Origin of the sequence: Variovorax sp. Root473, assembly GCF_001426505.1 — a bacterium.
GTDB lineage: Bacteria > Pseudomonadota > Gammaproteobacteria > Burkholderiales > Burkholderiaceae_C > Variovorax.
In genome coordinates, this window is the sequence record NZ_LMEV01000017.1 from 1,152,582 (window position 1) to 1,263,439 (window position 110,858).

Consider the following 110,858-nt stretch of genomic DNA (forward strand, 5'->3'; position numbering starts at 1 on the left):
TGGGCGAAGCCGGGATCGGTATAGGCGGCGGGCGGCAGGTCGCCCGTCAACAGGGCCGAGTCGACTTCGGCGAGTTCACTGGCGCGGTCGTCGTCCTGCATCACGCTGATGGTGATCAGGCCGGCCACCAGGGCGAGCAGGGGCACCACGGAACCGATGCGCGTCCACCAGCTGCCGCCGAGCGTGACCGTGTGGCCCGACCGGACCGCGGCGGGCGCCATGCGCAACTGCGGCGCCTGCTTGCGCGCCGCCACGGCCTGCGAACGGACAATGCGCAAGCGCTCGCTGATGTCGTGCGGCAACGCCTGGTTGCCTTCCGACAGCCGTGCCGCCAGCCGTTGGCCGAAGCGGTCTTCCGCTGCGCTGGATTGAGAGGTAGGAACCTTAGTGTTCATAGCGATATTCCCTTGGCCTTGAGCGCCTTGCTCAGAGCGTGGACAGCTCGCGAACAATGGGTTTTGACGCTGCCCTCGGAGCAGCCCATTGCGGCGGCCGTCTCTGCGACGTCCATTTCCTCCCAGTAACGCATCAGGAAAGCCTCGCGTTGACGGCCGGGCAAAGCTGCGATCTGTTCTTCGATTTCGTGAAAGACCTGGCTGCGGCGGGTCGTGTCTTCGGCGCTCTCCGATTCCCTGGAGTCGGTGGGCGAGGCAAAGTTCTCCAGCAGGTCGAAATCTTCGCCGTTGTCGGCCGGTTCGAAGTCGCTGAGGTTGGAAAAAAGGGCGCGGCGCGTCTTCTGGCGACGGAACCAGTCGAGCGTGCAGTTCGACAGGATGCGCTGGAACAGCATCGGCAGTTCCTCGGCAGGCTTGTCGCCGTAATGCTGGGCCAGCTTCATCATGCTGTCCTGCACGATGTCCAAGGCCGCTTCTTCGTCCCGCACGTGATAGACCGAGCGCTTGAAGGCCCGTCGCTCGACGTTTTTCAGGAAGTCGGAGAGTTCGTGTTCAGTAGCCAAATGAGAGGGGCCGGCGGGACGCGCCGTGTGGGGAGGATGTTTGGCGAACGCTCATGTTTTTATGCCGCGGATTATGCCTTTGTGCGAAGACAAAGCGCCTGAAGCGAGTCTGAACGCGCCGGTAGTGTCATAATCCGCCTTGCAAGTCAAAAGGCAAACGGGTCACGGTCCGGCGGAACATCAGTCCGCTCATGGCTTTGGCCTCAAGTCCTGGCGCGGCCCCACAAGGGCTGGCAAGGGGCACCCAAGGTTTTTCGTTCCCGAAAAAACACAAAGGTTGATCATGGAAATCTCGAAGGCGGAACTCGCTTCCGCAGCAGCCGCGTCCTCTGGCGCCGGCAACACCACGCAAGAACTCATGGGCGCTGAAGTGCTGGTCAAGGCACTGCAGGCCGAAGGCGTCCAGTACATCTGGGGCTACCCGGGCGGCGCGGTTCTCTACATCTACGACGCGTTCTACAAGCAGGACACCATCCAGCATGTGCTGGTGCGCCACGAACAGGCCGCCGTCCACGCTGCCGACGGCTATGCGCGCGCCACCGGCGAAGTCGGCGTGGCACTGGTCACTTCCGGCCCCGGCCTGACCAATGCGGTCACCGGCATCGCGACGGCTTACATGGATTCGATCCCCATGGTGATCATTTCCGGCCAGGTGCCGACGGCCGCGATCGGCCTGGACGCCTTCCAGGAATGCGACACGGTCGGCATCACGCGCCCCATCGTCAAGCACAACTTCCTCGTCAAGGACCCGAAGGATCTGGCCATGACGATGAAGAAGGCCTTCCACATCGCACGCAGTGGCCGTCCCGGCCCCGTGGTGGTGGACGTGCCGAAGGACGTGTCCTTCAAGAAGATTCCGTACAGCGGCTATCCCGACAAGGTCGAGATGCGCTCGTACAACCCGGTGCGCAAGGGCCACGGCGGGCAGATCCGCAAGGCGCTGCAACTGCTGCTCGCGGCCAAGCGTCCCTACATCTACACCGGCGGCGGCGTGCTCCTGGGCAATGCCACGAACGAGCTGCGCACGCTGGTCGACATGCTCGGCTACCCGGTCACCAACACGTTGATGGGCCTGGGCGCCTATCCGGCGAGCGATCGCAAGTTCCTCGGCATGCTGGGCATGCACGGCACCATCGAAGCCAACAACGCGATGCAGAACTGCGACGTGCTGCTGGCCGTGGGCGCGCGCTTCGATGACCGCGTGATCGGCAACCCGAAGCACTTCGCGCAGAACGAACGCAAGATCATCCACGTCGACATCGACCCGTCGAGCATCTCCAAGCGCGTGAAGGTCGACATCCCGATCGTTGGCGACGTGAAGGACGTGCTCACCGAGCTGATCTCGATGATCCGCGAGAGCACCACCAAGCCCGATGCCGGCGCGCTGGCCGACTGGTGGAAGACCATCGAAAGCTGGCGTTCGCGCGACTGCCTCAAGTACGACCGCGACAACAAGGACGTGATCAAGCCGCAGTACGTGGTCGAAACCCTGTGGAACATGACCAAGGACGCCGACACGTACATCACGTCGGATGTCGGCCAGCACCAGATGTGGGCGGCCCAGTACTACCGTTTCGACGAGCCGCGTCGCTGGATCAATTCGGGTGGCCTGGGCACCATGGGCGTGGGCATTCCGTACGCCATGGGCATCAAGCTCGCCAAGCCCGATTCGGAGGTGTTCACCATCACCGGTGAAGGCTCGGTGCAGATGTGCATCCAGGAGCTTTCGACCTGCCTGCAGTACAACACGCCGATCAAGATCTGCTCGCTCAACAACCGCTACCTGGGCATGGTGCGCCAGTGGCAGGAGATCGAATACTCCGGCCGCTACAGCCACAGCTACATGGACGCGCTGCCCAACTTCGTGAAGCTCGCCGAGGCCTACGGCCACGTCGGCATGCTGATCGAGCGTCCACAAGACGTGGAGCCGGCGCTGCGCGAGGCGCGCAAACTCAAGGACCGCACGGTGTTCATGGATTTCCGTACCGACCCCACCGAGAACGTGTTCCCGATGGTCAAGGCCGGCATGGGCATCACCGAGATGCTGCTGGGTTCCGAAGATCTCTGATCCGGAACGTTCGTTCGCTCAACTTTTTACTGACGAATCTATTGCCCGCCAAGCCCGCGCATTACCGTGCGCGGGGGAGGGCGGCGAAAGCGAAAGCTTCCGCGCAGGCGAAAAGAGGAGTCACGCCAACATGAAACACATCATCGCAGTGCTGCTGGAGAACGAGCCGGGTGCTCTTTCCCGCGTGGTGGGCCTCTTTTCGGCCCGTGGCTACAACATCGAATCGCTGACTGTGGCGCCGACCGAGGATGCAAGCCTCTCGCGCATGACCATCGTCACCACCGGTTCGGACGACGTGATCGAGCAGATCACCAAGCACCTGAACCGCCTCATCGAAGTCGTGAAGGTGGTCGACCTGACCGAAGGCGCCTACACCGAGCGCGAGCTCATGATGGTGAAGGTGCGCGCGGTGGGCAAGGAGCGTGAGGAAATGATGCGCATGGCGGAAATCTTCCGCGGTCGCATCATCGACGTGACCGACAAGAGCTACACCATCGAACTGACCGGCGACCATGGCAAGAACGATGCGTTTCTCGAAGCGATCGACCGCGGCGCCATTCTCGAAACAGTGCGCACCGGTGCCAGCGGCATCGGGCGCGGCGAACGCATCCTGCGGGTCTGACACCATGATTCGGAGCTCAGTCGCTGCCCGTTCGGGCTGAGCTTGTCGAAGCCCTCGCGCGAGCGGGGACTGCATTGAGCCCTTCGACAGGCTCAGGACGAACGGCAAAACAACACACTGCAACTCGCATATCTATCTGGAGAACATCATGAAGGTTTATTACGACAAGGACGCGGACCTCAGCCTGATCAAGGGCAAGACGGTTGCCATCATCGGTTACGGCTCGCAAGGTCACGCGCATGCGCAGAACCTGAACGACAGCGGCGTCAAGGTCGTGGTCGGTCTGCGCAAGGGCGGCGCCTCGTGGGACAAGGTCGGCAAGGCCGGCCTGCAGGTTGCTGAAGTCGCTGATGCCGTCAAGTCGGCCGATGTCGTCATGATCCTGCTGCCTGACGAGCAGATCGCTGCCGTCTACAAGAACGACGTGGCCCCGAACATCAAGGAGGGCGCTTCGCTCGTCTTCGCGCACGGCTTCAACGTGCACTACGGTTTCGTTCAGCCGCGCGCCGACCTCGATGTGTGGATGGTTGCTCCCAAGGCCCCGGGCCACACCGTGCGCAGCACGTACACCCAAGGCGGCGGCGTGCCCCACCTCGTGGCTGTGCACCAGGACAAGTCCGGCAAGGCGCGTGACCTCGCGCTGAGCTACGCCACCGCCAACGGCGGCGGCAAGGCCGGCATCATCGAGACCAACTTCCGCGAAGAAACCGAGACCGACCTGTTCGGCGAACAAGCGGTTCTGTGCGGGGGCACGGTCGAGCTGATCAAGGCTGGTTTCGAAACGCTGGTGGAAGCCGGCTACGCGCCCGAAATGGCGTACTTCGAATGCCTGCACGAACTGAAGCTGATCGTCGACCTGATCTATGAAGGCGGCATCGCCAACATGAACTACTCGATCTCGAACAACGCCGAATACGGCGAGTACGTCACGGGCCCGCGCATCGTGACCGACGAGACCAAGAAGGTCATGAAGCAAGTGCTCAAGGACATCCAGACCGGCGAATATGCCAAGAGCTTTGTGCTCGAAGCCGCTGCCGGCCAGCCCGCGCTGATCAGCCGCCGTCGCCTGAACGCCGAGCATCAAATCGAAGTCGTCGGCGAAAAGCTGCGCGCGATGATGCCCTGGATCAAGAAGAACAAGCTGGTTGATCAAACCCGCAACTGATCTTCTTCAGAGGCAAGAGTCAACAGGGTGCTGCGGCACCCTGTTTCGGAGGGCCACCCGTCGCGGTGGCCCTTTTGTTTGAAGGGGAGCGCACGGGTCCCCTGAACTACACTGCGAAACATGCGATTCACAGACCAAGAAGCTATCGAATGGATGGCTGACGGGGCAGTTCCCACGAGGGACGGAGGCCATTTCAATGCATGACGACACGCTCCCCGACGATGTGCAGCCGCGCAAGCGTCGCAAGGGCATTTACATCCTGCCGAACCTGTTCACGCTGGCGGCGTTGTTTGGCGGCTTCTACTCGGTCGTGATGGCCATGAATGCGCGCTTCGACCTGGCCGCGCTGGGCGTGTTCGCCGCCATGATTCTCGACAGCCTCGACGGCCGCGTGGCGCGCATGACCAACACGCAAAGTGCGTTCGGCGAGCAGATGGATTCGCTGTCCGACATGGTGTCGTTCGGCGCCGCGCCGGCACTCATTGCGTACGAGTGGTCGCTCAAGGGTTTGGGGCGCTGGGGCTGGATCGCCGCCTTCGTGTACTGCGCCTGCGCGGCCCTTCGGCTTGCGCGCTTCAACGTCAACACCGGCGTGGTCGACAAGCGCTGGTTCCAGGGCCTGCCGTCGCCAGCGGCGGCGGCGCTCGTGGCTGGCTTCATCTGGCTCATGACCGAGTGGGGCAAGCGCGGCGGCGAGGTGCTGTATCTCTCGTGGACGCAGATCACGTGGATCACTTTCGCGTTCACGCTCTATGCCGGACTTTCCATGGTCACCAACGCGCCGTTCTACAGCTTCAAGGACGTCCAGATGAAGAAGAGCGTGCCCTTCGTGGTCATCGTGCTCATCGCGCTCGGCATCGCGGTCATCAACATCCATCCGCCGACGGTGCTGTTCAGCCTCTTCGTCGCCTATGGCCTGAGCGGCTACGTGGTGTACGCGTGGCGCAAGGCCAAGGGCCAGCCGGTGAGCGTGATCAGCACCTCCACCGAAGAGCCCGACGAGCGGGGGCTGCACAACTGAAGTCCCGGGCCTTCACAGGCCCGGGAAGGCTGTGCTACATTCGCAACCCTCATGACCAAGATTTCGCTGCTGGCCCTACTAGCCCTCCCTGACGGGCGGAGACGGTAGCGCACGCGCTAATCCTTCATCACGGCCCGTTCGCACCAGCAACGGGCCGTTTGTCTTTTGGGGTTGCTGGTTGAGTTCCAACCATCACAGAGAAATCGACATGTTGAAGCAACCTCAAGCCAAGTACCGCGCATTCGCACCAATCGGCCTCAAGGACCGCACCTGGCCCGACGCCGTGCTGACCAAGGCCCCGATCTGGCTGTCGACGGACCTGCGCGATGGCAACCAGGCGCTGGTCGAGCCGATGGACATCCCGCGCAAGATGCGCATGTTCGAGACGCTCGTGGCCATCGGCTTCAAGGAAATCGAAGTCGGCTTTCCCTCGGCGTCGCAGGTCGAATTCGACTTTGTGCGCAAGCTCATCGAAGAAGACCGCATTCCCGACGACGTGACGATCCAGGTGCTCACGCAAGCGCGCGACCACCTCATTGAACGCACCTTCGAAGCGTTGCAAGGTGCGCCGCGCGCCATCGTCCACCTCTACAACGCCGTCGCCCCCGTGATGCGCCGCGTGGTGCTCGGCATGGACGAAGACCAGATCGTCGAGCTCGCGAGCAGCCATGCGCGCATGTTCAACGACTTCGCCGCCAGGCAGCCGGCCACGAAGTGGACTTTCCAATATTCACCGGAAATGTTCTCGGGCACCGACGTGGTCTTCTCCAAGCGCGTGGTCGATGCGGTCACCGCGGTGTGGGCGCCGACGCCTGAGCGCAAGTGCATCGTCAACCTGCCCACCACGGTCGAGCATTCCACGCCGAACATCTTCGCGGACATGATCGAGTGGATGCATCGCAACCTCGAGCGCCGTGACTCGATCGTGCTGTGCGTGCACCCGCACAACGACCGGGGCACCGGCACCGCAGCCGGCGAACTGGCCTTGATGGCCGGCGCCGAGCGCATCGAAGGCTGCCTCTTCGGCAACGGCGAGCGCACCGGCAACCTCGACCTCGTGAACGTCGCGCTCAACCTCTACACGCAGGGCGTTTCGCCCGAGCTCGATTTCTCGAATATCGACGAGATCCGCGCCACGGTCGAGCACTGCAACCAGATTCCCGTACACCCGCGCCATCCGTATGTAGGCGATCTCGTCTACACCTCGTTCTCGGGCTCGCACCAGGACGCGATCAAGAAGGCGTTCGCCGCGCGCAAGGACGGCGACATCTGGGACATCCCGTACCTGCCCATCGATCCGAAGGACGTGGGCCGCAGCTACGAAGCCGTGATCCGCGTGAACAGCCAGTCGGGCAAGGGCGGCATGGCCTACCTGCTCGAGAGCGAGTACGGCCTCGAGATGCCGCGCCGCCTGCAGATGGAATTCATGCAGGTCGTGCAGCGCGTGATGGACGTGGGCGGCAAGGAGCTCACCGCCGCCGACCTCTGGCAGATCTTCGTGAACGAATACGGCATCGAGACCGCCAAGGCCTTGCAGCACCGGGTGATCCAGGAAGAAGGCGAGGGCGCAGAGGCCACGGTGGTGCTGCGCGGCGACCTGCCCTGGGACGGTGAAACGCGCGCCATCGAAGGCCGCGGCAACGGCCCGATCGACGCCTTCACGCAGGCATTGAGCCAGGCCACCGGCCACACGGTGCGCGTCATGGACTACCACCAGCACGCCATCGGCGCGGGTGCCGATGCCAAGTCGGTGGCCTACCTCGAGCTGCGCGTCGACGAGTCGAAGACCCTGTTCGGGGTCGGCATCGATGCCAACGTGATTTCGGCCTCGCTGAAGGCAATCATGTCCGGTGTGCAGCGGGCGCGGACCCGGGGCGCGCACAGCGCACAATCGGCGGTTGAAGTCGCCTGAAGCACCGGCATCAGCCGCACGCGCAAGGTGGGAACGAACAAAGGAGATCCACGATGACCGACCAACTCATTATTTTCGACACCACCTTGCGCGACGGTGAGCAGTCGCCCGGCGCCTCGATGACGCGCGACGAAAAACTGCGCATCGCCAAGTTGCTGGAGCGGCTCAAGGTCGACGTCATCGAAGCGGGCTTTCCGGCCAGCTCGAACGGCGACTTCGAGGCCGTGAAGGCTATCGCCAACGCGATCAAGGACTCGACGGTGTGTGGCCTCTCGCGTGCCAACGACCGTGACATCGCACGCGCGGCCGAAGCCCTGAAGGGCGCGGCACGCGGACGCATCCACACGTTCATCGCGACCTCGCCGCTGCACATGGAAAAGAAGCTGCGCATGTCGCCCGACGAGGTGCATGAGCAGGCCAAGCTGGCGGTGCGCTTCGCGCGCAACCAGATCGCCGATGTGGAGTTCAGCCCCGAAGACGGCTATCGCAGCGACCCGGACTTCCTGTGCCGCGTGCTGGAAACCGTGATCAACGAGGGCGCCACCACCATCAACGTGCCCGACACCGTCGGCTACGCGATTCCCGAGTTGTACGGCAACTTCATCAAGATGCTGCGCGAGCGCATTCCCAACAGCGACAAGGCGATCTGGTCGGTGCATTGCCACAACGACCTGGGCATGGCCGTGGCGAACTCGCTGGCCGGCGTGAAGATCGGCGGCGCGCGCCAGGTCGAGTGCACCATCAACGGGCTGGGCGAGCGCGCGGGCAACTGCTCGCTCGAGGAAGTGGTCATGGCCGTGAAAACGCGCAAGGACTACTTCGGGCTCGACCTGAACATCGACACCCAGCACATCGTGGCCGCGAGTCGCATGGTGAGCCAGACCACCGGTTTCGTGGTGCAGCCCAACAAGGCCGTGGTAGGCGCCAACGCGTTCGCGCATGCCTCGGGCATCCACCAGGACGGCGTGCTCAAGGCGCGCGACACCTACGAGATCATGCGCGCCGAAGACGTGGGTTGGACCGCCAACAAGATCGTGCTCGGCAAGCTCAGCGGCCGCAATGCCTTCAAGCAGCGCCTGACCGACCTGGGCGTGACCATGGCCAGCGAAGCCGACATCAACGCGGCGTTCTCGCGCTTCAAGGAGTTGGCTGACCGCAAGTCCGAAATTTTCGACGAAGACATCCTCGCGCTCGTCAGCGCAGAAGAAGTGTCGAACGTTGGTGAACAGTTTGCTTTCGTCTCTCTCTCCCAGCACAGCGAAACCGGCGAACGCCCCCAGGCGAAGGTCGTGTTCACCGTCCAGGGCAAGGAAGTCACCGGCGAGTCCGACGGGAATGGCCCGGTGGATGCTTCCCTCAAGGCCATCGAGTCGCACGTCAAGAGCGGTGCCGAGATGGTTCTTTACTCTGTAAACGCGATCAGCGGCTCGACGGAAAGCCAGGGAGAAGTTACAGTCCGGTTACAAAACGCAGGGCGGGTGGTCAACGGTGTGGGCGCAGACCCGGACATCGTGGTCGCTTCGGCAAAGGCTTATTTGAGTGCGCTCAACAAGTTACAGAGCCAAGCTGAGAGAGTGGCGGCACAAGGTTAGGTTTTGAGGCGTTCCTTGGTATTCGAATGAAGAAGGGGATGCAAGTAACTGATATTGCGTGCCTTTTTTGATTTCGATACACTGCGGTCCTCGTTTGTTGCCGCTGGAGATTTATTGATGCCTGAAACCCGTCTACGTCGAGTTTCCATCCAGCGGTTCCTACCCGCCTTCAAGTTCCTCGCCGTGGCGCTGTGCGCCTCGGCGTTTTTGCTGCCTGGCGCCCAGGCTGCGAAGAAGGAAAAACCCGCTGCCGCCAAATCGGCAGTCGCGAAGAAGGCGAAGGCGCCCGCCGAAGCCAGGCGCAATGCGTCGGCTTCCAAGGTGGCTCGCGGCGGTCGCACCGAGCAGGCCGACAAGGTCGTGCGCGGCGGCCGAAACGTGGTGGCCACCATCCGCAAGAAGAATGGCAAGACCGTCGTCGCCGTGCAACGCCGTTCGGTGGTGCGCGTTGAAACGCCGGCCCGCCAGTCCTTCGGCCAGATGGCCGGCCTGCATGGCACCGACGACGCACTCGACCTGAAGTCGAGCGTCGCCCTGGTGATCGATCAAGACACCCACGAAGTGCTGTTCAGCAAGAACGACCATGCCGTGCTGCCGATCGCGTCGCTCACCAAGCTCATGACCGGCCTGTTGATCAGCGAAGCCCATCTGCCGAACGACGAACTCATCACCATCACGCAAGACGACGTCGACACCGAAAAGGGCAGCCGTTCGCGCCTGACCGTTGGCACTACGCTGTCGCGTGGCGAGCTGCTGCACCTGGCGCTGATGTCGAGTGAGAACCGCGCCGCGCATGCGCTGGGCCGCACCTACCCGGGCGGTCTCACGACCTTCGTGAGCATCATGAACGCCAAGGCCCGCATGCTCGGCATGAAGGATACGCGCTACGTGGAGCCCACGGGCCTGTCGAGCCGCAACCAGTCGAGCGCGCAAGACCTGGCGCTGCTGGTCAATGCGGCCTATTCCGACGCCACGGTGCGTTCGCTGTCCACGTCGCCTGAATACCAGGTCGAGGTCGGCAACCGCGTGCTGCAGTTCAACACCACCAACCGCCTCGTGCGCAGCCCCGAATGGGACATCGGCCTGCAGAAGACGGGCTACATCTCCGAAGCCGGCCAATGCCTCGTGATGCAGGCCAAGGTGGCCGGGCGCAAGCTGATCATGGTGTTCCTGGATTCGGCCGGCAAGTTCAGCCGCATCGCCGACGCCGAGCGGGTTCGCCGCTGGGTTGAAGCCACGCACGCCGTGTCAGGTCCGCGCGGCTTCCAGGTTGCTGGCTGAGATGGATTGAGCGGGCAGGCCGGTCAGTGGGCCGCCTGCTGCCCTTGTGAGGGGCCCACCGGCTGACTCGCCGGGAAGAGAAGAAGGAAAGAGTCGAAAGCAAACGGGCGCTCAGGCGCCCGTTGTCACGTTCGCGCCCGACGCAGGCGTGGTCGCCATGCCGTCCTTGAAGCCCAGCGCGCCCGAGATTTCGTTGGCGGTCGCCTGCAGCTTGGGCAGCCAGCCTTCGTCGAGGCGATCGGCCGGGGCCGAGATCGACAGGCCGGCCACCAGCTTGCCCTGGTCGTCGTAGATGCCCGCGGCCATGCAGCGCACGCCCAGTTCCAATTCTTCGTTGTCGCGCGCGATGCCGTACTGGCGCGCCTTCGACAGCTCGCGCTCGAGCGCGGGCAGCTGCGTGATGCTGTTGCGCGTGTGGCCGGCCAGGCCGGTGCGGGTGGCGTAGCTGCGCACGCGCTGGGGGTCGTCGGCAGCCAGGAACAGCTTGCCGGTCGAGGTCAGGTGCAGGGCGGCGCGGCCACCGATGGCGCGAACCACCTGCATGCCCGAGCGTTCGCTGTACGAACGCTCGATGTACACGATCTCGTCGCCCTGGCGCATGCTCAGGTTGACGGGTTGCTGAGTGAGCTTGTGCAGCTCGCGCATCGGACCCAGGGCCGCGTCGCGCACGTTCAGCCGGCCCTTGACCAGGTTGCCCAGCTCCAGGAGGCGCATGCCGAGGCGGTAGCTGCCGGCTTCGGGCCGGTCGACGAAACGACCGACCGCGAGGTCATTGAGGATGCGGTGCGTGGTCGACGGGTGCAGTCCTGTCTTTTCGCTGATTTCCTTCAGCGAGATAGCCTCTTCGCGCGAGGCCAGAACATCGATCAGCGAGAACATGCGCTCGATGACCTGGATGACGGGAGTGGCGGGAACGTCGGATAGATTTTTTCTCATGGCGCAATGCGGTGATGACCGTGCGCCATTTTACCTTGTGAAATCACTCGGTGCTTGCCAGAGGCCGTCGACCAACACTTCGTGCGGGGAAAAGCGCGCCTTGTAGTGCATCTTGGGGCTGCGCTCGATCCAGTAGCCGAGGTAGACGTGCGGCAGCCCCAGCTTGCGGGCCTGTTCGATCTGCCACAGCACGCTGTAGGTGCCGTAGCCTGCACCTTCTTCAGGCTCGTAGAAGGTATAGACGGCCGAAATTCCGTCGCTGAGCACGTCGAGGATCGACACCATCTTCAGCGCGCCCGGGCTGCCGTCGGGCAGGGTTTCGCGGAATTCGACCAGGCGCGAGTTGACGCGGCTTTGCAGCAGAAACTGCGTGTACTGATCGATGCTGTCGTGGTCCATGCCGCCACCCGAATGGCGGCCGGTCTGGTAGCGCAGGTAGAGCTGGTAGTGCTCAGGCAAGAAGCACAGCTTGAGCACGCGGGCCTGCAGGTCGGCGTGCTGCCTGGCGGTGCGCCGCTGGCTGCGGTTCGGCTGGAAGCTGTGCGCCAGTACGCGCAGCGGAATGCAGGCGCGGCAGCCGTCGCAATAGGGCCGGTAGGTGAACATGCCGCTGCGCCGGAAGCCGCTGAGCACCAGGTCGGAGTAGGCGTCGTTGTGGATCAGGTGGCTGGGCGTGGCCACCTGCGAGCGGGCCTGGCGATCCGGCAGGTAACTGCAGGGATAGGGCGCCGTCGCGTAGAACTGCAGCGTGTGAAGCGGAAGATCCTTGAGGTGCGTCACGTCACGTCGAAAGAGAAGGTCGCTCGGAAAGGAGTTCAGACCAGTATACGGGGTCGAATTGCCACTGGGGACCCTGTTGTTGCCGGGCCTGGGCCACGTGCGCGACGAAGCGCGCGCGCGGCATTTCGCGGGCGCCGAGGCTGGCCAGGTGCGCGGTGTTCTGCTGGCAGTCGATCATGTCGACGCCGGCGCGCCGGCACAACGCGACCAGACCGGCCAGCGCGATCTTCGAGGCGTCCGGCCGGCGGGTGAACATCGACTCGCCGAACACTGCGCGGCCCAGTGCCACGCAATAAAGCCCGCCCGCCAGCTCGCCGTCGATCCAGGTTTCGACGCTGTGTGCGTGCCCCGCGCGGTGCAATTGCGTATAGGCCTTCACCATGTCCGGCACGATCCAGGTGCCCGATTGGCCAGCGCGCGCCGACTGCGAGCAGGCCTGGATCACTGTTCCAAAATCGTGATCGATCCGCAGCTCGCAGCCGGGCGTCACGGCAAAACGGCCCAGGGTCTTGCGCAGCGAGCGATGCAGCCGGAAATCGCTCACCCGCAGCACCATGCGCGGGTCGGGGCTCCACCACAGGATGGGCTGGTCGTCACTGAACCACGGAAAGACGCAGCGGCCATAGGCATGCATCAAAGTATCGACATCGAGCGATCCGCCCGCTGCCAGCAGACCGGGCACGGGGTCGCTTGCGTCCCATGCCGACGCAGGGTCGGGCAGTGTGTCTCCGGGTTCGAGCCAAGGCAGTTGTCGCATGGTTGCAGGTATACACGGCTTCTCGGAACAGCCGCCATTTGAGGGAAAATCCTGCTCACACGGGAGCGGCCCACAAGGCTGCGGCCCTGGTGCCACCGCCGATGGCACAAGAGACACCCCACAAGACCCGTCGAAAAACCTATAGTGCTCAGCTTGCTTTCGCAGTACCACAGCGGATCCGGCAGGCATGAGCAGGGCGCCGGGGATCAGCACAAGAGGACCACGTTGACCACTGAATCCAACCCCACGCGCTTCGGCAGCGGCCAGGCGGTGCGCCGCCTGGAGGACGAAAGCCTGCTCGCAGGCGCCGGCCGCTACACCGACGACGTCGCGCTCGCCGAGCAGGCGCATCTCGTTTTTCTCCGTTCCCCCTATCCGCATGCGCGCATCGTGTCCATCGACACGTCCGCGGCCGTCGGCATGCCCGGCGTGCTGCGCGTGATTACCGGGGCCGACCTGGCCGAGGCCGGCGTCAAGCCGATGCCCGGCGCCGCGGGCTTCAAACGCGCGGACGGGAGCGACAGCGCCAGCCCGCCGCGGCGCGCCATGGCGCACGAGCGCGCGCGCTTCGTCGGCGAACCGGTGGCATGCGTCATTGCCGATACCGTGCAGCAGGCGCGCGATGCGGCCGAGGCCGTCATGGTCGACTACGAAGAACTGCCGATGGTGGTCGACCTCCCCGGCGCCACCGCCGACGGCGCGCCGCTCCTGTGCGACGAGGCCACGGGCAACATTGCCGCCGAGATGCGCCATGGCAGCAGTGAAGCCGCCACCGCCGCGTTCGCGCGCGCCGCGCACGTGATCGCGCTCGACGTGAACAACCAGCGTGTCGTCGCGCTCACCATCGAGCCGCGTGCCGTGCTCGCCACGCACGACAGCAAGACCGACCGCCTCACGATCCGCATGAGCACACAGATGCCGTCCGGCGTGCGCGATTCGGTCTGCGCGGCCATCGGCCTCGCAAAGGAAAAAGTCCGCGTGGTCGTGGGCGACGTCGGCGGCGGTTTCGGCATGAAGACCGGCGCCTACCCCGAGGACATCGCGGTCGCCTACGCTGCCCTGCAGGTGGGCCGGCCCGTGAAGTGGGTGGCTGACCGCAGCGAAGAATTTCTGTCGAGCGCGCACGGCCGCGACATCGAAGCGCGCGCCGAAATGGCCCTGGACGCCGATGGCAAGATCCTGGCCTTGCGCATCAAGACGCTCGCCAACGTCGGCGCCTACGCCACCGGCACCGGCGTCGCGATCCAGTTGCTGATCGGCCCCTGGGTGCAGACCAGCGTCTATGACATCCAGACCATCGACTTCCATTTCAAGGCGGTGCTCACCAACACCGCGCCCACTGGCGCCTACCGCGGCGCGGGCCGGCCCGAGGCCATCTTCACGATCGAACGCCTGATGGACGAGGCCGCGCGCCAGACCGGCATCGACCGCATCGCGCTGCGTCGGCGCAACTTCATCCGCCCCGAGCAGATGCCCTACAAGAACCCGATGGCGCAGACCTACGACACCGGCCAGTTCGAGTCGGTGATGGACCAGGCGTTGCAGCTGGCCGACTGGCAGGGCTTCGAGGCCCGCGCGGCCGAGTCGGCCGCGCGTGGCAAGCACCGCGGCCTGGGCATTGCCACGTTCCTCGAATGGACTGGTGGCAACGTGTTCGAAGAGCGCGTGACCGTGTCGGTGCAGGCCGACGGCGTGATCGAGGTGTTCTCGGCGGTCAACGCGATGGGGCAGGGCATTGCGACCTCGCTCGCGCAACTGGCTGTCGATGCCTTCGGCGTGCCCATCGAGAAGGTGCGCGTGGTGCTGGGCGACACCGACCGCGGCGACGGCTTCGGCAGCGCCGGCTCGCGTTCCCTCTTCACGGGCGGTTCGGCCGTGCGCATCGGCGCCGAGCGCACCATCGACAAGGCGCGCGAACTCGCGGCGCAGGAGTTCGAAGCCTCCATCGATGACATCGTCTACAGCCGCGGCACCTTCATCGTGGCCGGCACCGACCTCGAGCTCGACCTGTTCACGCTGGCCGCCAAGCAGCCGGGGCGCGAGATCTTCGTCGACTCCACCAGCACCGTGGCCGGCCCCAGCTGGCCCAACGGCTGCCACATCTGCGAGATCGAGCTCGATCCGCCCACGGGCGAGATCAGTGTCGTGGCCTACAGCTCCGTCAACGACGTGGGCCGCGTGGTCAATCCGATGATCGTGCGCGGCCAGCTCGAAGGCGGCGCGGTGCAGGGCATCGGGCAGGCGCTGTACGAGCAGGTGGTCTACGACACCGAAACCGGCCAGCCCGTGACCGGCAGCCTCATGGACTACGCCGCGCCGCGCGCCGACATCGTCGACACCATGTTCCAGATGGAGATGGACGAATCGACGCCCTGCAAGAACAACCCCCTGGGCGTGAAGGGTGTCGGCGAGCTGGGCACCATCGGCGCCACGCCGGCCATCGTCAACGCGGTGGCCGATGCCTTTGCGCGCAACGGCCTTGGCGCCCGCGCGCCTCGCCTGCACATGCCGCTGAGCCCGTCGCGGATCTGGCAGACCATGCAGACGATCGATTAGTCATGAACTCGCCCCCAGGCTGCGCGCACTTCGTGTCGCTTCGCCAACTTCCTTCCGGGGGCCACACCAGCGGCCCGGCAAAGCCGGTTCCGGGGTGTTCCTGGAGGGGTCGGGGTCGTTCTTGACCGGGTGGAAGTGCCATGCGCGTCACCACCGAGTTGCAGACCGACGCCATCCGCGTCTCGACCTACCGCTGCGATGCGGGCGTCGGCGCGGCACCATTCACCGAGATGCACGAGACGCACTCGGTCTCGTACGTGCGCAAGGGCAGCTTCGGTTGTCGCGCGCTCGGCCACGACTACGAACTGGTGGCCGGCTCCGTACTGGTCGGCGCACCGGGCGACGACTACGTCTGCACGCATGAGCACTTTGCCTGTGGCGACGAGTGCCTGTCGTTCCACTTCTCGCCGGGCTTCGTCGACCTGATCGGCGGCGAACGGCGCAGCTGGCATGCCTCGGGGCTGCCGCCGTTGCCTGAACTCATGGTGCTCGGTGAACTTGCGCAGGTCGCGGTCGAGGGCAACAGCGACGTGGGCCTGGACGAGCTGGGCATGGGTTTCGCCAGCCGTTTCCTCGACGTGGTGAAAGGGCGCGGCAAGCCCAAAGCGCCGCCGTCGGCCACGCCGCGCGACCGCAGGCGTGCGGTCGAAGCCGCGACATGGATCGAGGTCCATGCGACAGGTGAAATCGGCCTGGAAGACGCGGCCGCTCAGGCCGGCCTGAGCGCCTTTCATTTCCTGCGCCTGTTCTCGCAGGTGCTGGGCGTCACGCCTCACCAGTACCTGGTGCGCTCCCGGCTGCGCCGCGCGGCGCGCCTGCTGGCGGACAGCAACCTTTCCGTGACCGACGTCGCGTTCGAGGCCGGCTTTGCCGATCTGAGCAACTTCGTGCGCACCTTCCATCGCGCGGCCGGTGTGTCGCCGCGCGGCTTTCGGCTTGCCGCCAAGGGCGACCGCAAGATTTTCCAAGACCGCCTGGCCGCACTGCTTCACGATGACCGCTTGATCCACCCTTCAAGCAGAAAGTCATCGCCATGTACGACCACATCGGACTGAAAGTCAAAGACCTCGCCGCCAGCCGGCGCTTCTACGAGGCCGCGCTCGCGCCGCTCGGCCACGTGCTGGGCTCCCACGACGACGACAGCTACGCCGGCATCGGCCCCGCTGGCGAACCGGCCCTGTGGCTCTATGTCGCGAAAGATGCGAAGGGCCCGGGCACGCACATCGCATTTCGTGCGCCGGACCACGCGGCCGTTGCCGCCTTCCACAAGGCCGGGTTGAAAGCGGGCGGCACCGACAACGGCGGCGCAGGCCCGCGCGCCGACTACAGCCCGACCTACTACGCGGCCTTCCTCATCGACCCTGACGGCAACAACGTCGAGGCCGTCTGTCCCTGACACGAAAGGCACGCACCTCATGGCCACCATCTACAAGGAATTCATCGTCGAGCGCGAGGCGGCGCAGGTGTGGGACGCGTTGCGCGATTTCGGCGCCGTGCACACGCGGCTCGCGCCGGGCTTTCTCACCGGCTGCGAACTGGATGGGCAGGGCGCCCGCATCGTCCACTTTGCCAACGGCCTCGTGGCGCGCGAGTTGCTCGTGGCCCTCGACGACGAGCACCGTCGCCTGGCCTACACCGTGACCGATGGCAAGGCCACGCACCACCACGCGTCGGCCCAGGTGTTCGCAGATGGCGAAGGTCGCTCGCGCTTCGTCTGGATCACCGACGTGCTGCCCGACGGGCTCGCGGCGTACATCGAGCCCATGATGGCGCACGGCGGCGCCGCGATGAAACAGATGCTGGAGAAAGCCAATGAACGATGAGCCCGCCGGCACCACCTGCCGCGAGCGGGAGATGGGTCGACGAGGCGCTGTTGCCCGCCCCTCAGAAGTCCTCGAGCGGCAGCCCCACGTAGTTTTCCGCCAGCGCGGTGGACGCCGCGCGCGAATGCACGAGGTAGTCGAGTTCGGCTTCCTGGATCTTCTGGCCGAAGGCGCCGGTCTCGGGAAAGCGGTGCATCAGCGAGGTGAACCACCACGAGAAGCGCTCGGCCTTCCAGACCCTGCGCAGGCACAGGTCTGAGTAACGGTCCAGCGCCGAGGCTGACTTCTCGCTGTAGAAGATCTCCAGGGCGCGTGAGAGGTATCCCACGTCGGCCGTCGCAAGGTTGAGCCCCTTCGCGCCAGTCGGCGGCACGATGTGCGCGGCGTCGCCGGCCAGGAACAGCGAGCCGAAGCGCATCGGCTCGGCCACGAAGCTGCGCAGTGGCGCAATGCTCTTTTCGAGCGACGGGCCGGTCACCAGCCGTTCGCGCGCTTCGGGGTCGAGGCGCGCGCGCAGCTCGTTCCAGAAGGCCTCGTCGCTCCAGTTCTCCACCTTTTCTTCGGTCGGCACCTGCACGTAGTAGCGCGAGCGCGTGGCGCTGCGCATGCTGCACAGCGCAAAGCCGCGCTCGGTGTTGGCGTAGATGAGTTCGTGCGACACCGGCGGCACGTCGGCCAGCACGCCGAGCCAGCCGAAGGGGTAGACCTTCTCGTAGGTCTGGATGGCGTTGGCCGGCACGCTGGCGCGGCTCACGCCGTGGTAGCCGTCGCAGCCAGCGATGAAGTCGCACTCGATCTCGTGCGTCTGGCCGTCTTTCTCGTAGCGAACGCGCGGCTTGGCCGAATCGAAGTCGTGCAGGCTGACGTTGGCTGCGCTGTAGATGGTGGTGAGGCCTTCGGCCGTGCGCGCTTCCATCAGGTCGCGCGTCACCTCGGTCTGGCCGTACACCGTCACCTGCTTGCCGCCCGTGAGGCCGTGCATGTCGATGCGGTGGCGCGCGCCCTTGAACAGCAGCTCGATGCCGTCGTGCGGCAGGCCTTCGGCCCTGGCGCGGGTGTCGACACCCGCGCGCGCCAGCAGGTCCATCGTGACCTGTTCGAGCACGCCGGCACGGATGCGGCCCAGCACGTAGTCGCCGCTCTGGCGCTCCACGATGACGTTGTCGATGCCTGCCTTGTGCAGCAGCTGGCCGAGCAGAAGGCCGGCGGGGCCTGCGCCGATGATGGCGACCTGGGTGCGCATGTTCGTGTCTCCGAAAGGGTTTTGCCAAGCGTAGGGCGCGGCCGGCCGGCTGGGGCGGCGGCTGCCGAGGCTCTGTGCGATCATGCGAACGCGTGCGCGATCATCGCGCAACACTTCTTCAGCCGACCGATCCACAACGAACTCCCGACGACGAATGACCATCGCCCGCGCCGACTTCATCGAGGGCATCGCCAAGGGCATGGCGGTGCTCGAAAGCTTCGACACCGAGCGCCAGCGCCTGAACGCCACGCTGGCGGCAGCGCGCGCCGGCCTCACGCGCGCCGCCGCGCGGCGCCACCTGCTCACGCTGGCCCACCTGGGCTACCTGGAGACCGACGGCAGCTACTTCTGGATGGCGCCAAAGGTGCTGCGCTTCTCGGGCAGCTACCTGGCCTCGTCGCGCCTGCCGCGCGCGCTGCAGCCCACGCTGAACCGGCTCGCCGCGCAAACGGGCGAGTCGTTCTCGGCCGTGGTGCTCGATGGCGAAGAGGTGGTCATCGTCGCGCGCAGCGGCAGCTATGGCACGCCGACACGGGTGCTGGCTTACGGCCTGCACCTTGGTGCGCGCCTGCCGGCCCACGCCACCTCGACCGGCCGCGTGCTGCTGGCCGCCATGGCCCCCACGCAGCTCACGCAGTGGCTCAAGGGGCGGCACCTGGCACGGCTCACGCCGCAGACCCTCACCCAGGCGCGCGCGCTGCGGCAGCGGATCGTGCAGGTCCGCAAGGACGACTACTGCTTCGCCAGCGAAGAACACGAGCTCGGCGTGCAGGCGCTCGCGGTGCCGCTGCGCGGCATGCAGGGGCACACGGTGGCGGCGCTCAACGTGGTGCTGTCTGGCACGCGCTACCAGGAAGAGACCTTGCAGCGCGAGATGCTGCCGCTGCTGTTCGAGGCGGCACGCGAGGTGCGTTCGCTCCTGTGAACGCAGGCGCGCTGAACTTTCGGCACCGGCACGGCCTCGAATCCCCGAAACGGACACCACCATGCGACTCCTGCTTCTCGAAGACGACGTGATGATCGGCGAGGCCGTGCTCGACCTGTTGCGGGCCGAGCAGTACGCGGTCGATTGGGTGAAAGACGGCGATGCTGCCGAATCGGCCTTGCGCACGCAGCAGTACGACCTCGTGCTGCTCGACCTGGGCGTGCCCCGGCGCGACGGCCTGGAAGTGCTGCGCGCCCTGCGTGCGCGCAAGCAGCGCATGCCGGTGCTGATCGCCACCGCGCGTGACTCGGTGCAGCAGCGCATCGAAGGCCTCGATGCCGGCGCCGACGACTACGTGCTCAAGCCCTACGACCTGGACGAGCTGCTGGCCCGCATCCGGGCCTTGCTGCGGCGCGCATCGGGGCGCGCCGAGCCGGTGTACGAGCACATGGGCGTGAGCATCAACCCCGCCACGCGCGAGGTCGCGGTGAACGGCGAGCCGGTGGTGCTCTCGGCGCGCGAGTGGGCCGTGCTCGAGCCGCTGCTGGCCCGCCCGGGCATGGTGCTCTCGCGCGCCCAGCTCGAGGAAAAGCTCTACGGCTGGAAGGACGAGATCAGCAGCAACGCGGTCGAGGTCTACGTGCACGGCCTGCGCAAGAAGCTGGGCGCGGAGCTGATCCGGAACGTCCGCGGCGTCGGCTACATGGTGCCAAAACTATGACTCCCCCCCAGGCTTCGCGCACTTCGTGTCGCTTCTCCAACCCCCTACCGGGGGCGACGCCCACGGCCCGGCAAAGCCGGTTCCGTGGCGTCCCACGAACGGAACGTGCATGAACAAAGTTCTGAGCAGCCTGACCGGATCGCTGCGTGCGCGGCTGCTGGTGTTCCTGCTTGCCGCCATCGTGCTCGCGGCCGGTGCGCAGGCGCTGGTGGCCTATCGCACGGTGCTGAAAGAGGCCGACGACATCTTCGACTACCACATGCAGCAGATGGCGCTGTCGCTGCGCGCGGGCCTGCCGCCGAGCGCGGCGGTGGGCGGGCTCGGCGGTGCGGAGCAGAACTTCGAGTTCGTGGTGCAGGTGTGGACGGTCGATGGCGTGCGCATCTTCGAGTCGGCCGAGGAAGCGGCGCTGCCGCAGCTCGCGGTGCTGGGCTTTGCCGATGTGCGCGCACGCGGCACGACCTACCGCGTGTTCTCGATGCAGACGCGCGGGCTGGTGATCCAGGTGGCACAGGACATGGCGGCGCGGCGGAACATGGCCGGCTCGCTCGCGCTGCGCACCATCGTGCCTGTGGCGCTCATGGCGCCGCTGCTGATGCTGGTCGTGTGGTGGGTGGTGAGCCTGTCGCTGGCGCCCGTGGCGCGCGTGCGCCGGCAGGTGGCATCGCGGCAGGCCGACGATCTCTCGCCCGTGAGCGAGGAGAACCTGCCCGAAGAAGTGCGCCCGCTGGTGCAGGAACTCAATCTGCTGTTCGGTCGGGTGCGCCATGCCTTCGACGCGCAGAAGCACTTCGTGGCCGATGCCGCGCATGAGCTGCGCTCGCCGCTGGCCGCGCTCAAGCTGCAGGTGCAGGGCCTGCAGCGCGCGCCCGACGATGCGGCGCGCACGCTGGCCGTGAGCCGCCTGTCGGCCGGTATCGACCGCGCGACGCGCCTCGTCGAACAGATGCTGGCGCTGGCCCGGCACGAGGCCAGCATGGCCGCGGGCGCGAAGCCCGAGACGGTCGACCTGGCCGAGGTGGCGCGCCTGGCGATCTCCGATGCAGTGGCCGCCGCGCAGGCGCGCCGCATCGACATCGGCGTCGCGCAATCCGATGCGGGGGCGACCGTGAGCGGCCAGCCGGAGGCGCTGCGCATGCTGCTGCGCAACCTGATCGACAACGCCGTGAAGTACACGCCCGAAGGCGGGCGGGTCGACGTCGGCCTCGTGAAGCGCGCCGACGCGGTGGAACTGCGCGTGGACGACAGCGGCCCCGGCCTGCCCGAGGCCGAGCGCGCGCGCGTGCTCGATCGCTTCTACCGCTCGGGCGAACCGCAGGCGCCGGGCAGCGGGCTGGGGCTGGCCATCGTGAAGTCGATCGCCGACCTGCATGGCGCCACCGTGGCGCTTGAAGAGTCCCAAAGCCTCGGCGGACTGTGCGTGCGAGTGACGTTCGCCCCCGCCAAAGAGTGAGTTCCGTTTAAGCGACGCCTAAGCCAAGGCCGCGACATTCCTTTCATCGTGTTTGCGCTCCAGCGCAGGATTGAAAGGAATCGAAGAATGAAAGCCTCTCTGACGTCTCCCCGTGCCCTCGTGATCGCGCTGGCCAGCGCCGGCGTGATCGGCGCCGTCGGCGCCGGTGCCTACACCAGCGCGCGTGCCGTGGGTGCGCCGGCCACCGCCGCTGCCGTGGCCGCACCGGCCGCGATGGTCACCTTGCCCGACTTCTCGACCATCACTTCGCGCGACGGCCCGGCCGTGGTCAACATCAGCGTCACCGGCACCGAGAAGGCGCCGGACGACGACACCATGGCGCAGCTGCAGGGCATCGACCCGGACGACCCGATGTTCCAGTTCTTCCGCCACTTCCAGGGGCAGATGGGACCGCGCGGCCAGCAGCAACAGCGCGCCGTGCCGGTGCGCTCGCAGGGCTCGGGCTTCATCGTGGACCCGAGCGGGATCATCATGACCAACGCCCACGTCGTGAAGGACGCAAAGGAAGTCACCGTCAAGCTGACCGACCGCCGGGAGTACCGCGCCAAGGTGCTCGGCGCCGATGCCAAGACCGACATCGCGGTGCTCAAGATCGACGCCAAGAACCTGCCGGTGCTCGCGCTGGGCAACACCAAGGACCTCAAGGTCGGCGAATGGGTGCTGGCCATCGGCTCGCCCTTCGGCTTCGAGAACACCGTGACGGCCGGCGTGGTGAGCGCCAAGGGCCGCTCGCTGCCCGACGACAGCTACGTGCCCTTCATCCAGACCGACGTGGCCGTGAACCCCGGCAACTCGGGCGGGCCGCTGCTCAATGCGCGCGGCGAGGTGGTGGGCATCAACTCGCAGATCTACAGCCGCAGCGGCGGCTACCAGGGCGTGTCGTTCGCCATTCCGATCGACGTGGCGGTGCAAGTGAAGGACCAGATCGTCGCCACCGGCAAGGCCACGCATGCGCGCCTTGGCGTGGCGGTGCAGGAGGTGAACCAGGCCTTCGCCGATTCGTTCAAGCTCGACAAGCCCGAGGGCGCGCTGGTCTCGAACATCGAGAAGGGCGGCCCCGGCGACCATGCCGGGCTGAAGGCGGGCGACGTGATCCGAAAGGTCGACGGGCAGGCCATCGTTTCCTCGGGCGACCTGCCCGCCGTGATCGGCCAGCAGGCGCCCGGCAAGAAGGTCACGCTCGAGGTGTGGCGCCAGGGCGAGCGCCAGGAGCTGCAGGCCAGGCTCGGCGATGCCAGCGACAAGCCGGCGCAGGTTGCCAAGGCCGACAACGCGGCGGGGCAGGGCAAGCTCGGCCTCGCGCTGCGCCCGCTGCAGCCGCAGGAACAGCGCGCGGCCTCGGTCGACGGCGGCCTGCTGATCGAGGACGTGGCCGGCCCGTCGGCGATGGCCGGGGTGCAGGCCGGCGACGTGCTGCTGGCGATCAACGGTACGCCGGCCAAGAGCCTGGAGCAGGTGCGCCAGGCGGTGGCCAAGGCCGACAAGTCGGTGGCGCTGCTGATCCAGCGCGGCGAAGACAAGATCTTCGTGCCCGTGCGCCTGGGCTGACCGACCGATCTGGCGCGCTCAGGGCAGCGCGCAGGGCCAGTCCAGCGAGACGCGCGTGCCGCCGGCCTGTGCGTCGGCCCGCTCGATCTGCAGCCGCGCCCCGATGGCCTGCGCCCGCGAACGCATGTTCGCGAGGCCGTGGCCACCGGGGCGTTCGTTCGCCGGCAGTCCGCGCCCGTTGTCGGTGAGCACGATGCGCACCAGCGGCGGCGTCTGCTCGCCGTGCCAGCCCACATGCATGACGATGCGCGTGGCGCCTGCATGCTTGAGCACGTTGGTGAAGGCCTCGAGCAGGATGCGCTGCAGCTGCAGCGCGGCCTGCGCGGCAAAGGGCGCGAGTGTGGGGATCAACGCGACATCCCACACCAGCTCGATGCCGGCGGCGTCCAGCCGGGGCTGCAGGCGGTAGCGCAGCGTGGCCAGCACGGTGGTCAGGTCGTCGTGCATGGGCTGCAGCGAATCGACGGCCATGCGCATCTCGTCGAGCGCCAGCTTCACGTGCTCCTCGACCACGTCGCGGTCGGGCGTGGGCTGGTTCACCACGTTGAGCAGACCCACGAGCTGCGAGCCCACGCCGTCGTGGATCTCCCGCATGATGCGCTGGCGCTCCAGCAGCACGGCCTGTTCTTCCTGCTGCTTGCGCACGGTTTCGAAAGCGCCGCGCAGCTGCTCCTCGCGCTCGGCCACGCGCGCGGCGAGGTTGGCGTTGAGCGAGCGGTAGTCGGCCACGGTGCGGCTGTAGCGCTCCACCACGAGGCCGGCTAGGATCATCACGAAGAAGAAGATCGCGTGCGAGGTGAGCGTGTAATAGGCGCCGCCAAAGAGGCCCATGCGCACCAGCAGCAGGTCGTGCGCGCCGGCCAGGATGGCCAGCGTGCCTGCCGCCATCAGCACGCCCGCGATGCGCCGCCGTGCCACCAGCGCACCATGCACCACATAGGGCAGGCAGATGGTGCTCGTGACCTGCAGGATCGCCAGGCCGGTGGTCCAGAGCACGGGCCGTGCGAAGGCGAAGGAGGCGCAGGCCAGGGTGACCGACAACGCCAGCGCGCCGTAGATCGATCGCACCAGCCACGGCGGGTTGCGGTCGAGCACGAGCAGCACGAAGCGCGCGATCAGCCCGATGTGGCAGGCATAGCAGACCGCCACCACCGCGCCCCACAGCGGCCAGGGCAGGGGCGCTTCGGTCAGCACGCGGTCGAGGTTGCGTGCCACGCCCGAGAGCGCGGCCAGGGCGAAGCAGCCGTAGAGCGCATCGCGCTGGCGCAGCCACAGCCCGGCGGCCAGCCCGCCCATCAACAGCAGGCTCACGGCGTAGACGATGGCCGAGGTGTTGCGCCAGTTCTGGTGTGAGCGGTGCAACGCAGCGAGTGCGGCCTCGGGGCCGTAGAGCACGCTGGCCAGCCCGCCGCCGCGCTGGCGCTGCATGGTGGCTTCGATGTGCAGTTCCTGGGCCTGGCCGTTGCCGCGCCGCAGGGCGGCGGCCAGCGGCACCAGGTGATTGGCCTTGGCGGCGTCGTAGGTGGCGTCCCCGAGCACGCCGTATTGGGCGACGAGCGCGCCGTTGAACCACACGGCGACCTGGTTGCCCAGGCCCGACATCACGAGCGCCTGGGCGTCGCCGTTGCGGAGTTCGTCGGCGGGCAGCGCAATCCGGTAACTGGCCTTGCCGCCGCGCCCCGGAAACTCGTGGTCCCAGCGAAAGGGCAGCGCCACCTGCCGCACCTGCAGCGGCAGACCATCGGGTTCGAGCCGGGCTTCGGCCCAGCGCACGTCGGTGGTACCCGGCGGGTTCGCGGCATGGGCGAGGGGCGCTGCGGCGGCCAGCCAGCACAGCAGCACCAGGAGCAGCAGGGCCCGCAGCGGGAAGGGGAACGGACGGGTCACACGGCTAGGAAAGCCGGCCATCAGGACGGGGCGCCAACGCGGCTTGCGAGGAGGGAGGCGCATCCAGCTTGCCGTAGATGTTTCTGATGTGGATTTGAACCGTCGATGCGGAGACTCCCATCTGCGCGCCGATTTCGGCATAGGTGAAACCACGAGAGACCCGGTCGAGCACCTCGGCCTCGCGCGCCGAGAGGTGCTCGGTGCTGTGGGCGTCGGCTGCCTGCCAGCGGCGCAGCAATTGCCGCGCGATGCCCGGTGGCAGCGGTGAACCGCCGGCGCCCAGGTGGCGCAGGTGCGCCGCCAGGTCGGCTTCGGTGCCGTCTTTCAGCAGGTAGCCGCGCGCGCCAGCCTCGAAGGCCTGCACCATGTGGGCCTCGTCGCCGAAGATCGTCAGCACCATCACCGCGCAGGCGGGCTGCATGCGTCGGCACTGGCGGATCACCTGCAGGCCGGGGTGGTCGGGCAGGCCGAGGTCGACCAGCAGCACATCGACCGGGTTGTCCGTGAGCCAGTTCAGCATGTCGACCGCGTTCGCGGCGCTGAAGGCCAGCGCCAGCGCCGGGTCTGCGCCGATCACGCGTGCGATGCGCTCGCGCATGCCGCTGTCGTCCTCGACCACGGCAACCTGGGTGGCGGTCAGGGGCATGGCGGGCTTCCGCCGACGTGACCGAGGCGCATGGGCAGATCCATTTCCGATCGGAGGTTGCAGGTGCCGCAAGCCTATCGACCGGTATCGGGCGGGCCCATCCTATAGACGAGGGAGGGAGGTACCCTGCTGGCGCGCGATGATGTCCAGACGTGTGGCGACGCGCGCCGCGAGTCTCGCCTGGTTCGCGGCGCCGGCGCAGGTGCGCTACCTCTGAACGGGCGGACGGCCGGGCGCGCTTTCGGATGAGAATGCCCGCTGCTTCACCTGCCGCGAATGAAACCAATGAACGATGAACTGGAAGCCCGCATCCGCTCGGGCCAGGCCCTGTCCGAATCGATGGGCAACTTCCATGTGACCGGCTGGGACGCCGAGCACAAGACGCTGAAGGCCGCCTTCACCGTGCGCCGCGAGTACTGCCACACGAACGGCACGATCGCCCAGGGCGGCTTCATCACCGCCTGGCTCGACGCCGCCATGGCCCATGCCGTCATGCACGACACCGACCAGTCGCAGACGGTCTTCAGCCTGGAGATCAAGGTGAGCTTCTACGAGAAGGTGGGCCCCGGCGAAGGCCGGGTCGAAGGGCGCGTGATCCGGCGCGGCAAACGCGTGGCGTTTCTTGAAGCGGCGCTCTACAACCCCGACGGAAAGCTGGCTGCGGAGGCCACGTCGACCGGGATACTGGCGAGCCTCTAGGCCTCGAGGTCAGGCCCATCGATCTGGACCTGCGAAGCGTTTCATCGCACGATGCGCGCGAGCCAGGCCAGCAGCGCGGCCACGACTTCGTTGCGGTTGGTTTCGTTGAGCGTTTCGTGGCGCACCGCCGAACACGTGGCATGACACGTCTTGCAGGCCCACCGCTACCTCGAGCGTGCCGGGCACATCGGCAAGGTCGTGCTCGAGGTCTGACCGACGCTCAGCCGGTGGACGTCAGCCGGTACCAGGCCACCCCGTCGTCGGCGATGTCGCACGCCACTTCACCGCGATGCCGCAGGTAGTTGAGGCAGGCAAGGCTCTCACCGGTGGCCATGCCCAGCAACGGCACGTCGGATTCGGCGATGCTGCGCGCGAACAGGCTCGTGAACACATCGACCGCGCGCTTGGGCGCCTTCAATGTGTTGCGCAAGCGGTCGAGCGAGCGCTCCTGCCCTTGCTGCAGCCGGTCGATGCGCGCGTGCAGGCCGCGGAAGCACTCGTTGTGCGAAGGCAGCACCAGCACGTCGTCGGGCACTTCACGCTTGAGCTTGGCGAGCGACGAGAGCCAGTCGGCCATCGGGTCGGCGTCGGGCTCGACGGGCGACACCGACACATTCGACGAGATGCGCGGCAGGATCTGGTCGCCCGAGATCAGCACCCTCAGGTCGGGACAGTGCAGGCACGCATGCTCGGGCGAATGGCCGTTGCCGGTGACGACGCGCCAGTCGTGCGCACCGATGCGCAGCACCTCGCCGTCGCGCAGGCGCCGGAAGCTGTCGGGCAGCGGGTGGATGTGCTTGCCGAAGTTGCCGAAGCGCGTGCGGTAGGTCTCGATGGCGGCCTCGCCCCAGCCGGCGCGCCGGTAGAAGGCGATGGCGTCGTCGGGTGCTTCGCGGCCGGTGTCGGACACCATGACGCGGCACATGAGGTATTCGGAGCGGGTCATCCACAGCCGAACGCCGAACTTGCGCGTGAGCCAGCCGGCCATGCCGACGTGGTCGGGGTGCATGTGCGTCACGAAGACGCGGGTGAGGCCGCGCGTGTCGGGCGAGTGGGCGAACAGCTCGCGCCACACGGCCACCGTTTCTTCGGTGCGCACGCCGGTGTCGACCACGGCCCAGCCGTCGCCGTCGTCCAGCGCCCACAGGTTGATATGGTCGAGCGAGTAGGGCAGCGGCATGCGGATCCAGTGCACGCCTGCTGCGACCTCGATCGACCTGCCGCGCTGCGGAAGCTCCGCAAAGGGATAAACGAGCTTGCCCTTGGCTGCTTGCGCCGACTCTTCCAGACCATCCATCGTGTTCACCTCCAGAGGAGGTTGATTGTGCCCCTCGGCCGATGGGGTCAGACGGCTGTGGTGATGGTGGCCTCGCTCGTGCCGCCGGACGGCGTCGGCGGCGTCCGGACGATCGAGGTGAGCGCCGGCTCGGCAGGGCGCAGCAGCGACAGGTCGGGACGCGGGCGGCGCAATTGCACTTCGGCGGCGAAGGCCTTCTCCATCGCGTGCGCCGCGCCTAGCAGCTGGCGGTCGGCGCGGAAGCCGCCCACCACCTGCAGTCCGAACGGCATGCCCGCATGGTCGACGCCGCACGGCAGTGTGATCGCAGGATGCGTCGTGAGGGTGACGACATAGGTCAGCGCCAACCAGCGGTAGTAGTTCGCCTGCTTCTCGCCGTTGATGGTGTCCGCATAAGGCTGCGTCCACGGGAAGGGCGAGACCGGCGTGGTCGGCGAGAGCACGAGGTCGTAGTCGGCGAAGGTGGACTGGAAGCGCTTGATGAGGCGCGTCTGCTCGGCCTGCGCCCAGGCGCTGTCCAGCAGGCTCATGCGCGCGCCCATCTCGTAGTTCGCGCGCGGGTTGGGGCCGAGGCTCTCTGGGTCGCGCTCGTAGGCGGCGTGCATGCCCGCCACGAAGGCCTCGGCGCGCAGTACATCGAAGCAGCGGTGCGCATCGCCCAGGTCGAAGCGCACTTCGTCGCAATGGCGGAACAGGTAGCGCATCGAACCGATCTTGCGGCGCATCGCGGCGCGGATGCTGTCGCTCACCGCGCAGAGGCCGAAGTCTTCGGTCCACGCGACGCGAAGCCCGCCGAGGTCGATGTCCATCGGCTTGAGAAAAGACAAGGGGTCCAGCGGATAGCTGAGCGGATCGCCCGCGTTCATTCCGGCCGAGGCAGCGAGTTGCAGGCAGGCGTCTTCCACCGTGCGGCCCATCGGCCCGACCACCGAGATCGGCGTCCAGCCCAGTGGCTTTCGCACGCTCGGCACGATGCCCGGCGAGGGCCGAAAACCCACCACGCCGCACTTGGCGGCCGGAATGCGAAGCGACCCGCCGGTGTCGGAGCCGGTGCACACGGGCAGCATGTCGCAGGCGAGGGCCGCGGCCGATCCGCCGGAGGAGCCGCCCGCATTCAGGTTCGGATTGAACGGGTTGCCGGTGGCCCCCCAGACCTCGTTGCGCGAATTGGCGCCTGCGCCCATTTCGGGCACGTTGGTCTTGCCGGCCACGATGGCACCGGCCTTGCGAAGGCGTGCGACCAGTTCGATGTCTTCCTGCGGCACGTGGTCGCGGTAGATCGGCGATCCCCAGGTGGTGAGCAGGCCCTCGGTCGGCTCCAGGTCTTTCACGCCCAGCGGGAGACCGTGCAGCAGGCCCAGCGGCTCGCCTTGCATCACGGCATTCTCGGCGGCGGTGGCTTCCGATCGCGCGCGGTCGAAGCAGGTTGCGGTCACCGCATTGACGAAGGGATTCGTCTGCGCGATGCGCGCGATGCACGCCTCGAGCAGTTCGAGGGGCGAGATCGCCTTGCTGCCGATGAGGCGGCGCAGTTCGACGGCGGAGTGTTCGACAAGTTCGTTGGGTGTGGACATTGCGAGGTTCGATGGATCAATCGGCGGTGATGTTTGCGCGGGCGGCGATGGCGCGCATCACAGGCAGTTCCCGGTTGATGAGCTCGCTGGCCGCCGCGGCATTGCTGTACACCGGCTCCAGCCCCTGGGCGCTCAGTTTGGCCCGCGTGTCCGGATCGGCCATGGTCGCGGCGAGCGCCTTCTCGAGCCGGGTCTTCGCATTGGCGGGCAGGCCGCGCGGTGCGGCGAGGATCAGCCAGGAATCCATGTCGATGTCGGGATAGCCGCTCTCGGCCAGGCTGGGCACGTCGGGCAACAGGCTGGAGCGCTTGGCCGTCGTCACCGCGATGGCCTTGATCTTGCCGCTCTTGAGCTGGGGGATGGCCGCGCTCACCGTGTCGACGCTGAACGCGACCTGCCCGCCCATCAGGTCCGTCATGGCCGGTGCGCTGCCCTTGTAAGGCACATGCGTCATCTTCAGGCCGGCCGCATGCAGGATCGTTTCGCCCGCGAAATGCGAGGTCGTGCCGGTGCCGTAGGAGGCGTAGGAATATGTGCCGGACGAGGCCTTGACGTAGTCCACGAACTGCTTGACGGTCTTCACCGGCACTTCGCTGTTGGCCAGCAGGATGAGCGCGAGCCGCCCGGCGATGCCGATCGGTTCGAAGCCCTTGACCGGGTCGTACGGCAGGTTGGGGCGGATGGCGGGGTTGACGGTGAAGGTGGTGCCCGAGCTCACGAGCAGCGTGTAGCCGTCGGGCGCCGCCTTGGAGACGTAGCTTGCGCCGATGATCGTGCCCGCCCCGGCGCGGTTCTCGATGACGACGGGTTGGCCCAGTTCTTTCGCGAGGCGCTGGCCGATGATCCGGCCGTTCACGTCCGTCGCGCCGCCGGGCGGAAACGGAATCACGAGCGTGACCGGCCGCAACGGGAAAACCGGCTCCGCCGCGGAGGCGGTCAGCGAAGCAAGACCGAGGCAGGCGGCCAGCGCGATGCTGGCCAATGCGAAGAGGTTTTTCATGGATGGGCTCCTGTGAAATTCCATCGTAGGAGCGGACTTCGACTGCCACAAGCGCAATGTTTAGAATTGTCCGTTGCCAAACAGGCAATCGACGCAATGCACTGGCCGTCGTCCGGCCCGGAGGAAATCATGCGACTTCAAGCCCTGCAGGAGCCCGCCGTCCGGTACTTTCTCGAGGTCGTGAAAAGCGGTTCGGTGAAGGAGGCGGCGCTTCGCCTCAACGTCGCGCCCTCTGCTGTGAGCCGGCAGGTGGCGCGCCTGGAACGCGAACTCGACACGCTGCTGTTCGACCGCCACGCGCGCGGCATGGTGCCCAACGCGGCCGGCGAACTGCTGGCCGCTCATGCCAAGCGGACGCAGCAGGACATCGAGCGTGTCGCGAGCGACATCGCGGGCCTTCGCGGCCTGCGCAGCGGGCATGTGCGCGTGGTGAGTACCGAGGGCTTCGCCTTCGACTTCCTGCCGACGCTGATCTCGCGCTTTCGCGAGAAGTACGAAGGCATCCGCTTTCACCTGGAAGTCAGCACGCCGACCGACATCCCGCGCCGCATCCGCGACGGCGAAGCGGACGTGGGCATGACGCTGAGCGCGCTGCCCGAGGCCGGCATCAAGGTCGAGCTGCGGCATCCCAGCCCGATCCTCGCGGTGATGGCCAAGGGGCATCCGCTGGCGGCGCAGAGGCAGTTGTCGCTGCGCCAGGTGGTGGGCTATCCGCTGGGATTGCCGCCCGAGGGCAGCTCGATCCGGCAGCTGCTGGACATCAGCTGCGGCCGGCAGGGCCTGCAGTATGTGCAGGCCATGTCGAGCAACCATGCGAACGCGCTGGTGAGCTTCGCGGCGGCGGGCGGCGGCAGCATCGCGTTCTATGGGGCGCTGTCGATTCGCACGCTGCTCAAGACCCGGGCGCTGGTCGCGATTGCGCTGAAGGACAGGGAGATGAATGAGCGCCATCTCGAGGTCGAGACACTGGCAGGCCGCTCGCTGCCCGATGCGGGCAGGGCGTTTGTGCGGTTCCTGACGGAGGCGATCGAGGAGACCGCCTGAACAGCCTCCGTGCGCCTGCTTATTTGCGGCGCTTGCGGGCTGCCGGCGCCGAGGTCTGCGACGGTGCAGCACCGCCGTCCACGCCCAGGCGGCCACCGCCGCCCAGGCCTTGGCCACGCACCGTTTGCGCCTTGTAGTTGCGCAGCGAACGGACCATCTGGTTGAACGCATCCATGAAGGCCGCCGCGATCACCTTGCCCTGTGCGGTGTTGGTGTAGCCGCCGATGCCGCCCGCGCCGCTGCGGCCACCGAGGCCGCCGAAGCCCGCGAAGTCGGTCTTGGAGGCGCTGCCTTCCGAGGCCGCGACCTGCACGCCCGAGCGGTTGTCGATGAGCGTCAGCAGCGCGCTGGCTTCCTTGGTCTGCAGGCTGGCGCCCACGGCCGCGATGGCGCGGCCACGGCCGCCGCCCACGAGACCGCCGAGCGCACCGCCGAGGCCACCGGCGTCGTTGTTGCTGAACACGATCTCGGGCGACAGGCCGTAGTCGGACGCCACCATCTGGCCGCGGCCGAAATTGCTGCCGCCACGCATCTCGCCCGACTGCATCAGCGCGCGTTCACGCGTCATCGCGTTCATGCCGGCTGCGCCGCGCTCGACCACGATGAAGCAGTTCGATTGCTGCACCAGCAAGCGCAACAGATTTGCAGTAGGCGGCAGGCGGTATTCGCCCGTGAGGATGGTGTACCAGCCGGCGTTGACGTTCTCGATGAGGGAGACCGTGCCCAGCGGAGAGTCGCAGCGTTCGAGCTGGCTGCTTTCGCCCGCCGTGGCGCCGCCGGCGGCGCTGCCCGTGGCCGTGGTCTTGGCCGACGGTGCGCCCATCTGCATGTCCATGGTCTGGCAACCGGAAAGCACGAGCAGGCCCGCGAGTGCGCTGGCGAGAGAGAGTTTGGAAAAAGGCATGTCCCTGTCCGTCAAGTGAAAACAATGTGGCGCCCGACCCACCGGCAGGCACCGCGCCCGCGCGACGATACGGGTGCCCCGACACGGTCGCCAGTGTCGAAAGTCATGCAGACAGGAGCATTCGTGACGCCTGCGGAGGCTGTGTTTACAGTCTCATCTTCATTTGCAGGAGTTTTTTGATGGCCACAAAGAAGAGAAACCTCGTGGGAGAAGCCGCGGTGGAGTTGACCACGCAGCAGGTCGCGCAAGCCCTGTCCATTGCCGGGGCGTCGGGCTACAGCGGCAGCGCCGACCCTTCCTTCGTCGGTGCGGTGCTGGTGGCGCTGGCGGTCAACACCAGCGCCGTCAGCGCAACCCTCGACAGTGCAAAGGACCGGGGCCGTGGCGGCGTCGGCGTGATGCAGCACTGACCGTCGGCCATGACGGCCTGAGCCGGCGAAGGTTCAGGTCGTGTAGTCGCCGCTGGCTTCCGGCTGGAACAGCACGGCGATCACGCGCGTGCTGTGTTCACCGCCGCCGGGCGTCCTCCAGCGTGCGACCGCGCCTGTCTTCTGGCCGAGCAGGCCGATGCCAACGGGCGAGAACACGGAGATGAACCCTGTGGTTGGCTGCGCATCGGCGGGATAGCAGATCACGATCTTGTGCCGCGGTCCGCCAGGCAGGTCTTCCACTTCCACCTGCGTGTACATCGTGACGATGTCCGAGGGTATTTCCCGTGAAGGAAGGATGTCGGCTGTGTCGAGCAGATCGGCGAGGGCCGCAGGGAGCGGCCCGTCCGCGAATTTGTTGAGACGGACGTAATCGAGTTCGGTGAGCGTGCGCTCCCCGTGAACGGTTGAAAGCATGAAGCACTCCAGATGAACGCAACCCGCCTTCGAACTGAGGGGGTCGCTACCGCGCGGTGTGGTGCCCGGCGGTCAAGGTGTGCGCATCAAGAAGAAGGTAGCGGACCGCCGGGCTCAGGAATGTGCGGACGTGCGTCGGAGGACCGACGTGGCCGCCGCGATGACGCCCACGCGGCGACCGTCCGCTGCCATGGGCAGGGCTGGGCGTGCAGGGTGTAGACGCGGCGGAAAGGAGGTCATGAGGCGCGAGTGTAGGCGGCGCTGGCCAGATTTGCCGAGCATGGCCTTAGAGGTCGATAGGTTTCCGCCACGAGTCGCGAGGCTGAATCTTCTGCGGGCAACTCGCGCCCGGCGGTACGGGCGCCGGGCGCTTCGGGGGAGACACGATGCCCAGTCGATCAGCAGCGGCCCTTCTTGGCTTGGCCGGGCGGGCAGTGACCGCCGCCACGGTGATCGTCGTCGTGGTCGTAGCGGTCGTGGTCGCGATCATGGCGACGTGCCTCACGGCGCTCGGCGCGGCGCCAATTGCCTTCGCGCCAGCGCCAGCCGCCATCGGCGCGCACCCAGCCGCCCGGGGCGTACGCATAGTCGGGGCGGGCGGCCACGTAGTAACCAGGGCGCCATGCGTAGGCGCGGTCGTTCCACTGCCAATGGCCGGGCACCCAGACCTGGCCGCTGCGTGGGCGGGGTACGGGCTCGTAGCGCGGCGCGGGCGGCGCGACCTGGATCAGGCCCGGCACATGGATGTTGACGGACACCTGCGCCACGGCGGGCAAGGTGGCGGCAGCCACGGCGGCGGCCAGAAGAATTTTTGTGAGTTTCATCGTGATGCCCTTGGTTGTTATGGATGACTGAACCCGAACAACGCCCGACCGGCGGATCGCGTGCACGGGGTTGTCCTGAGCGGGGCCGCGGAAGTTGTTAGCCAAGAGAGAGTTTTGCACGCAGCGCACGGCGCCCGTGTCGGACAGGCCCGCGTGCCGCAAACCGACGGTCGAGTGGTGGTGCGGAAAGCAAAAAGGCCCGTTACCTTGTGAGTAACGGGCCTTCAACAAATGGTGGCTCCTCGACCTGGGCTCGAACCAGGGACCTACGGATTAACAGTCCGGCGCTCTACCAACTNNTCAAGCCTTCAATTATATTCAATGGAATCGCCGTTCTGAACGCCGACCCTCAATTTTTGACAATCGAAGTGCAAGGGGCGATTTCTTTCCATCGCTTTGTTCGCATCTTCGCTCGACTGTCGTCTCACAAATGAAAAGGCCCGCTACCTTGTGAGTAGCGGGCCATTCAGAGGCCTTGCGGCTTTGTTCTGGCTCCTCGACCTGGGCTCGAACCAGGGACCTACGGATTAACAGTCCGGCGCTCTACCAACTNGCCTTAGATTATAGCGTGGTTTTTGGGCTTTCAAAAACTCCGAGCAGCATCGAGGCGCGGGCGCAACGAATTCGTGGCGACGAATCCGCAACGAAGACAAAAGCACCGCGCTCACATGGCAATGCTTACGCCCAGGCGCAGCGTGCGCGGCGCGCCCGGGAACAGGTAGACGTGGCTGAACTGGTAGGGCGACTCTTTCCAGTAGCGGCGGTCGAACAGGTTGTCGACGGCCAGCGTCCAGGTTGTGGCCATGCCGGCCAGCCTGGCGTCGTAGCGCAGCACTGCATCGAGGCGCGTCCACGACGGGAGCCGGATGGAGCCGTCGGGCAGCACGTTTCGGCGGCCTTCGTACGACAGCTGTCCTGCCAGCTCGAGGCCTGGCACGGACGCGAAGCGGTAGCCAGCCTGCGCGCGCAGCACCTGCTTGGGCACGTTGGTGGGCGCCTGTCCGTTGAGTTCGGGCGCGGTCGTGCTGCCGCGGCGCTTGGCGTCGATGAGCGCCACGCTGCCGCCCAGGCGCCAGGGACCGCCCGTCCATTGCGCGCCGGCTTCGAGGCCGCGATGCACCGCACGGCCGTCGTTGCGCACCGTGCAGAACTCGCCGCACAGGTCGAGGTTGGTCATCGGGCGCGAGATGTCGAACCACGCGACCTGCCAGTTGAATGCGGCGTCGCCACCCTTCAGGCCGAGCTCCCACTGGCGCGACTGCAGCGCGGGCAGCGCCTCGCCGGCGTTCGCGTACTGCGAGCTCTTGTTGGGTACGACCTGCGATTCGACCCCCTTGCCCCAGCTCGCGTAGGCGAGCAGCCCGGGCTGGATCGTGTAACTGGCCGCGATCCACGGCGTGGTGATGCTGTCGCTGTAGCCGGTGGGGCGCGAGCCGTCGGTGCGGAGGCTGTCGCGCGACAGCCGCGTGTGCCGCGCGCCAATCCAGGTCGTGAAGCGGTCGTTCCAGCGGATCGCGTCCTGCACCGACAGCTCGGTCGAGCGCTCGTTGCGGTTGGTGTTGGCGTCGGTCAGTCGCGGGTCGGCCGGCGTCATCGCAGTCGCCCAGATGTTGCCGGTGCCGACGTAGTTGTAGGCCTGGTCCTGGAAGCGGTTGCGCACACGGCTTTGCAGCAGGCCAAAGCCCAGCTCGTGCCGCACGCTGCCCGTCATCACGTTGCCCTTGAGGCTCAGGCTGCCCGCGGTCTGCGTGCGGCGCTCGTTCTCGCTGCGGAAGTCGTACACGTCGAAGGTGCCGTCGGAGCAGTAGCGGTCGTAGTTGCCTTCGGCGCCACAACCGAAGGCGTAGGCCAGCCGGTCGTCGGTCTTCAGGCGCTGCTGGCCGATCTGCGCACTCCAGCGCCAGTCGGCGTTCAGCGCCTGCGAGAAGCGCACGGTGCCGGTCAGCGCCTTGAACACCGAGGGCTGTGACCACGGCTGGTTGTTGAGGTTGATGCGCGGGTCGACGGGCCTGGGCAGGGTGTTGCCGAGCAGGCTGAAGCCGTTCTGGCTTGGCTGCTGCTTGTGGCTTTGTTCGACTTCGAACTCGAGCACCGAATCGCGCGTGATGCGCCAGTCGGCCGCGAGCGAGAAGAGGCGGCGACTGCCGTCGAGGTTGTGCGTGAGGGGGTTGAGCTTCTCGCCGGCCATGTTGAGCCGGTAGCCGAACTGGCGGTTCTCGCCGAAGCGGCCGCCGAAGTCGAGCGCGCTGAGCACGCTGCCGCGGCTCGTGGTTTCGAGGCGGATGGTGCGCAGGTCCTGCTCGGTCGGCCGCTTGACCACGTAGTTGACGAGCCCGCCCGGCGCACTGGTGCCGGCCTGGATGCCGCTGGTGCCGCGCAGGATCTCGATGCGCTCCTTGTTGTCGAGCGGAATCGCGGTCTCGGCGCTGATCGGCAGGCCTTCGCGCCGGTAGTTGAAGCGGTTGTCCAGCACGAAGCCGCGCACCGTGAGGTAGTCCCAGTAGCCGGCCGAGTTGTAGGCGTCGGTGACCGAGGCGTCGAACTGCGTCAGGTCGGCGAGGCGGCGCGCGCCGCTGCTGCGCAGTTGCTGGCTGTCGATGATGGTGGCCGACAGCGGCAGCTCGCGCAGCGGCACGTCGCCGAAGCCGCTGATGTCGGCCTGTGGCGCGGCGGCGCCGTCGTTCACGGTGACCTCGGGCAAGGCCTGCGATTGCGCATGCGCGCCGCAAGCACCGAAAGTGAGAAGGGCGGCGGCAAGCGCGCGCGAAAGCGGGGAGTGCGAGAAAAGTCGAGCGTTCATTCTGTGCGTTCAGGGGAAACCGGGGCGGCCTGCATCGCCGCCATCCATTGCGCGGCCGTGGCCTCGGGGTCGTCGGCGGCCACGAGCGCGCGCACCACGGCGACCGAGCCGACGCCGGTGGCGAGCACGTCGGGCAACCGCACGGCATCGACGCCGCCGATGCCCACCTGCGGGTAGCCGCGCAACAGGCGCGCGTAGGCCGCGAGCCGCGCCACGCCCTGTGGCGCGGTTGCCATCCGCTTGAGCGTGGTCGGGTAGATGGCGCCCATCGCGATGTAGCTCGGGCTCACCGCGTCGGCGCGCACCATCTCGGCGTAGCCATGGGTGCTCACGCCGAGCCGCAAGCCCGAGGCGCGCAGTTGCTGCAATTCTTCTGTCGACAGCGCGTCGAGGTCTTCCTGCCCGAGGTGGATGCCGTAGGCGCCGGCTGCGATGGCGACCTGCCAGTGGTCGTTGATGAACAGCAGCGCCCCCGTGCCGCGCACAGCTTCGACGGCGGCCTGCACTTCGCGCGCGACGGCGGCGACGTCGTCCGACTTGAAGCGCAACTGCACCGTCGGCACGCCGGCGCGCGCCATGCGGCCGACCCATGCCGCGTCGGGTAGCACGGCGTAGAGGCCGAGCCGTTCGGGGCAGGGCGGGAAGGCGTCGGCGCGCGCGGTCGGCGGAAACGGGCCCATGCCGAAATCGACCGGCGCATCGGGCCATGCCGATGCGTCGAACTGACCGAGCCGTTCGGTCTGCGCGCGCCATGCATGGGCGAGGCATTCGGCGTCGATCTCGATGAAGCCGAGCGCGGTGCAGGCCTGCTTGGCACCGCGGTAGACGGCGTCGTCGGAGGTAAAACGCGGCGCGCCGCTCACGGGCGTGGACGTGGCGGCGCCGAAGCGCAGGCCGTGGGCCGCGACGATGGCTTGCGCCACGGCGCGGGCGTTGGATGTGTCGATGGCGTTCATGGCGCGTGGTGCCAGAAGGGCGTGCCGAGCACGGGCGTGCTGGGCTGTGCAGCATCCTGCGCGGCCATGGCGCCTGCGCGATACGCGGAGCGGCCAGCCTGCACCGCATCGGCAAAGGCACCGGCCATCGCGACCGGTTCCTGCGCGAGCGCGACGGCGGTGTTGAGCAGCACGCCGTCGTAGCCCCACTCCATCACCTGGCAGGCGTGCGAAGGCAGGCCAAGGCCCGCGTCGACCAGCATCGGCACCTGCAGCCGCTCGCGCAGCAGGCGCAGCGCATACGGATTGACCGGCCCGCGTCCGGTGCCGATGGGCGCGGCCCAGGGCATCACGGCCTGGCAGCCGACATCGACGAGGCGCTGGCACAGCACGAGATCCTCGGTGCAGTAGGGCAGCACGTGGAAGCCGTCGCGGATCAGCTGCGACGCCGCATCGACGAGGTTCAGCGTGTCGGGCTGCAGCGTGTAGTCGTCGCCGATGAGTTCGAGCTTGATCCACGGCGTGTCGAACAGCTCGCGCGCCATCTGCGCGGTGGCGATCACCTCCTGCACGCTGTGGCAGCCGGCGGTGTTGGGCAGCACCGGCACGGCCAGCTTGCGCAGCAGCTCCCAGAAGCCGTTGCCGAGGTCGCTGTTGCCAGAGCCCTGGCTGGCGGTCTGGCGGCGCAGCGAGGCGGTCAGCATCGCGGGTTGGGCGCGCTGCACGGCGGCTTCGAGCACGTCGGGCGAGGGGTAGCGCGCGGTGCCCAGCAGCAGGCGGCTGTGGAAGGTCTGGCCGTAGAGGACCAGCGGGTCGGGATTGATCATGGTTGTCGTCTCCATCGTCTTGTCTCTGGTGCGTTCGTTCAACCGCCGGTCACCGGGCGGATCACTTCGACGCGGTCGTCCGCATGCAGCGCGTGCGTGGCATAGGCCGAGCGCGGCACGAACTCGCGATTCACCGCCACCGCGAAAGGCGGCACCGCTTGCAGCACGGCGAGTGCGTCGGCGAGCAGCGCGCCGTCGGGCAGCGTGCAGGGCTTGTCGTTGATCAGGAGGTTCATCGTTGCAAAGGTTGTCGTCATGCGTCGGGTCCGTCCATGCCGAAGCCTTGCGCGAGCGTGGAGCGGCCATGCACCAGCAGTTCCATCGCCGCATCGAGCAGCGCGGGCGCGATCATGAAACCGTGGCGGTACAGGCCGTTGATCTGCAGCACGCGCGGCTGCGGCTGGCGAATGGCCGGCAGGTTGTCGGGCAGCGTGGGCCGGCATTGCGTCGCGATCTCGACGATGCGCGCCTCGGCGAAACCGCTGTGCACCGCGTAGGCCGCGCTCAGCAGTTCGAGCGTCGAACGCACGCTGGCGGGCGACATGTCGTCCGATTCGATCTCGGTCGCGCCGATCACGAACAGGTGGTCGGGCTTCGGCGCGATGTACAGCGGGTAGCGCGGGTGCACGAGTCGCGTGGGGCGCTGCAGCGTGACCTCGGGCGCATGCACGCGGATCACTTCGCCGCGCACGCCGCGCAGTGTGGTCCATTGCGGCTTGGCGCCGAGGCCTCGGCAATCGATCACCCAGTCGGGCTGGCCTGCCGTGCCGGGCGAAAAATCGGTAGGCGCACGCGGCGACTGCCAGTGCAGCGTCACGCGTGCATCGGCCTCGAGCGTGGTGCGCAGCGACGCCAGCAGCGCGCGGTTGTCGAGCTGGCCTTCGCCAGGCAGGTACAGGCCGCGGGCGAAGCGCGTGCCCAGCGAGGGCTCCAGCGTGGCGATGGCGGCGGGGGTGTCGAGCGCCTGCATCGGCGCCAGCTCGGGCACCTGCGCGCCGGTGCGCGCCAGCACGCCGGCGAGCCGCGTGGCCTCGGCGGCGTCCTGCCGGTGCCACAGCACCAGCGTGCCTTCGCGCTGGAAGAACACGGGCTGCGCCAGCGGCGCCAGCAACTCGGGCCAGCGCGACAGCGCGTGCTGGCCCATGCGCACGACCGACACCGGCGCCACGGCCGATTCGGCCAATGGCGCGAGCATGGCCGCGGCCACGCGCGCGGCCGCGCCTTCGGCCTCGGGACTGCCGGCTTCGTACAGGTCGACGCGGCAGCCGGCGCGCGTCAGCTCGACCGCGAGCAGGCGGCCCATCAGGCCCGCGCCGAGGATCGCCGCCGAGCCGAAAGGCAGGGGTTGCAAAGCGCTCATGCAGCACCTCCATCGGCTCGCCGATAATTTTCGACATGACCCCCGCACCCACCCAACGCTACGCACGCGTGCTCTCCATCGCCGGCTCGGACAGCGGCGGCGGCGCCGGCATCCAGGCCGACCTCAAGACCTTCGCGGCGCTCGGCTGCTACGGCATGACGGCCATCACCGCGCTCACCGCGCAGAACACGGTGGGCGTCACGGGCATCCACGGCGTGCCGCCCGATTTCCTGAAGGCGCAGATCCAGGCCGTGGTCGAAGACATCGGCGTCGACGCCGTCAAGCTCGGCATGCTGCACGCGCCCGAGGTGGTCGAGGTGGTGGCCTGGGCCATCGACCGCTACCAGCTGAAGAACGTGGTGCTCGACCCCGTGATGATCGCCACCAGCGGCGACCGCCTGATCGCGGCCGAGACGGTGCAGGTGCTGGTGCGCGAGTTGTTCCCGCGCGCCGTGGTGGTCACGCCCAACCTCGACGAAGCCGCCTTGCTGGTCGGCCATGCCATCGGCGGCATCGACGCGCTCGACGGTGCGGCGGACGAATTGCTCGCGCTCGGCGCGAAGGCCGTGCTGCTCAAGGGAGGCCACCTGCCGGGCGACGAGGTGGTCGACGTGCTGCTGGAGCGCAACGGCGCGCGCAAGCGGCTCGCGTCGCAGCGCATCGCCAGCCGTAACCTGCACGGCACCGGCTGCACGCTCTCGTCGGCCATCGCCGCGCACCTGGCGCTGGGCCTGGCGCTGCCCGAGGCGGTCGAGCGCGCACGCACGTACATCCTCGGCGCGATGAGCGCCGGTGCGAATGTGCAGGTCGGTGCGGGCCACGGTCCGCTCAACCACGGCTTTGCGCCAGTGCCGACCCATCGGCTGCCGCTGTCGGCCGGCTGATCCACGCCAGCACGAAAGTCGCCGCCAGCGTCGGCAGCGCCGAGCCGAACTGCGGCGCCCACTTGGCCAGCGCGTGGTAGGCCGCGATGCCCGCGAGCCAGATCAGCGCGGCGCCCCAGTCGATGGTGCGCGTGCCGCCCGCCGTGACCGTGTTCCCGTTGCCCAGGCGCCCCAGGATCACGCCGTACAGCGGCACGAACACCGAGCTGAGCAGCAACAGGAAGGGTTCGAGCGTGTGCATCGGCAGCACCAGCGCCAGGCCGATGCACAGCACCGCCAGCAGCAGGCCCCAGCGCTTCACGCTCCAACCCGGCAGCAGGCTGTGCGTGGACACCGAGCCCGAGTACACGTCGCCATAGGCGTTGTCGAGTTCGTCGATGAGGATCAGGCCCAACGCCACCAGACCGCCCTGTGCCAGCAGCAGCGCCGTGACGAGGCTGGTGCCCGGCTCGGCCACGCTCACCACCATCACGCCGAGCGCGTAGCACCAGATGTTGGCCAGTGCGTAGCCGATCCAGGTGCCGCTGAACGCGCTGCCCAATCCACCGCCCGTGCTGCGTTTGCCGTGCCGCGCGTAGTCGGCCACCAGCGGCAGCCACGACACCGGCATCGCGATCACCAGGTCGAGCGCGCTGAACATGCCCATGCTGCCGTCGCCCGGCCGAGCCCAGAAGGCGTCCAGGCCCTTGGCGTGCAGCTGCGTCGCGAACTGCCAGCTGAGCCACAGCAGCGACAGCACCACCAGCGGCAGGCCGAAGCGGCTCACGAAGCGGCGCACCAGCTTCACCATCGAGCCGGCCAGCAGCGCCAGCAGCACCGCACCCCACAGCAGCGTGGTCAGCACGCCGCCCCAGGCCGTGCCCAGCGCGGGGCCGAAGGCCTGCTGCCCGATGGCCTGCGTGCCCTCGCGCATGATCACCAGTTCGAAGGTGGTCCAGCCCACCAGCTGCACGATGTTGAGCAGCACCGGCAGCCGCGCGAAGGCGCTGCCGTAGGTGGCGTGCATCAGGCCGGCGCTGGCCAGCCCGGTTTCGCAGCCCAGCCGCGCGGTCCAGGCCAGCAGCCCGGCGCCGAGCAGCGAGCCCAGCACGATCGCCAGCGCCGCGTCGCGCGTGCCCACGGCCGGCACCAGGTAGGCGCCGATCTGCATCACCAGCAGCCCCACGCCGAGGCTGAACCACAGCGAGGCGTGGTCGTGCCAGCCGAAGACGCGCCGGGAGGCGGGCAGGGGCGTGAGCGCTTCGTTGCCGGAAGCGGAACTGTCGTTGTCGTGGTCGTGTGCCATCCGTTTTGCTCCAGTGCAAAAGGTTTGGCAGGTGGGCGAGGCTCCAGTGGCGCAGCCGTCGCGCGAGACAACGCGACAGGCCACCGGACCAGCTTCCCTGCGCGAGGATTACCTCAGTCAGGTTCAAAGGGACTCTCTCAGTCAGCCCCGGAAAATCCGGTTCGACACCCCTAGCGATGCGCCTCAGCGAACTGCGGCGCGGGCGGATTTTATCCCTGCGCGGCAGAACGCCACAGACGCACGAAAATCCGCGTCGCGAGGGCGGTTTCAAATGCCCCGGGGGAACCACGACACATGGCAGACGATTTCAAGCACCCGGGCCCGGCACCGGCGCCACCCGCGAACGCGCCGCACATCCGCCTGCGGCGCTTCCGCGTCGACGTCGGCACCATCATCTGCGCGGTCGCGCTGCTGCAGTCGTTGCTGCTGGTCGCCTTCGGCTACTGGGGTGCGGAGAAGCTGGTGTCGAAGGTCGGCGAGTCGGCACACAAGGTCAACCATGACCGGGTCGAAGACAACATCCTCGCCTTCCTCTCCAAGACCGAGGGCCTGGTGCGCGCCATCGCCCACACGCCCGATCTGCACCCGGCCGGCCATGACGGCGAGCAGACCGCCGAGCTGCTCTGGGCCGCGCTGGAGCAGACGTCCGAGCTCGACAGCATTGGCGTGGGCAGCGACGACGGCCATTTCCTGATGGCCATGCGCCACCCCGTGTCGGTGGTGCGGCAGGTGCTGCGCGAAGGTCGCACCACCACCGAGACCTGGGAGTACAAGTCGCCGCCCGACAGCGACGGCGACGAAGACCCGCGGCGGCGCTACGAGACGACGCGCATCGAGGCCTTCCGCAGCGAGGACGACCCGGTGCACCAGGACTGGTTCACGCAGGCCGAGAAGGCGCAGCGCGCCGTGTGGACCGCGCCCTTCGTGCTGCCCTCGATGAAGGAGCTCGGCGTGAGCCATGCGCGGCCGAGCCGGCGGCAGGACGAGGAGGGCGCCACGCAGACGTTGGTGGCGGTCGCGAGCGTGTCGCTCGGGCACCTCTCCAACCTCGTGCGCCTGTTCGGCGGCACGGGCCACGGCCACAGCGCGCTGCTGAGTGCCGACCACCACGTGATCGCACGCAGCGACCAGCCGCATTCCGTGCGCGTGCTCGAGAACCCCGACGACGGCGTGCTCGGCGCGCTGCACGCCCACATGCTGGCCAACGGCAGCCGCGGCTGGACCGAGGACATGGCCTTCGGGCTGGTGCACGAAGGCCAGCATTACAAGGTGCAGACCTCGCGCATTGCGGCCACCGACTGGCATCTGGTCAGCTGGGAGCCCGAAGAGGCGCTGCTGGGCGCGCTGCATCGCAACGTGCTGTGGTCGCTGCTGCTGGTGCTGGCGTTCCTGGCGATCGCGCTCTTCATTTCGTTGCGGCTGTCGAAGCTGGTGACCGCGCCCATCGAAAACCTCTCGCGCACGGCGCGGCGCATCGGACGGCTGGAGCTCGACGACCTGCCGCGCGAGTCGAGCCGCGTGCTTGAGATCCAGCACCTGAACCAGGCGCTGGACGATTCCGCGCGCAGCCTGCGAGCCTTTCGCAAGTTCGTGCCGGTGGACATGATCCGCCAGCTCATCGCCGAGGGGCATGCACTCGAACCCAACGGGTCGCCGCGCCGCGTCACCGCGATGTTCACCGACGTGGAGGGCTTCACGGCCATCGCGGAATCGATGCCGGCCGACGTGCTGATGCGGCAGCTGACCGACTACTTCAACCTCGCCACCCGCGTGTTTGCGCGCCACGGTGGCGTGATCGACAAGTTCATGGGCGACGGCATCATGGTGCTGTGGGGCGCGCCCAGCGACCTGCCGGATGCGGAGCACCGCGCCTGCGTGGCCTCGCTCGAACTGCACGCCGAAATGACCGAGCTCAACCGCCGCTGGCAGGCCGAGGGCCTGCAGCCCTTTCGCACGCGCATCGGCATGCACACCGGCGTCGTGATCGCCGGGGTGCTCGGTTCGAGCGACCGCCTGTCATACACGGCGCTGGGCGACGTGATCAACGCGGCCAGCCGCATCGAGGGCACCAACAAGCAACTGGGCACGCGCACGCTGATGTCCGAGACCACCTTCGAAGGGTTGGGCGGGCGGCTGGCCACGCGGCGCATCGAAGAGCAGGTGGAGCTGCGCGGGCGGCAGACGCGGATGGTGCTCTACGAGCTGCTCGACCCGGCCTGAGCCCGTCTACCTGCTGTCGGCAGGCCGCGGCGAAAATCCAGGCACCGAGTCGGGCGCTCCCGGCACGCTTCCCATGAAAGGATGTCTTCCATGACGACTCCAGCCGATCCCGTCGACCGTGCCCTTGCCGACGCCCATCAGCGTTTCACCGACGCCAACCCCGAGAGCCGCAGCCGTTTCGAGGCACAGACGCGCTACATGCCCGGCGCCAACAGCCGCTCGGTGCTGTTCTATGCGCCGTTCCCGCTCACCATCGCCAAAGGCGAGGGCGCGTCGCTCTGGGACGCGGACGGCCACCGCTACACCGATTTCATCGCCGAGTACACGGCCGGCGTCTACGGCCACTCGGCGCCCGAGATCCGCGAGGCCGTCATCGAGGCGATGCAGGGCGGCATCAACCTCACGGGCCACAACCTGCTCGAAGGCCGGCTCGCGCAGACGATCTGCGAGCGCTTTCCGCAGGTCGAGCAGCTGCGCTTCACCAACTCGGGCACCGAGGCGAACCTGATGGCGCTGACGGCCGCGCTGCGTTTCACGGGGCGGCGAAAGATCGTCGTGTTCTCGGGCGGCTACCACGGGGGCGTGCTCGGCTTCGGCGACCAGCCGTCGCCGACGACCGTGCCCTTCGATTTCCTCGTGCTGCCGTACAACGACGCCGATACGGCGCGCGTGCAGATCGACGCGCACGGCGCGGACATCGCCGCCATCCTGGTCGAGCCGATGCAGGGCGCGAGTGGCTGCATTCCGGGTGGGCGCGAGTTCCTGCAGGCGCTGCGCGACGGCGCCACGCGGGTCGGCGCGCTGCTGGTCTTCGACGAGGTGATGACCTCGCGGCTCGGGCCGCATGGCCTTGCAAACGGCCTGGGCATTCGCGCCGACCTCACGACGCTGGGCAAGTACATCGGCGGCGGCATGTCCTTCGGCGCTTTCGGCGGGCGGGCGGACGTGATGGCGCAGTTCGATCCGCGCACCGGGGCGCTCGCGCATTCGGGCACCTTCAACAACAACGTGATGACGATGGCGGCCGGCTATGCGGGCCTCACGCAGCTGTTCACGCCCGAGGCGGCGAGCGCGCTGGCCGAGCGTGGCGAGGCGATGCGGTCAGGGCTCAACGCACTCTGCGAACGCGAAGGCGTCGCGATGCAGTTCACCGGCGTGGGCTCGCTCATGAACGCGCATTTCCTGCGGGGCGAGGTGCGGCGCGTGGCCGACCTGGCGGCGGTGGATGGGCGCTTGCGGCAGCTGCTGTTCTTCCACCTGCTGAGTGAGGGGATCTACACCTCGCCGCGCGGATTCGTCGTGCTCTCGCTGCCGTTGTCGGCGCAGGATATCGAGCGCTACGTCGCCGCCGTGGGCAGCTTCATCGACGCCTACCGGGCGCTGCTCAGCGCGGGGTCACTGGCGTAGAGCCAGCCACGCCCAGCAGCTCGTGCAGCCGCGTGCTGGTGGTCGTGTACTGCAGCGGGATCGCCTTGCCGGGGAACACCCGCGCCGCGGCGCCCCAAGCCGCCAGCGTGGCCTCGTGGAAGCCGCAGACGATGAGCTTCTTCTTGCCCGGGTAGGTGTTGATGTCGCCCACGGCGAACACACCGGGCTCGCGGGTTTCGTACTTCTCGGTGTCCACCGGCACCTGCTTGCGCTCCAGCTCCAGGCCCCAATCGGCGATGGGCCCCAGGCGCGGCGAAATGCCCAGGCAGGCGACCAGCGCGTCGAGCGGCAGGTCGACCGTGGTGGCGTCGGGCGTGGTGATCTGCAGTTGCTTGCCGTCGAAGGCGCTCGGCTGGCCGACCCGGAAGGCCAGCTTGCCGTCGGCCACGAGGGCGCGCATGGCGGCCACGTTCGCCTCGTCGGCCTGGAAGCCGTCGCGGCGGTGGACCAGCGTGACCTGCCTGGCCAGGGCCGTGAGGGCGATGGCGGTTTCCAGTGCGATGTCGTCGCCGCCGTTGACCACGACCGTCTGGCCGGCGAAGCGGTCGAGCGAATCGGGGTGATAGAACAGCGCCGAACCTTCGAAGTGGGCGATGCCGTCGACCGCGATGCGCTTGGGCACGAAGGCGCCGACACCCGCCGCGATGAACACGGTCTTCGCGAGGAAGGCTGTGCCGGCCGAGGTGGTCAGCAGCAGGCGGTCGTCGTCCTGGCGGGCCAGGGTAGAAACCTGCTCGCCGAAGTGGAATTGCGGCTTGAACGGCGCCACCTGCTGCAACAGCGACTGCGCCAGATCGCGCCCGCTGGTGACCGGGGTGCCGGGAATGTCGTAGATCGGCTTGTGGCCGTACAGCGCCACGCACTGGCCGCCCGCGGCGGGCAGCGCATCGACGATGTGGCAGGAAATCTCGAGCAGGCCCAGCTGGAAGGCCTGGAACAGGCCGACCGGACCGGCGCCGATGATCAGCGCGTCGGTCTCGATCGGTGCGGGCGCCTGGCTCAGCGCACGAGCTCCGAGATCTTGCCGGTCTTGTCCTTCCACTCTTCAGCTTCGGGCAGGGCGGGCTTGCGCTTGGTGATGCTCTTCCACCCGTCGGCCAGGGCCAGCTCGGCGTTCAGCTTGATGAAGGCGAGCTGGTCGGCCGGTAGGTCTTCCTCGGCGTAGATCGCATTGACGGGGCATTCGGGGATGCAGACGGCACAGTCGATGCATTCGTCCGGGTCGATCACCAGCATGTTGGGACCTTCGCGGAAACAGTCGACGGGACAAACGTCCACGCAGTCGGTGTATTTGCAACGGATGCAGGCTTCGGAGACGACGTGGGTCATTTGTCTTGTAGCGTCAGGAGAAGGGGCTGGAAAACCCTAGATTTTAGGCCTTTGCGGCGGGCGTCTGCACGAGCACGGCGGCGCAGGTGCGATGGGAGGCCGTATCGACCAGCACCAGCGACCCCAGCGCGCGCGATTGGGCGAAGGGCAGCACGGCCAGCGGCTGCTGCAGCGCGAGCACCACATCGCCGATGGCATTGGCTTCCAGCTGGGTCGCCGGCTCGGATTCGAGGGTGGTGATGTTGACACGATCGACGATGCGCGCCACCTTGGCCTTGACCCAGCGGTGGCCCTGCAGCGCCCAGTACACGCGGCCCGCGACCAGCGGCTCGTCATCGAGCCAGGCCACGGTGGCGGTGATCTCGCGCACGGGCTCGAAGGCCTCGGGCGCCAACAGCCAGTCGCCGCGCGACACGTCGAGTTCGCGGTCGAGCACGATGCCGGCGCTGTGGCCTGCATGCACGGTCTTCGGCTGGCGCGTGTGGCTCAGCACCTGGGCCACGGTGGCGCTCTGGTTGCTGGGCAGCACCGTGACGCGCTGGCCGGGCTCCACATGGCCCGAGGCGACGCGGCCCCAGAACACGCGGCGGCCTTGCGAGGTGTCGGCCGAGGCCGAGAACTTCTCGACCCACTGCACCGGGAAAGCGAAGGGCACGGCTTCGTCCTGGGCGGTCACGGGCAGGTCTTCGAGCAGTTCGAGCAGGCTCGGGCCTTCGTAGTCGACCCAGTCGCCATGGCGCGTGGCCACGTTCCAGCCCTTGAGGGCGGAGATCGGCACGATGGCCGCGACCTTCACGCCGGCCGCTTCGGCAAAGGCGTTCAGCGCGGTCGAGATGCGCTCGAAGGCGAGGGCGGCGTCGTCGATGGCGTCGAGCTTGTTGACCGCGAACACGATCGACTGCACGCGCAGCAGGTGGGCCAGCAGCGTGTGGCGGCGCGTCTGCGGCAGCAGCTCGCGCTTGACCACGGTGCCGTCTTCGACCTCGGCGGCCCAGGCCAGCTTGGTGGCATCGACCAGCACCACGGCCGCGTCGGCGGCCGAGACGGCCGTGACCATGTTGCGCGTGTACTGCTCGTGGCCCGGCGCGTCGCCGATGATGAACTTGCGCTTGGCGGTCGAGAAGTAGCGATACGCCACGTCGATCGTGATGCCTTGCTCGCGCTCGGCCGAGAGGCCGTCGGTCAGCAGGGCCAGGTCGGTCTCGCCGCCGCGCTGTACGCCAGCGAGCTGGTCTTGCAGCACGGTCTTGCTGTCGACCAGCAGGCGGCCGATGAGCGTGCTCTTGCCGTCATCGACCGAGCCGCAGGTGATGAAGCGCAGGGCGGTGCCGGTGTCGCCGTGCAGGGCGGTGTTGTCGAGGGTTGCCGTCGTCGTGCTCATCAGAAATACCCGTCTTTCTTGCGCTTCTCCATCGAAGCTTCCGAAGTCATGTCGTCCATGCGTGTGGCGCCGCGCTCGCTGACATCGACCGACAGCGTCTCGATCACCACGTCGCCCGCGCCTGCGGCCAGGCTCTCGACCGGGCAGGTGGTGGTGATGTCGCCCACGGTGCGAAAGCGCACGTCGCGCACCTGCACGGTTTCGCCGTCGCGCGGCGGCGTGAGTTCGGTCACGGGTACCAGCAGGCCGCGGCGCTCGACCACTTCACGCTTGTGCGTGTAGTAGATCGACGGCAGGCCGACGTTCTCGCGCTCGATGTATTGCCACACGTCGAGCTCTGTCCAGTTGGAGATCGGGAACACGCGGAAGTGCTCGCCGGGGGCCAGGCGCGTGTTGAACAGCGTCCACAGTTCGGGGCGCTGGTCCTTGGGTTGCCACTGGCCGAAGGCGTCGCGGTGCGAAAAGATGCGCTCCTTGGCGCGGGCCTTTTCTTCGTCGCGGCGGGCGCCACCGATCAGCGCGTCGAAGCGGAATTCTTCGATCGCCTCGAGCAGCGTCACCGACTGGTGTGCGTTGCGCGATTCGCCGGGATGGGCCAGGCGCACGGTGCCGCGCTTCATCGAGTCTTCGACGCTGCGCACGATGAGTTCGGCGCCCAGTTCCTTGGCGCGCTGGTCGCGGTAGGCCGTCACTTCGGGGAAGTTGTGGCCCGTGTCGATCATCAGCAGTGGGGAGGGAATGCGGCCGACGCCGAAGGCCTTCTCGGCGCACTTGAGCAGCACCAGCGAATCCTTGCCGCCCGAGAACAGCAGGGTGGGGCGCTCGAAGGCGGCAGCCACTTCGCGCAGGATGAAAATGGTTTCTTCTTCCAGCGCGTCGAGGTGCGTGTTGGACAGGTTCGCGGGTGAATGCATGGGCGGCTGCAGCAGGTCGGCTTCGGTACGGGCGTTCATCGGATGGGTCCTGGAGGCGGAGATCGATCGTTCAGTGCGACAGGTGCAAGCCGCATTCGCGGTTGTCCTCGCCCTTGGTCGGGTCCACGTAGTCGAAGTTGTTGGGCAGGCCGTTGGCTTCGCAGTATTCGTACAGGTCCTTGGACGACCAGTGCAGCAGCGGCGCGACCTTGATCAGGCCGTCCGGGTTGACGCTGACCGGGTCCATCTGCGCGCGCACGGCCGTGTCGGTGGCCCGCAGTGCGGTGAACCAGACCTTGGGAGCCGTCTCGCGCAGCGCGCGGGCAAAGGGCTCCAGCTTCACTTCTTCTGTGAAGGCGGCGTGGCGTGGGTCGTCCAGCGCCGGCGTGGGGCCTTCGACCGCTTCACGGTGCGCGCGCGAGCGGCGCGGCAGGTAGATGTGCAAGTCCAGGCTCAGGAGCTTCGTCACCTCGTCGGCAAAACGGTAGGTGGCCTCGGTGTTGTAGCCGTTGTCCATCCACACCACCGGCACGTCCCGCCTGGCGCGCGTGACCATGTGCAGGATCACGGCCTCGAACGGGCGGAAGTTGGTGGTGATGATCGCGGGCTGGCCCAGGCCGATGGCCCAGTCCACCAGGCCTTCGGCATTGCGGCCGAGCTCGGTGTTGATGCGTGCGAAGTCGATGTCGGTGGCGATGCTCATGGGGCTCTCTTGTCTGCTCAGGCGCCGGCGACGAAGTGCGGCGCGGTCTTCACCGCATCGCCCTGGTAGAACGCGGCGAAGCGGTCGAACTGGCGCTGTGCGTCGGAGGCGTCCACGCCTTCCTTGAGCACGGCGCTGGAGAAGCCGGTGCGTTCCATCTGCACCAGCTGGTCGATCAGCACATCGCCCGTGGCGCGGATGTCGCCCGTGAAGCCGAGGCGGCGGCGCAGCAGGAAGGCCTGGCTGTAGGCGCGGCCGTCGGTGAACTTCGGAAAGTGCAGGTCGATGCGTTCGATGTCGGCCAGGCAGACCTCGATGGCCAGCGGATCAGCGTCGTTGGCCAGCTGCAGGACCTTCGGATCGCCGTCGTCGATGTGTTCTTCGGCCGAGAGGATGTTCAAAGTCTTTTTCATTAGGAAACCTCCGCGCTGTGCGCTACGGTATTCGCCTCGGGAGCGGCCCGGCGGCTCATGCTGCTTCCTCCACCTTGAATCGCGCACCGTTGGCCGCGGCCTTGAACGGGTCGGGGCCGACGCGGCGCAGCGTGTCGATGAAGGTCTCGCCGTTCTCACGGGTGTCGCGGTAGGTGGTGAGCACGGCCTCGATCACGCCCGGCACTTCGGCCGCCGAGAACGAGGGGCCGACCACCTTGCCGGCCTGCGGTGCGCCGCTGAGCGCAGAGCCGTCGGAGCCGCCCAGGGTGACCTGGTACCACTCCTTGCCGTCCTTGTCGACGCCCAGGATGCCGATGTGGCCGCTGTGGTGGTGGCCGCACGAGTTGATGCAGCCGCTGATGTGCAGGTCGATCTCGCCCAGGTCGTCGAGTTCGTCGAGGTCCTGGTAACGCTCGGTGATGGCTTCGGCGATCGGGATGGAGCGCGCATTCGCCAGCGAGCAGAAATCGCCGCCGGGGCAGGCGATCATGTCGGTCAGCAGCTGCACGTTGGCGCTGGCGAAACCGGCGGCGCGGGCGGCGAGCCACAGCGCATGCAGGTCTTCGGCGTGCACCCAGGGCAGCACGATGTTCTGGTCGTGCGTCACGCGGGCTTCGCCGGCCGAGAAGCGGTCGGCCAGCTCGGCGATGGTGTCGAGCTGGTCGCCCGAGGCGTCGCCGGGCGCCTGCTTCAGGCGCTTGAACGACAGCGTGACGGCGCGCAGCGCGGGGTTCTTGTGGGCGTCGACGTTGCGGGCCAGCCAGCGCGCGAACATCACGTCGTCGGCGGCGAAGGCACGCAATTCGGCATCGGTCTTCTCGGCGCTTTGCAGCACGCGGGTGGCGAGCGTCGGCGGCACGAAGGAGGCGGCCACGCGGTCGTACTCTTCCTGCGTGATGGTGTGCGGCGCGCCGTCGTGCTCGATGATCTGCTTGTACTCGGCCTCGACGTCGTCGATGTAGCGCTGGCCTTCGGCCTTCACCAGGATCTTGATGCGCGCCTTGTAGATGTTGTCGCGGCGGCCGTAGCGGTTGTAGACCCGGATCACCGCTTCGAGGTAATTCATGATCTGCTGCCAGGGCAGGAACTCGCGCAGCACGGTGCCGATGATGGGGGTGCGGCCCATGCCGCCACCCACCTGCACGCGGAAACCGATGTCTCCCGCTTCGTTCTTCACCACGTGCAGGCCGACGTCGTGCCAGCCGGTGGCGGCGCGGTCTTCGGTGGCGCCGGTGATGGCGATCTTGAACTTGCGCGGCAGGAAGGCGAACTCGGGGTGCAGCGTGCTCCACTGGCGCATGATTTCCGCAAAGGGGCGCGGGTCGGCGATTTCGTCGACGGCAATGCCGGCACGCTCGTCGCTCGTGATGTTGCGGATGCAGTTGCCGCTGGTCTGGATGCCGTGCATGTCGACCGAGGCCAGCAGGTCCATCACGTCGGCCGACTTGGACAGCGGAATCCAGTTGTACTGGACGTTCTGGCGCGTCGTGAAGTGGGCGTAGTGAGTGGGCAGCTTGTGGCTGCCGAGCTGGCCCTGGATCTCGATGGCCTTGCGGTAGACCTCGGCTTCGGGTTCGTCGTATTCGCGGGCGATACGGGCCAGCACGCGCAGCTGCTTGCTCGACAGCTCGCCATACGGCACGGCCACGCGCAGCATCGGCGCGTAGCGCTGCACGTACCAGCCGTTTTGCAGGCGCAGGGGGCGGAACTCGTCCTCGTGCAGGCGGCCCTTTTGCCAGCGCTCGAGCTGGTCTCGGAACTGGGCAGCGCGTTGGTGAACGAACTGGCGATCGAATTCTGTGTATTGGTACATCGTGCGTGCTGTGTCTTGAAAAGTGCGGTGCCGAACGTGAAACGGGGCGCCCCAACAAGAAGCCCGGATTCTGAAAGCCCGCCTTATGGAAACAAACGATTTTTTGGTTCGCGCCTTATGCGGATAAGCTTATTCACCAGCATCCATGCGGGTTGCGAGGCGGTTGGTTGCTTATTCCGGATAAGGCGCGGACGCCGGCTCGGGGTCGCCGGACCGGTGAATTCTAGGAAGCGGGAGCGCTTCGCGTGCGGGAGCGCAGGGGCGGGACCCTGCGGCTATTTCAGCCTGAAGTCGAAGCCCGGGGTCTGCGGTGAGCGCGGCAGCTGCCGCGCTGCCTGGAGCAGCCGTGGCGTCAGCGCAGCATTGCCGACATCGCCGAGCAGCAGTTCAGCATACGCACGGCCGATTCCACCGTGTCGGCGCTGAAGCGCAGCGTGACGCCGTCGACGCGCTCGAAGCTCGGCCACTGGCAGAACAGGTCGGCCATCATCGGCGACTGGGTGCGCAGCGTGACGACCTGGGGACCCTTGAAGACCAGGGGGCGCGCATGGGCACGCGCGGCCAGTGCTTCGATCACGCCGGCGCGGATTGCCTCGCGCGATTGCTCCGGCGAGAGCGACACGCCGCTGTTGAAGCCGGTCGCCTTCTTGGTCTGCACGAAGGTCGCGTGCGGAAAGAGCGCGCGGTTCTCGGCGATGAACACGTCGTCGCCGCTGCCCATCACCACGGGCACGCCGTACTCGCCAGCCAGCGCGCCGTAGAGGCCGGCCTCGCCGAGTTCCTGCTCGCCGAGCGAGATGCTCGCGAAGGCGAAGCTGTTGATCGTGTGCGCCAGGATGCCGCGCCCTTGCGCACGCGAGTGGTAGCCGACCATGCAGACCGCCTGCACACCGTCTTCCTCCACGCCCGCCACCATGCTCAGGTAGCGCGGCTTGCCTTGCACGACACGGGCGCGTGCGTCGAGCACGTCGGGCGGCATGTTGCGAAAGCCGCCGTGCGAGTCGTTCACCAGCACCTCGGTGGCGCCGGCGTCGAAGGCGCCGGCGATCGCGGCGTTGGCCTCTTGCGCCATCAGCACGCGGGCGCGTTCGTACTCGGGGTTGCCCTGGCGCGCCTGCTCGGGGTGATAGACGCCCGCAACGCCTTCGATGTCGGTGGAGATCAGGACTTTCATGGTCGTGTGTTCAGACGAGAGGTGACAGGGAGGACGCCGGCAGCAGCTCGCCGAGGGCGGCGCGGTGGTTGCCGTCGCGGCCCGTGACGGCTGTGGCGCGCCACAGCGCATGAAGAATGGCCTGCTCGGTGCTGTCGGCCGCGGCCTGGAAAAGCCCGTCGAGCAGGGCGTCGTGCAGCATCGCCATGGCCGGCATCGGACGGTCTGCGCGGTCGGGTACGGTGTAGGCGGTGGAAAAGGCCAGCACGATGTCGCCGCTGCCGTGGCCGAACACCGAGCCGGTGCGGGCCAGTCCCGCGCCCGCGCGCAGTGCGAGGCGGCGCAGTTGGCGCGCATCGAGCGGCGCATCGGTGGCGAGGACGATGATGATCGAGCCCTTCTCGGGCTCTGCCTCTTCCTTCGCTGCCTGCAGCGCCGCGAGCCGTTCGCCCACTGCGTGCCCGGCCAGCACCAGCTGCGGCTGGCGGCCGTAGTTCGCCAGCACCAGCGTGCCCACCGTGTGGGTCGTGCCGTCGGCCATCGCCACGCGGCGCGACGCACTGCCGATGCCGCCCTTGAGCTGAAAGCTCGACATGCCGCGCCCCGCGCCGACCGAACCCTGTTCAAAGTCGGCATCGGCGGCGTCGAGCGCCTGCAGGTAATCGGCCTCGGTCACGGCCAGCCGCTGGATGTCGTTGAGAAAGCCGTCGTTGCACTCGAAGACCAGCGGGTTCACCGTGGGCAGCGCGCGCCCCGTCTCGGGGTTGGCCGCCGCGCAGTCGCGGATCTGCGCCGTCGCCACCGTGCCGACGGAGAAGGTGTTGGTCAGCGCGATGGGCGTTTCCAGCACGCCGAGTTCGGCCAGCTGCACCAGCCCCACGCTCTTGCCGAAGCCGTTGAGCACCACGGCCGCGGCCGGCACCTTGTCGCGGAACGGATCGCCCGCGTGCGGGCGGATCACGGTCACGCCGGTCTGCACCGGGCCGTTGGCCAGCGTGCGGTGGCCGACCGTGACGCCCGCGACGTCCGTGATGGCGTCGCGCGCGCCCGCGGGCAGGGTGCCGATGAAGGGCAGGGAGGTCGTCGAGGCCATGAAAAAAGAAGAACTTATTGGCGGTCGATCTTCGGATCGAGCGCGTCGCGCAGCGCATCGCCCAGCAGGTTGAAGGCGAGCACCGTGAAGAAGATCGCCAGGCTGGGGAACAGCGCCACGTGCGGCGAGGTGACCATGTCGGCACGCGCCTCGTTGAGCATCGCGCCCCACTCGGGCGTTGGCGGCTGCGCGCCCATGCCCAGGAACGACAGGCTGGCCGCCGTGATGATCGAGGTGCCCACGCGCATCGAGAAGTACACGACGATCGAGGAGATCGTGCCCGGCAGGATGTGCCGCACGATGATGGTCCAGTCCGATGCGCCGATGCTGCGCTCGGCCTCGATGTAGGTCTGCTGCTTGAGCACCAGCGTGTTGCCGCGCACCAGGCGCGCAAAGGCCGGCACGCTGAACACCGACACCGCCACCACCACGTTGGTCATGCTGCTGCCCAGGATGGCCACCACGCCCAGCGCCAGCAGGATGCCGGGGAAGGCGAACAGCACGTCCGAGATGCGCATCACGATGCGGTCCCACCAGCCTTCGTAGTAGCCCGCCAGCAGGCCGAAGGCCGTGCCGATGATGCCGCCCACCAGCACCGACAGGAAGCCGGCCGCCAGCGAGATGCGCGTGCCCGCCAGGATGCGGCTGAAGATGTCGCGGCCCAGCGGATCAACGCCGAACCAGTGCGTGGCCGAGGGGCCGCTGTTCAGCATGTCGTAGTCGAAGAAGTTCTCGGGGTCGAAGGGCACGATCCACGGTGCGAACACCGCGATCACCACCAACAGCCCCACGAAGATGGCCGCCACGATGCCCACGGGCTGCTTCTTGAAACGGCGCCAGCACTCGCCCCAGGGCGTGCGGACCTTGCCGGCGGTCAGCGCAACGGCAACGGGGGACAGTGGAACGATGGATTCGGCAGACACGCCGGTAGCTTGCGTCATGGCTGCGTGCTCACTTGTAGCGAATGGTCGGGTTGATGTAGCCGTACAGCACATCGACCACGAGGTTGATCAGGATGAATTCGAGCGAGAACAGCAGCACCAGCGTCTGGATGACGGGGTAGTCGCGCATCTGCACGGCATCGACCAGCAGGCGGCCCAGGCCGGGCCAGTTGAAAACCGCCTCCACAAGGATGGAGCCGCCCAGCAGGAAGCCGAACTGCAGGCCCATCATCGTGACCACCGGAATCAGCGCGTTGCGCAGCGTGTGCTTGAACACCACGCTGGTTTCGTGCACGCCCTTGGCGCGCGCGGTGCGCACGAAGTCTTCCTGGATCACTTCGACGAAGGAAGCGCGCGTGAAGCGGGCCATCACGGCGGCCACTGCCGCGCCCAGCGTGATCGAGGGCAGGATGTAGTGCTGCCACGTCGCGGCGCCCACCGTGGGCAGCCAGCCGAGCTGCACCGAGAAGATCTGCATGAGCAGCATGCCCAATGCAAATGCGGGGAATGAGATGCCCGACACCGCCAGCGTCATGCCGATGCGGTCGGGCCACTTGTTGCGGTACACCGCCGACACGATGCCGATCCCCATGCCGAAGATCACCGCCCACACCATGCTGGTGATGGTCAGCATCACCGTCGGGAAGAAGCGCTCGGCAATCTCCGTCGACACCGGCCGCCGCGTGCGGATCGAGGTGCCGAAGTCGCCTTGCACCATGTGAGTGAAGAAGCTCACGAACTGCTGCGGCAGCGGCTTGTCGAGCCCGAGGTCCGCGCGCACCATGGCCACGGTCTGCTCGTCGGCATCCTGGCCAGCGGCAAGGCGCGCCGGGTCGCCGGGGAGCATGTGGACGAACAGGAACACCAGCACTGCCACGATGAGCAGCGTGGGGATCAGGCCCAACAGTCGTTTGAGGAAGTAATTCAGCATGGGATACGGTTGTCGCGAGCGGGCGATGGCACGGTGCCANGACAGTCAGTCAGGAAACGAAGGAGCTGCGATCAGTTCGACACGGCCATGGCGTCGATGTTGATGTTCGCGTCGGGCATCACGAACACACCCGACAGGCGCTTGGCGTGCGCCGACAGGTTCTGCTCCGTGACCAGCGGCACGCGCGGCAGGTCCTTGCGGATCTCTTCCTGCGCGGTCTTGTACAGCGCGGCCTTTTCCTTGTCGTCCACTGTCACGAGCGCCTTGGCGATGGCGTTGTCGACCACGTCGCTCTTGTAGAACGACATGTTGTTGAGCTTCGGTGCCCACGACTCGGAAGCGAACAGCGGACGCAGGCCCCAGTCGGCTTCACCGGTCGACGACGACCAGCCCGTGTAGTACATGCGGACCTTGGCCGTCTTCGGATCGGGCCATGCATCGACCTGCTCGGTGCGCTGGCCCACTTCGAGCGCCTGCACCTGCAGCTTGATGCCCACCTGTGCGAGCTGCTGCTGCACGAACTGGATCGTCTTCTGGCTGGTCGTGTTGTTGTAGGCGCTCCACAGCACCGACTCGAAACCGTTGGGGTAGCCGGCCTCGGTCAGCAGCTGCTTGGCCTTCTTCACGTCGTAGGGAATCGGTGCCATCTTCTCGGCGAACTTCACGCCCTGGGGCATCACGCCCTGTGCGGGGAAGGCGTAGCCGCCGAAGGCCACCTTCGACAGCGCTTCCTTGTTGATGGCGTAGCCGATGGCTTCGCGCACCTTCGGGTTGTCATAGGGCTTCTGCAGCATGTTGAAGGCCAGGAAGCGCGTGATGATCGAGGGCGAGGCCACCACTTCGAGCTTGTCGCTCTTCTTCAGCAGCTCGGCCTGCTCGTAGGGAATGGGGAAGGCAAAGTCGGCTTCGCCGGTCTGCAGCATCGCGGCGCGCGTGTTGTTCTCGAGCACCGGCTTCCATTGCAGGTTGTCGACCTTCGGGTAGCCCTTCTTCCAGTAGCCGTCGAACTTCTTGGCCTTCACGGCTTCGGTCTGCTTCCACTCGACGAACTCGAAGGGGCCGGTGCCCACGGGGTGGAAGGCGATGTCCTTGTTGCCCCACTTCTTCAGCGCGGTGGGCGAGATCATGGCGGCCGAGGCGTGGGCCAGCGAGTTGATGAAGGGGCCGAAGGGCTCCTTCAGCGTGATGCGCACGGTAGTCGGGTTCACGGCCTCGACCTTGCCCACGCGGTTGAACTGGTTGTAGCGCAGCAGCTTGTTGTCCTGGTTCAGCACGCGGTCGAGCGTGACCTTCACGGCTTCGGCGTTGAAGTCGGTGCCGTCGTGGAACTTGACGCCGCTGCGCAGCTTGATGGTGTAGACCAGGCCGTCCTTGGACACGTCGTAGCTCTCGGCGAGCACGTTCTGCACCTTCAAGTCCTTGTCGAACTGGAACAGGCCTTCATAGAAGGTCTTGGTCACGGCCGTGGTGATGGTCGTGTTGGTGTTGTACGGGTCCAGCGTTTCCGGCTGGTAGCCGATGGCCAGCACCACGTCTTTGGCAGCCAGTGCCGAGCCCGAGGCGGCGAGCGCGGCCAGGCCCAGCAGTGCGGATGCCCAGCGCAGGGAGGAAGAAGATTGCTTCATGGAAGAACTCCAGTCGGTTCGTGGAAAAAATGCAGGGGGCCTGCGGGTGAGAAAACGGTTCGGAATCAGAAGGCGCCGCCGATGGCATGCCGTGCCACGAAATGGCCGGGCGCAACCTGCACCAGCGGCGGCACGTCGGGCTCGTCGCCCACGGCGCGGATCGGGCTGGGAATCTCGCCTTCGAGCAGCGCGCGCGGTTTGTGGCGGCGCGACGGGTCGGCCACCGGCACGGCGGCCATCAGCTTGCGCGTGTAGGGGTGCTGCGGCGCTTCGAACACGGCGCGGCGCGGGCCGATCTCGACGATCTGGCCCAGGTACATCACGGCCACCCGGTGGCTGATGCGTTCGACCACGGCCATGTCGTGCGAGATGAAGAGGAACGCCACGCCCAGCTCGCGCTGCAGGTCGAGCATGAGGTTGACGATCTGCGCCTGAATGGACACGTCCAGCGCCGACACCGATTCGTCGGCCACCACCACCTTCGGGTTGAGCGCGAGCGCACGGGCGATCGCGATGCGCTGGCGCTGGCCGCCCGAGAACTCGTGCGGGTAGCGCTGCGCCACCTCGGGCGGCAGGCCGACCTTCTGCAGCAGCCAGTCGACGCGCTGCTGCGCCTCGGCGCCCTTGGCGATGCCGTGGATCAGCAGCGGCTCCATGATCGAGAAGCCCACCGTCACGCGCGGATCGAGCGAGGCGAAGGGGTCCTGGAAGATGAACTGGATGTTCCGGCGCAGCGCCTGCAGTTCGCGCGTGGGCAGCTCGCGGATGTTCCGACCGCCGAACTCGATGGCGCCGCTCTGGCTCTCGACCAGGCGCAGCAGCGAGCGGCCCGTGGTCGACTTGCCGCAGCCCGATTCGCCGACCAGCGCCAGCGTTTCGCCGGGGTACAGGTCGAAGCTGATTTTTTCGACCGCATGCACGCGGCGCTTCACGCGGCCGAAGATGCCGCTGCGCACATCGAAGCGCGTCACGAGGTCGCGCACGCGCAGGATCGGGCCGGCCTCTTTGCGCACGGTGGTCTGCGGCGTGGTGTCGGCGCAGGGCACGGTCTCGGTGGTGCCTTCGGTGCGCAGCAACTCGAACTTGGCCGGCAGGTCGGTGCCCTGCATCGCACCCAGCTTGGGCACGGCCGACAGCAGCGCCCTCGTGTAGGGGTGCTGCGGCGACGCGAACACAGCGTCGGAGGTACCGGCCTCGACCTTGTCGCCGCGGTACATCACGAGCACGCGGTCGGCAATTTCGGCCACCACGCCCATGTCGTGCGTGATGAAGAGCACGCCCATGCGCATCTCTTTCTGCAGCTCGCGAATGAGCTGAAGAATCTGCGCCTGGATCGTCACGTCGAGCGCGGTGGTGGGCTCGTCGGCAATCAAGAGCTGCGGCTTGCACGACAGCGCCATCGCGATCATCACGCGCTGGCGCATGCCGCCCGACAGCTGGTGCGGAAAGCGGTCGAGCACGTTGCGCGCTTCGGGAATGCGCACGAGTTCGAGCATGCGCAGCGCCTCGGCGCGTGCGGCCGCGTTGCTCTTGCCCTGGTGGATGCGGATGGCCTCGGCGATCTGGTCGCCGGCGGTGAACACGGGGTTCAGCGAGGTCATCGGCTCCTGAAAAATCATCGCGATGTCGGCGCCGCGGATGCCGCGCATCGTGCCGTCGCGCGCCTGCGCCAGGTCGAGCACCTCGCCGTTGCGCCGGCGGAAGGCCATGCGGCCGCCGAGGATGCGGCCACCGCCATGCTCCACCAGCCGCATCAGCGCGAGCGAGGTGACCGACTTGCCCGACCCCGATTCACCCACCACCGCGAGCGTTTCGCCGTGGTCGACGTGGAAGGACAGCTTCTTGACGGCGTCGACCGTGCGCTCGGAGGTCGAGAAGCGCACGGTGAGGTCGTCGACGGCGAGGACGCGGCCGTCGGGCAGGTTCAGGGCAGGGGAGGACATGGCGGATGCGGGAGAAAAAGAGGGCGGGCGTCAGGCGAAGATGGCCGTCACGGGGGTTTCATCGCCGCGCGCATGGCCGCGGTACATGCCTTCGGTGTTGAAGGCCAGGCTCAGGTTGCCGTGGCGGTCGACGGCGATCAGGCCGCCGGTGCCGCCGATGGCGGGCAGCGACTCGTGCACCACGGCATGCGTGGCTGCTTCGAGCGTCGCGCCGCCGTAGGCCATGCGCGCGCAGATGTCGTGGGCAGCCGCGACGCGGATGAACATCTCGCCGCTGCCGGTGCACGAGATGGCGGCCGTGCGGTCGTCGGCATACGTGCCGGAACCGATGAGCGGCGAATCGCCGACGCGGCCCACGCGCTTGTTGGTCATGCCGCCGGTCGAAGTGGCGGCGGCCAGGTGGCCGTGCATGTCGAGCGCCACGGCGCCGACGGTGCCGAACTTCTTGTCTTCGTCCAGCGGCGGCTTGGTCATGGCGGCGCCTTCGTGGTCGGTGACCACGCGGCCCGTGTCGCGCACGCGGTACAGCTGCTGGCGGCGTGCGTCGGTCGAGAAGAAGAAAGGCTCGACCATCTCCAGCCCGCGGTCGCGCGCGAAGGCCTCGGCGCCCGCGCCGGCCAGCAGCACATGGGCGCCGTCTTCGAGCACGGCGCGCGCGGCGCGCACCGGACGGCGCACGTGGCTCACGCCGGCAATGGCGCCGGCCGCGAGCGTGGCGCCGTCCATCACGGCCGCGTCGAGCTCGTGCGTTTCCTCGTGCGTGAACACCGCGCCGTAGCCGGCGTTGAAGAGCGGGCAGTCTTCGAGCATCTCGACTGCCAGGCAGGTGGCGTCGAGCGCGGACATGCCTTTGAGCAATGCGGCCTGCGCGGCGCGCACGATGGTCTGCAGCGCGTCGTGGTAGGCCTGCGCCTGCTCGGGGTTGGTCGTCGAGGCGCTGATGGTGCCGGCGCCGCCGTGGATGGCGATGACGGGCGTGACGTTCTTCATCGGGAAGCTTTCTTCTTTTTCTTGCCGGCGTCGGACGCGACGGCGGCGGGGAGGGGAGGCATCGAGACTTCGCCGCGCGCATGGCCCTGGCCCAGTCCGCCGTGCAGCCACGGACGCACCGCCTGCAGGATGCGGCCGGCCGACTGCGCCGCGCCGGGCGCGCGCAGGGCCACGGCGCTGGTCAGCGCCTCGATCAGCGCAAGCACGCTGGTCTCGCAGTTGGGGCGGTAGCTGGTTTCGGTCTGGCAATAGAGCACCACGTCGGCCAGCGGCGCGATCGGGGAGCTGGGCCGGTCGGTCAGCGCGAGCACCGCGCAGCCCTGGCTGCGTGCGATCTGCGCCAGCGCCACCGTGTCGGTCAGGTAGCGCGGAAAAGTGAGGCCGATGAACAGGTCCTGCGGACCCGAGTGCATGAGCGTGCGCGCTGAATGCGTCACGCCGCTCACGCTGGAGAGCATGCGCACGTCGTTGCACGAACCGTCGAGCCCGTGCTGCAGCAGCCCCGCGAGCCAGGCGCTCGCGCCGAAGCCGCCGATGTAGATCGAGCGCGCCTTCAGGATGCGCTGCACCGCGGCCTCGCAAGCGGCGTAGTCCAGCGACTGGCGCGTGGCTTCGATGTTGCGGCGGCTCTCGTCGAGCGCGGTCGCGAACACCTCGGCCACCGTGGTCGGACGCTCCAGGTTGCCGCGCAGCCGCTCGACCGGCGCCACCAGCGACTCGAAGCCGCGCACGAGTTCGGCGCGAAAGGTGGCGTAGCCGTCGAAGTCCAGTGCCCGCGCAAAGCGGTTGGCCGTGGCGACCGACACGCCGGCCGCGGCGGCGAGTTCATCGATCGGCAGTGTCGCGACCTGCAGCGGGTGCTCGAGCACGAAGTCAGCCACCTGCCGGTGCGAACGTGTCAGCCGCGGCAGCGCCTGCGCAATGCGCTGGGCCACGGTGGTGCCAGGGGTGTCGACGTTGGTGCTCATGGGGTGGGCGATGCACCTCAAAGGGTGCGCGCGATGAAAATGAATTTACAAATATATGACAGTTAAGAAAATTTTCTGTCATTTTCGAACGATACCGCAAGTAGCGGGCCAGCCGCGAGGGGCTTTGGCGCAGGTGGGAAGGGCGTGTTTCCCTTGCGGGGCGGTGCGTTCGGGCGCTTGGGGGCGCAAACTTCAGGGATTACCCTGATGTTGTCTTTTTATCCGCCGGGGGAGTCGGCGACGTTGAAAACGAACGGATTAGCTGTGCGGTGTGAGCCGCAGAGCGACGTTGACGCCCTTGGACCCAGCCTTGAGTATCCCCAGCGGTGCAATCGGCACCGGGGAACGAGGGACCACCACATGCAACAGAAATGGCTTCGCCGCGCTTTGGCGGTGATGGGTAGCTTTGTGCTGATAGCGGCCGTGTCCGCCTGCGGCGGTGGGGGCGGAGGAGGTGGCGGGGGCGGCGTGCCGATCCTGCCGCCGACCGGCACAGCCCCGGTGCAACCCCCATCGACGGCCAACGGCCGCGTGGTATCGGACGCGGTGACGTCGAGCGTCAACGGCGTGCGTTACCCGATCGAGGTGTTCATTCCGGCAGCCTACGACAGCAGCAGCGACGCCGTGCCCATCATCTACGCCTTCGACGGCGACGCGACCAACGGCCTGCCCGACACACGCTTCACGAACCTCAAGAACGTGCTGCTCAAGCGCGGCACCAAGGCCATCCTCGTGGGCATCGGGTACACCGCGCGCCGGCAGGAGGACTACAACTTTCCGGGCGCCAACGCGTACCACACGTTCCTCACGAAGGACCTGGTGCCGTACATCGAATCGAAGTACCGCGCGGACCCGAAGAAACGCATGCTCACGGGGCTGTCGACCAGTGGCAACCTCGCGGCCACGGCGCTGTTCCTGGAGGCGCCGGACAACCTCGTGTTCTCGTACTTCATTTCCATCGAGGCAGCCTTCTGGCAGCAGGAGGCCGAGAACAACGCGCTCGAAAAGAAGATGTTCGACGCGCTCGCGGGCCGGCCATTGCCCGTGACGCTGATCCTGGCGCACTGCGCCAGCGGCTGCAACGAAGTGCCGGTGAAGGCGATGTACAAGCGGATGTCCGAACGGGGCTACGTGGGGCTGCAGCTCATCGACACGGAGTTCAACTCCACGCACGTGGGCACGGACGTGCTCGCGTTCGACGACGCGATCGTGCGGATCTTCAAGTAAGGCTTTGCGGCGAACCGGGCAACCCGGTTCGCGCCACGCGCTCAGTTGGCGGAAGGACTCGGCGGGTAGCCGGCCTCCGTCAACGCCGCCACCAGCGAGGGGCGGTCTTCGTTGGTGTCGATGCGCACCGTTCTTTGCTTCACGTCCACTTCGAGCCTGGCCTGCGGGTCGAGGTCCTTGATGGCGCGGGTGATGCGGCCGGCGCAACTGCCGCAGGTCATCGACTGGATTTCAAACGCTTGCATGAGAGTCATCCTTTCAAAAGAGTGACGCCCAGTCTCAAGCTTGCCATCGTGTGAAGGTCAAGCGCATCGAGTGCCTGACCCCTTGCGCGCCAAGGTCATGCGGTTGCTTGGGTTTGACTCTTCCATCGTGTGAAGGTTGAGACTTCGCGCTTTGGATCGAAGGAGAACTCCATGGAACATCCCACGGCGCCGGCTGCTGCTGCGGCGCGCTTGTCCCTTGCCGATGTCGTTGCGCGCTCCGGTGCGTCCGCACAGTTGCTGAGCGACTGCGAATCGCTCGGACTGCTCGACGACATGGCGCACGCCGGCCGCTACGACGAGCGCGCCGTGGCGACGCTGCGCTTCGTGCGGCGCGCACACACGCTGGGTTTCGACACGCGGGAAGTCGTCGAGCTGCACGCCCTGTGGCAAGACGGCCGTCGTGCAAGCTTCGATGTGAAGCGCGTCGCACTCGAACGCGCCGACGACCTGGCCCAGCAGATCGAAGAGCTCGCGCACATGAAGCGCCTGCTGGAGCGCCTGGCCCACTGCTGCGAAGGTGACGAGCGCCCGGAGTGCCCGATCCTCGATGAATTGGCCGGGCTCAAGGGATTCGCCGGCTGCCAAGCGTGGCGTGCCTGAAGCCGTTCCTCAACCCGGAATGTTCGGCTCGACCAGCTGCGCCAGCGCGACCAGCGATTCCTGCCAGCCCAGGTAGCACATCTCGACGGGAATCACGTCGGGGATGCCTTCCTGCACGACGGCCATGTCCGTGCCGCAGGACACCGCGGTCAGGACCACCGTGGTCTTCATCGTGCCCGGCAGGTGGGGATCGTCGAAGCTCGCGTCATAGGCAATGCGCTGGCCGGGCACGAGTTCCAGGTACTTGCCGCCGAACGAGTGGCTGTGGCCGGTGCCGAAGTTGGTGAAGGACATGCGCCACGCGCCGCCCACCACCGGCTCCATGGTGTGGACCTTGCCGGTGAAACCGAAGGGCGGCAGCCAGCGCTCGAACGCGCTGGCCTCGACGAAGGCACGGTAGAGCTTGTCGGGGGGGGGGCGCAGCACGCGGTGCAGGCGAACGGTGTTGGTGGCCATGGTTGCTTTCTCCTTTGAAGTACAGAGGACGACCCTCCATGGTGACGTCGGATGAGCCCGCTGCCGCTCGACAGGGTGCAGGATCAGGAAAAACCCTGAGCCCGCACCCCACGCCTCAATCGATGAACCGCGCGACGATGTCCTGGAATGACGGCAAGTCCATTTGCGTGTGGCCGCCCTCGTAGCCCTTCAGGCTCAGTTGCAGACCCTTGTAGTTGCGTGCGGCGATCTGGTCGCGCAGCGCGGTCATCTCCGGGCCGCCGACGTTGCCGATGGCATAGCCGAGCAGCAGGGTCACGGGAATGTCGCGCGTACTGCTGTTGGCGTACATCTGGCTTTCGAGCGGATCGAGCTGGCCGCGCGCGCCAGCGGCGGGCGGGTCGGACGCGAAGAAATGCTGGAAGGTGAACGTGCCCGCCGCGCCTTCGGTGAAGAAGGCGATGAGCGTGAAGACGCCGCCGTTCGACAGGCCCGAGAGCATGCGCCTGGCCGGGTTGGCCCGGTAGTTCGATTCGACATGCGGCACCAGCTGGGCGACGAGGAACTCGTGGTACGCCTTGGCGCCCGGCATCAGGTAGTCGGTGTTGCGCCGCGAGGTGCCGCCGATGCCGACCACGATGGCTTTCTTGCCGGCCTTCTCGAGGATGTCGGTGAAGTTCTGCAAGCGCGTCACGCTCTGGTTGTAGACGGCGTCGCCGTCGGTGATGTAGACCGTGGGGTAGCTCGCCGTGGCGCCGTCGTAGCCGGCCGGGAGGTAGACCTGGATCGGGTAGGTCGCTTCGGTGGCGGTCGACTTCATCGAACTGCTGACCACCCGTCCGCGCCCGGTGTCCGCGGGCGGTGGTGTCGGCGTGCCGCCGACCGGTGGCAGCGGCAGCAGTGCACCACCGCCGCCTCCGCCTCCCCCCCCTCCGCCGCCGCACCCTGAAAGCCCCAGCAGCAGGGCGCAGCCCGCTGTGAACATGAGCCGGCGAAGAATCCCTCTTGTCTGCATGTGGTGTTCCTTGTTGGTGAGAACCGTGGTGGCGGAAGCCGGGGCGATCTTAGGGGGGAGGGGGGGCGGCTGTCGCGGCCGTTTTCTGCATGAACACACTCAACGGATCGTCCGGATAGTCCCCGAAGCGCTCACGCCGCGCATATCCCGCGCGCGCATAGAACGCCAGCGCCTCGGGCTGGCTCACGCCCGTCTCCAGCCGGAACATCGCGCATCCGCGCGCCGTGGCTTCGCCTTCGAGAAAGCCCAGCACTTTCGCTGCCACGCCTTGCCCGCGGTTCTGCGGGCGCACGTACATGCGCTTGAGTTCGCCATAGCCAGGGTTCATGACGACGGCGCCGCAGCCGATGGCCGTGCCGGCCGCGTCGCGTGCGACGGCGAACAGCACATGCGCCGCCGACAGCGCAGCGATGTCGATGCCGTAGTGACTCTCGGGCGGGTACAGCGGCTTCTGGTACGCGTCGAGGTCGTCGATGAGCTGGATGACGTCGGGCTGGTCGGGGTGTTCGATCGAGATCTGCATCGTTCGATCGTAGCGAGCCGAAGCGCCGCCAAGCCCGACGCGCGACGGTGTCCAGCGTGGTGGTCGACCGGCGCGACGACGCGCACCTGCCCGTATTGGCACCCGCAGGGCTTCCAGGAGCGCAACCCGAACCCGGTCTGACCCGGTTCAGTCGGGTGTCAGCCCCAGCACCCACTGCTTGAACTGCTCCAGCGCCCCGGAGGCCGGCCGGCCTTCGGGGTACGCGAAGTAGTAGCCCTGGTGCACGTCCAGGTGCCGGTCCATCGGGATCACGAGTTCGCCGGTGCGCAGTTCCTGCTCGACCAGCAGGCGCGGCGCCAGCCCCACGCCCATGCCCGCCGCTGCGGCAGCCACCACCATGGTGAACAGCTCGTAGCGCGGCCCGCGCGACGCGTGCACCGTGTATTCCCATTTCTGTTGCGCGTACCAGTCGCGCCATGCGTGGGCGCGCGTGCTCAGGTGCACATGGCGGCAGCGCTCGAAGCCGGCTTCGTCCCACCGGGCCTGCGCGTCGCGGAACGCGGGGCTGCAGATGGGCACCATCTCGCCTTCGGAGAAGATCAGCCCGCCGCGCGTGTTCGGCCAGAACTGGTCGCCGAAGTAGATCGCCGCGTCGTACGCGTGCTCCTGGAACGAGAAGGGCTGCGAGCGCGCCGACAGGTTCACCGTGATGTTCGGGTGCAGCCGGCTGAAATCGGGCAGCCGCGGAATGAGCCATTGCGTGGCAAAGGTCGGCACCACGGCCAGTTCGAGCACGAAGCCCATCTCGTGGCCGGCGCTGATCTCCAGCGTGTCGCGGCGGATCTGGTCGAGGTGGCGGCGGATGCGCGCGGCGTACTCGCGGCCCACGTCGGTGAGCGTCAGCCGCTTGCGCACGCGCGAGAACAGCGGCACGCCCAGGCGCTGCTCCAGCATCGCCACCTGGCGCCCGACCGCGCTTTGCGTGAGCGCCAGCTCGGTCGCTGCGCGGGTGAAGCTCCCCAGGCGTGCCGAGGCCTCGAAGGCCTGCAGCGCGCCGAGGTTGGGAATGTCTTTTCTCATCGCGCTATTCTGGCGGGAGCGTGCGCAGGCCGGGCAACGGCCCGGGCCCGCACACCGAAGACACGGAAGGGCATCTCATGCGGCGTGTGGCGATCATCGGCGGCGGGGCCATCGGCTCGGCCATCGCGTACTTCCTGGGCGCCGACCCGACGGGCGAGGCCTTCGACATCACGGTGGTGGAGCGCGACTTCTCGTACCGGCAGGCCTCGTCGGCGCTGTCGGCCAGCTCGATCCGCCAGCAGTTCTCCACCGCCATCAACATCGAGATGTCGCTCTACGGCATCGACTTTTTCCGCACGCTGGGCGAGACCCTGCGCGTGGGCGATGACGACGTGCCCGATATCGGTCTGGTCGAACCCGGTTACCTGTACCTGGCCTCTGCGGCGGGTGTCCACGTGCTGCGCGAGAACCACGCGGTGCAGAAGGCGCATGCGGTGGACGTGGCGCTGTTGACTCCCGATGAACTGAAAGCGCGCTTCCCGTGGCTCTCGACCGAGGGCATCGCGCTCGCATCGCTCGGCCTCTCGGGCGAGGGCTGGTACGACGGCTACAGCCTGCTGCAGGCCTTTCGCAAGAAGGCCGCATCGCAGGGCGCACGGTATGTGCAGGCACATGCCACCGGGCTGCGCCGCCAGGGCCGCACCGTGACCGGCGTGCAACTCGACAGCGGCGAGACGATCGACGCCGACATCGTCGTCAACGCAGCCGGCGCCTGGGCCGCGAAGGTGGCCGAATGGGTGGGCATCGACCTGCCGGTGCGCGGCCGGCGGCGCAGCGTGTTCAGCTTCTCGTGCCCCGAAACCCTGCCCGGCTGCCCGCTGGTGATCGACACCTCCGGCATCTGGTTGCGGCCCGAAGGCCGCCAGTTCATCTGCGGCTTTGCCCCGCCCGCGGACCGCGACCCCGACGACGCGCCGCTCGACGTCGAACACGAAGCCTTCGACAACTTCATCTGGCCGGCGCTGGCCGAACGCATCCCGGCGTTCGAAGCCGTCCGCATGACGGGCGCCTGGGCCGGTTACTACGAGATGAACCTGTTCGACCACAACGCGATCCTCGGCCTGCACCCTGACTGCGACAACCTCTACTTCGCGAACGGCTTCTCGGGCCACGGACTGCAGCAGTGCCCGGCGGCGGGGCGTGGCATCGCGGAGCTGATCCGCTTCGGCGGCTACCGCAGCCTCGACCTGTCGCCGTTGTCGTTCGCGCGCATCCTGGAGAACCGGCCGTTGGTCGAGAAGAACATCATCTAGCGTTGCTGCTCCGATGGCTTGATGTCCGCTACGGGCGACAGCAGCGCGGGATCGAAGGCGGCCAGCGCACGCCCTTCCTGCAGTCGCTTCGGCCAGTCGGGGTTCGACAGCGCGCCGCGTCCCTGCGCCACGAAGTCGGCGCCGTCCGCGAGCGCCGCCTCGGCACGCCCCGGGTCGTGCAGGCCGCCGTTGGCGACGATCGCTAGGCCGGGTGCATGGCGGCGCGCGAGCTGCAGCAAGCTCGGCCCTGCATCGCCGAAGGCCGGTCGCCAGGCTTCGAACTCGGTCACGTGCAGGTAGTCGATGCCGCTGTGCGCGAGCGCCCCGAACACCGTCGCCGCGCCGGCTTCGGCTTCCGGCCAGTGGTGGCCGAAGTCGTTGACCTTGCCTTGCGAGATGCGCACGCCGACCGGCGCCGAGGCGCCCAGCATGTGCCGCACCGCGCGCACCACTTGGACGGTCAGCTGCACGCGGTGCGCGAGGGCGCCGCCCCAGCGGTCGGTGCGCGCGTTGGTGTGGCCGGTCATGAACTGGTCGAGCAGGTAGCCGTTCGCGCCGTGGATCTCCACGCCGTCGAAGCCCGCCACGTCCATCGCCAGCAGCGCCGCCCGGGCGAAGCCGCGAATCGCTTCGGCGATGTCGGCATCGGTCATCGCGCGGGGCACCGGGTACTCGCCTTCGCCGCGGTAGGCCGTCATCTGCCTGCCCAGCGGGCGAACGGCCGACGGCCCCGCCGTGTGGTCGCGAAAGCGGTTGAACTGCGACAGCGCGCCCGCATGCATGAGCTGCGCGATGGCGCGCCCGCCCGCGGCCTGGATCGCCTTCACCACCGGGCGCCACGCGCGGGCCTGTTCGCCGTCGCTCAGGCCGGGCTGGCGGGCATAGCCTTGCGCGTACGCCGTGTCGGTGTAGATGCCTTCGGTGATGACGAGGCCGAAGCCGCCCCGCGCAAAGCGCTCGTAGTAGCGGGCCATCGTGCCGTTGGCGTGGCCCTCGGGCGAGGCGCTGACGCGCGTCATCGGCGCCACGGCCAGCCGGTTGGGCAGCTGCAGGCCGTGCAGGTTCGCGGGCGCGAACAGGGGGGAGGCCGTCGTGCTCATCGGGCGTCTCCGGGCGCGACGGCGATGGCCTCGATCTCGATCATCGCGTCGGGCGAGTACAGGCCCGAGACCTCGACGATGGTGTCGGCCGGATAGGGTGCCGAGAACCATTGGCGGCGCAGTTCAACGATCTTCGGAAAGTGGGTCATCGAGGTCAGGAAGATCGTCACCTTGACCACGCTGCCCAGGCCCGTGCCGGCGGCCCGCAGCACGCGGTCGAGGTTCTTGAAGGCCTGCTCGGCCTGACGGTCGAAGTCGCCCTTGCCGACGATCTCGCCGTCGTCACCGATCGCGGCCTGGCCGGACACGAAGACCAGGTCGCCGAGCTGGATGGCCTGCGACAGCAGGAAGGGTGCGTAGGGGTCGGGTTGCGTGTGGATCTGCCTGGGTTGGAGTTGCATGACGGGTGCCTTTGATGGTGAATTCCAGATCAGCCGTGGAAGGGATTTCTTCCTGCGACAACTTGAATTTAGGGAAGAGGGTGGCGCCCGACAAAGGCTGATTTTTCAGCCAATGGATGAGTTGAGCTAATCTGTCTGCATGCGAAGACTTCCTCCCCTGGGCGCATTGCGCGTGTTCGAGGCCGCGGCACGCCGGCTGAGCTTCAAGGCGGCGGCCGACGAGTTGCACGTCACGCCGACCGCGGTCAGCCACCAGATCAAGCAGCTCGAAGAAACGCTCGACGTGCGCCTGTTCGAACGCGGCACGCGGCAGGTCCACCTGACGGCTGCTGGCCACCAGCTATTCCCCGCGCTGCGCGACGGTTTTGACAGCTTCGAGCGCGCCGTCGATGGCGTGCGCCGGCTGAAGGGCGCGCGCATCGCCACGCTGTCGTCCACGGTCGGCTTCATGGCTCGCCGGCTGGCGCCGCGCGCGGGAACCTTCTGCGACCTGCATCCCGAATGGACGCTGCGGCTGGACGCCACCAACCAGGTCGTCGACCTCGACACCGAGGCCGACGCGGCGATTCGCTACGGCAACGGCCGTTATGCCGACCTCGTCGTCGAGCCGCTGTTCCAGGACCACTACGCGCCGGTTTGCAGCCCCGCGCTGGCGGTCGCGGCCAGGAAAGACCTGAGCGCTGTCTCGTTGATCCATTTCGAATGGGGCCGCGCGGGGCGCGACGAAACGCTGGCGCCGGTGTGGCGCACCTGGCTGGCGCGCGCGGGCCGCACCGACGTCGATGCGCAGGCCGGCCTGTCCTTCACCGAAGAGATCCACGCGGTGCAGGCCACGGTCGCGGGGCAGGGTGTCGGCCTGCTGAGCCTGGCGCTGGTGGCCGACGAGCTCGCATCGGGCCTGCTGGTGCAGCCCTTCGAGCTGTCGGTGGAAAGTTACCGCTACGACCTGGTGTACAGCCCGCGCGCCGCCAGCCGGCCCGCGACGGCGGTGCTGCGTGACTGGGTGCACCGCGAATTCGGCGGCGGCAAAAAGAAGGCATAGTGGCAGGCATGACTGCCCAGACCCTGTACGCGCAAAAGCGCGTTTCCGCCGCCGACGCCGTGCGCCAGGTGCGCAACGGCGACATGATCATCGTGCCCACGGGCGTCGGCGAGCCGCCCTCGCTGCTCACGGCGCTGTCCGAGCAGCGCCGCGACTTCCGCGACGTGAAGGTGGCGCAGATCCTGGCGATGCGCAAGTACGCCTACATCGACCCCGAGACGATCGACCACGTGCGCCACGTCGCGCTGTTCTTCGGCGGCGCCACGCGGGCCGGCGGGCAGGCCGGCTGGATCGACTTCATTCCCAACTACTTCTCCGAAATCCCGGCGCAGATCGAGCGCGGGCAGATCGCGGCCGACGTGGTGTTCAGCATGGCCTCGCCGATGGACGCGCACGGCTACTTCGCGCTGAGCCTGGGCCCCGACTACACGATGGCCGCCGTGGCGAAAGCCCGCGCGGTCGTGCTCGAGGTGAACCCGAACGTGCCCTACGCGCACGGCAACTGCCACGTGCACATCTCGCAGGTAGCGGCGCTGGTCGAGAGCAGCGAGCCGGTGATGGAAGTCGGCCTGCCGAAAATCGGCCCCGTGCAGGAGGCCATCGGCAGGCACGTGGCCGACCTGATCGACGACGGCGCCACCCTGCAGATCGGCTACGGCGGCATTCCCGACGCGGTGGTGATGCAGCTCACGGGCAAGCACGACCTGGGCATCCACACCGAGATGATCGGCGACGGCATCCTCACGCTGGTCGAAAGCGGCGCGGTCACCAACCGCCGCAAGAACTACCTGCCGGGCAAGTCGGTCGCGACTTTCGCGCTCGGCTCCAGCAAGCTGTACCGCTTCATGGACCGCAACCCGGGGCTGGAGATGCACCCGGTGAACTTCACCAACGACCCGGCGCTGGCGGGGCTGAACGACAACCTCATCGCCATCAACGCCACCATGCAGATCGACCTGCTTGGGCAGTGCGGCTCCGAAAGCCTGGGCCACGCGCCGTATTCGGGCACCGGCGGGCAGTCGGACTTCGTGCGCGCGGCCAACCGCTCGCGCGGCGGCAAGGCCTTCATCGTGCTGCCTTCGACAGCGAAGGACGACACGATCTCGCGCATCGTGATCTCGCTCTCGCCGGGCACGCACGTGAGCACGAGCAAGAACGACATCAACTACGTCGTCACCGAGTACGGCGTGGCGCAGCTGCGCGGCAAGTCGGCCAGACAGCGCGCCCAGGAGCTGATCGCCATCGCGCATCCGGACTTCCGGGCGGAGCTGACGGAGCAGGCGAAGCGCGCGAAGCTGCTGTGAGCGTGGGGGTGGTCCAGGGCGCGGGTCAGCTGGCCTTGGCCGCCCGCACCAGCGACGGCGTGGTCTTGTAGCTCTCGGGGAACAGTTTCTTCAGGTCGTCGATCTTCGGCAGGTCGTTGATCGCAATGTAGGGCTGGTTGGGGTGCAGCGTGAGGTAGTCCTGGTGGTAGTCCTCGGCCGCATAGAAGGACTTGGACACCTCGACCGTGGTGGCGAGCGGCTTGCCAAAGGCCTTGGCCTGGTTCAGTTGGGCGATGTAGGCGTTGGCGATGCGGGCCTGTTCGGCGTTTTCGGCGAACACGGTGGAGCGGTACTGGGGGCCGGTGTCAGGGCCTTGCCGATTCAGCTGGGTCGGGTCATGCGCCACCGAGAAATAAATCTGCAGCAGCTTGCCGTAGCTGACCTTGCGCGGGTCGTAGCTGATGCGCACGGCCTCGGCATGGCCGGTGCGGCCGGAGCCAACTTCGTCGTAGCGCGCGGTGCGGGCTTCGCCGCCCGCATAGCCCGACAGCGCATTGCTCACGCCGTCGACGCGCTGGAACACGCCCTGCACGCCCCAGAAGCAGCCGCCCGCGAACACGGCGGTGGCGGTGGTGGCACTGGCCGGCGCAAGGTCGACCGTCGGCGCGGGCACGCGGCGCGTGGTCTCGGCGAAGGAAGGGGCGGCGTGCCAGGCGAAAGCGGCAACGGCAAGCGCGCCGGCGGCGATGGCGAAGGATTTCATGGCGGTCTTTCGTAGGGAACGCGGAAGAGAGAGAACAGTGGCCCCGATCCCGCCGGCCGTCAATGGCGGCGCGACGGGGATCGGGCGAGAGGGCGTTACTTCTTCATCTCGTCCTTGCCCATCGCGTCCTTCTTCATTTCATCTTTGCCCATGGCATCTTTCTTCATGCCGTCTTTGGCCATGCCGTCCTTCTTCATGGCGTCCTTGCCCATGGCGTCTTTCTTCATCCCGTCCTTGGCCATGCTGTCCTTCTTCATGCCGTCCTTGGCCATGTCGTCCATGGCAAATGCCGAGGCGCCGGCGAAGGCGATGCAGGTGGCGAGGAGGGTGGTGGTGAGCTTGTTCATTTGAATCTTCCTGAGTTGAGGTTGGGTTTGTTTGTCATCAAGATCGGCGCGGTCCCACGCTGGAACACGGCCTCGCGCTTTCTTCGGCAGTCGAGCGGCTGTGACAGCCCCTCAGCTCCCTCCGAACCAGTTGTAGCCCTGGTCTTCCCAGTAGCCACCGGGATAGGTGTTGGTCACGTACATCGCCTGGATGTGCTTCGGGTTCTTGTAGCCAAGCTTGGTCGGCATGCGCAGCTTCATCGGGAAGCCGTACTTCGGCGGCAGCGGCTGGTCGTCGTAGCTCAGCGCCAGCAGCGTCTGCGGATGCAGTGCCGTGGGCATGTCGATGCTGGTGTGGTAGTCGTCCGCGCACTGGAAGCCGACGTACTTCGCGCTCAGGTCCGCGCCCACGTGGCGCAGGAAATCCGCAAAGCGCACACCGCCCCATTTGCCGATGGCGCTCCAGCCCTCCACGCAGATGTGGCGCGTGATCTGGTCCTCTTGCGGCAGGGCGCGCAATTCGGCGAGCGTCCAGCGGCGCTTGTCGGCGACCATGCCGCTCACCTCGAGGCTGTAGGTGGCCTCGTCGACCTCGCGGATTTCGTCCTCGCCGTAGTAGGCGTTGAACGGAAAGGGGCGCGTGATCTCGGCGGCCGTGTAGGTCGGCGCCAGCCGCGTTGGGCTGAAGAGCCAGCCCTGCACTTCGTCGTTGAAGCGCGAGACTTTGGTCAGCACGGCTTCCACGTGGCTGTCGTCGCTGATGCTGCAGCCGGTGAGCATCGAGAGGCCGCCCAGCGTCAGCGAGCGGCGCAGGAACAGGCGGCGCGAGGGCGCGTCCAGTTGGCGCTCGATGAGTGCGCGGGCTTCGCGCACCACGGCGTCGCCGTCGACACCGGTCAGGGGAGGGCGTTTGAAAAAGAGGCTCATGGGGTGTGGGGCGCGCGACCGCGCAGCATGGTCAGCAAAGTGCGGGGAACGAGTGCCACCATCACGAGGTGCGCCGCGACGAAGGCGACCAGGGCTGCCATCGCAATGAAGTGGACGCGGCGCGCGGCTTCGTAGCCGCCCAGCAGCTCGCGCAGCAGCGGAAACTGCACCGACTTCCACAGCACCAGCCCCGACAGCACGATGGCGACGAGGTCGACGATCACGAACAGGTAGGCCAGCTTCTGCACATGGTTGTAGTGGCGCGGGTCGGCGTGCGAGAGCCTGCCGCCGAGCGCGGCCCGCGCATCGCGCCAGATGCCGGTGGGCGTGAGCGGGAAGAACTTGCGTGCGAAGCGCCCGCTGGCGATGTTCAGGCCCAGGTAGACCAGTCCGTTGAACACCAACAGCCACATCGCCGCGAAGTGCCACTGCAGCGCGCCGCCGAGCCAGCCGCCGAGCGTGATCGAAGCCGGAAAACGAAAGGGAAAGAAGGGCGCCGCGTTGTAGATGCGCCAGCCGCTGGCCACCAGCACCAGCACCGCCAGCGCGTTGAGCCAGTGCGTGGCGCGCATCCACAGCGGGTGGACCGGTCGGTTGTCAGGGGCGGGGCGTGTCTGCATGGGCCGGATTGTTGGGCGCACCCCCTCGCCGATTCATCACGCAAAGTTCAAAGAATCGTGATAACTCCGGAGCCCGTCTCGCGGGACAATCGCGGCCATGGACACCGCCAAACGCGTGCTGATCGTCGAGGACGACGCCCACATTGCCGAACTGCTGCGCATGCACCTGCGCGACGAGGGCTATGCGGTCGAGCAAGCCGCCGACGGCAATGCCGGCCTGCGCGCACTGGAGCGCGGGCAGTGGGACGCGCTGGTGCTCGACCTCATGCTGCCCGGCATCGACGGCCTCGAGATCTGTCGCCGCGCCCGCGCCATGGCGCGCTACACGCCCATCATCATCGTGAGCGCCCGGTCCAGCGAGGTGCACCGCATCCTCGGGCTCGAACTGGGCGCCGACGACTACCTGGCTAAGCCCTTCTCGGTGCTGGAGCTGGTGGCGCGCGTGAAGGCGCTGCTGCGGCGCACCGACGCGCTGGCGCGCAACGCCCGGCTGGAGTCGGGCAGCCTCACGCTGGGCAACCTCGACATCGAACCGCTGGCGCGCGAGGTGCGCGTCGACGGCAAGCCCATCGAACTCACGCCGCGCGAGTTCGACCTGCTGTACTTCTTCGCGCGCCACCCGGGCAAGGTGTTCTCGCGCCTGGACCTGCTCAACCAGGTCTGGGGCTACCAGCACGACGGCTACGAGCACACGGTCAACACGCACATCAACCGGCTGCGCACGAAGGTCGAGGCCGACCCGGCCGCGCCGCGGCGCATCCTCACGGTGTGGGGGCGCGGCTACAAGCTTGCGGCGGACGACGCTGCACCGAAGGGAGACCTTCCATGATGGCGTGGGCCACGCTGTCGCGGCGCCTGTCGATTGCGTTCGCGGTGCTGCTGCTGGCCTGCTGCGGGGCCTCGGCATGGCTGCAGATGCGCGCCGGTGCGCAGCATGCGCAAGAGGTGACGCAGCGGCTGTCGCTGGGGCTTGCCGCCCACATCGCGCAGAACACCGAACTCATGAAGCCCGGCGGCCTCGACCCGGTGGCGGTGAAAGACCTGTTCGACAAGCTCATGACCGTCAACCCCAGCGTCGAGGTCTACGTGCTGGGGCTCGACGGCCGCATCCAGGCCCAGGCCGCGCCGCCCGGTCACCTCAAGCGCGACAGGGTGACGTTGGAACCGATCCGCCGATTGCTGGCCGGCGAGCGGCTGCCCATCGCGGGCGACGATCCGCGCAGCCCCGGCGGCACCAAGGTCTTCAGCGCCGCGCCGCTGCGCATGGGCGGGCGCGACGCCGGTTATGTGTACGTGGTGCTGCAAGGCGAAGACCACGACGCGCTGGCCGCCAACCTCTCGGCCGACACCGTGCTGCGCACCACGCTGTGGTCGATGGCCCTGGTGGCGCTGCTGGGGCTCATCGCGGGGCTGGTGGCGTTCCGCCTCATCACGCGGCCGCTGCGCGAGCTGACGGCGGCGGTGCGGCGTTTCGAGGCCGAGGGCATCGAGGCGCTGGAGCGCGAGGCGCCCATGCCCGCGCCGCTGCGCCGCGCCGACGACGAGATCGCGCAGCTGCAGCAGGCCTTCGAACAGATGACGCGCCGCATCGCCGAGCAGTGGCGCGAACTCAGCCTGCAGGACCGCCAGCGCCGCGAACTCTTCGCCAACATCTCGCATGACCTGCGCACGCCGCTCACGTCGCTGCACGGCTACCTCGAGACGCTGCTGCTCAAGGCCGGCACGCTCAGCGAGGAAGAGCGCCGCCGCTACCTGGAGATCGCGCTCGGCCAGAGCCGCAAGGTGGGCCGGCTCGCCCAGGAAGTGTTCGAGCTGGCGCGCCTCGAGTACGGCGTGGTCAAGCCCGAGAAAGAGAACTTCGCGCTCGCCGACCTCGTGCAGGACGTGTTCCAGAAGTTCGAACTCGCCGCCGAGGCACGGCGCCAGCAGCTCAAGCCCGACATCGCGCCGAACCTGCCCGTGGTGTCGGCCGATCTCGGCATGATCGAGCGCGTGCTGACCAACCTGCTGGACAACGCCATCCGCCACACGCCGGCCGGCGGCGAGATCGAGGTGCGCCTGCGCCCGTCCGAGGCCGGCGTGGCGGTGCAGGTGAGCGACACCGGCCCCGGCATTCCGGGCGAGCTGCAGAAGGGCCTTTTCACGCGGCCGGCCTTTGCCGATGGCGGCACGCGTGGCGGCGGGCTGGGGCTGATGATCGTGCAGCGCATCCTGCAACTGCACGGCAGCGACATCCGGCTCGTACCGCAGGCGGGCAAGGGCGCGGTGTTTCTGTTCCGGCTTGGAGGCGCAACGGGACGTTGAGCCGGGTGGTCGACGGGTTTGCCAGTGGGCGGCGGGCGATGCTACAAGCGAAGCGGCATCACCCCAAAAGAACCGAAGGAGACCACCGACCATGCCCGCTTTCCAGACCGTCCTGATCGACAAGGACCCGCAGCACCCGCGCATCGCGCGCCTCGTGCTCAACCGCCCCGAGAAGCTCAATGCCATCGGCGACAGCACGCCGACCGACATCCGCCGCGCGGTCGAATGGGCCGAGGCCGACGACGAGGTGCATGTGATCGTGGTCGAAGGCGCGGGCCGTGCCTTCTGCGCCGGCTACGACCTGGGCGACTACGCCGAAGGCCACGGCCGCGAAGGCCAGGGCGACCATCCCTGCCGGCAGGAGAAGACGCCGTGGGACCCGATGCTCGACTACGCCGCCATGAAGCGCAACACCGAGGACTTCATGTCGCTGTGGCGCTGCCGCAAGCCGACCATTGCCAAGGTGCACGGCTACGCGGTGGCGGGCGGCAGCGACATCGCGCTGTGCTGCGACCTGCTCACCATGGCCGACGACGCGCGCATCGGCTACATGCCCACGCGCGTGTGGGGCTGCCCGACCACCGCGATGTGGACCTACCGGCTCGGCGCGATGCGCGCCAAGCAGCTCATGTTCACGGGCGACACCATCACCGGCACGCAGGCGGCCGACTGGGGTCTCGCGAATTTCTCGGTGCCTGCCGATCAGCTCGACGACGCCACGCTGAAGCTCGCGCAGCGCATCGCGGGCGTGCCCAGTTCGCACTTGATGATGCACAAGCTGGTCGTCAACCAGGTCTGGCATTCGATGGGGCTGGAGCAGACGCAGATGTTCGCGACGGTGTTCGACGGCATCACGCGGCACAACCCCGAGGGGATGTGGTTTCGCCGGCAGGCGGAAGCCGAGGGCTTCAAGAGCGCTGTCGCATGGCGCGACAGCGGCCGGAACATTCCGGAGGGCGACGAGGCGAGGGCACTTGTCGCCGAGCTTGAGGCCAGGCTCGCAGCGGCGCGGGCGGCAGTGCCGCCCGCGCGCTGATCAGGCTCCGCTCAGGGAGGGCAGGCAGACGAGTTGGCCAGGGCGAAGGGACGGGACGATGTCGTCGGTGCCCTGTCGTCCACGCCGATCGTGCTGCGCGAGAAGGTGCAGCCGTAGGTCGGTGCTGCCACCGTGGCGGCGGTGACCACGTCGTCGCCCGCGGGTTTCGGTCCGCCTTGCTCCCACTTGACCATCGCGTCGAACGCTTCTGTCTGTTCCTGAACAGTGAAGTCGCAGTGCGTGATCCCGCGGATCGCGCGCTGAACCAACCACTCGCTGTTGCCCTTGGCGGCCACGCGCTTCTGGTAGATCTGTTGCATGCTGAAGGGCACATACAGATCGCCGAGCGTGTGCAGCGACACCACCGGAACCTTGAACTCGCCGTTGGCCTTGGGAATCCAGCGCAGCCCATCGGTGCGCAGGCGGTTGGCGTCTGCGGCCGCGGTGAGCTTGATCACCGACTCGTTCAATGCTGTCGATCCCGACGCGTCGCCGTCGATGGTGTAGGTGAAGCGGTTGGTGTCCAGCGTGTTCTTGTTCAGGATGCCGTTCACGGTGCCATCGCTGCCGAACACGCCCCACACCGCGGCGAACGAACCGCCGGCGGTCAGGCCCAGGTCGAACATCGGGCGTTCGCCGCCGGTCAGGTTCTTCACCACCGAGGCGAACTTCAGGCCCGTGGCCGTGGGCGCCGAGGGGAAGGTGGTGAACAGCGTGCCGGTGACCTGCGCGGAGATGTCCGACCAGTTCGGCGTCGGGTACTTCGGCAGGCCCGCCAGCGCCTGCGCCGTGACCTGCGCGCCGGCGAAGTAGTCGAACAGTTCGGTGTCGCCGACCACGCCGCACATCGGTACCGCGCCGTCGTACTTCACCTTGTGGTTGGCGGTGGCGAAGGCCTCGTCCTCGATGGCCGCCGCCGTGATGTGGCCGCCCATGGAGTGGCCGGTGATGTAGATCTTGGACGGTGCCGCGAGCTCGCGGCCGTTGGCCTTGGCGATCCTGTTGAACTCCAGCGCCAGCGCGTTGGTGTCTTCCACGCCCACGCGCACGTCGTAGAAGTTCTTGCTGTAGCTCGATGCGGCCCAGGCGTAGCCGTTCTGGATCAGGTAGCGGCGGATCGACGGGTCGCTCACGGACAGCACGTTGGTTTCGCCCGCATAGCCGTGCGCATACATCACGAGCTTGCCGTTCCAGTTGGCCGGCACTTCGACGTGGTATTGGGCGCTGCCCAGCATGCCGGCCCAGCGGCTGGTGGTGCTGTTGTCGACCAGGTCGCTGGCGTCGGCCTTGAGTGCTGCGAAGGTGGTGGCCGATGGGTCGGCGGGCGCGAAGGCGTTGCGGGTGTCCTGCACACGCGTTTCTTCGGGCGGGGGTGGTGGCGGTGCGGGAGGCGGCGGCGCGGGCGCGGGAGCCGGCGGCAGTGGCATGAAGGCAAAACCGTTTCCACCGCCGCCGCCGCCGCAGGATGCGACGGCGAGGCTGGTTGCGAGGGCCAGGAGTGTCAGGCGCGCGGAATGCATGGGTTGTCTCTCTCCGTTCTTATGAATGTTGGTCGAGAAGGTGCCCGGCGCAGCGCTGTGCATCGTCCGTTCAAGGTGAACGACCGTGCTATTTCACTGAGCCGGCGGCGCAGCGTAGGGGCGTTGCCGGGCGCGTCGGCCCGGGCTTTCCCGTAGCTGCTATCTCCTGCGCGACATCTGCGCGGGCGGAGTCAACCCTTGCGGCGCTTCACGATCACCGTGGCCTCAAGGCCTTCATAAGCCTCGGCGTCGCCGTACCAGCTGCCCGAGATGGGCGCCGCCAGCGCCGGGTCGCGCGCCACGCCCACGCGGATCAGCTGGCCGCTGCCCATGAGGTTGTTGGTGGGGTCGAAGGCCAGCCAGCCGGCGCCCGGCAGGTAGGCCTGCAGCCACGCATGCGTGGTGCCGGCGCCGGTGACCGATTCACCCGACGCCTGCAGCGTGGTGTTGCTGTCGAGTGCGGCGTCGTAGAGATAGCCCGAGACGAAGCGCGTGGCGATGCCCAGGCGGCGCGTGGCTTCCATCATCAGCAGTGCGTAGTCGCGGCAGCTGCCGCTGCCCAGCGCCAGCGTTTCGAGCGGCGTCTGCGTGCCTTCCTCGTCGCGCGCCTTGTACTGGAAGCTCTGGCCGATGTGCGCGTTCATGCGCGTGAGCACGTCGCGCGTGCTGTTGGGCTGGTCGGTGTGCAGGAACTGGTGGGCCCAGCGGATCAGCGTGCCGTTGGCATCGTCGTCGTGGTACGGGCGCAGGTAGTGCTCCAGGTCCAGCCGTTCTTCCACGGAGTAGGCAAAGGGCAGGAACTCGGCCGACGGGTCGAGCGTGAGCAGGTCGCGCTGCGACGGCGGCACGTGCTCGATGGTGAACGAGCACACGATGCGCAGCTCGGTTGCTTCGCCCAGCGGCTGCACCAGCGCGACGGAATTCGAGTACGGATCCTGAATGAGCCGCGTGAGGGCCTGCGGGCTCACCTGCAGGTCGGTAGCGAGCACCCGCAGGTCGTGGCTGTCACGCGGACGGAACATCACGCGGTGCAAGCCGAAGGTGACCGGCTTGTTGTAGCGGTAGACGGTGGTGTGGGTGATGTCGTACTGGATGGCCATGGCGCGCATTGTGCGGTGCGCGCGTGACGGCGGGTCAGCCCGGTCCGGGCCAGAGCCGCTGCGTGCCCAGTGCCTTGGCGAGCGTCTGCGGCAAGGGCAGTGGTTCGCCGTGCCACTGCGCGGCCAGCAGCTCGGCGCACAGCGTGGCAAAGCTCAGTCCGCGCGAGCCCAGCGCGGTGCAGGCCCAAAGGCCGTCGTCCGCCCCCGGGGCCAGCGGGCCGACCAGCGGCCGACGGTCGCCCGAGGCGCAGCGCACACCGACCCAGGCGTGGGTTTCTCCTTGCGCGAAGGCGGGCGCCAGCACTGCGGCGGCGCCGGGGTGCAGGCGCGCGAGCCGGTCGCGGTTGGCGAGGCCGTCGGCGTCGCTGGGGGCGAGGTCGGTGCTGTCGCGGTCGAAGGTGGCGCCGATCAGCCACAGCGGCTGCGGCGCTTCGCCATCGGGCACGCCGGCGATCAGGTGGCCGTCGCCGTTGATGGGGGTGGCGGGCAGGGCGTGGTCGTCCGCCCGGCCCCAGGCGACCTGGCCGCGCACGGGTTGCAGCGGCAGGTCGGGCGCGAAGTGGTGCGATTCGAAGCCTGCGGCTACCACTATGCGATCGGCTTCGGCGAGCAGGATGCCGGCGTCGTTGAGCAACTGCCAGCCGCCGCTGGTGCGTGCGAGGCGCGCCACGTGGCTGCCGCCGCGGAACTCGACACCTGGCTGCGCCAGCCACGCGGCGATCAGCCGGTGCGGGCGCACCCAGGCCGCGCGCGCATGCCAGAGCGCCGGTGTGTCCGGCGGCAGGCCGGCGGCCGCAAGCCGGTCGGGCTCGGCGGGCCACGATTCGTTCGGCCCTTCCGCGCTCCAGCCGGGCGGCACACGCACATCGCCGTCCGGCCGGCGTTCGAGCGACCCGTGAGCGCCCCAGTCACGGCCGTGGTCGAGCCGTTGCGCGAGTTCAGTCCAGGTGGCGCGGATACCGGCGCGCGTGAGCCGCGACAGCAGGGCGTCGTCGGATGACACATGTGGCGCCAGCAGCCCGACCGGCAAGCTTGAGGCGCCCGCGGCCGGCGCGTTGGCCGCATCGAGCACCGTGACGCGCCAGCCGCGCCGCGCGAGGCTGGCCGCGACCGCCGCACCCGCGAGCCCGGCGCCGATCACCGCGCAATGGCTGGGCGCATCGACGCCTTCGCGCACCGGCTGACGGCGCCGCACCGTCCAGGCGGGCGCGAACACGCCGCGCAAGCTGCCGGGGCCCGGGTCGAGCTGGAACCCGTTCTGCGCCAGCGCATGGCGCACCCCGTCGTCCTCGATGCGGGCCGCGAGGCCGGTGCCCTGGCGGGCGAAGCGCGACACCGCCTTGAGCGTGTCGGGCGAGGCCATCGCCGGGCCGAAGCCGTCAAGGAAGAGGCTGTCGGCCTCGAAGCGCTGGGCGCGCAGCACCGGCTGCAGCTCGCCCACGTACAGCGTGAGCAGCACGCGGCCGTCGTCGAAAGCCAGGCGATGAAAGCCCGGCAGCAGCCCGGTCCATTGGTGGGCGAGTTGCTCGGCGAGCGGTGCGAGTGCCGGATCGGCTTCAGCCGCGTGCAGCAGATCACCGGCTGGAACCGGGTGAGCGTCGACCGCGACGTAGTGCAGCAGGCGCGGCCGGTGCGGGTCGGCGCGCCAGGCCTGCCAGGTTGTCAGGAAATGAAGGCCCGGCCCGAAGCCGGTTTCGAGAATCCGCCATTGCGGACGCCCCGACCAAGCGGCGGGCAGGCCGCAGCCGTCCAAAAACACACGGCGCGAAAGCGCCGGTGTGTCGTTGTCGAGGGGGGAGGTGTCGCCGGAGCGCGCGCCGAGCGGGGTGCCGTCGGCGGCCACGCCGAATTCAGGCCGCAGGAGGGGGAACGTAGCCTTGTGCCACGTCGGCGCCTTCGCCGAAGAAGTGCTTTTCCATCTGGCGCGCCAGGTACTGGCGGGCGCGCAGGTCGGCCAGGTTCAGCCGGTTTTCATTGACCAGCATGGTCTGTTGCTTGAGCCAGGCGGCCCAGGCTTCCTTGCTGACGTTTTCCCACAGGCGCTTGCCCAGGTCGCCGGGGTACGGCGGAAAGTCGAGTCCTTCGGCCTCTTTGCCGAGCTTGATGCACTGAACCATGCGTGCCATTTGATTGCCTCTTGTGGGGGAAAGCGGGTGCTTAGTTGATTTGGCTATTTAGAACTGAAAACTTGGTCGTTCCAGTTCCTATATGTCGTATTCAGAATACGCAGCTTCATTGATATGCCTTTTTAAGAGCAAGACACCATGAGCCTTCGCCGCGACTTTATCAAGCTTTCCCTGGGTGCCGGCGTGGCCGGTGCGTTGGCCCTGTCGGCATTGCCGTCGTTTTCGCAGGGTGCGGCGGGTGCCAGGGGCCCCGTGACGCTGCTCAACGTGTCGTACGACCCGACCCGCGAGCTGTACGTGGACTACAACCAGGCCTTCGCCAAGTACTGGAAGGCCAAGACTGGCCAAGACGTGACGATCAAGCAGTCGCACGGCGGCTCGGGCAAGCAGGCCCGCTCGATCATCGACGGCATCGATTCCGACGTGGCCACGCTGGCGCTTGGCGGCGACATCGACGCGCTGGCCACGCACGGCGGCCTCGTCAAGGCCGACTGGCAAAAGCGCCTGCCGCACAACTCCGCGCCCTACACCTCGACCATCGTGTTCCTGGTGAAGAAGGGCAACCCCAAGGGCCTGAAGGACTGGAGCGACCTGGTCAAGCCGGGCGTGCAGGTGATCACGCCCAACCCCAAGACCTCGGGCGGCGCCCGCTGGAACTACCTCGCGGCCTGGGAATTCGCCAAGCGCAAGTACGGTGGCGAGGCGCAGGCCAAGGAATTCGTCGGCAACCTGTACAAGAACGTGCCCGTGCTCGACACCGGCGCGCGCGGCTCGACCATCACCTTCGTGCAGCGCGGCGTGGGCGACGTGCTGCTGGCCTGGGAAAACGAAGCCTTCCTGGCGCTGAAGGAATTCGGCCCCGAGAAGTTCGAGATCGTCGTGCCGTCGATCTCCATCCTGGCCGAGCCCAGCGTGGCGGTGGTCGACAAGGTCGTCGACAAGAAGGGCACGCGCGCCGTCGCCGAGGAGTACCTGAAGTACCTGTACTCCGACGAAGGCCAGGACATCGCGGGCCGCAACTTCTACCGCCCGACCTCGGACAAGGCCAAGGCCAAGTACGACAAGCAGTTCCCCAAGCTGACGCTGGTGACCATCGACCAGGCCTTCGGTGGCTGGGGCAAGGCCGACAAGGAGCACTTCGCCGACGGCGGCTCCTTCGACCAGATCTACGCGCCGAAACAAAAGTAACCCCCCAGGCTGCGCGCACTTCGTGTCGCTTCGCCCACCCCCCCTGCCGGGGGCGGGCCGGCCGCTTCGGGCGGCCGTGCGCGGCGGCCCCCACGCGATTGCGCTCCTCTTCATCGAACAAGGTTTCCTGTGTCCGTTCTCCTGATTGCCGGCAGCCCCTCGGCCCCGTCCCGTTCCACCGCCTTGCTCGACGCGGTGGGCGAGCGGCTGGCCCAACGCCATGCGCGCATCGAGCGGCTCGCGATCCGCGACCTGCCGCCGCAAGCGCTACTTCTGGCCGAGTGGGCGCATCCGGCCATCGAGCGTGCCATTGCCCAGGTGGCGGCGGCCCGCGTGATCGTGGTGGCCACGCCGGTCTACAAGGCGGCCTACAGCGGCGTGCTGAAGGTCTTTCTCGACCTGCTCGCGCAGAACGCGCTCAAGGGCAAGACGGTGCTGCCACTGGCCACCGGCGGCAGCCCGCACCACATGCTCGCGCTCGACTACGCCCTGCGCCCCGTGCTGCAGTCGCTGTCGGCGCGCCACATCCTGCCAGGCGTCTACGCGAGCGATTCGCAGATCGCGCTGACGCCCGAGAACGCCTACCAGGTGCATCACGACCTGGCAGAGCGACTCAACGAGGCCGTCGAAGTATTGGCGACCGAAGGCCTGAAGCTGCCGGCCACCCATGGCTTCGAGCCGGTTCCTTTCTCCCGTGTGCGATGTAGCGTTTGAGGACCGGGTTCCTCGCTGAACCCGGCCCCGGCGAGACCTTTTTCCGTTCCCCGTTTTTCGAAGCCGCCTGTGTGCGGCCGGGGGATCGCTTTGCCTCACGTTTTTGCACCAAGGAATTCCGCATGACCCCCGTCGCTCCCGAAGACTCCGTGTTCGAAGCCGCGCCGCGCTCCTTCTGGCAGGCGCTGCGCGACCTGGCCATCAGCGCCATCGTCGTCACCGCCATCGCGCTGATCGTGAGCTTCATCTCCGCCGCTGCGAGTTCGACGTGAAGCCGATCACCGCCGTCGTCACCGCCCAGCCCTGAGAAGTTTCAAAGGATCAACTCCCCATGACCCGCATTGCCATTCCCCGCCGCCGCCTGCTCCAGGGCGCGGCCGCCGCCTTCGCGCTGCCATCGTCGTTCGCCGCCCTGGCGCAGGCCCCCGCGCGCCAGTTCCGCATCGGCCACCAGAAGGGCTACCTGAGCCTGCTCAAGGCCCGCGGCACGCTCGAGAAGCGGCTCGCGCCGCTGGGCGCGACCGTGAAGTGGACTGAGTTCACGGCCGGCCCGGTGCAGCTCGAGGCGCTGAATGTCGGCTCGATCGACTTCGGCGACGTGGGCGAAGCGCCGCCCATCTTTGCGCAGGCCGCCGGCGCGCCGCTGGCCTACGTGGGCGCCACGGTGCAGCGCCCGAAGGCCGAGGCGGTGCTCGTGCCCAAGGGCTCGGCCCTGCAGACCGTGGCAGACCTCAAGGGCAAGAAGATCGCGCTCAACAAGGGCTCGAACGTCCACTACTTCATCGTCAAGCTGTTCGAGAAGCACGGCCTGGCGTACAGCGACCTGAACCTGGTCTACCTGCCGCCCGCCGATGCGCGCGCGGCCTTCGAAAAAGGCTCGGTCGACGCCTGGGTGATCTGGGACCCGTTCCTGGCCGCCGCGCAGCAGTCGCTCGACGCGCGCATCCTGGCCGATGCCACGGGCGTGGTCGGCAACCGCGCCTACTACTTCTCGTCGCTCGACTACGTGGCGAAAAACGCCGACGTGCTGGCCATCGCGATCGAAGAGGTCAACAAGATCGACCAGTGGGGCGCCGCCCACCGCAACGAACTGGCGACCGAGCTGTCGGCCATCTGGGGCCTGCCCAAGGCGGTGGCCGACCTGTCGCAGGGCCGTACGGCCTACGGCACCGGCCCGATCACCAAGGCCATCCTGGCCGAGCAGCAGCAGATCGCCGACACCTTCTTCGCGCTCAAGCTGATTCCCAAAAAGATCAACGTGCTCGAAGCCGCTGGCGCGGGGATCGCGTGATGACCACCGTGTCGACTGCGCTGCATGAACGCGCCGGCCATGTGCTGGCCATCACGGCGCGCGCCTGGGGCGTCGTGTCCGCGGCGCGCCGCCTTCCTTTCCTGCTTGCTGTCTGAGCGGGCAAGCCAACGAACGATCGAGAGTCCGCGATGCAGATCTTCTGGTTCCTCCCCACGCACGGCGACAGCCGTTACCTCGGCACGAGCGAAGGCGCGCGCGCCGTCGACCTGCCGTACCTGCAACAGATCGCCGGCGCAGCCGACCACCTCGGTTACGAAGGCGTGCTGATTCCCACCGGCCGCTCCTGCGAAGACCCGTGGGTGATCGCCTCCAGCCTCATCGGCGCGACGAAGAAGCTCAAGTTCCTGGTGGCCGTGCGCCCCGGCCTGCACCAGCCCAGCCTGGCCGCGCGCATGGCCGCGACCTTCGACCGGCTCTCGGGCGGGCGCCTGCTCGTGAACCTCGTCACCGGCGGCGACCAGGCCGAGCTGGAAGGCGACGGCGTGTACCTCGACCACGCGGCGCGCTACGAACAGTCGGCCGAGTTCATCCGCATCTGGCGCGAGATCATCGCGCGCAGCCACGAGACCGGCACCTACGACTACCAAGGCAAGCACCTGAGCGTGAAGGGCGCGCGGCTGCTGTTCCCGCCGGTGCAGAAACCGTATCCGCCCGTGTGGTTCGGTGGTTCGTCCGCTGCGGCGCACGACCTCGCCGCCGAGCAGGTCGATGCCTACCTGACTTGGGGCGAGCCGCCCGCGGAGGTGTCGAAGAAGATCGCCGATGTGCGCGCACGCGCCGAACGCCAGGGCCGCACCGTGCAGTTCGGCATCCGCCTGCACGTGATCGTGCGCGAGACCGAAGACGCCGCCTGGAAGGCCGCCGAGGAACTCATCAGCCGCGTCGACGACGAGACCGTCGCGCGCGCCCAGGCCGCCTTTGCGCGCATGGATTCCGAAGGCCAGCGCCGCATGGCCGCGCTGCACGCCGGCGGCGCCAAGCGCGGGCGCGCCGACCTGGAGATCGCGCCCAACCTCTGGGCCGGCGTGGGCCTGGTGCGCGGTGGCGCGGGCACGGCGCTGGTCGGCGACGCCAAGACCGTGGCAGCGCGCATCGAGGCGTACGCGGCACTGGGCATCGACAAGTTCATCTTCTCGGGCTACCCGCACCTCGAAGAGGCTTACCGCTTCGCCGAACTGGTGTTCCCGTTGCTCTCGCGCAAGGCGAAGACGCAACTCGCGGGCGGCTCCCTGAGTGGCCCCTTCGGCGAAGTCGTCGCCAACCTCGACGCGCCGTCGCGCCTCGTCTCCCAAAGCTAGAGGACACGCATGACCGAACAAGTACAGGAACTGCCGGCGGTGGCGCCGACATCGAACGCAGGCAGCGCGCTGCGAGGCTTCGGCCTCAACGTCGCGAAGCGGCTCATTCCGTGGCTGGTGCCCGTGGGGCTGATCGTCGCCTGGCAGATCGCCTCGTCGCTGGGTTGGCTCAGCACGCGCGTGCTGCCGGCACCGCTCGACGTGGTCAAGGCCGCATGGACGCTCACCGTGTCCGGCGAACTCTGGACGCACGTGAAGGTGAGCGCGGGCCGCGCGCTCGCGGGGCTGGCCATCGGCGGCGGCGCCGGGCTGGCGCTGGGCCTGCTCACCGGCTCGGTGAAGTTCTTCGAGACGCTGCTTGATTCGACCATCCAGATGGTGCGCAACATTCCGGCGCTGGCGCTGATTCCGCTGGTGATCCTGTGGTTCGGCATCGACGAGTCGGCCAAGCTGTTCCTGATCTCGGTGTCGGTGTTCTTCCCGATCTACCTGAACACCTTCCACGGCATCCGCAACGTCGACCCGCAGCTCATCGAGATGGGGCGCACCTACGGCCTGTCGCGCTGGCAGCTGTACCGCGAGGTGATCCTGCCGGGCGCGCTGTCGTCGATCCTCGTGGGGCTGCGTTTCTCGCTGGGTCTGATGTGGGTGATCCTCATCGTGGCCGAGACCATCTCGGCACAGGCTGGCATCGGCTACCTCACGATGAACGCCCGCGAGTTCCTGCAGACCGACATCGTGCTCGTGGGCATCCTGCTGTATGCGCTGCTCGGCAAGCTGGCCGACCTGTTCGCGCGCGGCCTGGAACAGTGGTGGCTGCGCTGGCACCCCGGCTACCAGAAGAAGCCGGCGAAGTGAGGGCAGGGCACATGAACCACAACCTCATCAATCGCCGCACCGCCATGGCGACGCTGGGTGCGCTGGGCGCGGGTGCCGTGCTGGCACAGCAGCAACGTCCCGCCACCGTGCGGCTCGGCTACCAGAAGTCGTCCACGCTGATCGCGCTGTTGAAAGTGCAGGGCACGCTCGAGAAGCAGCTCGCACCGCTCAACGTTTCGCTGAGCTGGCACGAGTTCACCAGCGGCCTGCCGCTGCTCGAAGCGCTGAACCTCGACAACCTGGACATCAGTGCCGACGTGGCCGACACCGTGCCCGTGTTCGCACAAGCGGCCGGCGCCGACCTGACCTTTCTGGCGCAGGAAGCACCGTCGCCGGCCGCACAGGCCATCGTGGTGCGCGACGATTCGCCGCTTAAGACCGTGGCCGATCTCAAGGGCAGGAAGGTCGGTTTCGCGAAGGCGGCCGGTGCGCACTACCTGCTGATCGCCTCGCTCGAAAAGGCCGGCCTGTCGTTCAAGGACATCGAGCCCGCCTACCTCACGCCGGCCGACGGCCGCGCCGCCTTCGAGAAGGGCGCCATCGACGCGTGGGTCGTGTGGGACCCGTTCCTGGCTGCGGCCCAGCGCCAGTCGAAGGTGCGGATCCTGGCCGACGGCGCGGGCATCGCGTTGTACCAGCGCTATTACCTGGCGAGCACCAAGTTCGCGAAGGCGCGGCCCGATGTGCTGCGTGTGGTCTACGCCGAACTGGAAAAAACCGGCAAGTGGGTCAAGCAGAACCCGAAGGAGGCGGCCGCCTTGCTGGCGCCCGTGTGGGGCCTCGACGCCCCGACCATCGAGCAGGCCAACAGCCGCCGCAGCTACGCGGTGCGGCCGGTGGCGGCCAGTGGCCTGGCCGAACAGCAGCGCATCGCCGATGCGTTCTTCGCCGAGAAGCTGCTGCCCAGAAAAATCAACGCGCTGAACGTGGCGCTGTTCAACCCCGGGGCCTGAACTCATGAGTGCCGTTCTGAAAGACATCCAACCCCAAGCCATCGCCGGTGGCGTGCGCCTGGAGGCGCGGGGCCTGCACAAGCGCTACGGTGCGCGCGATGTGCTGCGCAACACGCAGCTCACCATCGAGCCGGGCCAGTTCATCGCCATCGTCGGGCGCAGCGGTTGCGGCAAGAGCACGCTGCTGCGGCTCATCGCCGGCCTGGAAGAAGCCAGCTCTGGCGGCCTGTACACCGACGGCAAGGCCGTGAGCGGCCTGCACGACGACACGCGCATCATGTTCCAGGAGGCACGCCTGTTGCCCTGGCGCCGCGTGCTTGACAACGTGACACTGGGCCTGCCGAACGACGCCAAGGCGCGCGGCAAGGAAGTGCTCGCGCAGGTCGGCCTGGCCGACCGCGAGAACGAATGGCCGGCGCGCCTGTCGGGCGGGCAGCGCCAACGCGTGTCCCTGGCGCGCGCGCTGGTGCATCACCCGCGCCTGCTGCTGCTCGACGAGCCGCTGGGCGCGCTCGACGCGCTCACGCGCATCGAGATGCACCGCCTCATCGAGAACCTGTGGCAGCGCCACCGCTTCACCGCGCTGCTGGTGACGCACGACGTGCAGGAAGCCGTGGCGCTGGCCGACCGCGTCATCCTCATCGAGGACGGCCGCATCGCGCTCGACGAGAACATCGCACTGGCGCGTCCGCGCTCGCAGGGCGACCCGGCCTTTGCCGCGATCGAAAAACGAATCCTCGACCGGGTGCTGCAGAAGTCCGAAGAGACCGATGTGGAAAGCACCGATGCCAGCTGGCTCACGCCCCAAGCCCACGCCCTGCGCTGGGCGATCTGAGTCGTTTCATCCATTCCCCCTTTGAAAGGCAGTCGCATGTCGCAGAACTGGAAATTCGAAACCCTGTCGGTCCACGCCGGCTACTCGCCCGATCCGACCACCCGTGCGGTCGCGCCGCCGATCTACCAGACCGTCGCCTACGCCTTCGACAGCGCGCAGCACGGCGCGGACCTGTTCGACCTGAAGGTGCCGGGCAACATCTACACCCGCATCAACAACCCGACGCAGGACGTGCTGGAGCAGCGCGTGGCCGCACTGGAAGGCGGCATCGCCGCGCTGGCGCTGGCATCGGGCCAGGCGGCCGTGACCTACGCGATCCAGACCATCGCCGAGGCCGGCGACAACATCATCAGCAGCACCGCGCTCTATGGCGGCACCTACAACCTGTTCGCGCACACGCTGCCGCAGTTCGGCATCACCACGCGCTTCGCGGACCACCGCGACCCGGCGAGCTTCGAGAAGCTCTTCGACGAGCGCACCAAGGCGGTGTTCGTCGAGTCGCTGGGCAACCCGGCGGGCAACGTGACCGACATCGCGGCCATTGCCGAAATCGCGCACCGCCACGGCGTGCCGCTGATCGTCGACAACACCGTGCCCTCGCCGTACCTGAGCCGGCCCATCGAGCACGGCGCCGACATCGTGGTGCACTCGCTCACCAAGTACCTGGGCGGCCACGGCACCAGCATCGGCGGCGCCATCGTCGATTCGGGCAAGTTCCCGTGGGCCGAGCACAAGGAGCGCTTCAAGCGCCTGAACGAGCCCGACGTGAGCTACCACGGCGTGGTCTACACCGAGGCGCTGGGCCCGGCGGCCTACATCGGCCGTGCGCGCGTGGTGCCGCTGCGCAACACGGGCGCGGCCATCTCGCCGTTCAATGCCTTCCTGATCCTGCAGGGCATCGAGACGCTGGCGCTGCGCATGGACCGCATCAGCAGCAATGCGCTGGCGGTGGCGCAGCACCTGAAGCAGAGCAAGGCCGTCAACTGGGTGAACTACGCCGCGCTCGAAGACCATGCCGACTACCCGTTGGCGAAGAAGTACTTCGGCGGCAAGTCCAGCGGCGTGCTGACCTTCGGCATCGGTGCCGGCCGCGAGGGCGGGGCGAAGTTCCTCGATGCGCTGAAGCTCTTCACGCGCCTGGTGAACATCGGCGACGTGCGTTCGCTGGCCACGCACCCCGCATCGACCACGCACCGGCAGCTGTCGCCCGAAGAGCTGGCCCGGGCCGGCGTCACGGAAGACACGGTGCGCCTGTCGGTGGGCATCGAGCACATCGACGATCTGATTGCCGACCTCGACCAGGCGCTTGCCGCTGCGTCGAACTGATGCATCGTTCCAGGACATGAGCACACTGCAAGCCATCTCCGACGCCGCGCTCGAGCCGCTGTACGACCTCGTGAGGTGGGAGCCGACCGTCTGAGCGTCGTTCGTTTCGTTCGCTTCTTCTCCCCACAACCCCTGTCAACCCTGAAAGAGAAATCACCATGTCCATCCAAGCCATCAACGTCCGCAACCAGTTCAAGGGCAAGGTCCGCGAGATCATCCGCGGCGACGTCGTCTCCGAAGTCGATGTCGAAACCGCCTGGGGCATCGTCACCTCCGTCATCACCACGCGCTCGGTCGATGAGCTGCAGCTGAAGGTGGGCTCCGACGTGGTCGCGCTCGTGAAGTCGACCGAAGTCTCGATCGCCAAGCTCTGACGGACCCTCGGCCTTGCGATGCCCCGGTGCTGTCTTGGTGCCGGGGTTTTTCGCGTCTGGGTGCTCGGGCGTGTGTTCCGGCGCGGCACTCCATAGATCACAAGGTTGTTAAGAATCGAGTTTTGAGTCTTTGACCGTCGTCGATGCATTCCTACAGTGGTGGTTATCGCCATCAGCGAAGATGGAGCGCATCTGTGGCGCGGGCCACAGGCAGTGCATTCGCGCGCAACCCGCGCTTCGTGCGCGAACTCGAAGCCAGGCTGGCCAAGGACGGCGGCAAGGAGGCGGTGGTGCTTCCGAGGTCCGATGGCTGGCGCTTTCATGGCCAGCCGTGGGGGCAGGGCTGAATCCCGAGCAAAGCTACCTGGAACACACGGGAGGAACAACACATGGCTCAATTCGAAGTGAGTGACATCGTGCGCGCACTGCACGAGGTGCGCGACGAGTGGCGCGATTCGCAGCGCCGTTCGCGCGAGCCCGGGGCGCGCGAGTTCCCGTCGCGCGATGCGCTGGCGCAGATCGTCGAATCGCTCAAGGGCGCGCTCTTTCCGATGCGGCTCGGCCCGCCGGATCTGCGCCACGAGAGCGAAGATTTCTATGTGGGCCACACGCTTGATTCGGCCTTGCAGGCACTGCGGGTGCAGGCCCGGCTCGAACTGAACTTCAACGCACGGCCGGCGCCGCGCCCCGCGAGCGAGATCGATGCCGCGGCCACCGAGGCAGTGCGCCAGTTCGCGAACGCGCTGCCGGGCTTGCGCCGGCTGCTCGACAGCGACGTGCTCGCGGCCTACCAGGGCGATCCCGCCGCGCGCAGCGTCGACGAGGTGCTGCTGTGCTACCCGGGCGTGCTCGCGATGATCCATCACCGCCTCGCGCACCGGCTCTACGAGCTCGGCCTGCCGCTGCTCGCGCGCATCGTCGCCGAGCTGGCGCATGCGCAGACCGGCATCGACATCCACCCGGGCGCGACGATCGACGCGGGCTTCTTCATCGACCACGGCACGGGTGTCGTGATCGGCGAGACGGCCGTCATCGGCAAGCGCGTGCGGCTGTACCAGGCCGTCACGCTCGGTGCCAAGCGCTTCCCCACCGATGCGGAAGGCAACCTGCAGAAGGGCCTGCCGCGGCATCCGGTGGTGGAGGACGACGTGGTCATTTACGCAGGCGCCACCATCCTGGGCCGCGTGACCCTGGGCAAGGGCGCGGTCATCGGCGGCAACGTGTGGATCACCGACGACGTGAAGCCCGGCGCCAGCGTCACGCAGGCCAGCCTGCAGAACAACAGCGCCCCGAAGCCGGGCAGCGTATGAAGGCTGTTGTCGAAGGCTTCGGCGTCACACCGTGCGCCAGCCGCGCGAGGGGCAGGGGTCGAAAAGGCCGCCAGTGTGCCGCCTCCAGCCCCGCGTCGCCAGCCCGTTTTGCGTCGTGCGATGCGGGCGCGCTATGCTCTGTCGCTGTCCATCACGCTGCTTGTCCTCGCATGTCCCAGCCACAGGTTTCTTCTTCCGTCGCTCCTTCTGTCAGCGCGGCCGACGCGTCTTGCGACGTGTTCGTGATCGGCGGCGGCCCCGCGGGCTCGACCGTCGCCGCGCTGCTCGCGCAGCAGGGGCGCCAGGTGGTGCTGGTCGAGAAAGAGCACCACCCGCGTTTTCACATCGGCGAATCGTTGTTGCCCGCGAACGTCGAGCTGTTCGACAGGCTTGGCGTGCGCGACCAGGTCGAGAAGATCGGCATGCCGAAGTTCGGCATCGAGTTCGTCTCGCCCGAGCATGAGCACCGCAGCTACGTGGAGTTCGCCGAAGGCTGGGACAAGTCGCTCGACTCCGCCTGGCAGGTGCGCCGCTCCGAGCTCGACGAGCTCTTGTTCCGCAATGCCGCCGCGCGCGGCGCGCAGGCCTTCGAAGGCTGCAAGGTGCGCGACGTGGCCTTCGACGCCGACGGCGCCACCGTGCAGGCCGTGATGGACGACGGCACCCAGCGCAGCTGGCGCGCGCGCTTCGTGGTCGACGCCACGGGCCGCGACACGCTGCTGGCCAACAAATTCCGCTGCAAGCAGAAGAACCCCGACCACAACAGCACGGCGCTGTTCGGCCACTTCACGAATGCCGAGCGGCTCGAAGGCAAGAAGGAAGGCAACATCAGCATCTGCTGGTTTGAACATGGCTGGTTCTGGTTCATCCCGCTGGCCGACGGCACGACCAGCGTGGGCGCGGTGTGCTGGCCCTACTACCTGAAGACGCGCGACAAGCCGCTGAAGGACTTCTTCTACGACACCATCGCGCTGTGCCCCGTGCTGGCCGACCGCCTGAAGAACGCCACGTTGGTCGACGACGCGGTGCATGCCACGGGCAACTTCTCGTACTCGAGCACGCACGCCACGGGCGACAACTACCTGCTGCTGGGCGACGCCTTCACCTTCATCGACCCGATGTTCTCTTCGGGCGTGTACCTGGCGATGCACAGCGCCTTCGACGGCGCCGAACTCGTGGCCACGGCACTCGACCAGCCGGCCGAGCTGGCACGCGCCCGCGAAGGCTTCGAGGCCATGATGCGCAAGGGCCCGCGCGAGTACTCGTGGTTCATCTACCGCGTGACCAACCCGACCATCCGCGACATGTTCATGCACCCCGGCAACCCGTTCCGCGTGAAGGAAGCGCTGATGTCGCTGCTGGCCGGCGACATCTACAAGGGCACGCCCATGTGGGGCGCGCTGCGCATGTTCAAGGTGCTGTACTACGGCATTTCCCTTGCCAACTTCCGCCGCACCATGGCGGGCTGGAAGCAGCACCGCTTCAACATCCGCGACATGGGGACGTTGAAGGGCGAGACGATCCTCAAGTCGGACTAGGCGGTCCGAGCGCGGGTTCCTGCTGCAGGGCTACCAGCCCGACATGCCGGTACCGCCGGATGCCCAGGCGGTGCTCGAAGCCCGCAGCGTCGCTACCGCATGCGCCACCCCTAACTGCGGGCTGCTGAGCACATCGACCCCCAGGTCCGCCAGCAACCCCGTCACCGGCGCCATCGACGCCTGTGCCAGCACGATGACGTCGATGCCATCGGCCGCGGCGCGGATCGATTCGGCCAGCGTGGCGATGTAGCGCGCGGTGTCACCCGACTGGAAATGCACCCAGGCATCGTCGACCAGCAAGGTGCTGGCGCGGATGCCGACGCCGGCCTGCCGTGCCGCTGAAAGCACGAGCGACAGGGTCGGGTCGATGGTGCTCTCGACGGCGCCGACGATCAGCACGCGTGGGCCGTTGCGCACGGCGCGGTCGGCCATGGCGCGGTCGATGCGCAGGGCGGCAAACGCGCCGCCGGTGGCGGTCTTTTCGGCGATGCCGCCGATGGTCGAGCAGGTGCACACGACCACGGAGGCACCGTCGGAGGCGGCATCGCGCATGGCGTCGTGCACGCGCGCGACCAGGCCGGCATCGTCGATGCCGAGCGTGCGCGCATCGGCGAGCAGCTCTTCCACCACCAGGTGCTGAACGCGCAGCTCGGGTGCGATCTCGCGTGCGAGGCTGCCGAAGGTTTGCACATGCACCTCGGCCGTGTGGAGAAAGGCGAGCGTGTCGGTCATGAGGCGGTTGCCGTTCAGCCGGCCTCGCGGGTGCGCCGCAATTCGTAGGCCTTGAGGTGTACGTACGCCGTGCGCAGCACCGACGGCGTGGGCGATGCGGTGCGCGGCGCGCGGGCCAGCAGGTCGCCCAGGATGTGGTCGGCCTCGACGCGTGCGCCGCGGGCCATGTCCTTGTACATCGAGGCGGTCATGGGCGAGCCGGCGGTCGTGACCACCGCGCGGCCGCGCGTGACGGCGCCGGGCCGCGGGGCAAAGCCGTTGTGGGCGGCGATGGCGCAGCACTCGTCGAAGATCGCGAGCGCCACGTCCTCGCCGCCGGCCGCCACGATGTCGCCGATGGACGCGTGCATGAGGCTCGTAAGGCCTGCGGCCGAGGCGATGAAGACCCACTTCTCCCACATGTCCTGCGCGATGGTTTCGCTCGCGGTGGCGGCGAAGTTCGCGCCGGCGAACTGGGCGGCGATGGCGTCGATGCGTGGCGATCGGTCGCCGGCGCGTTCGCCGTAGCTCAGGCTGTGCATGTCGTTCAGATGCAGCACGCGGCCTTCGTCGTCCAGCGTGGCGGAGATCATGCAAAGGCCGCCGAGCACGCGTGCCTCGCCGAAGCGCGCAACCAGCCGGTCGATGTGACCCAGGCCGTTGAGCAGCGGAAGGACCACGGTGTCGGGCCCGACGGCGGGTGCGAACGAATCCATGGTTGCGTCGAGGTCGTAGGCCTTGCAACCGACGACGACCACGTCGTACGGGCCGTCGATCTGCTCGGCCAGCACATGCTTCGGCGTGGGCAGATCGAGGTCGCCGCAGGGGCTGCGCACCACCAGCCCGGTCGTGGCCAGCTGGGCCGCGCGGCCCGGACGCAATAGAAAGGTTACATCGCGGCCCGCTGCGAGCAGGCGTGCGCCGAAATAACCACCGAGTGCACCGGCACCCACCATCAAGAATCGCATCGCGCGCTGCCTCCGAAGAAACTGAAGATCGGAAGCGATGATGCCCCGGATCGCGCGCGGGCGCCTCAGAGGTGTTGCGAGGTCGCCAACCGCTCGCGGGCAAAGGGCCGCAGGTCGAGGCCGTGCGCGCTTTCGCGGCCCAGGACGCGGTCGGCGATGGCGTCGCCCAGGCCGCCGGTGGTGGTCATCAGTTCGCGGCCGGTGCGCGCCTCGAGCTCGCGCCAGAGGGCGTGCGAGCGGTGCACCAGCGGCACGTACTCGTCGCCTTCGCCGATGGCCAGCCGCGTGATGCGCGAATCGCCATGCGACGAGCCGCGGTCGTGCGGTGGCGCGAACTGGTCGATGCCGAGCACGCGCGCCCCGCGTTGCGAGAGCTGGTAGAGGGTGGCCGCGCCGAGGGCGCCCAGGCCGATGACGATCGCGTCGTAGTGAGAAAGGAAGCGGGTCACGGGGCGTGAGGGTGTCGTGTCGCACAAGGTTCAGGTCGACAAACGCATCCTTCACCGCGATGGGCCGGGGAATGAGCCTCAGCTGCGCGAACACATCGGCCAGCCCCTGCTGTTCGCGGGCGATGGCGGGCGTGAGCGCCACGACGCCATACTGCCGCCGTTCGGTCGCCAGCACCAGCACCCGACGAGGGCTGCGGCGGCGCGCCGGGCCACGAAGCTTTCGTCATGTGCTCATGCACAAGCTGGCGCACGTCGCTACAAAGAGATGCATGAACTTTTCCGGAAAAGGTCATGGGGCCTTCGCATAATCGCCTTCGTCATCCCGACCCTCTCACTCAAGGAGCTTCATTCATGGCACAGACCCGGATCGCCGTCATCGTCGGCAGCCTGCGCAAGGACTCGTTCAACCACAAGCTGGCTTTGGCGCTGGCGCACCTGGCGCCGTCGGACTTCACCTTCGAAACCCTGCGCATCGACGACCTGCCGCTGTACAACCAGGACGACGACGGCAACCAGGCCGCTTCGGTGAAGCGCCTCAAGAGCGAGGTTGCGGCCGCGCAGGGCGTGCTGTTCGTCACGCCCGAATACAACCGCTCGATTCCCGGCGTGCTGAAGAACGCCATCGACCACGCCTCGCGCCCCTACGGCCAGAGCGTCTGGGGCGGCAAGCCGACCGGCGTGCTCGGCATCTCCGTGGGCGCCATCGGCACCGCGCTGGCGCAGCAGCACCTGCGCAACATCCTGGCCTACCTCGACGCGCCCACAATGGGCGGCCCCGAGGTGTTCCTGCAGGCCAAGGAAGGCCTGTTCGACGACAAGGGCCACATCGGCAACGAAGGCACGCAGAAATTCCTGCAGGGCTGGATGGACAAGTACGTGGCCTGGGTCAAGGCGCACTCGGCAGCCTGAACGCAGGACGAGCGCCCATGAAAAAACCGCCCCTGGGGCGGTTTTTTCGTTCCGGCGCTGGAAGACTCAGGCGGCTTGCGCGACGCTCTTCTGGTTCGCGGCTTCGGTCGTGGCCACGAGGATGTCGGCGCGGGCAGCGGCCAGTGCGGCGGCCTTGGGCGCATCACCCATCGCGATGCCTTCGGCGCGCACGAAGCGCACGTCGGTGATGCCGAAGAAGCCGAAGATCACCTTCAGGTAGCTCTCCTGGTGTTCCGCGGCCTGACCACCTTCGGAGGTCGAGTAGATGCCGCCGCGGCTGGACGCGACGATCACGGTCTTGCCACCGGCCAGGCCGACGGGGCCCTTGTCGGTGTACTTGAAGGTGCGGCCGGCTTGTGCGAGGCGGTCGATCCAGGCCTTGAGCTGGGTCGGGATGGTGAAGTTGTACAGCGGGGCGCCGATCACGACGACGTCGGCAGCCAGGAACTGGCTCACCAGCTTTTCCGACAGGGCGTTCTCGCGCAGCTGCGCTTCGGTCGGCTGGGCCTGCACGCCGGTCTTGATGCCGAGAGCGTCGACGCCGAAATGCGAGGGCGCGTCCACGGCGAGGTCGAGGTACTCGACCTGGGTGTCGGGGTGGGCGACGCGCCAGGCGGCGACGGTTTCGGCGGTCAGCTGGCGCGAGGTGGAGCCGGCGGCCAGGATGCTGGAGTCGATGTGGAGCAGCTTCATGTCAGTCAATCACTTTCTGTGCAAGGTGTCGGCGCTGAGAAGTGGCCGGCGTTGGGAGAATTCTATTTTTGATGTGAGTAGTTGATAAGTAGACAAAATTCGATCACATCGTCCTGTTTGCAGGACAATGACGTCATGCAAGACCTCAATGACATGGTGTTCTTCGCCGAGGTGGCCGAACGGGGCGGCTTTGCCGCCGCCAGCCGGGCACTGGGCATTCCCAAATCGCGCCTGTCGCGCCGCGTGGCCGAGCTCGAGGAGCGGCTGGGCGTGCAGCTGATGCAGCGCAGCACGCGGCGCCTGTCGCTCACGCCCGCCGGCGAGATCTACCTGCGGCATGCCTCGGCGATGCGCGATGCGGCCCAGGCGGCGGCCGAGGCGGTGGCGCAGGTGCAGACCGAGCCGAGCGGGCTCGTGCGGCTGACCTGCCCGGTCACCATCGCGCACAGCGGGCTGGCGCAGCTGATCCCGCTGTTCATGGAACGCTATCCGGCGGTGCGCGTCGACATCCGCGTCATCAACCGGCCGGTGGACCTGATCGAGGAGGGCATCGACATCGCGCTGCGCGTGCGCCCGGCGATCGAGGACAGCACCGTGCTCGTCGCCAAGACCTTCGGCCACAGCCGCGGCGTGCTGGTCGCGAGTCCGGCGCTCTTGGCGCAGCATGGGCCGATCGGCACGCCCGCCGACCTTGCGAAGCTGCCGACGGCGGCCATGTCGGTCAACGGGGAAGGGCGCGCCGAATGGCGGCTCGAAGGCCCGGAAGGGCGCAGCCACCTGCACGCCCACACGCCGCGCTATGTGGCGGACGACCTCGCCACGCTGCAGTTCGGCGCGATCGGCGGCGTCGGCGCAACCCTGTTGCCCGACTACATGTGCAGCGCCGACGTCGAGGCGGGCCGGCTGGTGCGGGTGCTGCCCGGTTGGGGGCCGTCGCCGGTGGTGGCGCACATGGTGTTTCCGGCGCGGCGGGCGCTGGTGCCGGCGGTGCGGGGGCTGATCGATTTCCTGTCGGAGCACCTGCAAAGCGAACAGATGCGCATGTTCTAGAGCTGGATCACTGTCAGAAAGATAGCGTCATGCCGGGGCTTCGCAGGTTCTATATGCGAAAAACGTCATATCCAAACAAGCAGATATTCGTTTGCCATTGAAGCGGCGGTTCGCACAATCCAGGGCTTCACCCCCTCCCTGGAGCGACCATGGCAACCCTGCGACTCGGCGACACCGCCCCCAATTTCACCCAGGATTCCAGCGAAGGCCCCCTCGACTTCTATCAGTGGGCCGGCGATTCGTGGATCGTGTTCTTCTCGCACCCGGCCGATTTCACGCCCGTGTGCACCACCGAACTGGGCAAGACGGCGGCGCTGTCGGGCGAGTTCGCCAAGCGCGGCGTGAAGCCCATTGCGCTGAGCGTCGACCCGGCCACCAGGCACAAAGAGTGGATCGGCGACATCAACGAGACGCAGAACACCACCGTCAACTTCCCGATCATTGCGGACGCCGACCGCAAGGTGGCCGACCTGTACGACCTGATCCACCCGAACGCCTCGACCACGGCCACGGTGCGCAGCGTCTACATCATCGATCCCAAGAAGGTCATCCGCACCACCATCACCTACCCGGCGTCCACCGGCCGCAACTTCGACGAGATCCTGCGCGTGATCGACTCGCTGCAACTCACCGACAGCCACAAGGTCGCCACGCCCGTGAACTGGAAGGACGGCGACGACGTCGTCATCGTGCCGAGCATCCAGGACCCGGCCGAGCTGGCCGAGCGCTTCCCCAAGGGCTTCAAGGCCGTCAAGCCTTACCTGCGCATCACGCCGCAGCCCAACAAGTAAGAAGCAGCAGGACCGCGCCGTCATGCAGACTCGTGTCGTCATCGTGCCCGGTTGGCGCGACTCCGGGCCCGGCCATTGGCAGAGCCTGTGGGAGGAGCGTATTCCGGGCGCGGCGCGGGTGGCGCAGGACGACTGGGCCTCGCCCAAGCGCGACGCCTGGGTGCCCGCACTGGCCAAGCTCGTGCTCGAAAGCGAAGGCCCCGTGGTCATCGCGGCGCACAGCCTGGGCTGCATCGCCACGGCGCACCTGCCGCCCGAGGCCGCCGCCCGCATCCAGGGCGCGCTGCTGGTGGCGCCGGCCGACCCGGAGCGCCGCGCGGTGCTGTCCGACTTCGCGCCCGTGCCGTATGCGGCGTTGCCGTACCGCAGCATCGTGGTGGCGAGCAGCAACGATCCCTATTGCCCTATCCGCCTTGCGGGTGCCTATTCGCGCGCCTGGGGCAGCGAGTTCGTGCGCATGCAGAATGCGGGGCACATCAACATCGATTCGGGGCACGGAGACTGGCCGCTCGGCCTGGCCCTGCTGCAATCGTTGACCGACGAACCCGCCGCCTGGTCGGCGGGACGTGAATTTTCAGAAAACCTGGCAACCACATGACTTCCAGAATCAAGACCTTCGTCGCCGTGCTCGCGCTGGCCTCCTCCGCACTCGCCGGCAGCACCGCCTTTGCCCAAGGCACCGGGCTGCTGAACGCCTCGTACGACGTGGCGCGCGAGTTCTACAAGGACTACAACGCAGCGTTCGTGGCGCACTACAAGAAGGCCACGGGCAAGGACGTCAAGATCGACCAGTCGCACGGCGGCTCCAGCGCCCAGGCGCGCGCCGTGGCCGACGGCCTCGACGCCGACGTGGTCACCATGAACACCTCGACCGACATCGACTTCCTGGCCAACGCCGGCGTGGTCGCCAAGGACTGGAACAAGAAGTTCCCCGAGAACGCATCGCCCACCACGTCCACCATGCTGCTGCTGGTGCGCAACGGCAACCCCAAGGGCATCAAGGACTGGGACGACCTGATCAAGCCCGGCGTGCAGGTCGTGATCGTCAACCCCAAGACCGGCGGCAACGGCCGCTACGCCTACCTGGCTGCCTGGGGCTACATCAAGAAGAAGGGCGGCACCGACGCCCAGGCCGCCGAGTTCGTCGGCAAGCTGTTCAAGAATGTGCCGGTGCTGGCACGCGGCGGCCGCGACGCGACCACCGCATTCCTGCAACGCAACATCGGCGACGCGCTGATCACCTTCGAATCCGAAGTGGTCTCGATCGACCGCGAATTCGGCACCGGCAAGGTCGACACGGTGTATCCGTCGATCTCCATCGTGGCGGAGAACCCGGTCGCCGTCGTCGAGCGCACCGTCAAGAAGAAGGGCACGGGCGAGCTCGCCAAGGCCTACCTCGACTGGCTGTACTCCGAAGAGGCGCAGGAAATCGCCGCCAAGCACGCGCTGCGTCCGCGTTCGCCGGCCGTGCTCAAGAAGCACGCCGCGACCTTCAAGCCCCTGCAACTGTTCACGGTGCAGGAGCTGTTCGGCAGCCTGACCGAAGCGCAGAAGGTGCACTTCAATGACGGCGGCCAATTCGACAAGCTCTATACGCCTGGCGCGAAGTAAATGAGCGGCGCTGCTTCTTCGGCGCTCCCGGCAGCGGGAGCGCCTTTTTCACGTGCCAACCGGGCAGGGGGCGCCAAGCGCGTGCTGCCCGGTTTCCATATCACGCTCGGCTTCACGGTCTTCTACCTGTGCCTGATCGTGCTGATCCCGCTGTCGGCACTGGTCTTCAAGACCTTCACGATGACCTGGGAGCATTTCTGGGTGTCGGTGACCGCGCCGCGGGTGATGGCCTCGTACCGCCTGACCTTCGGCGCCTCGCTGATCGCGGCCATGGTGAACGCGGTGTTCGGCCTGCTCGTGGCGTGGGTGCTGGTGCGCTACAAATTCCCGGGCAAGCGCATCGTCGATGCGCTGGTCGACCTGCCGTTCGCGTTGCCCACGGCCGTGGCCGGCATCTCGCTCACGGCGCTGCTCGCGGGCAACGGCTGGATCGGGCAGCTGCTCGAGCCGCACGGCATCAAGCTGGCGTTCACGCCGGCCGGCATCGTGATTGCGCTGATCTTCATCGGGCTGCCCTTCGTGGTGCGCACGGTGCAGCCGGTGCTGGAAGACACCGAGAAAGAACTGGAAGAAGCCGCGACCTCGCTGGGCGCCACGCGCCTGCAGACCTTCACGAAGGTGATCTTTCCGGCGATTGCGCCGGCATTGCTCACGGGCTTTGCGATGGCCTTCGCACGCGCCATCGGCGAGTACGGCTCCGTGATCTTCATCGCCGGCAACATGCCGATGATTTCCGAGATCACGCCGCTCATCATCATCGGCAAGCTGGAGCAGTACGACTACACGGGCGCTACCGCGGTCGCGCTGGTGATGCTGGTGCTGTCGTTCATCCTGCTGCTGGTCATCAACGGCCTGCAGGCCTGGCAGCGCAAGCGCGCGGGTGCCTAGAAATGTTGCACTCCCCCAGTCTTCGCGCACTTCGTGTCGCTTCGCCAACCCCCTCGCCGGGGGCAACACCAGCAGCCCGGCAAAGCCGGTTCTGCGGTGTTCCTTCGCACAGCCTCATCGGGAACTCGCAATGAGTGCGCCGTCCAAGATCATCCGCCGCGCGCAGGCCGGCACCACCGAGTCGGCCTGGGTCCGCTGGACGCTGATCGGCATCGCGCTCGCGTTCATGTTCCTGTTCCTCGTGCTGCCGCTGGCGGCCGTAGCGGTCGAGGCGCTGCGCAAGGGCCTCAACGCCTACCTCGAGGCGCTGAAGGAACCCGATGCGTGGAGCGCCATCCGCCTCACGCTCATCACCGCCGCCATCTCGGTGCCGATGAACCTCGTGTTCGGCGTGGCGGCGGCCTGGGCCATCGCCAAGTTCGAGTTCCGTGGCAAGGCCTTTCTCACGACGCTGATCGACCTGCCGTTCGCGGTGTCGCCGGTGGTGGCAGGCCTGATCTACGTGCTGGTGTTCGGTGCGCAAGGCTGGTTCGGCCCGTGGCTCGCGGAGCACGACATCAAGATCATCTTCGCCGTGCCGGGCATCGTGCTGGCCACCGTGTTCGTGACCTTTCCCTTCATTGCGCGCGAACTCATTCCGCTGATGCAGGCGCAGGGCACCGACGAGGAGCAGGCCGCCATCGTGCTCGGTGCGACCGGCTGGCAGACCTTCTGGCGCGTGACCTTGCCCAACATCAAGTGGGGCCTGCTGTACGGCGTGATCCTGTGCAATGCGCGCGCCATGGGCGAGTTCGGCGCGGTGTCGGTGGTGTCGGGACACATCCGCGGCCAGACCAACACGATGCCGCTGCACGTCGAGGTGCTCTACAACGAATACCAGTCGGTGGCCGCCTTTGCCGTGGCCTCGCTGCTGGCGATCCTGGCGCTGGTCACCCTGGTGATCAAGTCGGTCATCGAGTGGCGCCATGAGCGCGAAATGAAAGCCATCGCCGAGCTGCCGCCCGAGCGTCCCCCCGAGCCGTCGGCGGCCTGAGAAGACGAGAGAACAAGACCATGAGCATCGAAATCCGCAACATCAGCAAGCAGTTCGGCGACTTCCGGGCGCTGAACAACGTGAACCTCGACGTCGAGTCGGGCGAACTCGTCGCGCTGCTCGGCCCCTCGGGCTGCGGCAAGACCACGCTGCTGCGCATCATCGCGGGCCTGGAAACGGCCGACACCGGCAGCATCCATTTCTCGGGCGAAGACACGACCGACGTGCACGTGCGCGAACGCCAGGTGGGCTTCGTGTTCCAGCACTACGCGCTGTTCCGCCACATGACCGTGTTCGAGAACGTGGCCTTCGGCCTGCGCGTGAAGCCGCGCAAGGAGCGCCCGAGCGACGCGCAGATCAAGGCCAAGGTGACCGACCTGCTCAAGCTGGTGCAGCTCGACTGGCTGGCCGACCGCTACCCGTCGCAGTTGTCCGGCGGCCAGCGCCAGCGCATCGCCCTGGCCCGCGCGCTGGCGGTGGAGCCCAAGGTGCTGCTGCTGGACGAACCCTTCGGCGCGCTCGACGCCAAGGTGCGCAAGGAACTGCGCCGGTGGCTGCGCCGGTTGCACGACGAGCTGCACGTCACCTCGATCTTCGTCACGCACGACCAGGAAGAAGCACTCGAAGTGGCCGATCGCGTGGTGGTCATCAACAAGGGCCGGATCGAACAGGTCGGTTCGCCGCAGGACGTGTGGGACAAGCCCGCGAGCCCGTTCGTCTACGGCTTCCTCGGCGACGTGAACCTGTTCCACGGCCGCGCCGACAACGGCGCCGTGCAACTGGACGGCATGCGCATCGACTCGCCCGAGCACAGCAGCGCGCGCGACGCCAAGGCGCTGGCTTATGTGCGTCCGCATGACCTGGATGTGACCCGCTACGTGGCGGGCGCCACCGGCATCGTCGCCACGCTGTCGCGCGCGATCGTGGTCGGACCGATCGCGCGGCTGGAACTTGAGCCCACTGAAACGAATCCAGATAATCCGGGCTCCGGAACCATCATCGAAGCGCAACTCCCTGCGCAACAGTTCCGCGACCTGGGCTTGAAGGAAGGCGACACCGTCGTCGCCAACCCGCGCAAGGCCAGGGTGTTCGTAGAAGAAGATTGGGTATCTCCTTGATCCATTGGTACTTCGGCGCGCCGCGCCGCGCGCTCGCGCTGATCTGCCTGGCCTGCGTCCTGATGCTGGCTTTCGGGCTGTATCTGCAACACGTGGTCGGGCTCGAACCCTGTCCCATGTGCATCGTGCAGCGCTATGCGCTGATGCTGGTGGCGCTTTTCACCGGCCTGGCGGCGCTGTTCAGCCGCCGCGGCCTGCAGGTGACGGGCGGGGTGCTGGCGCTGGCGTCGGCGGTGGGTGGTGCCTACACGGCGGCGCAGCAGAGCTGGCTGCAGTGGTATCCGCCCGAAGTCGTCTCGTGCGGGCGCGACCTGTACGGGATGATCGAGACCTTCCCGCTCAAGCGCGCGCTGCCGATGATCTTCCGCGGCGGCGGCGACTGTTCCAAGATCGACTGGTCGCTGTTCGGCCTGACGCTGGCGAACTGGTCGTTCATCGCGTTCACGGTGCTGGCGCTGTTGCTGCTCACCTTGCTTTTGCGCCGGCGCACCGCGCGCTGAGTTCTTTTTCAGTCATTCCTGGTGTGGCCCGCTGTCGGGGAGCGGCAGAAGGGCGGGGTGCTTCCACGCCACAGCAGGCGTCCCTCAAAAGAAGATCACGCCTGAAACGGCGGCGCGCCCCGCAGCTTCCGAATCAACAACCCAGGCAGCCGCAAGACAAACTCGACCATCAACCGCGTGTGCATCCACGTCAGCAGCACGTTGTCCCGCCCATAGCGGAAGTGCGACACCCCGCCTTCCTCCGCCGTCAGGTATTTCACAGGCGCATCGATGTTCACCGGCTTGACCCCGCGCCAGGCCAGCCGCACGACCGCCTCGGTGTCGAAGTCGAAACGCCGCATCCAGGGTTGCCGCGCCATCACCGCGATCAGGTCGACCACCGGGTACACGCGAAAACCGTAGAGCGAATCGCCCACGCCTGCGAACAACGTCTCGAGCTGCGTCCAGCCGTTGGACACGCGCCGCCCGCGCACCCTCAGCAGCGGCGCACTGGCGTCAAACACGGGCCGGCCCAGCACCATTGTCTCGGGCCGGGCCAGCGAGGCGCTCATGAAAGAGGGGATCAGGTCCGCCGGATGCTGCCCATCGGAATCCATCGTGAGCGCATGCGTGAAGCCGGCTTCCTTCGCGGCCCGCAATCCGTGCAGCACCGCCGAGCCCTTGCCCTGGTTCTGCGGCAGCACCCACACGCGCAGACCCGGATCGCTGCTCGCCATCTGCTGCAGCCGTTCGCCCGTGCCGTCATTGCTGCCGTCGATCACCACCCATACCGGGTTCCATTGGGCTCGCGCGGCGGCGACGGTCGAGAACAGGCGCTCGCCCGTGTTGTAGCTGGGAATCAGGACAAGGTGGGTGCGCGAGGCGTCTGCTGGCATTCGGGGGACGCGTCGGTGGCGCGCTGCTCCATGTGTTGACGGAAATAGTGTTCCAGCTCGACCTGCAACGCATCGCTGTCTTGCGTCGGCGCAAAGCGCTTGCCCAGCCGCAGCGTGAAGACGATGGGCAGCGGCGGCACGCGCCACAGCGGCCAGCCCTTGCTGAGGTAGGGCGAGTCGGTGTCGATGAACACGGTCTGGATCGGCGCCTGCGCCAGCTTGGCGATCAGCGTGGTGCCGGGGCGGAAGGGGTTCAGCGGCGGCGTCACCGTGCGCGTGCCTTCCGGGAAGATCACGAGCTGGCCACCCTGGCGCAGGTCGTTGACCGCCAGGCGCACCATCGTTCGGGCCGACTTGTTGCTGATGTAGCGCGCCAGCCGGGCTCCCGCGCCGAGGAAGATGTTGCCCATCAGCTCGGCCTTCATGATGCAGGCGCTGCGCGGCAGCCGCGCCACCAGCAGCAGCGCATCGAGCATCGTCGGGTGGTTGGCCACGAAGATCACGCCGGGTTCGTTGCGCATCGGGTCCAGGCACGAGGCGTCGATGCGCATCATGCCGGTGACCGAGGCAAGCCACCAGAACATCCGGTAGGCAAAGGCGATGGTCATGCGGCCCAGCGCGCGCGCCGGCGCGGCCGGCATCACCGGGTACAGCAGCATGGCGACCAGGTTCCAGACCAGCGAGATCAGGCCGAGGAACAGCAGCAGCGCATAGAGCATCAGCGCGAGCGGGATCGACGTGAGAAGACGCAGCACGTTCATGGGTGGTGTCGGTCGGACGGGCGGACGGCGGGCCGCTCAGGCGGCCTGCAGCCGGCCGGCGGCGACCGTGTGGGCCTCGATCTCGACCAGCAGATCGCTGCGGCAGATGTCGGCTTCAAGGTACACCGCATGGCGGGCCATTGGCGCCTGGGCGCCGAGCGCGGCTTCGATCACCTCGCGCACGGCCTCGGTGTCCGACGGATGCCGCACGTACACCACGCAGTCGAGCGCATCGAGCGAGAAGCGCGCCGTGGTCTGCGCATGGGCGGAGGCGATCACGGCCTCGAGGTTGCGCAGCGTTTCGCGGGTTTGCTCACGCACCTCGCCGTGGTGCACCGTTTCGTGGCCGACGATGCTCGCCGTGCCCGAGATGAAGAGCGCGACCTGGCCGTCGCCGATGTCTGCCAGCGCGGCGCGCGAAAAGGTCGGCGAGCGCGGGCCGTAGGTTTCGGGGTAGCGGTAAGCCGACACCTGCCGCGGGTTCTCGACCGGCAGCGGCGCGGCGCGTCCCGCGAGAAAACGGATCGACAGCGCACCCTGGCGGATGCCCAGCGCGCACGCGGCCGGTGCACCCTCGAAAGCGGCGCGGCCCGCTTCGAAGAAGGCCTCCTGCCGGCCCAGGTTGAACTGGCGGTAGCGTTCGAGTCCGCCGCCGTCGGCGTTGATGCGCGGCAGGTAGTTCCAGATGCGCTGCAGGTGCGGCGTGCCGGCCTGCTCGAGCGTGCGGAACAGGTCGCGGTAGGCGCGCTGAGCAAGCTCCGTCAGGCCCTGGCCTTCCACGGCTTCGTCGAGGTCGATGGCGCCGAGCAGCCAGTGCCCGTCGGTGCGCCACCGCGCGATGCCCGTCGTGCCCGACCTGACCTGGGCACCGTCGCTCACATGCCACACGTCAGCCTTCGCGCCTTGCGGCGACAGCACGCGCGCGTTGACCGTGGGCATCCAGGCGACACCGTGCGGCGTGCCGTAGCCGAGCGCGGCAAAGGGTGCATGGCTGTGCGTGGCCAGCGCAAGGCTGTCCGGCAGCGAGAGGCGCTCCACGCGCAGGGAAGAGTGAAGGTGATCGTCCTGTGGGCGCACGTTCAGCGGGCCTTGTCGGCGGTGGATTCGGGTTTGCGGCCGGTGTAGGCAGAGAAGACCCCGAGGCTCGCGTAGCGGCGCACCTCGCCGAAACCGGCGGCGCTCAGCGCCTGCATCACGCGTTCGGGCGGAATGCAGGCCTCGATGGTGTCCCAGTAATAGCGCCACAGCTCCGAGGTGTCGCTGCGGCGGCCGACCACGCGGGCGATCAGCGGCACCACGGCGCGCATGTAGCCCTTGAGCAGTGCGGTCGCGATGCGGCCTTCGGGCTTGGTGATTTCAAGCACCACCACACGGCCGCCCGGTCGCAACACGCGATGGAATTCGGAAAAGGCGGCGGCCACGTCGCTGATGTGGCGCATGGCGTAGCCCATGCTCACGAAATCGCAGCTGGCATCCGGACGGGGCAGGGCCTCCGCCACGCCTTGAATGAGCTCGACGCCGGGCAGGCGGACCTGGCCCATCATCCCGACGCTGGGGTCGACGCCCGTGAGCCTGCCGGTGGAGCCGATGATCTTCAGGGCCTCGCGGGCGACGAGCCCGGTGCCGATGCCCACGTCGAGCACTTGCGCGCCCGCCGCGAGGCCGGCCTGCTTCAGCGCATCGCGCCGGTACGCGGGACCGGTGCCGAAGGCCAGCACCGCTTCGATGCGGTCGTAGTCCGCAGCCGTGCTGTCGAAGATGCGCCGCAGGAATGCCTGGTGTTCCGCTTCGGTGTTGTAGTACAGCGGCAGCGGGGCGTGCGGCGGCAGTGCGTCGGGATTTCCCGTACCGGCTATAGGCGATGGCGTCATCGAACAATTATCACCAAAAGGTGCGGGCCGAAATCCCGGCCCCCCGGGGAGGCGTTGTGTGCGCCGGACAGTAAACTCCACACCTGCTTTGAAAACACACGACAGCGAGAGAGATAGCCATGGCCGGACATAGCAAGTGGGCAAACATTCAGCACCGCAAGGGCCGCCAGGACGAGAAACGCGGCAAGCTCTGGACTCGTGCCATCCGTGAAATCACGGTGGCTGCACGCGCCGGCGGCGCCGATCTCAGCGCCAACCCCCGGCTGCGGCTGGCGGTCGAAAAGGCCAAGGCGGTGAATCTGCCCATCGACACCGTCAAGCGCAACATCGACAAGGCCACGGGCAACCTCGAAGGCGTCAATTACGAAGAAATTCGTTACGAAGGGTACGGCATCGGCGGCGCGGCGATCATCGTCGACACCATGACCGACAACCGCGTACGCACCGTGGCCGAAGTGCGCCACGCCTTCTCCAAGCACGGCGGCAACATGGGCACCGAAGGCTCGGTGGCCTTCCAGTTCAAGCACTGCGGCCAGATCATCTTTGCCCCGGGCACCAGCGAAGACAAGGTCATGGAAGTGGCCCTTGAAGCCGGCGCCGAGGACGTGATCACCGACGACGACGGCGCCATCGAGGTGCTCACCGCCATCGGCGATTTCGAAGCCGTGAAAAACGCGCTCGAAGCCGCAGGCCTGAAGCCCGACGCCGCCGAAATCACCATGCGCGCCGAGAACACCGTGGACGTGACCGGCGAAGACGCCGCCAGGATGCAGAAGCTCCTCGACGTGCTCGAGGACCTGGACGACGTGCAGGACGTTTATCACAACGCCGCGCTGTCCGACTGAACGAATGAATGATGGATCCACAGCGACAAACGAAAGCCCGCGAATGAAGGTACTGGTGATTGGAGGAGGGGGCCGCGAGCACGCATTGGCGTGGCGGCTGGCGCAGGGCAACCGGGTCAGCCGCGTCTACGTGGCGCCGGGCAACGGCGGCACCGTGAGCGACGAGCGCTACGACTGCATCGACATCACCGAGCCCGCCGCGCTGCGAGAGTGGGCGATGGCCGAGAAAATCGCGCTGACCGTGGTCGGCCCCGAAGGACCGCTGGCGGCCGGCGTGGTGGACGAGTTCCGCGCGCACGGCCTGCGCATCTTCGGCCCGACGCAGGCGGCTGCGCAGCTCGAAAGCTCCAAGGCCTTCTCCAAGGCCTTCATGAAGCGCCACAAGATCCCGACGGCCGAATACGAAGCCTTCACCGACGCCGCTGCCGCCCACGCCTACATCGACGCCAAGGGCGCGCCGATCGTCGTCAAGGCCGATGGCCTGGCCGCCGGCAAGGGCGTGGTCGTTGCCATGACCGTGCAGGAAGCCCACGAAGCCGTCGACTTCATGCTGGTCGACAACAAGTTCGGCGTGTCGCACAACGAAGGCGGCGCACGCGTCGTCATCGAAGAATTTTTGCAAGGCGAAGAAGCCAGCTTCATCGTGATGTGCGACGGCAGGAACGTCGCCGCTCTGGCCACCAGCCAGGACCACAAGCGCCTGCTCGACGGCGACGAAGGTCCGAACACCGGCGGCATGGGCGCGTACTCGCCCGCGCCCGTGGTCACGGCCGAGGTGCATGCGCGCGCGATGCGCGAAATCATCCTGCCGACCATCCGCGGCATGGAAAAGGATGGCATTCCGTTCACCGGCTTCCTCTATGCCGGTCTCATGATCGACGCCCACGGCCAGCCCAAGACGCTCGAATTCAACTGCCGCATGGGCGACCCCGAGACGCAGCCGATCATGATGCGCCTGAAGTCCGACCTGTTCGAGGTGTTCTGGCACGCCACCGACGGCACGCTCGACCAGGTCGAGTTGCAATGGGATCGGCGCGTGGCGCTCGGTGTGGTGATGGCCGCGCACGGCTACCCGCTGTCGCCGCGCA

At 67.5% G+C, this 110,858-nt stretch carries 110 protein-coding genes, 1 pseudogene and 1 riboswitch (2 of these 112 cut by a window edge); of the genes and pseudogenes, 53 read left to right on the forward strand and 58 right to left on the reverse strand.

Annotated elements, in window-relative coordinates; translation table 11 throughout:
* On the reverse strand, positions 1–395 hold the 5' portion of the coding sequence (locus ASD34_RS18730) for a DUF3619 family protein (RefSeq protein WP_056580200.1). Its footprint begins 31 nt before the window's first position; 395 of the gene's 426 nt are visible here — the first part of the coding sequence; it begins with the start codon at positions 393–395; its stop codon lies beyond the left edge, outside the window.
* Positions 392–958, reverse strand: a complete 567-nt coding sequence (locus ASD34_RS18735) for an RNA polymerase sigma factor (protein WP_056580202.1) — start codon at positions 956–958, stop codon at positions 392–394. The genes ASD34_RS18730 and ASD34_RS18735 overlap by 4 nt, the downstream gene beginning before the upstream one ends.
* A gap of 283 nt (positions 959–1,241) precedes the next feature.
* Here ASD34_RS18735 and ASD34_RS18740 point away from each other — a divergent pair, with 283 nt between their 5' ends.
* The 7 genes from ASD34_RS18740 to ASD34_RS18770 all read left to right on the forward strand — a co-directional run bounded on the left by ASD34_RS18740 (position 1,242) and on the right by ASD34_RS18770 (position 10,619).
* Positions 1,242–3,026 carry an acetolactate synthase 3 catalytic subunit gene (locus ASD34_RS18740; protein WP_056582530.1) on the forward strand — a complete coding sequence of 595 codons (1,785 nt, stop codon included), beginning with the start codon at positions 1,242–1,244 and terminating at the stop codon, positions 3,024–3,026.
* Positions 3,027–3,156: 130 nt separating this feature from the next.
* Positions 3,157–3,648 (forward strand): acetolactate synthase small subunit, encoded by a 492-nt coding sequence (gene ilvN / locus ASD34_RS18745; protein WP_056580204.1) that lies wholly within the window; start codon positions 3,157–3,159, stop codon positions 3,646–3,648.
* A 148-nt stretch (positions 3,649–3,796) separates the two neighbouring features.
* Positions 3,797–4,813, forward strand: coding sequence for a ketol-acid reductoisomerase (gene ilvC, locus ASD34_RS18750; protein WP_056580205.1), 1,017 nt, complete (start codon positions 3,797–3,799; stop codon positions 4,811–4,813).
* A 196-nt stretch (positions 4,814–5,009) separates the two neighbouring features.
* Entirely contained in the window at positions 5,010–5,834 is an 825-nt protein-coding gene (gene pssA / locus ASD34_RS18755) for a CDP-diacylglycerol--serine O-phosphatidyltransferase (RefSeq protein WP_056580207.1), read from the forward strand.
* A gap of 208 nt (positions 5,835–6,042) precedes the next feature.
* Entirely contained in the window at positions 6,043–7,746 is a 1,704-nt protein-coding gene (leuA, locus tag ASD34_RS18760) for a 2-isopropylmalate synthase (protein ID WP_056580209.1), read from the forward strand.
* A gap of 53 nt (positions 7,747–7,799) precedes the next feature.
* Positions 7,800–9,338 carry a 2-isopropylmalate synthase gene (locus tag ASD34_RS18765; RefSeq protein ID WP_056580211.1) on the forward strand — a complete coding sequence of 513 codons (1,539 nt, stop codon included), beginning with the start codon at positions 7,800–7,802 and terminating at the stop codon, positions 9,336–9,338.
* 117 nt (positions 9,339–9,455) lie between these two features.
* Positions 9,456–10,619, forward strand: a complete 1,164-nt coding sequence (locus ASD34_RS18770; RefSeq protein WP_056580212.1) for a serine hydrolase — start codon at positions 9,456–9,458, stop codon at positions 10,617–10,619.
* A gap of 111 nt (positions 10,620–10,730) precedes the next feature.
* On the opposite strand, the gene ASD34_RS18775 is transcribed toward ASD34_RS18770, so the two are convergent.
* Genes ASD34_RS18775 through aat form a run of 3 tightly spaced genes read right to left on the reverse strand, consistent with a single transcriptional unit; the run spans position 10,731 to position 13,092 of the window.
* On the reverse strand, positions 10,731–11,555 hold the full coding sequence (locus ASD34_RS18775) for an IclR family transcriptional regulator (RefSeq protein WP_056580214.1): 825 nt from the start codon (positions 11,553–11,555) through the stop codon (positions 10,731–10,733).
* Between the two features lie 30 nt (positions 11,556–11,585).
* Positions 11,586–12,335, reverse strand: coding sequence for an arginyltransferase (locus ASD34_RS18780; protein WP_056580216.1), 750 nt, complete (start codon positions 12,333–12,335; stop codon positions 11,586–11,588).
* Position 12,336: 1 nt separating this feature from the next.
* A complete protein-coding gene (aat, locus tag ASD34_RS18785; protein WP_056580217.1) occupies positions 12,337–13,092 on the reverse strand; it encodes a leucyl/phenylalanyl-tRNA--protein transferase in 756 nt (251 codons plus the stop codon).
* A 225-nt stretch (positions 13,093–13,317) separates the two neighbouring features.
* Here aat and ASD34_RS18790 point away from each other — a divergent pair, with 225 nt between their 5' ends.
* The 4 genes from ASD34_RS18790 (at position 13,318) to ASD34_RS18805 (ending at position 17,471) form a co-directional block, all read left to right on the forward strand.
* Positions 13,318–15,648: a xanthine dehydrogenase family protein molybdopterin-binding subunit gene (locus tag ASD34_RS18790; RefSeq protein ID WP_056580219.1), complete on the forward strand. Its 2,331-nt coding sequence runs from the start codon at positions 13,318–13,320 to the stop codon at positions 15,646–15,648.
* 140 nt (positions 15,649–15,788) lie between these two features.
* The gene (locus ASD34_RS18795; RefSeq protein ID WP_056580222.1) at positions 15,789–16,703 is read left to right on the forward strand and encodes a helix-turn-helix domain-containing protein; all 915 of its coding nucleotides are present in this window, start codon (positions 15,789–15,791) and stop codon (positions 16,701–16,703) included.
* Entirely contained in the window at positions 16,682–17,044 is a 363-nt protein-coding gene (locus tag ASD34_RS18800; protein ID WP_056580224.1) for a VOC family protein, read from the forward strand. The genes ASD34_RS18795 and ASD34_RS18800 overlap by 22 nt, the downstream gene beginning before the upstream one ends.
* A gap of 19 nt (positions 17,045–17,063) precedes the next feature.
* Positions 17,064–17,471 carry an SRPBCC family protein gene (locus tag ASD34_RS18805; protein WP_056580225.1) on the forward strand — a complete coding sequence of 136 codons (408 nt, stop codon included), beginning with the start codon at positions 17,064–17,066 and terminating at the stop codon, positions 17,469–17,471.
* Between the two features lie 61 nt (positions 17,472–17,532).
* Here the strand turns inward: ASD34_RS18805 and pobA are convergent, their stop codons facing one another.
* Positions 17,533–18,714 (reverse strand): 4-hydroxybenzoate 3-monooxygenase, encoded by a 1,182-nt coding sequence (pobA, locus tag ASD34_RS18810; RefSeq protein WP_056582532.1) that lies wholly within the window; start codon positions 18,712–18,714, stop codon positions 17,533–17,535.
* A gap of 154 nt (positions 18,715–18,868) precedes the next feature.
* On the opposite strand from pobA, the gene ASD34_RS18815 reads away from it, so the two are divergent.
* The 4 genes from ASD34_RS18815 to ASD34_RS18830 all read left to right on the forward strand — a co-directional run bounded on the left by ASD34_RS18815 (position 18,869) and on the right by ASD34_RS18830 (position 23,382).
* A complete protein-coding gene (locus tag ASD34_RS18815) occupies positions 18,869–19,639 on the forward strand; it encodes an IclR family transcriptional regulator domain-containing protein (RefSeq protein WP_056580227.1) in 771 nt (256 codons plus the stop codon).
* 61 nt (positions 19,640–19,700) lie between these two features.
* On the forward strand, positions 19,701–20,360 hold the full coding sequence (locus ASD34_RS18820; RefSeq protein WP_056580229.1) for a response regulator transcription factor: 660 nt from the start codon (positions 19,701–19,703) through the stop codon (positions 20,358–20,360).
* A gap of 109 nt (positions 20,361–20,469) precedes the next feature.
* Positions 20,470–21,813, forward strand: coding sequence for an ATP-binding protein (locus ASD34_RS18825; RefSeq protein WP_056580231.1), 1,344 nt, complete (start codon positions 20,470–20,472; stop codon positions 21,811–21,813).
* A gap of 87 nt (positions 21,814–21,900) precedes the next feature.
* Positions 21,901–23,382: a DegQ family serine endoprotease gene (locus ASD34_RS18830; RefSeq protein ID WP_056580233.1), complete on the forward strand. Its 1,482-nt coding sequence runs from the start codon at positions 21,901–21,903 to the stop codon at positions 23,380–23,382.
* An 18-nt stretch (positions 23,383–23,400) separates the two neighbouring features.
* On the opposite strand, the gene ASD34_RS18835 is transcribed toward ASD34_RS18830, so the two are convergent.
* Positions 23,401–25,269, reverse strand: a complete 1,869-nt coding sequence (locus ASD34_RS18835) for an ATP-binding protein (protein ID WP_235510119.1) — start codon at positions 25,267–25,269, stop codon at positions 23,401–23,403.
* A 4-nt stretch (positions 25,270–25,273) separates the two neighbouring features.
* A complete protein-coding gene (locus ASD34_RS18840) occupies positions 25,274–25,915 on the reverse strand; it encodes a response regulator transcription factor (protein WP_056580237.1) in 642 nt (213 codons plus the stop codon).
* Between the two features lie 285 nt (positions 25,916–26,200).
* On the opposite strand from ASD34_RS18840, the gene ASD34_RS18845 reads away from it, so the two are divergent.
* Complete coding sequence (locus ASD34_RS18845; protein ID WP_056580239.1) at positions 26,201–26,614, forward strand: PaaI family thioesterase; 414 nt, start codon at positions 26,201–26,203, stop codon at positions 26,612–26,614.
* Positions 26,615–26,834: 220 nt separating this feature from the next.
* On the opposite strand, the gene ASD34_RS18850 is transcribed toward ASD34_RS18845, so the two are convergent.
* From ASD34_RS18850 to ASD34_RS18860, 3 genes are read right to left on the reverse strand one after another with little or no spacing between them, the layout of a single operon-like run.
* On the reverse strand, positions 26,835–27,911 hold the full coding sequence (locus ASD34_RS18850) for an MBL fold metallo-hydrolase (RefSeq protein WP_056580241.1): 1,077 nt from the start codon (positions 27,909–27,911) through the stop codon (positions 26,835–26,837).
* A 47-nt stretch (positions 27,912–27,958) separates the two neighbouring features.
* Positions 27,959–29,485 (reverse strand): amidase, encoded by a 1,527-nt coding sequence (locus tag ASD34_RS18855; RefSeq protein ID WP_056580243.1) that lies wholly within the window; start codon positions 29,483–29,485, stop codon positions 27,959–27,961.
* A 16-nt stretch (positions 29,486–29,501) separates the two neighbouring features.
* Positions 29,502–30,485, reverse strand: a complete 984-nt coding sequence (locus ASD34_RS18860; protein ID WP_056580245.1) for a Bug family tripartite tricarboxylate transporter substrate binding protein — start codon at positions 30,483–30,485, stop codon at positions 29,502–29,504.
* 129 nt (positions 30,486–30,614) lie between these two features.
* Here ASD34_RS18860 and ASD34_RS18865 point away from each other — a divergent pair, with 129 nt between their 5' ends.
* Entirely contained in the window at positions 30,615–31,529 is a 915-nt protein-coding gene (locus tag ASD34_RS18865) for a LysR family transcriptional regulator (protein WP_056582534.1), read from the forward strand.
* Positions 31,530–31,548: 19 nt separating this feature from the next.
* Here the strand turns inward: ASD34_RS18865 and ASD34_RS18870 are convergent, their stop codons facing one another.
* On the reverse strand, positions 31,549–32,433 hold the full coding sequence (locus ASD34_RS18870) for a peptidoglycan-binding protein (RefSeq protein WP_056580247.1): 885 nt from the start codon (positions 32,431–32,433) through the stop codon (positions 31,549–31,551).
* Between the two features lie 179 nt (positions 32,434–32,612).
* Here ASD34_RS18870 and ASD34_RS18875 point away from each other — a divergent pair, with 179 nt between their 5' ends.
* Complete coding sequence (locus ASD34_RS18875) at positions 32,613–32,843, forward strand: hypothetical protein (protein WP_056580249.1); 231 nt, start codon at positions 32,613–32,615, stop codon at positions 32,841–32,843.
* Between the two features lie 33 nt (positions 32,844–32,876).
* On the opposite strand, the gene ASD34_RS18880 is transcribed toward ASD34_RS18875, so the two are convergent.
* The 7 genes from ASD34_RS18880 to ASD34_RS18915 all read right to left on the reverse strand — a co-directional run bounded on the left by ASD34_RS18880 (position 32,877) and on the right by ASD34_RS18915 (position 40,024).
* The gene (locus tag ASD34_RS18880; RefSeq protein WP_056580251.1) at positions 32,877–33,278 is read right to left on the reverse strand and encodes a GreA/GreB family elongation factor; all 402 of its coding nucleotides are present in this window, start codon (positions 33,276–33,278) and stop codon (positions 32,877–32,879) included.
* 398 nt (positions 33,279–33,676) lie between these two features.
* Positions 33,677–34,102, reverse strand: coding sequence for a YXWGXW repeat-containing protein (locus ASD34_RS18885; protein ID WP_056580253.1), 426 nt, complete (start codon positions 34,100–34,102; stop codon positions 33,677–33,679).
* Positions 34,103–34,766: 664 nt separating this feature from the next.
* On the reverse strand, positions 34,767–36,902 hold the full coding sequence (locus tag ASD34_RS18895; protein ID WP_056580256.1) for a TonB-dependent siderophore receptor: 2,136 nt from the start codon (positions 36,900–36,902) through the stop codon (positions 34,767–34,769).
* Positions 36,899–37,858, reverse strand: coding sequence for a thiamine phosphate synthase (locus tag ASD34_RS18900; RefSeq protein ID WP_056580258.1), 960 nt, complete (start codon positions 37,856–37,858; stop codon positions 36,899–36,901). Before ASD34_RS18900 ends, ASD34_RS18895 begins: the two co-directional genes overlap by 4 nt.
* Complete coding sequence (locus ASD34_RS18905) at positions 37,855–38,664, reverse strand: thiazole synthase (RefSeq protein ID WP_157609713.1); 810 nt, start codon at positions 38,662–38,664, stop codon at positions 37,855–37,857. The genes ASD34_RS18900 and ASD34_RS18905 overlap by 4 nt, the downstream gene beginning before the upstream one ends.
* A gap of 38 nt (positions 38,665–38,702) precedes the next feature.
* The gene (gene thiS, locus ASD34_RS18910; protein ID WP_056580263.1) at positions 38,703–38,900 is read right to left on the reverse strand and encodes a sulfur carrier protein ThiS; all 198 of its coding nucleotides are present in this window, start codon (positions 38,898–38,900) and stop codon (positions 38,703–38,705) included.
* Between the two features lie 17 nt (positions 38,901–38,917).
* Positions 38,918–40,024 carry an FAD-dependent oxidoreductase gene (locus tag ASD34_RS18915; RefSeq protein WP_056580265.1) on the reverse strand — a complete coding sequence of 369 codons (1,107 nt, stop codon included), beginning with the start codon at positions 40,022–40,024 and terminating at the stop codon, positions 38,918–38,920.
* A 35-nt stretch (positions 40,025–40,059) separates the two neighbouring features.
* Between ASD34_RS18915 and thiD the strand changes: the two genes are divergently transcribed.
* Positions 40,060–40,908: a bifunctional hydroxymethylpyrimidine kinase/phosphomethylpyrimidine kinase gene (gene thiD / locus ASD34_RS18920; RefSeq protein ID WP_056580268.1), complete on the forward strand. Its 849-nt coding sequence runs from the start codon at positions 40,060–40,062 to the stop codon at positions 40,906–40,908.
* Here thiD and ASD34_RS18925 read toward each other — a convergent pair.
* Positions 40,853–42,193, reverse strand: a complete 1,341-nt coding sequence (locus ASD34_RS18925) for a purine-cytosine permease family protein (protein ID WP_056580270.1) — start codon at positions 42,191–42,193, stop codon at positions 40,853–40,855. The genes thiD and ASD34_RS18925 overlap by 56 nt on opposite strands.
* Positions 42,194–42,270: 77 nt before the next feature.
* Positions 42,271–42,375: riboswitch (TPP riboswitch) on the reverse strand.
* Between the two features lie 1,489 nt (positions 42,376–43,864).
* Here ASD34_RS18925 and ASD34_RS28605 point away from each other — a divergent pair.
* Together ASD34_RS28605 and ASD34_RS18935 are read left to right on the forward strand one after the other, a co-directional pair.
* A complete protein-coding gene (locus ASD34_RS28605) occupies positions 43,865–44,413 on the forward strand; it encodes an adenylate/guanylate cyclase domain-containing protein (RefSeq protein ID WP_414929889.1) in 549 nt (182 codons plus the stop codon).
* 81 nt (positions 44,414–44,494) lie between these two features.
* Entirely contained in the window at positions 44,495–45,820 is a 1,326-nt protein-coding gene (locus ASD34_RS18935) for an aspartate aminotransferase family protein (protein WP_414929882.1), read from the forward strand.
* On the opposite strand, the gene ASD34_RS18940 is transcribed toward ASD34_RS18935, so the two are convergent.
* The 15 genes from ASD34_RS18940 to ASD34_RS19010 form a co-directional block, all read right to left on the reverse strand.
* Entirely contained in the window at positions 45,798–46,883 is a 1,086-nt protein-coding gene (locus tag ASD34_RS18940) for an NAD(P)/FAD-dependent oxidoreductase (RefSeq protein ID WP_056580276.1), read from the reverse strand. The two genes, ASD34_RS18935 and ASD34_RS18940, sit on opposite strands and share 23 nt — an antisense overlap.
* Positions 46,841–47,170, reverse strand: coding sequence for a ferredoxin FdxA (gene fdxA, locus ASD34_RS18945; RefSeq protein ID WP_056580277.1), 330 nt, complete (start codon positions 47,168–47,170; stop codon positions 46,841–46,843). Before fdxA ends, ASD34_RS18940 begins: the two co-directional genes overlap by 43 nt.
* Before the next feature lie 43 nt (positions 47,171–47,213).
* Complete coding sequence (locus tag ASD34_RS18950; protein WP_056580279.1) at positions 47,214–48,551, reverse strand: sulfate adenylyltransferase subunit 1; 1,338 nt, start codon at positions 48,549–48,551, stop codon at positions 47,214–47,216.
* Complete coding sequence (gene cysD / locus ASD34_RS18955) at positions 48,551–49,504, reverse strand: sulfate adenylyltransferase subunit CysD (RefSeq protein WP_056580281.1); 954 nt, start codon at positions 49,502–49,504, stop codon at positions 48,551–48,553. The genes ASD34_RS18950 and cysD overlap by 1 nt, the downstream gene beginning before the upstream one ends.
* A 31-nt stretch (positions 49,505–49,535) precedes the next feature.
* Positions 49,536–50,168 (reverse strand): phosphoadenosine phosphosulfate reductase family protein, encoded by a 633-nt coding sequence (locus ASD34_RS18960; protein ID WP_056580283.1) that lies wholly within the window; start codon positions 50,166–50,168, stop codon positions 49,536–49,538.
* 17 nt (positions 50,169–50,185) lie between these two features.
* On the reverse strand, positions 50,186–50,581 hold the full coding sequence (locus tag ASD34_RS18965) for a DUF934 domain-containing protein (RefSeq protein WP_056580285.1): 396 nt from the start codon (positions 50,579–50,581) through the stop codon (positions 50,186–50,188).
* A 55-nt stretch (positions 50,582–50,636) separates the two neighbouring features.
* The gene (locus tag ASD34_RS18970) at positions 50,637–52,415 is read right to left on the reverse strand and encodes a nitrite/sulfite reductase (protein ID WP_056580287.1); all 1,779 of its coding nucleotides are present in this window, start codon (positions 52,413–52,415) and stop codon (positions 50,637–50,639) included.
* A gap of 352 nt (positions 52,416–52,767) precedes the next feature.
* Positions 52,768–53,589 (reverse strand): M55 family metallopeptidase, encoded by an 822-nt coding sequence (locus ASD34_RS18975; protein WP_056580288.1) that lies wholly within the window; start codon positions 53,587–53,589, stop codon positions 52,768–52,770.
* 10 nt (positions 53,590–53,599) lie between these two features.
* A complete protein-coding gene (locus ASD34_RS18980; RefSeq protein ID WP_056580290.1) occupies positions 53,600–54,661 on the reverse strand; it encodes a P1 family peptidase in 1,062 nt (353 codons plus the stop codon).
* Between the two features lie 14 nt (positions 54,662–54,675).
* The gene (gene gsiD / locus ASD34_RS18985; RefSeq protein ID WP_056580293.1) at positions 54,676–55,602 is read right to left on the reverse strand and encodes a glutathione ABC transporter permease GsiD; all 927 of its coding nucleotides are present in this window, start codon (positions 55,600–55,602) and stop codon (positions 54,676–54,678) included.
* Between the two features lie 10 nt (positions 55,603–55,612).
* Positions 55,613–56,533, reverse strand: a complete 921-nt coding sequence (gene gsiC, locus ASD34_RS18990; RefSeq protein ID WP_056580295.1) for a glutathione ABC transporter permease GsiC — start codon at positions 56,531–56,533, stop codon at positions 55,613–55,615.
* Between the two features lie 71 nt (positions 56,534–56,604).
* Positions 56,605–58,158, reverse strand: a complete 1,554-nt coding sequence (gene gsiB, locus ASD34_RS18995; protein WP_056580297.1) for a glutathione ABC transporter substrate-binding protein GsiB — start codon at positions 58,156–58,158, stop codon at positions 56,605–56,607.
* 65 nt (positions 58,159–58,223) lie between these two features.
* Entirely contained in the window at positions 58,224–60,101 is a 1,878-nt protein-coding gene (locus ASD34_RS19000; RefSeq protein ID WP_056580299.1) for a dipeptide ABC transporter ATP-binding protein, read from the reverse strand.
* Between the two features lie 30 nt (positions 60,102–60,131).
* The gene (locus tag ASD34_RS19005; protein ID WP_056580301.1) at positions 60,132–61,091 is read right to left on the reverse strand and encodes an isoaspartyl peptidase/L-asparaginase family protein; all 960 of its coding nucleotides are present in this window, start codon (positions 61,089–61,091) and stop codon (positions 60,132–60,134) included.
* On the reverse strand, positions 61,088–62,059 hold the full coding sequence (locus ASD34_RS19010) for a MurR/RpiR family transcriptional regulator (RefSeq protein WP_056580303.1): 972 nt from the start codon (positions 62,057–62,059) through the stop codon (positions 61,088–61,090). Before ASD34_RS19010 ends, ASD34_RS19005 begins: the two co-directional genes overlap by 4 nt.
* Positions 62,060–62,560: 501 nt before the next feature.
* Here ASD34_RS19010 and ASD34_RS19015 point away from each other — a divergent pair.
* Complete coding sequence (locus ASD34_RS19015) at positions 62,561–63,286, forward strand: alpha/beta hydrolase (RefSeq protein WP_235510121.1); 726 nt, start codon at positions 62,561–62,563, stop codon at positions 63,284–63,286.
* A gap of 41 nt (positions 63,287–63,327) precedes the next feature.
* Here the strand turns inward: ASD34_RS19015 and ASD34_RS19020 are convergent, their stop codons facing one another.
* Positions 63,328–63,531, reverse strand: coding sequence for a heavy-metal-associated domain-containing protein (locus ASD34_RS19020; RefSeq protein WP_056580307.1), 204 nt, complete (start codon positions 63,529–63,531; stop codon positions 63,328–63,330).
* 171 nt (positions 63,532–63,702) lie between these two features.
* Here ASD34_RS19020 and ASD34_RS19025 point away from each other — a divergent pair, with 171 nt between their 5' ends.
* Positions 63,703–64,152 carry a MerR family DNA-binding protein gene (locus ASD34_RS19025; RefSeq protein WP_056580308.1) on the forward strand — a complete coding sequence of 150 codons (450 nt, stop codon included), beginning with the start codon at positions 63,703–63,705 and terminating at the stop codon, positions 64,150–64,152.
* A 9-nt stretch (positions 64,153–64,161) separates the two neighbouring features.
* Here the strand turns inward: ASD34_RS19025 and ASD34_RS19030 are convergent, their stop codons facing one another.
* The 4 genes from ASD34_RS19030 to ASD34_RS19045 all read right to left on the reverse strand — a co-directional run bounded on the left by ASD34_RS19030 (position 64,162) and on the right by ASD34_RS19045 (position 67,166).
* The gene (locus ASD34_RS19030; RefSeq protein ID WP_056580311.1) at positions 64,162–64,608 is read right to left on the reverse strand and encodes an SRPBCC family protein; all 447 of its coding nucleotides are present in this window, start codon (positions 64,606–64,608) and stop codon (positions 64,162–64,164) included.
* Between the two features lie 115 nt (positions 64,609–64,723).
* A complete protein-coding gene (locus ASD34_RS19035) occupies positions 64,724–65,602 on the reverse strand; it encodes an alpha/beta hydrolase (protein WP_157609714.1) in 879 nt (292 codons plus the stop codon).
* Positions 65,603–65,651: 49 nt separating this feature from the next.
* On the reverse strand, positions 65,652–66,125 hold the full coding sequence (locus ASD34_RS19040; RefSeq protein ID WP_056580315.1) for a GNAT family N-acetyltransferase: 474 nt from the start codon (positions 66,123–66,125) through the stop codon (positions 65,652–65,654).
* Between the two features lie 147 nt (positions 66,126–66,272).
* Positions 66,273–67,166 carry a LysR substrate-binding domain-containing protein gene (locus ASD34_RS19045; RefSeq protein WP_056580317.1) on the reverse strand — a complete coding sequence of 298 codons (894 nt, stop codon included), beginning with the start codon at positions 67,164–67,166 and terminating at the stop codon, positions 66,273–66,275.
* Positions 67,167–67,243: 77 nt separating this feature from the next.
* Between ASD34_RS19045 and ASD34_RS19050 the strand changes: the two genes are divergently transcribed.
* A complete protein-coding gene (locus ASD34_RS19050; RefSeq protein ID WP_056580320.1) occupies positions 67,244–68,419 on the forward strand; it encodes an NAD(P)/FAD-dependent oxidoreductase in 1,176 nt (391 codons plus the stop codon).
* Here the strand turns inward: ASD34_RS19050 and ASD34_RS19055 are convergent.
* On the reverse strand, positions 68,416–69,519 hold the full coding sequence (locus ASD34_RS19055; protein WP_056580322.1) for an NADH:flavin oxidoreductase: 1,104 nt from the start codon (positions 69,517–69,519) through the stop codon (positions 68,416–68,418). The genes ASD34_RS19050 and ASD34_RS19055 overlap by 4 nt on opposite strands.
* Positions 69,516–69,920 carry a RidA family protein gene (locus ASD34_RS19060; RefSeq protein ID WP_056580324.1) on the reverse strand — a complete coding sequence of 135 codons (405 nt, stop codon included), beginning with the start codon at positions 69,918–69,920 and terminating at the stop codon, positions 69,516–69,518. Before ASD34_RS19060 ends, ASD34_RS19055 begins: the two co-directional genes overlap by 4 nt.
* A gap of 139 nt (positions 69,921–70,059) precedes the next feature.
* On the opposite strand from ASD34_RS19060, the gene ASD34_RS19065 reads away from it, so the two are divergent.
* On the forward strand, positions 70,060–70,962 hold the full coding sequence (locus tag ASD34_RS19065) for a LysR substrate-binding domain-containing protein (protein WP_056580326.1): 903 nt from the start codon (positions 70,060–70,062) through the stop codon (positions 70,960–70,962).
* An 8-nt stretch (positions 70,963–70,970) separates the two neighbouring features.
* Positions 70,971–72,266 carry an acetyl-CoA hydrolase/transferase family protein gene (locus ASD34_RS19070; protein WP_056582536.1) on the forward strand — a complete coding sequence of 432 codons (1,296 nt, stop codon included), beginning with the start codon at positions 70,971–70,973 and terminating at the stop codon, positions 72,264–72,266.
* Between the two features lie 25 nt (positions 72,267–72,291).
* Here ASD34_RS19070 and msrA read toward each other — a convergent pair whose 3' ends face one another.
* The 4 genes from msrA to ASD34_RS19090 form a co-directional block, all read right to left on the reverse strand.
* The gene (msrA, locus tag ASD34_RS19075) at positions 72,292–72,990 is read right to left on the reverse strand and encodes a peptide-methionine (S)-S-oxide reductase MsrA (RefSeq protein WP_056580328.1); all 699 of its coding nucleotides are present in this window, start codon (positions 72,988–72,990) and stop codon (positions 72,292–72,294) included.
* 95 nt (positions 72,991–73,085) lie between these two features.
* Complete coding sequence (locus ASD34_RS19080) at positions 73,086–73,337, reverse strand: pentapeptide MXKDX repeat protein (RefSeq protein WP_056580330.1); 252 nt, start codon at positions 73,335–73,337, stop codon at positions 73,086–73,088.
* 111 nt (positions 73,338–73,448) lie between these two features.
* Entirely contained in the window at positions 73,449–74,243 is a 795-nt protein-coding gene (locus tag ASD34_RS19085) for a molybdopterin-dependent oxidoreductase (protein ID WP_056580332.1), read from the reverse strand.
* Positions 74,240–74,863 (reverse strand): cytochrome b/b6 domain-containing protein, encoded by a 624-nt coding sequence (locus ASD34_RS19090; protein WP_056580334.1) that lies wholly within the window; start codon positions 74,861–74,863, stop codon positions 74,240–74,242. The genes ASD34_RS19085 and ASD34_RS19090 overlap by 4 nt, the downstream gene beginning before the upstream one ends.
* 97 nt (positions 74,864–74,960) lie before the next feature.
* On the opposite strand from ASD34_RS19090, the gene ASD34_RS19095 reads away from it, so the two are divergent.
* The 3 genes from ASD34_RS19095 (at position 74,961) to ASD34_RS19105 (ending at position 78,203) form a co-directional block, all read left to right on the forward strand.
* Entirely contained in the window at positions 74,961–75,692 is a 732-nt protein-coding gene (locus tag ASD34_RS19095; protein WP_056580336.1) for a response regulator transcription factor, read from the forward strand.
* Positions 75,689–77,167: a sensor histidine kinase gene (locus tag ASD34_RS19100; RefSeq protein WP_082548833.1), complete on the forward strand. Its 1,479-nt coding sequence runs from the start codon at positions 75,689–75,691 to the stop codon at positions 77,165–77,167. Before ASD34_RS19095 ends, ASD34_RS19100 begins: the two co-directional genes overlap by 4 nt.
* 91 nt (positions 77,168–77,258) lie before the next feature.
* Positions 77,259–78,203, forward strand: a complete 945-nt coding sequence (locus tag ASD34_RS19105) for a crotonase/enoyl-CoA hydratase family protein (protein ID WP_056580339.1) — start codon at positions 77,259–77,261, stop codon at positions 78,201–78,203.
* A gap of 11 nt (positions 78,204–78,214) precedes the next feature.
* Here the strand turns inward: ASD34_RS19105 and ASD34_RS19110 are convergent, their stop codons facing one another.
* The 4 genes from ASD34_RS19110 to ASD34_RS19125 all read right to left on the reverse strand — a co-directional run bounded on the left by ASD34_RS19110 (position 78,215) and on the right by ASD34_RS19125 (position 82,949).
* Complete coding sequence (locus tag ASD34_RS19110; protein ID WP_157609715.1) at positions 78,215–79,723, reverse strand: alpha/beta hydrolase family protein; 1,509 nt, start codon at positions 79,721–79,723, stop codon at positions 78,215–78,217.
* Between the two features lie 191 nt (positions 79,724–79,914).
* Positions 79,915–80,823: a transglutaminase family protein gene (locus ASD34_RS19115; RefSeq protein ID WP_235510123.1), complete on the reverse strand. Its 909-nt coding sequence runs from the start codon at positions 80,821–80,823 to the stop codon at positions 79,915–79,917.
* A 34-nt stretch (positions 80,824–80,857) separates the two neighbouring features.
* Positions 80,858–82,666 (reverse strand): FAD-dependent 5-carboxymethylaminomethyl-2-thiouridine(34) oxidoreductase MnmC, encoded by a 1,809-nt coding sequence (gene mnmC / locus ASD34_RS19120; protein ID WP_235510124.1) that lies wholly within the window; start codon positions 82,664–82,666, stop codon positions 80,858–80,860.
* A 7-nt stretch (positions 82,667–82,673) separates the two neighbouring features.
* Complete coding sequence (locus ASD34_RS19125) at positions 82,674–82,949, reverse strand: oxidative damage protection protein (RefSeq protein WP_013541095.1); 276 nt, start codon at positions 82,947–82,949, stop codon at positions 82,674–82,676.
* Between the two features lie 138 nt (positions 82,950–83,087).
* Here ASD34_RS19125 and ASD34_RS19130 point away from each other — a divergent pair, with 138 nt between their 5' ends.
* The 13 genes and pseudogenes from ASD34_RS19130 to ASD34_RS19180 all read left to right on the forward strand — a co-directional run bounded on the left by ASD34_RS19130 (position 83,088) and on the right by ASD34_RS19180 (position 94,676).
* On the forward strand, positions 83,088–84,137 hold the full coding sequence (locus ASD34_RS19130; RefSeq protein ID WP_056580345.1) for a sulfate ABC transporter substrate-binding protein: 1,050 nt from the start codon (positions 83,088–83,090) through the stop codon (positions 84,135–84,137).
* Between the two features lie 129 nt (positions 84,138–84,266).
* The gene (ssuE, locus tag ASD34_RS19135) at positions 84,267–84,851 is read left to right on the forward strand and encodes an NADPH-dependent FMN reductase (protein WP_056580348.1); all 585 of its coding nucleotides are present in this window, start codon (positions 84,267–84,269) and stop codon (positions 84,849–84,851) included.
* 122 nt (positions 84,852–84,973) lie between these two features.
* The gene (locus ASD34_RS27920) at positions 84,974–85,123 is read left to right on the forward strand and encodes a hypothetical protein (RefSeq protein WP_200937604.1); all 150 of its coding nucleotides are present in this window, start codon (positions 84,974–84,976) and stop codon (positions 85,121–85,123) included.
* A 59-nt stretch (positions 85,124–85,182) separates the two neighbouring features.
* Positions 85,183–86,142 (forward strand): sulfonate ABC transporter substrate-binding protein, encoded by a 960-nt coding sequence (locus ASD34_RS19140; protein WP_056580351.1) that lies wholly within the window; start codon positions 85,183–85,185, stop codon positions 86,140–86,142.
* A gap of 149 nt (positions 86,143–86,291) precedes the next feature.
* The gene (gene ssuD, locus ASD34_RS19145) at positions 86,292–87,461 is read left to right on the forward strand and encodes an FMNH2-dependent alkanesulfonate monooxygenase (RefSeq protein ID WP_056580356.1); all 1,170 of its coding nucleotides are present in this window, start codon (positions 86,292–86,294) and stop codon (positions 87,459–87,461) included.
* Between the two features lie 9 nt (positions 87,462–87,470).
* Entirely contained in the window at positions 87,471–88,319 is an 849-nt protein-coding gene (gene ssuC, locus ASD34_RS19150) for an aliphatic sulfonate ABC transporter permease SsuC (RefSeq protein WP_056580358.1), read from the forward strand.
* 11 nt (positions 88,320–88,330) lie between these two features.
* A complete protein-coding gene (locus ASD34_RS19155; protein WP_056580361.1) occupies positions 88,331–89,293 on the forward strand; it encodes an aliphatic sulfonate ABC transporter substrate-binding protein in 963 nt (320 codons plus the stop codon).
* Positions 89,294–89,297: 4 nt separating this feature from the next.
* Positions 89,298–90,128 (forward strand): ATP-binding cassette domain-containing protein, encoded by an 831-nt coding sequence (locus ASD34_RS19160; RefSeq protein WP_056580365.1) that lies wholly within the window; start codon positions 89,298–89,300, stop codon positions 90,126–90,128.
* Positions 90,129–90,164: 36 nt separating this feature from the next.
* Complete coding sequence (locus tag ASD34_RS19165) at positions 90,165–91,454, forward strand: O-acetylhomoserine aminocarboxypropyltransferase/cysteine synthase family protein (RefSeq protein ID WP_056580368.1); 1,290 nt, start codon at positions 90,165–90,167, stop codon at positions 91,452–91,454.
* A gap of 158 nt (positions 91,455–91,612) precedes the next feature.
* The gene (locus ASD34_RS19170; RefSeq protein WP_007829250.1) at positions 91,613–91,828 is read left to right on the forward strand and encodes a TOBE domain-containing protein; all 216 of its coding nucleotides are present in this window, start codon (positions 91,613–91,615) and stop codon (positions 91,826–91,828) included.
* Between the two features lie 185 nt (positions 91,829–92,013).
* Positions 92,014–92,175, forward strand: a pseudogene (locus ASD34_RS27600) (rhodanese-like domain-containing protein); the annotation flags it as partial.
* 42 nt (positions 92,176–92,217) lie between these two features.
* On the forward strand, positions 92,218–93,138 hold the full coding sequence (gene epsC, locus ASD34_RS19175; protein WP_056580371.1) for a serine O-acetyltransferase EpsC: 921 nt from the start codon (positions 92,218–92,220) through the stop codon (positions 93,136–93,138).
* Positions 93,139–93,308: 170 nt separating this feature from the next.
* The gene (locus tag ASD34_RS19180; protein ID WP_056580373.1) at positions 93,309–94,676 is read left to right on the forward strand and encodes an NAD(P)/FAD-dependent oxidoreductase; all 1,368 of its coding nucleotides are present in this window, start codon (positions 93,309–93,311) and stop codon (positions 94,674–94,676) included.
* A 30-nt stretch (positions 94,677–94,706) separates the two neighbouring features.
* Here the strand turns inward: ASD34_RS19180 and ASD34_RS19185 are convergent, their stop codons facing one another.
* The 3 genes from ASD34_RS19185 to ASD34_RS19195 form a co-directional block, all read right to left on the reverse strand.
* A complete protein-coding gene (locus ASD34_RS19185) occupies positions 94,707–95,408 on the reverse strand; it encodes an aspartate/glutamate racemase family protein (RefSeq protein WP_056580376.1) in 702 nt (233 codons plus the stop codon).
* 14 nt (positions 95,409–95,422) lie between these two features.
* Complete coding sequence (gene panE / locus ASD34_RS19190) at positions 95,423–96,355, reverse strand: 2-dehydropantoate 2-reductase (protein WP_056580379.1); 933 nt, start codon at positions 96,353–96,355, stop codon at positions 95,423–95,425.
* Between the two features lie 65 nt (positions 96,356–96,420).
* Positions 96,421–96,804 carry an FAD-dependent oxidoreductase gene (locus ASD34_RS19195; RefSeq protein ID WP_056580382.1) on the reverse strand — a complete coding sequence of 128 codons (384 nt, stop codon included), beginning with the start codon at positions 96,802–96,804 and terminating at the stop codon, positions 96,421–96,423.
* A gap of 351 nt (positions 96,805–97,155) precedes the next feature.
* On the opposite strand from ASD34_RS19195, the gene ASD34_RS19200 reads away from it, so the two are divergent.
* Entirely contained in the window at positions 97,156–97,713 is a 558-nt protein-coding gene (locus ASD34_RS19200) for an NADPH-dependent FMN reductase (protein ID WP_056580385.1), read from the forward strand.
* Between the two features lie 66 nt (positions 97,714–97,779).
* Here ASD34_RS19200 and ASD34_RS19205 read toward each other — a convergent pair whose 3' ends face one another.
* Positions 97,780–98,427 (reverse strand): FMN-dependent NADH-azoreductase, encoded by a 648-nt coding sequence (locus tag ASD34_RS19205; RefSeq protein ID WP_056580388.1) that lies wholly within the window; start codon positions 98,425–98,427, stop codon positions 97,780–97,782.
* Between the two features lie 135 nt (positions 98,428–98,562).
* On the opposite strand from ASD34_RS19205, the gene ASD34_RS19210 reads away from it, so the two are divergent.
* The 8 genes from ASD34_RS19210 (at position 98,563) to ASD34_RS19245 (ending at position 105,418) form a co-directional block, all read left to right on the forward strand.
* A complete protein-coding gene (locus ASD34_RS19210) occupies positions 98,563–99,477 on the forward strand; it encodes a LysR family transcriptional regulator (protein ID WP_056580391.1) in 915 nt (304 codons plus the stop codon).
* A 149-nt stretch (positions 99,478–99,626) separates the two neighbouring features.
* Positions 99,627–100,268 carry a peroxiredoxin gene (locus ASD34_RS19215; protein WP_056580394.1) on the forward strand — a complete coding sequence of 214 codons (642 nt, stop codon included), beginning with the start codon at positions 99,627–99,629 and terminating at the stop codon, positions 100,266–100,268.
* A 22-nt stretch (positions 100,269–100,290) separates the two neighbouring features.
* Complete coding sequence (locus ASD34_RS19220) at positions 100,291–100,866, forward strand: RBBP9/YdeN family alpha/beta hydrolase (protein ID WP_056580397.1); 576 nt, start codon at positions 100,291–100,293, stop codon at positions 100,864–100,866.
* Positions 100,863–101,879: a sulfate ABC transporter substrate-binding protein gene (locus ASD34_RS19225; RefSeq protein WP_056580400.1), complete on the forward strand. Its 1,017-nt coding sequence runs from the start codon at positions 100,863–100,865 to the stop codon at positions 101,877–101,879. The genes ASD34_RS19220 and ASD34_RS19225 overlap by 4 nt, the downstream gene beginning before the upstream one ends.
* Positions 101,880–102,767, forward strand: a complete 888-nt coding sequence (gene cysT / locus ASD34_RS19230) for a sulfate ABC transporter permease subunit CysT (protein WP_056580402.1) — start codon at positions 101,880–101,882, stop codon at positions 102,765–102,767. It begins immediately after the preceding gene.
* A 130-nt stretch (positions 102,768–102,897) separates the two neighbouring features.
* Positions 102,898–103,800, forward strand: coding sequence for a sulfate ABC transporter permease subunit CysW (gene cysW, locus ASD34_RS19235; RefSeq protein WP_056580405.1), 903 nt, complete (start codon positions 102,898–102,900; stop codon positions 103,798–103,800).
* A gap of 20 nt (positions 103,801–103,820) precedes the next feature.
* The gene (locus ASD34_RS19240; protein WP_056580408.1) at positions 103,821–104,918 is read left to right on the forward strand and encodes a sulfate/molybdate ABC transporter ATP-binding protein; all 1,098 of its coding nucleotides are present in this window, start codon (positions 103,821–103,823) and stop codon (positions 104,916–104,918) included.
* Positions 104,915–105,418, forward strand: a complete 504-nt coding sequence (locus tag ASD34_RS19245; RefSeq protein ID WP_056580411.1) for a disulfide bond formation protein B — start codon at positions 104,915–104,917, stop codon at positions 105,416–105,418. Before ASD34_RS19240 ends, ASD34_RS19245 begins: the two co-directional genes overlap by 4 nt.
* Before the next feature lie 95 nt (positions 105,419–105,513).
* Here ASD34_RS19245 and ASD34_RS19250 read toward each other — a convergent pair whose 3' ends face one another.
* Genes ASD34_RS19250 through ASD34_RS19265 form a run of 4 tightly spaced genes read right to left on the reverse strand, consistent with a single transcriptional unit; the run spans position 105,514 to position 108,925 of the window.
* On the reverse strand, positions 105,514–106,293 hold the full coding sequence (locus ASD34_RS19250) for a glycosyltransferase family 2 protein (protein ID WP_056580414.1): 780 nt from the start codon (positions 106,291–106,293) through the stop codon (positions 105,514–105,516).
* Positions 106,257–107,054 carry a lysophospholipid acyltransferase family protein gene (locus tag ASD34_RS19255; RefSeq protein ID WP_056580416.1) on the reverse strand — a complete coding sequence of 266 codons (798 nt, stop codon included), beginning with the start codon at positions 107,052–107,054 and terminating at the stop codon, positions 106,257–106,259. Before ASD34_RS19255 ends, ASD34_RS19250 begins: the two co-directional genes overlap by 37 nt.
* A 36-nt stretch (positions 107,055–107,090) precedes the next feature.
* The gene (locus tag ASD34_RS19260; RefSeq protein ID WP_056580419.1) at positions 107,091–108,131 is read right to left on the reverse strand and encodes a Rid family hydrolase; all 1,041 of its coding nucleotides are present in this window, start codon (positions 108,129–108,131) and stop codon (positions 107,091–107,093) included.
* A gap of 2 nt (positions 108,132–108,133) precedes the next feature.
* Complete coding sequence (locus ASD34_RS19265; RefSeq protein ID WP_056580422.1) at positions 108,134–108,925, reverse strand: class I SAM-dependent methyltransferase; 792 nt, start codon at positions 108,923–108,925, stop codon at positions 108,134–108,136.
* A gap of 119 nt (positions 108,926–109,044) precedes the next feature.
* Between ASD34_RS19265 and ASD34_RS19270 the strand changes: the two genes are divergently transcribed.
* Together ASD34_RS19270 and purD are read left to right on the forward strand one after the other, a co-directional pair.
* Complete coding sequence (locus ASD34_RS19270) at positions 109,045–109,770, forward strand: YebC/PmpR family DNA-binding transcriptional regulator (RefSeq protein WP_056580425.1); 726 nt, start codon at positions 109,045–109,047, stop codon at positions 109,768–109,770.
* Between the two features lie 43 nt (positions 109,771–109,813).
* Positions 109,814–110,858 carry the 5' portion of a phosphoribosylamine--glycine ligase gene (purD, locus tag ASD34_RS19275; protein WP_056580428.1) on the forward strand. It continues 254 nt past the right edge of the window, so 1,045 of the gene's 1,299 nt are visible here — the first part of the coding sequence; the start codon lies at positions 109,814–109,816; its stop codon lies beyond the right edge, outside the window.

Bases quoted from the DNA above. Each gene is read 5' to 3' on its own strand.
- panE (WP_056580379.1), bottom strand. From the start codon at position 96,355: ATGCGATTCTTGATGGTGGGTGCCGGTGCACTCGGTGGTTATTTCGGC.
- ASD34_RS19170 (WP_007829250.1), top strand. From the start codon at position 91,613: ATGTCCATCCAAGCCATCAACGTCCGCAACCAGTTCAAGGGCAAGGTC.
- ASD34_RS18825 (WP_056580231.1), top strand. From the start codon at position 20,470: ATGAACAAAGTTCTGAGCAGCCTGACCGGATCGCTGCGTGCGCGGCTG.
- ASD34_RS18840 (WP_056580237.1), bottom strand. From the start codon at position 25,915: ATGCCCCTGACCGCCACCCAGGTTGCCGTGGTCGAGGACGACAGCGGC.
- ASD34_RS19205 (WP_056580388.1), bottom strand. From the start codon at position 98,427: ATGAAGCTGCTCCACATCGACTCCAGCATCCTGGCCGCCGGCTCCACC.
- ASD34_RS18970 (WP_056580287.1), bottom strand. From the start codon at position 52,415: ATGTACCAATACACAGAATTCGATCGCCAGTTCGTTCACCAACGCGCT.
- ASD34_RS19090 (WP_056580334.1), bottom strand. From the start codon at position 74,863: ATGCAGACACGCCCCGCCCCTGACAACCGACCGGTCCACCCGCTGTGG.
- ASD34_RS18960 (WP_056580283.1), bottom strand. From the start codon at position 50,168: ATGAGCATCGCCACCGACATCGACTTCGCACGCATCAACACCGAGCTC.
- ASD34_RS19160 (WP_056580365.1), top strand. From the start codon at position 89,298: ATGAGTGCCGTTCTGAAAGACATCCAACCCCAAGCCATCGCCGGTGGC.
- ASD34_RS18905 (WP_157609713.1), bottom strand. From the start codon at position 38,664: ATGATCAATCCCGACCCGCTGGTCCTCTACGGCCAGACCTTCCACAGC.
- ASD34_RS19085 (WP_056580332.1), bottom strand. From the start codon at position 74,243: ATGAGCCTCTTTTTCAAACGCCCTCCCCTGACCGGTGTCGACGGCGAC.
- ASD34_RS19105 (WP_056580339.1), top strand. From the start codon at position 77,259: ATGCCCGCTTTCCAGACCGTCCTGATCGACAAGGACCCGCAGCACCCG.
- ASD34_RS19185 (WP_056580376.1), bottom strand. From the start codon at position 95,408: ATGACCGACACGCTCGCCTTTCTCCACACGGCCGAGGTGCATGTGCAA.
- ASD34_RS19220 (WP_056580397.1), top strand. From the start codon at position 100,291: ATGCAGACTCGTGTCGTCATCGTGCCCGGTTGGCGCGACTCCGGGCCC.
- ASD34_RS19100 (WP_082548833.1), top strand. From the start codon at position 75,689: ATGATGGCGTGGGCCACGCTGTCGCGGCGCCTGTCGATTGCGTTCGCG.
- ASD34_RS19010 (WP_056580303.1), bottom strand. From the start codon at position 62,059: ATGAGCACCAACGTCGACACCCCTGGCACCACCGTGGCCCAGCGCATT.
- ASD34_RS18915 (WP_056580265.1), bottom strand. From the start codon at position 40,024: ATGAGCGCTTTGCAACCCCTGCCTTTCGGCTCGGCGGCGATCCTCGGC.
- gsiB (WP_056580297.1), bottom strand. From the start codon at position 58,158: ATGAAGCAATCTTCTTCCTCCCTGCGCTGGGCATCCGCACTGCTGGGC.
- cysT (WP_056580402.1), top strand. From the start codon at position 101,880: ATGAGCGGCGCTGCTTCTTCGGCGCTCCCGGCAGCGGGAGCGCCTTTT.
- ASD34_RS19000 (WP_056580299.1), bottom strand. From the start codon at position 60,101: ATGTCCTCCCCTGCCCTGAACCTGCCCGACGGCCGCGTCCTCGCCGTC.
- ASD34_RS18925 (WP_056580270.1), bottom strand. From the start codon at position 42,193: ATGGCACACGACCACGACAACGACAGTTCCGCTTCCGGCAACGAAGCG.
- thiD (WP_056580268.1), top strand. From the start codon at position 40,060: ATGACCCCCGCACCCACCCAACGCTACGCACGCGTGCTCTCCATCGCC.
- ASD34_RS19065 (WP_056580326.1), top strand. From the start codon at position 70,060: ATGCGAAGACTTCCTCCCCTGGGCGCATTGCGCGTGTTCGAGGCCGCG.
- ASD34_RS27920 (WP_200937604.1), top strand. From the start codon at position 84,974: ATGACCCCCGTCGCTCCCGAAGACTCCGTGTTCGAAGCCGCGCCGCGC.
- ilvC (WP_056580205.1), top strand. From the start codon at position 3,797: ATGAAGGTTTATTACGACAAGGACGCGGACCTCAGCCTGATCAAGGGC.
- ASD34_RS18895 (WP_056580256.1), bottom strand. From the start codon at position 36,902: ATGAACGCTCGACTTTTCTCGCACTCCCCGCTTTCGCGCGCGCTTGCC.
- ssuD (WP_056580356.1), top strand. From the start codon at position 86,292: ATGCAGATCTTCTGGTTCCTCCCCACGCACGGCGACAGCCGTTACCTC.
- ASD34_RS19110 (WP_157609715.1), bottom strand. From the start codon at position 79,723: ATGCATTCCGCGCGCCTGACACTCCTGGCCCTCGCAACCAGCCTCGCC.
- ASD34_RS18740 (WP_056582530.1), top strand. From the start codon at position 1,242: ATGGAAATCTCGAAGGCGGAACTCGCTTCCGCAGCAGCCGCGTCCTCT.
- ASD34_RS18860 (WP_056580245.1), bottom strand. From the start codon at position 30,485: ATGAAAAACCTCTTCGCATTGGCCAGCATCGCGCTGGCCGCCTGCCTC.
- ASD34_RS19115 (WP_235510123.1), bottom strand. From the start codon at position 80,823: ATGGCCATCCAGTACGACATCACCCACACCACCGTCTACCGCTACAAC.
- ASD34_RS19130 (WP_056580345.1), top strand. From the start codon at position 83,088: ATGAGCCTTCGCCGCGACTTTATCAAGCTTTCCCTGGGTGCCGGCGTG.
- ASD34_RS19095 (WP_056580336.1), top strand. From the start codon at position 74,961: ATGGACACCGCCAAACGCGTGCTGATCGTCGAGGACGACGCCCACATT.
- ASD34_RS18900 (WP_056580258.1), bottom strand. From the start codon at position 37,858: ATGAACGCCATCGACACATCCAACGCCCGCGCCGTGGCGCAAGCCATC.
- ASD34_RS19060 (WP_056580324.1), bottom strand. From the start codon at position 69,920: ATGCAACTCCAACCCAGGCAGATCCACACGCAACCCGACCCCTACGCA.
- ASD34_RS19225 (WP_056580400.1), top strand. From the start codon at position 100,863: ATGACTTCCAGAATCAAGACCTTCGTCGCCGTGCTCGCGCTGGCCTCC.
- ASD34_RS18850 (WP_056580241.1), bottom strand. From the start codon at position 27,911: ATGGATGGTCTGGAAGAGTCGGCGCAAGCAGCCAAGGGCAAGCTCGTT.
- ASD34_RS19165 (WP_056580368.1), top strand. From the start codon at position 90,165: ATGTCGCAGAACTGGAAATTCGAAACCCTGTCGGTCCACGCCGGCTAC.
- ASD34_RS18980 (WP_056580290.1), bottom strand. From the start codon at position 54,661: ATGGCCTCGACGACCTCCCTGCCCTTCATCGGCACCCTGCCCGCGGGC.
- ASD34_RS18880 (WP_056580251.1), bottom strand. From the start codon at position 33,278: ATGCTTTCAACCGTTCACGGGGAGCGCACGCTCACCGAACTCGATTAC.
- ASD34_RS18765 (WP_056580211.1), top strand. From the start codon at position 7,800: ATGACCGACCAACTCATTATTTTCGACACCACCTTGCGCGACGGTGAG.
- ASD34_RS19210 (WP_056580391.1), top strand. From the start codon at position 98,563: ATGCAAGACCTCAATGACATGGTGTTCTTCGCCGAGGTGGCCGAACGG.
- ssuC (WP_056580358.1), top strand. From the start codon at position 87,471: ATGACCGAACAAGTACAGGAACTGCCGGCGGTGGCGCCGACATCGAAC.
- ASD34_RS19030 (WP_056580311.1), bottom strand. From the start codon at position 64,608: ATGGCCACCAACACCGTTCGCCTGCACCGCGTGCTGCGCCCCCCCCCC.
- ASD34_RS18935 (WP_414929882.1), top strand. From the start codon at position 44,495: ATGTCTTCCATGACGACTCCAGCCGATCCCGTCGACCGTGCCCTTGCC.
- aat (WP_056580217.1), bottom strand. From the start codon at position 13,092: ATGCGACAACTGCCTTGGCTCGAACCCGGAGACACACTGCCCGACCCT.
- pobA (WP_056582532.1), bottom strand. From the start codon at position 18,714: ATGCGCACCCAGGTCGCCATCATCGGCGCAGGCCCCGCCGGCCTTCTG.
- ASD34_RS28605 (WP_414929889.1), top strand. From the start codon at position 43,865: ATGTTCACCGACGTGGAGGGCTTCACGGCCATCGCGGAATCGATGCCG.
- ASD34_RS18805 (WP_056580225.1), top strand. From the start codon at position 17,064: ATGGCCACCATCTACAAGGAATTCATCGTCGAGCGCGAGGCGGCGCAG.
- ASD34_RS19005 (WP_056580301.1), bottom strand. From the start codon at position 61,091: ATGAAGAACGTCACGCCCGTCATCGCCATCCACGGCGGCGCCGGCACC.
- fdxA (WP_056580277.1), bottom strand. From the start codon at position 47,170: ATGACCCACGTCGTCTCCGAAGCCTGCATCCGTTGCAAATACACCGAC.
- ilvN (WP_056580204.1), top strand. From the start codon at position 3,157: ATGAAACACATCATCGCAGTGCTGCTGGAGAACGAGCCGGGTGCTCTT.
- ASD34_RS18770 (WP_056580212.1), top strand. From the start codon at position 9,456: ATGCCTGAAACCCGTCTACGTCGAGTTTCCATCCAGCGGTTCCTACCC.
- ASD34_RS19255 (WP_056580416.1), bottom strand. From the start codon at position 107,054: ATGAACGTGCTGCGTCTTCTCACGTCGATCCCGCTCGCGCTGATGCTC.
- ASD34_RS19155 (WP_056580361.1), top strand. From the start codon at position 88,331: ATGAACCACAACCTCATCAATCGCCGCACCGCCATGGCGACGCTGGGT.
- ASD34_RS19265 (WP_056580422.1), bottom strand. From the start codon at position 108,925: ATGACGCCATCGCCTATAGCCGGTACGGGAAATCCCGACGCACTGCCG.
- ASD34_RS18975 (WP_056580288.1), bottom strand. From the start codon at position 53,589: ATGAAAGTCCTGATCTCCACCGACATCGAAGGCGTTGCGGGCGTCTAT.
- ASD34_RS19140 (WP_056580351.1), top strand. From the start codon at position 85,183: ATGACCCGCATTGCCATTCCCCGCCGCCGCCTGCTCCAGGGCGCGGCC.
- leuA (WP_056580209.1), top strand. From the start codon at position 6,043: ATGTTGAAGCAACCTCAAGCCAAGTACCGCGCATTCGCACCAATCGGC.
- ASD34_RS18800 (WP_056580224.1), top strand. From the start codon at position 16,682: ATGTACGACCACATCGGACTGAAAGTCAAAGACCTCGCCGCCAGCCGG.
- ASD34_RS18855 (WP_056580243.1), bottom strand. From the start codon at position 29,485: ATGTCCACACCCAACGAACTTGTCGAACACTCCGCCGTCGAACTGCGC.
- ASD34_RS19270 (WP_056580425.1), top strand. From the start codon at position 109,045: ATGGCCGGACATAGCAAGTGGGCAAACATTCAGCACCGCAAGGGCCGC.
- ASD34_RS18870 (WP_056580247.1), bottom strand. From the start codon at position 32,433: ATGCCTTTTTCCAAACTCTCTCTCGCCAGCGCACTCGCGGGCCTGCTC.
- ASD34_RS19080 (WP_056580330.1), bottom strand. From the start codon at position 73,337: ATGAACAAGCTCACCACCACCCTCCTCGCCACCTGCATCGCCTTCGCC.
- ASD34_RS19050 (WP_056580320.1), top strand. From the start codon at position 67,244: ATGCGGCGTGTGGCGATCATCGGCGGCGGGGCCATCGGCTCGGCCATC.
- ASD34_RS18830 (WP_056580233.1), top strand. From the start codon at position 21,901: ATGAAAGCCTCTCTGACGTCTCCCCGTGCCCTCGTGATCGCGCTGGCC.
- ASD34_RS18775 (WP_056580214.1), bottom strand. From the start codon at position 11,555: ATGAGAAAAAATCTATCCGACGTTCCCGCCACTCCCGTCATCCAGGTC.
- ASD34_RS19180 (WP_056580373.1), top strand. From the start codon at position 93,309: ATGTCCCAGCCACAGGTTTCTTCTTCCGTCGCTCCTTCTGTCAGCGCG.
- ASD34_RS18865 (WP_056582534.1), top strand. From the start codon at position 30,615: ATGCGACTTCAAGCCCTGCAGGAGCCCGCCGTCCGGTACTTTCTCGAG.
- cysD (WP_056580281.1), bottom strand. From the start codon at position 49,504: ATGAACGCCCGTACCGAAGCCGACCTGCTGCAGCCGCCCATGCATTCA.
- ASD34_RS19055 (WP_056580322.1), bottom strand. From the start codon at position 69,519: ATGAGCACGACGGCCTCCCCCCTGTTCGCGCCCGCGAACCTGCACGGC.
- ASD34_RS18875 (WP_056580249.1), top strand. From the start codon at position 32,613: ATGGCCACAAAGAAGAGAAACCTCGTGGGAGAAGCCGCGGTGGAGTTG.
- ASD34_RS19215 (WP_056580394.1), top strand. From the start codon at position 99,627: ATGGCAACCCTGCGACTCGGCGACACCGCCCCCAATTTCACCCAGGAT.
- thiS (WP_056580263.1), bottom strand. From the start codon at position 38,900: ATGAACCTCCTGATCAACGACAAGCCCTGCACGCTGCCCGACGGCGCG.
- ASD34_RS18965 (WP_056580285.1), bottom strand. From the start codon at position 50,581: ATGAAAAAGACTTTGAACATCCTCTCGGCCGAAGAACACATCGACGAC.
- ASD34_RS19200 (WP_056580385.1), top strand. From the start codon at position 97,156: ATGGCACAGACCCGGATCGCCGTCATCGTCGGCAGCCTGCGCAAGGAC.
- ASD34_RS18795 (WP_056580222.1), top strand. From the start codon at position 15,789: ATGCGCGTCACCACCGAGTTGCAGACCGACGCCATCCGCGTCTCGACC.
- ASD34_RS19250 (WP_056580414.1), bottom strand. From the start codon at position 106,293: ATGCCAGCAGACGCCTCGCGCACCCACCTTGTCCTGATTCCCAGCTAC.
- ASD34_RS19035 (WP_157609714.1), bottom strand. From the start codon at position 65,602: ATGCAGACAAGAGGGATTCTTCGCCGGCTCATGTTCACAGCGGGCTGC.
- pssA (WP_056580207.1), top strand. From the start codon at position 5,010: ATGCATGACGACACGCTCCCCGACGATGTGCAGCCGCGCAAGCGTCGC.
- ASD34_RS18950 (WP_056580279.1), bottom strand. From the start codon at position 48,551: ATGAGCACGACGACGGCAACCCTCGACAACACCGCCCTGCACGGCGAC.
- ASD34_RS19040 (WP_056580315.1), bottom strand. From the start codon at position 66,125: ATGCAGATCTCGATCGAACACCCCGACCAGCCCGACGTCATCCAGCTC.
- ASD34_RS19240 (WP_056580408.1), top strand. From the start codon at position 103,821: ATGAGCATCGAAATCCGCAACATCAGCAAGCAGTTCGGCGACTTCCGG.
- gsiC (WP_056580295.1), bottom strand. From the start codon at position 56,533: ATGCTGAATTACTTCCTCAAACGACTGTTGGGCCTGATCCCCACGCTG.
- ASD34_RS19070 (WP_056582536.1), top strand. From the start codon at position 70,971: ATGACTGCCCAGACCCTGTACGCGCAAAAGCGCGTTTCCGCCGCCGAC.
- ASD34_RS18820 (WP_056580229.1), top strand. From the start codon at position 19,701: ATGCGACTCCTGCTTCTCGAAGACGACGTGATGATCGGCGAGGCCGTG.
- cysW (WP_056580405.1), top strand. From the start codon at position 102,898: ATGAGTGCGCCGTCCAAGATCATCCGCCGCGCGCAGGCCGGCACCACC.
- ASD34_RS18885 (WP_056580253.1), bottom strand. From the start codon at position 34,102: ATGAAACTCACAAAAATTCTTCTGGCCGCCGCCGTGGCTGCCGCCACC.
- ASD34_RS19045 (WP_056580317.1), bottom strand. From the start codon at position 67,166: ATGAGAAAAGACATTCCCAACCTCGGCGCGCTGCAGGCCTTCGAGGCC.
- msrA (WP_056580328.1), bottom strand. From the start codon at position 72,990: ATGAAATCCTTCGCCATCGCCGCCGGCGCGCTTGCCGTTGCCGCTTTC.
- ASD34_RS19025 (WP_056580308.1), top strand. From the start codon at position 63,703: ATGGAACATCCCACGGCGCCGGCTGCTGCTGCGGCGCGCTTGTCCCTT.
- ASD34_RS19125 (WP_013541095.1), bottom strand. From the start codon at position 82,949: ATGGCACGCATGGTTCAGTGCATCAAGCTCGGCAAAGAGGCCGAAGGA.
- ASD34_RS19020 (WP_056580307.1), bottom strand. From the start codon at position 63,531: ATGCAAGCGTTTGAAATCCAGTCGATGACCTGCGGCAGTTGCGCCGGC.
- ASD34_RS18815 (WP_056580227.1), top strand. From the start codon at position 18,869: ATGACCATCGCCCGCGCCGACTTCATCGAGGGCATCGCCAAGGGCATG.
- gsiD (WP_056580293.1), bottom strand. From the start codon at position 55,602: ATGACGCAAGCTACCGGCGTGTCTGCCGAATCCATCGTTCCACTGTCC.
- ASD34_RS18845 (WP_056580239.1), top strand. From the start codon at position 26,201: ATGAACGATGAACTGGAAGCCCGCATCCGCTCGGGCCAGGCCCTGTCC.
- epsC (WP_056580371.1), top strand. From the start codon at position 92,218: ATGGCTCAATTCGAAGTGAGTGACATCGTGCGCGCACTGCACGAGGTG.